At 70.3% G+C, this 112,446-nt stretch carries 110 protein-coding genes and 2 tRNA genes (1 of these 112 cut by a window edge); 45 read left to right on the plus strand and 67 right to left on the minus strand.

Features of this window, described 5'->3' with window-relative positions:
- The first annotated feature begins 214 nt into the window (after positions 1-214).
- The 4 genes from ACIBX3_RS35750 to ACIBX3_RS35765 are packed head-to-tail and all read left to right on the plus strand — an operon-like array spanning position 215 to position 5,592.
- Positions 215-2,146, plus strand: coding sequence for a helix-turn-helix domain-containing protein (locus ACIBX3_RS35750; protein ID WP_397124935.1), 1,932 nt, complete (start codon positions 215-217; stop codon positions 2,144-2,146).
- 31 nt (positions 2,147-2,177) lie between these two features.
- Complete coding sequence (locus ACIBX3_RS35755) at positions 2,178-3,452, plus strand: MFS transporter (RefSeq protein ID WP_397124937.1); 1,275 nt, start codon at positions 2,178-2,180, stop codon at positions 3,450-3,452.
- Positions 3,449-4,450, plus strand: a complete 1,002-nt coding sequence (locus tag ACIBX3_RS35760; protein ID WP_397124939.1) for an alpha/beta fold hydrolase — start codon at positions 3,449-3,451, stop codon at positions 4,448-4,450. The genes ACIBX3_RS35755 and ACIBX3_RS35760 overlap by 4 nt, the downstream gene beginning before the upstream one ends.
- Positions 4,450-5,592, plus strand: coding sequence for an alpha/beta hydrolase family protein (locus tag ACIBX3_RS35765; RefSeq protein ID WP_397124941.1), 1,143 nt, complete (start codon positions 4,450-4,452; stop codon positions 5,590-5,592). Before ACIBX3_RS35760 ends, ACIBX3_RS35765 begins: the two co-directional genes overlap by 1 nt.
- Here ACIBX3_RS35765 and ACIBX3_RS35770 read toward each other — a convergent pair.
- Entirely contained in the window at positions 5,585-7,579 is a 1,995-nt protein-coding gene (locus ACIBX3_RS35770) for a glycosyltransferase family 2 protein (protein ID WP_397124942.1), read from the minus strand. The two genes, ACIBX3_RS35765 and ACIBX3_RS35770, sit on opposite strands and share 8 nt — an antisense overlap.
- Positions 7,580-7,683: 104 nt before the next feature.
- Positions 7,684-8,385, minus strand: coding sequence for a lytic transglycosylase domain-containing protein (locus ACIBX3_RS35775; protein WP_397124943.1), 702 nt, complete (start codon positions 8,383-8,385; stop codon positions 7,684-7,686).
- 282 nt (positions 8,386-8,667) lie between these two features.
- Between ACIBX3_RS35775 and ACIBX3_RS35780 the strand changes: the two genes are divergently transcribed.
- From ACIBX3_RS35780 to ACIBX3_RS35790, 3 genes are read left to right on the plus strand one after another with little or no spacing between them, the layout of a single operon-like run.
- The gene (locus ACIBX3_RS35780; RefSeq protein ID WP_397124944.1) at positions 8,668-9,342 is read left to right on the plus strand and encodes a response regulator; all 675 of its coding nucleotides are present in this window, start codon (positions 8,668-8,670) and stop codon (positions 9,340-9,342) included.
- Positions 9,339-10,745: an ATP-binding protein gene (locus ACIBX3_RS35785; RefSeq protein WP_397124945.1), complete on the plus strand. Its 1,407-nt coding sequence runs from the start codon at positions 9,339-9,341 to the stop codon at positions 10,743-10,745. The genes ACIBX3_RS35780 and ACIBX3_RS35785 overlap by 4 nt, the downstream gene beginning before the upstream one ends.
- Positions 10,742-11,257 carry a hypothetical protein gene (locus tag ACIBX3_RS35790; protein WP_397124946.1) on the plus strand — a complete coding sequence of 172 codons (516 nt, stop codon included), beginning with the start codon at positions 10,742-10,744 and terminating at the stop codon, positions 11,255-11,257. The genes ACIBX3_RS35785 and ACIBX3_RS35790 overlap by 4 nt, the downstream gene beginning before the upstream one ends.
- Here ACIBX3_RS35790 and ACIBX3_RS35795 read toward each other — a convergent pair.
- The 12 genes from ACIBX3_RS35795 to ACIBX3_RS35850 form a co-directional block, all read right to left on the minus strand.
- Complete coding sequence (locus ACIBX3_RS35795; RefSeq protein WP_397124947.1) at positions 11,247-12,566, minus strand: PhoH family protein; 1,320 nt, start codon at positions 12,564-12,566, stop codon at positions 11,247-11,249. The two genes, ACIBX3_RS35790 and ACIBX3_RS35795, sit on opposite strands and share 11 nt — an antisense overlap.
- Before the next feature lie 207 nt (positions 12,567-12,773).
- A complete protein-coding gene (locus ACIBX3_RS35800; RefSeq protein WP_397124948.1) occupies positions 12,774-13,535 on the minus strand; it encodes an isoprenyl transferase in 762 nt (253 codons plus the stop codon).
- Positions 13,536-13,589: 54 nt separating this feature from the next.
- Positions 13,590-14,150, minus strand: a complete 561-nt coding sequence (locus ACIBX3_RS35805; protein WP_397124949.1) for a hypothetical protein — start codon at positions 14,148-14,150, stop codon at positions 13,590-13,592.
- 66 nt (positions 14,151-14,216) lie between these two features.
- Entirely contained in the window at positions 14,217-14,585 is a 369-nt protein-coding gene (locus ACIBX3_RS35810; RefSeq protein WP_397124950.1) for a hypothetical protein, read from the minus strand.
- Positions 14,582-15,409 carry a DUF692 family multinuclear iron-containing protein gene (locus tag ACIBX3_RS35815; RefSeq protein WP_397124951.1) on the minus strand — a complete coding sequence of 276 codons (828 nt, stop codon included), beginning with the start codon at positions 15,407-15,409 and terminating at the stop codon, positions 14,582-14,584. Before ACIBX3_RS35815 ends, ACIBX3_RS35810 begins: the two co-directional genes overlap by 4 nt.
- A gap of 52 nt (positions 15,410-15,461) precedes the next feature.
- Positions 15,462-16,004 carry a hypothetical protein gene (locus ACIBX3_RS35820; RefSeq protein ID WP_397124952.1) on the minus strand — a complete coding sequence of 181 codons (543 nt, stop codon included), beginning with the start codon at positions 16,002-16,004 and terminating at the stop codon, positions 15,462-15,464.
- Between the two features lie 200 nt (positions 16,005-16,204).
- The gene (locus tag ACIBX3_RS35825; RefSeq protein WP_397124953.1) at positions 16,205-17,185 is read right to left on the minus strand and encodes a TIGR04222 domain-containing membrane protein; all 981 of its coding nucleotides are present in this window, start codon (positions 17,183-17,185) and stop codon (positions 16,205-16,207) included.
- A gap of 74 nt (positions 17,186-17,259) precedes the next feature.
- Complete coding sequence (locus ACIBX3_RS35830) at positions 17,260-19,053, minus strand: phosphoenolpyruvate carboxykinase (GTP) (RefSeq protein ID WP_397124954.1); 1,794 nt, start codon at positions 19,051-19,053, stop codon at positions 17,260-17,262.
- A 248-nt stretch (positions 19,054-19,301) separates the two neighbouring features.
- Positions 19,302-19,823 carry a hypothetical protein gene (locus ACIBX3_RS35835; protein ID WP_397124955.1) on the minus strand — a complete coding sequence of 174 codons (522 nt, stop codon included), beginning with the start codon at positions 19,821-19,823 and terminating at the stop codon, positions 19,302-19,304.
- Between the two features lie 71 nt (positions 19,824-19,894).
- Entirely contained in the window at positions 19,895-21,043 is a 1,149-nt protein-coding gene (locus tag ACIBX3_RS35840) for a C40 family peptidase (protein WP_397124956.1), read from the minus strand.
- A 122-nt stretch (positions 21,044-21,165) separates the two neighbouring features.
- The gene (gene greA, locus ACIBX3_RS35845; protein ID WP_397124957.1) at positions 21,166-21,666 is read right to left on the minus strand and encodes a transcription elongation factor GreA; all 501 of its coding nucleotides are present in this window, start codon (positions 21,664-21,666) and stop codon (positions 21,166-21,168) included.
- Between the two features lie 108 nt (positions 21,667-21,774).
- The gene (locus ACIBX3_RS35850; RefSeq protein ID WP_397124958.1) at positions 21,775-22,197 is read right to left on the minus strand and encodes a DUF4307 domain-containing protein; all 423 of its coding nucleotides are present in this window, start codon (positions 22,195-22,197) and stop codon (positions 21,775-21,777) included.
- 135 nt (positions 22,198-22,332) lie between these two features.
- On the opposite strand from ACIBX3_RS35850, the gene mca reads away from it, so the two are divergent.
- From mca to ACIBX3_RS35865, 3 genes are read left to right on the plus strand one after another with little or no spacing between them, the layout of a single operon-like run.
- Entirely contained in the window at positions 22,333-23,217 is an 885-nt protein-coding gene (gene mca / locus ACIBX3_RS35855; RefSeq protein ID WP_397124959.1) for a mycothiol conjugate amidase Mca, read from the plus strand.
- A gap of 34 nt (positions 23,218-23,251) precedes the next feature.
- Positions 23,252-23,416: a hypothetical protein gene (locus ACIBX3_RS35860; RefSeq protein ID WP_397124960.1), complete on the plus strand. Its 165-nt coding sequence runs from the start codon at positions 23,252-23,254 to the stop codon at positions 23,414-23,416.
- The gene (locus tag ACIBX3_RS35865; RefSeq protein WP_397124961.1) at positions 23,417-23,704 is read left to right on the plus strand and encodes a GNAT family N-acetyltransferase; all 288 of its coding nucleotides are present in this window, start codon (positions 23,417-23,419) and stop codon (positions 23,702-23,704) included.
- On the opposite strand, the gene ACIBX3_RS35870 is transcribed toward ACIBX3_RS35865, so the two are convergent.
- A complete protein-coding gene (locus ACIBX3_RS35870; RefSeq protein ID WP_397125143.1) occupies positions 23,705-24,853 on the minus strand; it encodes a hypothetical protein in 1,149 nt (382 codons plus the stop codon).
- A 240-nt stretch (positions 24,854-25,093) separates the two neighbouring features.
- Here ACIBX3_RS35870 and ACIBX3_RS35875 point away from each other — a divergent pair, with 240 nt between their 5' ends.
- Complete coding sequence (locus ACIBX3_RS35875; RefSeq protein WP_397124962.1) at positions 25,094-27,094, plus strand: thioredoxin domain-containing protein; 2,001 nt, start codon at positions 25,094-25,096, stop codon at positions 27,092-27,094.
- A 136-nt stretch (positions 27,095-27,230) separates the two neighbouring features.
- Here the strand turns inward: ACIBX3_RS35875 and ACIBX3_RS35880 are convergent, their stop codons facing one another.
- Both ACIBX3_RS35880 and ACIBX3_RS35885 read right to left on the minus strand, forming a co-directional pair.
- Positions 27,231-29,282, minus strand: coding sequence for a transglycosylase domain-containing protein (locus tag ACIBX3_RS35880; RefSeq protein ID WP_397124963.1), 2,052 nt, complete (start codon positions 29,280-29,282; stop codon positions 27,231-27,233).
- Between the two features lie 188 nt (positions 29,283-29,470).
- Complete coding sequence (locus ACIBX3_RS35885; protein WP_397124964.1) at positions 29,471-29,956, minus strand: Lrp/AsnC family transcriptional regulator; 486 nt, start codon at positions 29,954-29,956, stop codon at positions 29,471-29,473.
- Positions 29,957-30,059: 103 nt separating this feature from the next.
- Between ACIBX3_RS35885 and hppD the strand changes: the two genes are divergently transcribed.
- The 5 genes from hppD to ACIBX3_RS35910 all read left to right on the plus strand — a co-directional run bounded on the left by hppD (position 30,060) and on the right by ACIBX3_RS35910 (position 34,444).
- On the plus strand, positions 30,060-31,169 hold the full coding sequence (gene hppD, locus ACIBX3_RS35890; RefSeq protein WP_397124965.1) for a 4-hydroxyphenylpyruvate dioxygenase: 1,110 nt from the start codon (positions 30,060-30,062) through the stop codon (positions 31,167-31,169).
- 34 nt (positions 31,170-31,203) lie between these two features.
- Positions 31,204-31,647 (plus strand): RDD family protein, encoded by a 444-nt coding sequence (locus ACIBX3_RS35895; protein ID WP_397124966.1) that lies wholly within the window; start codon positions 31,204-31,206, stop codon positions 31,645-31,647.
- 47 nt (positions 31,648-31,694) lie between these two features.
- A complete protein-coding gene (locus ACIBX3_RS35900) occupies positions 31,695-33,095 on the plus strand; it encodes a M1 family metallopeptidase (RefSeq protein ID WP_397124967.1) in 1,401 nt (466 codons plus the stop codon).
- A 63-nt stretch (positions 33,096-33,158) separates the two neighbouring features.
- On the plus strand, positions 33,159-33,770 hold the full coding sequence (locus ACIBX3_RS35905; RefSeq protein ID WP_397124968.1) for an RNA polymerase sigma factor: 612 nt from the start codon (positions 33,159-33,161) through the stop codon (positions 33,768-33,770).
- Positions 33,767-34,444 carry a hypothetical protein gene (locus ACIBX3_RS35910; RefSeq protein ID WP_397124969.1) on the plus strand — a complete coding sequence of 226 codons (678 nt, stop codon included), beginning with the start codon at positions 33,767-33,769 and terminating at the stop codon, positions 34,442-34,444. Before ACIBX3_RS35905 ends, ACIBX3_RS35910 begins: the two co-directional genes overlap by 4 nt.
- Positions 34,445-34,482: 38 nt before the next feature.
- Here ACIBX3_RS35910 and ACIBX3_RS35915 read toward each other — a convergent pair whose 3' ends face one another.
- On the minus strand, positions 34,483-35,577 hold the full coding sequence (locus tag ACIBX3_RS35915; RefSeq protein WP_397124970.1) for an ROK family protein: 1,095 nt from the start codon (positions 35,575-35,577) through the stop codon (positions 34,483-34,485).
- Positions 35,574-36,749: an FIST N-terminal domain-containing protein gene (locus ACIBX3_RS35920; protein WP_397125144.1), complete on the minus strand. Its 1,176-nt coding sequence runs from the start codon at positions 36,747-36,749 to the stop codon at positions 35,574-35,576. The genes ACIBX3_RS35915 and ACIBX3_RS35920 overlap by 4 nt, the downstream gene beginning before the upstream one ends.
- 171 nt (positions 36,750-36,920) lie before the next feature.
- On the opposite strand from ACIBX3_RS35920, the gene ACIBX3_RS35925 reads away from it, so the two are divergent.
- From ACIBX3_RS35925 to ACIBX3_RS35935, 3 genes are all read left to right on the plus strand, one after another.
- Complete coding sequence (locus ACIBX3_RS35925) at positions 36,921-38,318, plus strand: sigma 54-interacting transcriptional regulator (protein ID WP_397124971.1); 1,398 nt, start codon at positions 36,921-36,923, stop codon at positions 38,316-38,318.
- Between the two features lie 228 nt (positions 38,319-38,546).
- Positions 38,547-40,502 (plus strand): VWA domain-containing protein, encoded by a 1,956-nt coding sequence (locus ACIBX3_RS35930; RefSeq protein ID WP_397124972.1) that lies wholly within the window; start codon positions 38,547-38,549, stop codon positions 40,500-40,502.
- 33 nt (positions 40,503-40,535) lie between these two features.
- The gene (locus ACIBX3_RS35935) at positions 40,536-40,991 is read left to right on the plus strand and encodes a GNAT family N-acetyltransferase (RefSeq protein WP_397124973.1); all 456 of its coding nucleotides are present in this window, start codon (positions 40,536-40,538) and stop codon (positions 40,989-40,991) included.
- 16 nt (positions 40,992-41,007) lie between these two features.
- On the opposite strand, the gene ACIBX3_RS35940 is transcribed toward ACIBX3_RS35935, so the two are convergent.
- Positions 41,008-41,166: a hypothetical protein gene (locus ACIBX3_RS35940; RefSeq protein ID WP_397124974.1), complete on the minus strand. Its 159-nt coding sequence runs from the start codon at positions 41,164-41,166 to the stop codon at positions 41,008-41,010.
- 182 nt (positions 41,167-41,348) lie between these two features.
- Positions 41,349-41,771: a DUF6292 family protein gene (locus ACIBX3_RS35945; RefSeq protein ID WP_397124975.1), complete on the minus strand. Its 423-nt coding sequence runs from the start codon at positions 41,769-41,771 to the stop codon at positions 41,349-41,351.
- A 139-nt stretch (positions 41,772-41,910) separates the two neighbouring features.
- Between ACIBX3_RS35945 and ACIBX3_RS35950 the strand changes: the two genes are divergently transcribed.
- The gene (locus ACIBX3_RS35950; RefSeq protein WP_397124976.1) at positions 41,911-42,036 is read left to right on the plus strand and encodes a hypothetical protein; all 126 of its coding nucleotides are present in this window, start codon (positions 41,911-41,913) and stop codon (positions 42,034-42,036) included.
- A gap of 10 nt (positions 42,037-42,046) precedes the next feature.
- Entirely contained in the window at positions 42,047-42,481 is a 435-nt protein-coding gene (locus tag ACIBX3_RS35955; protein ID WP_397124977.1) for a hypothetical protein, read from the plus strand.
- A gap of 10 nt (positions 42,482-42,491) precedes the next feature.
- Here the strand turns inward: ACIBX3_RS35955 and ACIBX3_RS35960 are convergent, their stop codons facing one another.
- Both ACIBX3_RS35960 and ACIBX3_RS35965 read right to left on the minus strand, forming a co-directional pair.
- Positions 42,492-43,631 carry a cystathionine gamma-synthase gene (locus tag ACIBX3_RS35960; protein ID WP_397124978.1) on the minus strand — a complete coding sequence of 380 codons (1,140 nt, stop codon included), beginning with the start codon at positions 43,629-43,631 and terminating at the stop codon, positions 42,492-42,494.
- 160 nt (positions 43,632-43,791) lie between these two features.
- On the minus strand, positions 43,792-43,989 hold the full coding sequence (locus ACIBX3_RS35965; RefSeq protein ID WP_397124979.1) for a hypothetical protein: 198 nt from the start codon (positions 43,987-43,989) through the stop codon (positions 43,792-43,794).
- Positions 43,990-44,126: 137 nt separating this feature from the next.
- Here ACIBX3_RS35965 and ACIBX3_RS35970 point away from each other — a divergent pair, with 137 nt between their 5' ends.
- On the plus strand, positions 44,127-45,269 hold the full coding sequence (locus ACIBX3_RS35970) for a sensor histidine kinase (RefSeq protein ID WP_397124980.1): 1,143 nt from the start codon (positions 44,127-44,129) through the stop codon (positions 45,267-45,269).
- Positions 45,270-45,308: 39 nt separating this feature from the next.
- Here ACIBX3_RS35970 and ACIBX3_RS35975 read toward each other — a convergent pair whose 3' ends face one another.
- Positions 45,309-46,679: a cystathionine beta-synthase gene (locus tag ACIBX3_RS35975; RefSeq protein WP_397124981.1), complete on the minus strand. Its 1,371-nt coding sequence runs from the start codon at positions 46,677-46,679 to the stop codon at positions 45,309-45,311.
- 128 nt (positions 46,680-46,807) lie between these two features.
- Here ACIBX3_RS35975 and ACIBX3_RS35980 point away from each other — a divergent pair, with 128 nt between their 5' ends.
- The 3 genes from ACIBX3_RS35980 (at position 46,808) to ACIBX3_RS35990 (ending at position 50,492) form a co-directional block, all read left to right on the plus strand.
- Complete coding sequence (locus tag ACIBX3_RS35980; protein WP_397124982.1) at positions 46,808-47,791, plus strand: SGNH/GDSL hydrolase family protein; 984 nt, start codon at positions 46,808-46,810, stop codon at positions 47,789-47,791.
- A gap of 86 nt (positions 47,792-47,877) precedes the next feature.
- On the plus strand, positions 47,878-49,227 hold the full coding sequence (locus ACIBX3_RS35985; RefSeq protein WP_397124983.1) for a PQQ-binding-like beta-propeller repeat protein: 1,350 nt from the start codon (positions 47,878-47,880) through the stop codon (positions 49,225-49,227).
- 47 nt (positions 49,228-49,274) lie between these two features.
- Positions 49,275-50,492 carry an acetyl-CoA C-acetyltransferase gene (locus tag ACIBX3_RS35990; protein ID WP_397124984.1) on the plus strand — a complete coding sequence of 406 codons (1,218 nt, stop codon included), beginning with the start codon at positions 49,275-49,277 and terminating at the stop codon, positions 50,490-50,492.
- A 180-nt stretch (positions 50,493-50,672) separates the two neighbouring features.
- Here the strand turns inward: ACIBX3_RS35990 and ACIBX3_RS35995 are convergent, their stop codons facing one another.
- The 8 genes from ACIBX3_RS35995 to ACIBX3_RS36030 all read right to left on the minus strand — a co-directional run bounded on the left by ACIBX3_RS35995 (position 50,673) and on the right by ACIBX3_RS36030 (position 55,969).
- Entirely contained in the window at positions 50,673-51,080 is a 408-nt protein-coding gene (locus ACIBX3_RS35995) for a PPOX class F420-dependent oxidoreductase (RefSeq protein WP_397124985.1), read from the minus strand.
- Between the two features lie 54 nt (positions 51,081-51,134).
- Positions 51,135-51,368: a DUF4287 domain-containing protein gene (locus ACIBX3_RS36000; RefSeq protein ID WP_397124986.1), complete on the minus strand. Its 234-nt coding sequence runs from the start codon at positions 51,366-51,368 to the stop codon at positions 51,135-51,137.
- 168 nt (positions 51,369-51,536) lie between these two features.
- Positions 51,537-52,328, minus strand: coding sequence for a Bax inhibitor-1/YccA family protein (locus ACIBX3_RS36005; protein ID WP_397124987.1), 792 nt, complete (start codon positions 52,326-52,328; stop codon positions 51,537-51,539).
- Between the two features lie 171 nt (positions 52,329-52,499).
- Positions 52,500-52,572: transfer RNA gene (locus ACIBX3_RS36010), tRNA-Leu, on the minus strand.
- 49 nt (positions 52,573-52,621) lie between these two features.
- Positions 52,622-53,176, minus strand: a complete 555-nt coding sequence (locus tag ACIBX3_RS36015) for a peptide deformylase (protein ID WP_397124988.1) — start codon at positions 53,174-53,176, stop codon at positions 52,622-52,624.
- Positions 53,173-53,685: a glycine cleavage system protein R gene (locus ACIBX3_RS36020; RefSeq protein WP_397124989.1), complete on the minus strand. Its 513-nt coding sequence runs from the start codon at positions 53,683-53,685 to the stop codon at positions 53,173-53,175. The genes ACIBX3_RS36015 and ACIBX3_RS36020 overlap by 4 nt, the downstream gene beginning before the upstream one ends.
- A 78-nt stretch (positions 53,686-53,763) precedes the next feature.
- On the minus strand, positions 53,764-55,080 hold the full coding sequence (locus ACIBX3_RS36025; RefSeq protein ID WP_397124990.1) for an NAD(P)/FAD-dependent oxidoreductase: 1,317 nt from the start codon (positions 55,078-55,080) through the stop codon (positions 53,764-53,766).
- Between the two features lie 94 nt (positions 55,081-55,174).
- The gene (locus ACIBX3_RS36030; RefSeq protein ID WP_397124991.1) at positions 55,175-55,969 is read right to left on the minus strand and encodes a uracil-DNA glycosylase; all 795 of its coding nucleotides are present in this window, start codon (positions 55,967-55,969) and stop codon (positions 55,175-55,177) included.
- Here ACIBX3_RS36030 and ACIBX3_RS36035 point away from each other — a divergent pair.
- Positions 55,968-56,105, plus strand: coding sequence for a hypothetical protein (locus tag ACIBX3_RS36035; protein ID WP_397124992.1), 138 nt, complete (start codon positions 55,968-55,970; stop codon positions 56,103-56,105). The genes ACIBX3_RS36030 and ACIBX3_RS36035 overlap by 2 nt on opposite strands.
- A gap of 103 nt (positions 56,106-56,208) precedes the next feature.
- On the opposite strand, the gene ACIBX3_RS36040 is transcribed toward ACIBX3_RS36035, so the two are convergent.
- The 11 genes from ACIBX3_RS36040 to ACIBX3_RS36090 all read right to left on the minus strand — a co-directional run bounded on the left by ACIBX3_RS36040 (position 56,209) and on the right by ACIBX3_RS36090 (position 67,234).
- On the minus strand, positions 56,209-56,706 hold the full coding sequence (locus ACIBX3_RS36040) for a hypothetical protein (RefSeq protein ID WP_397124993.1): 498 nt from the start codon (positions 56,704-56,706) through the stop codon (positions 56,209-56,211).
- Positions 56,703-57,029: a PadR family transcriptional regulator gene (locus tag ACIBX3_RS36045; RefSeq protein ID WP_397124994.1), complete on the minus strand. Its 327-nt coding sequence runs from the start codon at positions 57,027-57,029 to the stop codon at positions 56,703-56,705. The genes ACIBX3_RS36040 and ACIBX3_RS36045 overlap by 4 nt, the downstream gene beginning before the upstream one ends.
- A 95-nt stretch (positions 57,030-57,124) precedes the next feature.
- Positions 57,125-58,273 carry a hypothetical protein gene (locus tag ACIBX3_RS36050; protein ID WP_397124995.1) on the minus strand — a complete coding sequence of 383 codons (1,149 nt, stop codon included), beginning with the start codon at positions 58,271-58,273 and terminating at the stop codon, positions 57,125-57,127.
- 174 nt (positions 58,274-58,447) lie between these two features.
- On the minus strand, positions 58,448-59,395 hold the full coding sequence (locus tag ACIBX3_RS36055) for an exopolyphosphatase (RefSeq protein ID WP_397124996.1): 948 nt from the start codon (positions 59,393-59,395) through the stop codon (positions 58,448-58,450).
- A complete protein-coding gene (locus tag ACIBX3_RS36060; RefSeq protein WP_397124997.1) occupies positions 59,386-59,874 on the minus strand; it encodes a DUF501 domain-containing protein in 489 nt (162 codons plus the stop codon). The genes ACIBX3_RS36055 and ACIBX3_RS36060 overlap by 10 nt, the downstream gene beginning before the upstream one ends.
- Positions 59,864-60,280, minus strand: a complete 417-nt coding sequence (locus tag ACIBX3_RS36065) for a septum formation initiator family protein (RefSeq protein WP_397124998.1) — start codon at positions 60,278-60,280, stop codon at positions 59,864-59,866. The genes ACIBX3_RS36060 and ACIBX3_RS36065 overlap by 11 nt, the downstream gene beginning before the upstream one ends.
- A 68-nt stretch (positions 60,281-60,348) precedes the next feature.
- Positions 60,349-61,626 (minus strand): phosphopyruvate hydratase, encoded by a 1,278-nt coding sequence (eno, locus tag ACIBX3_RS36070; protein WP_397124999.1) that lies wholly within the window; start codon positions 61,624-61,626, stop codon positions 60,349-60,351.
- A gap of 102 nt (positions 61,627-61,728) precedes the next feature.
- Positions 61,729-62,655, minus strand: coding sequence for a MazG family protein (locus ACIBX3_RS36075; RefSeq protein ID WP_397125000.1), 927 nt, complete (start codon positions 62,653-62,655; stop codon positions 61,729-61,731).
- A 3-nt stretch (positions 62,656-62,658) separates the two neighbouring features.
- Positions 62,659-63,258, minus strand: coding sequence for a hypothetical protein (locus tag ACIBX3_RS36080; protein WP_397125001.1), 600 nt, complete (start codon positions 63,256-63,258; stop codon positions 62,659-62,661).
- Positions 63,259-63,288: 30 nt separating this feature from the next.
- Complete coding sequence (mfd, locus tag ACIBX3_RS36085) at positions 63,289-66,777, minus strand: transcription-repair coupling factor (RefSeq protein WP_397125002.1); 3,489 nt, start codon at positions 66,775-66,777, stop codon at positions 63,289-63,291.
- 94 nt (positions 66,778-66,871) lie between these two features.
- Positions 66,872-67,234: a signal peptidase I gene (locus ACIBX3_RS36090; RefSeq protein ID WP_397125003.1), complete on the minus strand. Its 363-nt coding sequence runs from the start codon at positions 67,232-67,234 to the stop codon at positions 66,872-66,874.
- Positions 67,235-67,296: 62 nt separating this feature from the next.
- Between ACIBX3_RS36090 and ACIBX3_RS36095 the strand changes: the two genes are divergently transcribed.
- The 3 genes from ACIBX3_RS36095 to ACIBX3_RS36105 all read left to right on the plus strand — a co-directional run bounded on the left by ACIBX3_RS36095 (position 67,297) and on the right by ACIBX3_RS36105 (position 70,180).
- Positions 67,297-68,016 carry a class I SAM-dependent methyltransferase gene (locus tag ACIBX3_RS36095; protein ID WP_397125004.1) on the plus strand — a complete coding sequence of 240 codons (720 nt, stop codon included), beginning with the start codon at positions 67,297-67,299 and terminating at the stop codon, positions 68,014-68,016.
- Between the two features lie 71 nt (positions 68,017-68,087).
- Positions 68,088-69,302 (plus strand): adenylyl-sulfate kinase, encoded by a 1,215-nt coding sequence (gene cysC, locus ACIBX3_RS36100; protein WP_397125005.1) that lies wholly within the window; start codon positions 68,088-68,090, stop codon positions 69,300-69,302.
- Positions 69,299-70,180 (plus strand): sulfite exporter TauE/SafE family protein, encoded by an 882-nt coding sequence (locus ACIBX3_RS36105; protein ID WP_397125006.1) that lies wholly within the window; start codon positions 69,299-69,301, stop codon positions 70,178-70,180. Before cysC ends, ACIBX3_RS36105 begins: the two co-directional genes overlap by 4 nt.
- Here ACIBX3_RS36105 and ACIBX3_RS36110 read toward each other — a convergent pair.
- Positions 70,125-71,192, minus strand: a complete 1,068-nt coding sequence (locus ACIBX3_RS36110) for a glycoside hydrolase family 26 protein (RefSeq protein ID WP_397125007.1) — start codon at positions 71,190-71,192, stop codon at positions 70,125-70,127. The genes ACIBX3_RS36105 and ACIBX3_RS36110 overlap by 56 nt on opposite strands.
- A gap of 275 nt (positions 71,193-71,467) precedes the next feature.
- On the opposite strand from ACIBX3_RS36110, the gene ACIBX3_RS36115 reads away from it, so the two are divergent.
- From ACIBX3_RS36115 to ACIBX3_RS36140, 6 genes are read left to right on the plus strand one after another with little or no spacing between them, the layout of a single operon-like run.
- A complete protein-coding gene (locus ACIBX3_RS36115; protein WP_397125008.1) occupies positions 71,468-72,784 on the plus strand; it encodes a YveK family protein in 1,317 nt (438 codons plus the stop codon).
- Positions 72,781-74,046, plus strand: coding sequence for an O-antigen ligase family protein (locus ACIBX3_RS36120; protein WP_397125009.1), 1,266 nt, complete (start codon positions 72,781-72,783; stop codon positions 74,044-74,046). Before ACIBX3_RS36115 ends, ACIBX3_RS36120 begins: the two co-directional genes overlap by 4 nt.
- The gene (locus ACIBX3_RS36125; protein ID WP_397125010.1) at positions 74,043-74,939 is read left to right on the plus strand and encodes a hypothetical protein; all 897 of its coding nucleotides are present in this window, start codon (positions 74,043-74,045) and stop codon (positions 74,937-74,939) included. Before ACIBX3_RS36120 ends, ACIBX3_RS36125 begins: the two co-directional genes overlap by 4 nt.
- Positions 74,936-75,790 (plus strand): sulfotransferase domain-containing protein, encoded by an 855-nt coding sequence (locus tag ACIBX3_RS36130; protein WP_397125011.1) that lies wholly within the window; start codon positions 74,936-74,938, stop codon positions 75,788-75,790. Before ACIBX3_RS36125 ends, ACIBX3_RS36130 begins: the two co-directional genes overlap by 4 nt.
- Entirely contained in the window at positions 75,778-77,052 is a 1,275-nt protein-coding gene (locus tag ACIBX3_RS36135; protein ID WP_397125012.1) for a lipopolysaccharide biosynthesis protein, read from the plus strand. Before ACIBX3_RS36130 ends, ACIBX3_RS36135 begins: the two co-directional genes overlap by 13 nt.
- The gene (locus ACIBX3_RS36140; protein WP_397125013.1) at positions 77,049-77,963 is read left to right on the plus strand and encodes a sulfotransferase; all 915 of its coding nucleotides are present in this window, start codon (positions 77,049-77,051) and stop codon (positions 77,961-77,963) included. The genes ACIBX3_RS36135 and ACIBX3_RS36140 overlap by 4 nt, the downstream gene beginning before the upstream one ends.
- Here ACIBX3_RS36140 and ACIBX3_RS36145 read toward each other — a convergent pair.
- The 12 genes from ACIBX3_RS36145 to ACIBX3_RS36200 form a co-directional block, all read right to left on the minus strand.
- Complete coding sequence (locus ACIBX3_RS36145) at positions 77,950-78,747, minus strand: WecB/TagA/CpsF family glycosyltransferase (RefSeq protein ID WP_397125014.1); 798 nt, start codon at positions 78,745-78,747, stop codon at positions 77,950-77,952. The genes ACIBX3_RS36140 and ACIBX3_RS36145 overlap by 14 nt on opposite strands.
- Entirely contained in the window at positions 78,744-79,598 is an 855-nt protein-coding gene (locus ACIBX3_RS36150) for a glycosyltransferase family 2 protein (RefSeq protein ID WP_397125015.1), read from the minus strand. The genes ACIBX3_RS36145 and ACIBX3_RS36150 overlap by 4 nt, the downstream gene beginning before the upstream one ends.
- Before the next feature lie 11 nt (positions 79,599-79,609).
- Positions 79,610-80,512, minus strand: coding sequence for a sulfotransferase (locus ACIBX3_RS36155; RefSeq protein ID WP_397125016.1), 903 nt, complete (start codon positions 80,510-80,512; stop codon positions 79,610-79,612).
- Between the two features lie 91 nt (positions 80,513-80,603).
- Positions 80,604-81,866 carry a sulfate adenylyltransferase subunit CysN gene (gene cysN / locus ACIBX3_RS36160; RefSeq protein WP_397125017.1) on the minus strand — a complete coding sequence of 421 codons (1,263 nt, stop codon included), beginning with the start codon at positions 81,864-81,866 and terminating at the stop codon, positions 80,604-80,606.
- A gap of 70 nt (positions 81,867-81,936) precedes the next feature.
- Positions 81,937-82,851, minus strand: a complete 915-nt coding sequence (cysD, locus tag ACIBX3_RS36165; RefSeq protein ID WP_397125018.1) for a sulfate adenylyltransferase subunit CysD — start codon at positions 82,849-82,851, stop codon at positions 81,937-81,939.
- Between the two features lie 19 nt (positions 82,852-82,870).
- A complete protein-coding gene (locus ACIBX3_RS36170; RefSeq protein WP_397125019.1) occupies positions 82,871-83,710 on the minus strand; it encodes a 3'(2'),5'-bisphosphate nucleotidase CysQ in 840 nt (279 codons plus the stop codon).
- The gene (locus tag ACIBX3_RS36175; RefSeq protein WP_397125020.1) at positions 83,710-85,149 is read right to left on the minus strand and encodes a sugar transferase; all 1,440 of its coding nucleotides are present in this window, start codon (positions 85,147-85,149) and stop codon (positions 83,710-83,712) included. The genes ACIBX3_RS36170 and ACIBX3_RS36175 overlap by 1 nt, the downstream gene beginning before the upstream one ends.
- A gap of 271 nt (positions 85,150-85,420) precedes the next feature.
- Positions 85,421-86,005: an aminoacyl-tRNA hydrolase gene (gene pth / locus ACIBX3_RS36180; protein ID WP_397125021.1), complete on the minus strand. Its 585-nt coding sequence runs from the start codon at positions 86,003-86,005 to the stop codon at positions 85,421-85,423.
- 51 nt (positions 86,006-86,056) lie between these two features.
- The gene (locus ACIBX3_RS36185) at positions 86,057-86,680 is read right to left on the minus strand and encodes a 50S ribosomal protein L25/general stress protein Ctc (protein ID WP_397125022.1); all 624 of its coding nucleotides are present in this window, start codon (positions 86,678-86,680) and stop codon (positions 86,057-86,059) included.
- A 101-nt stretch (positions 86,681-86,781) separates the two neighbouring features.
- Positions 86,782-87,759, minus strand: coding sequence for a ribose-phosphate diphosphokinase (locus ACIBX3_RS36190; protein ID WP_397125023.1), 978 nt, complete (start codon positions 87,757-87,759; stop codon positions 86,782-86,784).
- A 64-nt stretch (positions 87,760-87,823) separates the two neighbouring features.
- Positions 87,824-89,275, minus strand: coding sequence for a bifunctional UDP-N-acetylglucosamine diphosphorylase/glucosamine-1-phosphate N-acetyltransferase GlmU (gene glmU, locus ACIBX3_RS36195; RefSeq protein ID WP_397125024.1), 1,452 nt, complete (start codon positions 89,273-89,275; stop codon positions 87,824-87,826).
- Positions 89,276-89,426: 151 nt separating this feature from the next.
- Positions 89,427-89,498 (minus strand) — tRNA-Gln (locus tag ACIBX3_RS36200).
- A 282-nt stretch (positions 89,499-89,780) separates the two neighbouring features.
- On the opposite strand from ACIBX3_RS36200, the gene ACIBX3_RS36205 reads away from it, so the two are divergent.
- The 4 genes from ACIBX3_RS36205 (at position 89,781) to ACIBX3_RS36220 (ending at position 94,671) form a co-directional block, all read left to right on the plus strand.
- The gene (locus ACIBX3_RS36205) at positions 89,781-90,719 is read left to right on the plus strand and encodes an acyl-CoA desaturase (RefSeq protein ID WP_397125025.1); all 939 of its coding nucleotides are present in this window, start codon (positions 89,781-89,783) and stop codon (positions 90,717-90,719) included.
- A 79-nt stretch (positions 90,720-90,798) separates the two neighbouring features.
- A complete protein-coding gene (locus ACIBX3_RS36210) occupies positions 90,799-91,668 on the plus strand; it encodes a TetR family transcriptional regulator (protein ID WP_397125145.1) in 870 nt (289 codons plus the stop codon).
- A gap of 119 nt (positions 91,669-91,787) precedes the next feature.
- Positions 91,788-93,848, plus strand: a complete 2,061-nt coding sequence (locus ACIBX3_RS36215) for an RNA degradosome polyphosphate kinase (protein ID WP_397125026.1) — start codon at positions 91,788-91,790, stop codon at positions 93,846-93,848.
- Entirely contained in the window at positions 93,841-94,671 is an 831-nt protein-coding gene (locus ACIBX3_RS36220; RefSeq protein ID WP_397125027.1) for an NUDIX domain-containing protein, read from the plus strand. The genes ACIBX3_RS36215 and ACIBX3_RS36220 overlap by 8 nt, the downstream gene beginning before the upstream one ends.
- A gap of 41 nt (positions 94,672-94,712) precedes the next feature.
- Here the strand turns inward: ACIBX3_RS36220 and ACIBX3_RS36225 are convergent, their stop codons facing one another.
- The 5 genes from ACIBX3_RS36225 to ACIBX3_RS36245 form a co-directional block, all read right to left on the minus strand.
- Complete coding sequence (locus tag ACIBX3_RS36225) at positions 94,713-95,525, minus strand: IclR family transcriptional regulator (RefSeq protein ID WP_397125028.1); 813 nt, start codon at positions 95,523-95,525, stop codon at positions 94,713-94,715.
- Between the two features lie 110 nt (positions 95,526-95,635).
- The gene (locus tag ACIBX3_RS36230) at positions 95,636-96,637 is read right to left on the minus strand and encodes a 2-hydroxyacid dehydrogenase (RefSeq protein WP_397125029.1); all 1,002 of its coding nucleotides are present in this window, start codon (positions 96,635-96,637) and stop codon (positions 95,636-95,638) included.
- A 67-nt stretch (positions 96,638-96,704) separates the two neighbouring features.
- Entirely contained in the window at positions 96,705-97,775 is a 1,071-nt protein-coding gene (locus tag ACIBX3_RS36235) for an L-idonate 5-dehydrogenase (protein ID WP_397125030.1), read from the minus strand.
- Positions 97,776-97,793: 18 nt separating this feature from the next.
- A complete protein-coding gene (locus ACIBX3_RS36240; RefSeq protein ID WP_397125031.1) occupies positions 97,794-98,567 on the minus strand; it encodes an SDR family oxidoreductase in 774 nt (257 codons plus the stop codon).
- Entirely contained in the window at positions 98,564-99,448 is an 885-nt protein-coding gene (locus tag ACIBX3_RS36245) for an NAD(P)-dependent oxidoreductase (RefSeq protein ID WP_397125032.1), read from the minus strand. The genes ACIBX3_RS36240 and ACIBX3_RS36245 overlap by 4 nt, the downstream gene beginning before the upstream one ends.
- Positions 99,449-99,715: 267 nt before the next feature.
- On the opposite strand from ACIBX3_RS36245, the gene ACIBX3_RS36250 reads away from it, so the two are divergent.
- Positions 99,716-101,056 carry an MFS transporter gene (locus tag ACIBX3_RS36250; RefSeq protein WP_397125033.1) on the plus strand — a complete coding sequence of 447 codons (1,341 nt, stop codon included), beginning with the start codon at positions 99,716-99,718 and terminating at the stop codon, positions 101,054-101,056.
- A 104-nt stretch (positions 101,057-101,160) separates the two neighbouring features.
- Positions 101,161-102,645, plus strand: coding sequence for a gluconokinase (locus ACIBX3_RS36255; protein ID WP_397125034.1), 1,485 nt, complete (start codon positions 101,161-101,163; stop codon positions 102,643-102,645).
- A 9-nt stretch (positions 102,646-102,654) separates the two neighbouring features.
- Here ACIBX3_RS36255 and ACIBX3_RS36260 read toward each other — a convergent pair whose 3' ends face one another.
- The 6 genes from ACIBX3_RS36260 to ACIBX3_RS36285 form a co-directional block, all read right to left on the minus strand.
- Positions 102,655-103,125: a hypothetical protein gene (locus tag ACIBX3_RS36260; protein ID WP_397125035.1), complete on the minus strand. Its 471-nt coding sequence runs from the start codon at positions 103,123-103,125 to the stop codon at positions 102,655-102,657.
- Complete coding sequence (locus ACIBX3_RS36265; RefSeq protein WP_397125036.1) at positions 103,095-103,757, minus strand: MFS transporter; 663 nt, start codon at positions 103,755-103,757, stop codon at positions 103,095-103,097. Before ACIBX3_RS36265 ends, ACIBX3_RS36260 begins: the two co-directional genes overlap by 31 nt.
- Before the next feature lie 69 nt (positions 103,758-103,826).
- Positions 103,827-104,708, minus strand: coding sequence for a phosphogluconate dehydrogenase (NAD(+)-dependent, decarboxylating) (gnd, locus tag ACIBX3_RS36270; protein WP_397125037.1), 882 nt, complete (start codon positions 104,706-104,708; stop codon positions 103,827-103,829).
- Positions 104,709-104,713: 5 nt separating this feature from the next.
- Positions 104,714-105,610, minus strand: a complete 897-nt coding sequence (locus tag ACIBX3_RS36275) for an NAD(P)-dependent oxidoreductase (protein ID WP_397125038.1) — start codon at positions 105,608-105,610, stop codon at positions 104,714-104,716.
- On the minus strand, positions 105,607-106,653 hold the full coding sequence (locus ACIBX3_RS36280; protein WP_397125039.1) for an NAD(P)-dependent oxidoreductase: 1,047 nt from the start codon (positions 106,651-106,653) through the stop codon (positions 105,607-105,609). The genes ACIBX3_RS36275 and ACIBX3_RS36280 overlap by 4 nt, the downstream gene beginning before the upstream one ends.
- Positions 106,650-107,618 (minus strand): cyclase family protein, encoded by a 969-nt coding sequence (locus ACIBX3_RS36285; RefSeq protein WP_397125040.1) that lies wholly within the window; start codon positions 107,616-107,618, stop codon positions 106,650-106,652. The genes ACIBX3_RS36280 and ACIBX3_RS36285 overlap by 4 nt, the downstream gene beginning before the upstream one ends.
- A 173-nt stretch (positions 107,619-107,791) precedes the next feature.
- Here ACIBX3_RS36285 and ACIBX3_RS36290 point away from each other — a divergent pair, with 173 nt between their 5' ends.
- The 4 genes from ACIBX3_RS36290 to ACIBX3_RS36305 all read left to right on the plus strand — a co-directional run.
- Entirely contained in the window at positions 107,792-108,586 is a 795-nt protein-coding gene (locus ACIBX3_RS36290; RefSeq protein ID WP_397125041.1) for an IclR family transcriptional regulator, read from the plus strand.
- Between the two features lie 248 nt (positions 108,587-108,834).
- Positions 108,835-110,337, plus strand: coding sequence for a sugar ABC transporter ATP-binding protein (locus ACIBX3_RS36295; RefSeq protein WP_397125042.1), 1,503 nt, complete (start codon positions 108,835-108,837; stop codon positions 110,335-110,337).
- Entirely contained in the window at positions 110,337-111,446 is a 1,110-nt protein-coding gene (locus tag ACIBX3_RS36300) for an ABC transporter permease (RefSeq protein ID WP_397125043.1), read from the plus strand. The genes ACIBX3_RS36295 and ACIBX3_RS36300 overlap by 1 nt, the downstream gene beginning before the upstream one ends.
- A 50-nt stretch (positions 111,447-111,496) precedes the next feature.
- A protein-coding gene (locus ACIBX3_RS36305; protein WP_397125044.1) for a substrate-binding domain-containing protein crosses the window boundary here: on the plus strand, positions 111,497-112,446 show its 5' portion. It continues 205 nt past the right edge of the window; only the first 950 of its 1,155 coding nucleotides appear in the window; the start codon lies at positions 111,497-111,499; the stop codon falls past the right edge of the window.

Below are 112,446 nucleotides of genomic sequence, written 5' to 3' on the forward strand. Positions count from 1 at the left end.
GCACGCGAGGGAGTGCCGTCGTCTGGAGGAGCGGCGGGAGCGCAGCGACCAGAGCGGGGGAAGGCGGCGGCATATGGCGACCGAGCCGCCTCACGGAGTGAGGCAATGAGCACGCGAGGGAGTGCCGTCGTCTGGAGGAGCGGCGGGAGCGCAGCGACCAGAGCGGGGGAAGGCGGCGGCATATGGCGACCGAGCCGCCTCACGGGGTGAGGCAATGAGCAGGGCCTTCCTTGAGCTGCTGGCCAGGGAGGCCTCGGCGGTCGAGTTCGAGGGGCCGATCATCGAGGCCAGGGCGCGGGGCGCGGATCCGGCCGAGATCGAGGACCTGGAGCAGGCCAAGGTCGAGGCGCTGAAGGTGCGCGCCCTGCTCAAGCGGCGGGCCAGGCGCGAGGCGGAGCTGTCGGCGCTGTACGACACCGCCGGCGACCTGGCGGCGCTGCGCGACCTGGACGCCGTGCTGGAGGCCATCGTGCACCGGGCCAGGCAGCTCCTGGCGACCGACGTCGCGTACATGACCCTGCACGACCCCGCGCAGGGCGACACGTACATGCGGGTCACCGACGGGTCGATCTCGGCCAAGCTCCGGGCGCTGCGGCTGGCCATGGGGGCGGGGCTGGGCGGGTTGGTGGCGCAGACGGCGACGCCGTACTCGACGGCCGACTATTTCGCCGACGACCGGTTCCGGCACAAGGACCACATCGACGAGGCCGTCAAGGAGGAGGGCCTGGTCGCGATCCTGGGCGTCCCGCTACGGCTGGGCAAGCGGGTGATCGGCGTGCTGATGGCGGCCAACCGCAGCGCCAGGCCGTTCCATCAGGAGGAGGTGTCGCTGCTGGCCAGCCTGGCCGCGCACGCCGCCGTCGCGATCGACAACGCCCGGCTGCTGCAGGAGACCAGGAACGCGCTGGAGGAGCTGTCCCAGGCCCACAGAACGGCCAGGGAGCACGGCGAGGCGGTGGAGCGGGCGGCTCTGGCCCACGACCGGATGACCTCGCTGGTGCTGCGCGGTGGCGGGATCGAGGACGTGGTGGCCGTGGTGACCGACGTGCTGGGCGGGTCGCTGGCGGTGCTCGACGATCTCGGGCGGCCGCTCACGGGTAACGTGGGTGAGCTCGATTCCGGGGTGTTCGAGGCGGCGCAGGCGTCCAGGGCGCTGGGGCGTACCGTGCGCCGGGGCGATCTGCTGATCGCGTCCGTGGACGTCGGCGGGGAGCCGTTGTGCACGCTGATCCTGCGCAGTGACGACGCCGACGAGCGGATCCTGGAGCGGGCGGCGCTGGTGTGCGCGCTGCTGCTGCTGTTCCGCAGGAGTGTGGCCGAGGCCGAGGGGCGGGTCAGGGGCGAACTGCTCGACGACCTGATCTCGCGGCCGGACTCCCCCGGGCTCGCCGACCGGGCCCGCAGGCTGGGCATCGATCTCGGCGCGCCGCATGTCGTCGTGGTGGCGCGGCACGACGGGCAGCGGGAGCGAGCGGCCTTCTGGGCGTCGTCGCAGGCCGCGCTCCGGCACGGGCTAGCCGCCGGCCGGGCGGGCGAGGTGGTGCTGCTGTTGCCGGGCGACAACGCGGGCGCCATCGCGCAGCGGGTGGCGGCCGAGCTCAGCGCCTCACTCGGCGCGGCGGCGACGGCGGGAGCGGCGAGGAATGGACCACGGGATGCCGCCGGGCCGAGGGCGGGTGACCGGCCGCGGGCCGGTGTGGTCGCCGGGGCTTGGGTGGGGGACGTCGCCGCGGCTTATCAGGAGGCGCGGCGGTGTGCCGAGGCGTTGATCGCGCTCGGGCGGGCCGGGGACGGGGCGAGCGCGGCCGAGCTGGGCTTCGTCGGGCTGCTCGTGGGCGACGGCCGCGACGTGCGCGGCTTCGTGGACCGGGTGCTCGGCGCGGTGATCGACTACGACGCGCGCAGGGGCACCGTGCTGGCCGACACGCTGTCGGCGTACTTCGGCACCGGAGGTTCCCCCTCCCGTACGGCCGAGGCCATGCACATCCACGTCAACACCGTCACGCAGCGCCTGGACCGGATCGGCAAGCTGCTCGGCGACGGCTGGCTGGAGCCGGAGCGAGCGCTGGAGATCCAGCTGGCGCTCCGGTTGCACCGGCTCGGCCACACATCCACTCGGCAGACTGTGGGCCCGGACTCCATATGAGTGACGCCGGTCACTCTTTAGCGTGACCGGCATGGCCACTTCCATCAAGAAGATCGTCGCCGCGAGCCTGATCGGCACCACCATCGAGTGGTACGACTTCTTCCTGTACGGCTCGGCAGCCGCCCTGGTGTTCAACAAGCTCTTCTTCCCCGACTCCGACCCGCTGACCGGCACGCTGCTGTCGTTCCTCACCTACGCCGTCGGATTCGTCGCCCGCCCGCTCGGCGGCCTGGTCTTCGGCCACTTCGGCGACCGGATCGGCCGCAAGACGCTGCTGGTCGTCAGCCTGCTGATGATGGGCACCGCCACGTTCCTCATCGGCTGCCTGCCGACGTACGCGAGCCTCGGGCCGGCCGCGGCGCTGCTGCTGACGGCGCTCAGGCTGGTGCAGGGCTTCGCCCTGGGCGGCGAGTGGGGCGGCGCCGTGCTCATCGTCTCCGAGCACGGCGACAGCGGCCGGCGCGGCTTCTGGGCGTCCTGGCCGCAGGCCGGCGCGCCGGGCGGGAACCTGCTGGCCACCGGCGTGCTGGCGGCGCTGGCCGCCTGGCAGCCGGACGAGGCGTTCCTGTCGTGGGGCTGGCGGGTGCCGTTCCTGCTGTCGGGCGTGCTGGTGCTGATCGGCCTGTGGATCCGGCTGTCGATCAGCGAGTCGCCGGTCTTCCAGCAGGCTCCGCCCGAGAAGCGGGCGCCGATCGTCGGCGTGCTGCGCCACCACTGGAAGGACGTGATCATCGCGATCGGCGCGCGCCTGGCCGAGAACATCTCCTTCTACCTGCTGACAGTCTTCGTCATCACCTACGCCAAGACCACCGGCATCGCGAACTCGACCGTGCTGAACGCCGTGCTGATCGCCTCCGCCGTCCACTTCGTCACGATCCCGATGTGGGGCGCGCTGTCCGACCGCGTCGGCCGCCGCCCGATCTACCTGGCCGGTGCCGCCGGCACCGGGGTGTGGATCTTCGCCTTCTTCCCGCTGGTCGACACGGGCAACTTCCTGGCGATCACCCTGGCGGTCACGGTCGGCCTGATCTTCCACGGCATGATGTACGGCCCGCAGGCGGCCTTCTTCACCGAGCTGTTCGGCACCAGGATGCGCTACACCGGCGTGTCGATCGGCGCGCAGCTGTCGGCCATCGTGGCGGGCGCGCTGGCCCCGATCATCGCGGTCACGCTGCTGAAGACCTACTCCAGCAGCGTGCCCATCTCGGTCTACCTCGGTCTGGCGGCGCTGCTCACCCTGACCGCCGTCTACGCCGCACGCGAGACCCAGGGCCGCGACCTGGCGGAAAGGATCCACACGCGATGAAGCTCCCCACGCGGAGGCTCACCCAGAACGTCCTGACCGTCGCGGGCAGGGACGCCGGCGAGCCCGTGCTGTTCGTGCACGGCAACGTCTCCTCGGCCGCGTTCTGGCGCGACGCCATGGCGGCGCTGCCTGAGGGGTACCGCCCGCTCGCGGTCGACCTTCGTGGCTTCGGCGAGACCGATCCCGAGCCGGTGGACGCCACGCGGGGCCTGCGCGACTACTCCGACGACGTGCTGGAGCTGATCGCGGAGCTGGGCCTGGACGGGGTCCACCTGGTCGGGTGGAGCATGGGCGGCGGCGTCGTCCTGCAGGCCCTGCGCGACCGGCCGGCCGCCGTCAGGAGCGTCACCCTGGTCAACCCGGTCTCCCCGTACGGCTACGGCGGCACGGAGGGCCCCGACGGCCGGCTGACCCACCTCGACGGCACGGGCTCGGGAGCCGGGGCCGCGAATCCGGACTTCGTGGCCCGGCTGAAGGCGGGCGACATGTCGGACGAATCACCTACATCCCCGCGCAACGTCTTCCGCTCGGCCTACGTGAAGAACGGCCCCATTCCCGACGAGGACTTCTACCTGCGGTCGATGCTCACCACCCGGGTGGGCGAGACCCACTACCCGGGCGACGCGGCCACCTCCGCCGCGTGGCCGCACGTGGCCCCCGGCAAGCACGGCGTGCTCAACGCCCTCACCCCCACCCACTTCCGCCTGGACGACCTCCACGAGATCGCCCCCAAGCCGCCCATCCTGTGGATCAGGGGCGCCGACGACGTGATCGTCTCCGACACGTCCCTGTTCGACCTGGCCCACCTGGGCGTGCTCGGCGTCGTGCCCGGCTCCCCCGGCACGCCGGCGCAGCCGATGGTGACCCAGACCAGGGCGGTCCTGGAGCGCTACGGGCCGTACCGCGAGGTCGTGCTGGACGACTGCGGCCACAGCCCGCACCTGGAGCACCCCGCCGCCTTCCACCGCCTGCTCGGCGACCACCTCAGGGAGGCGTGATGCTGGTCCCGCTCACCCTGGTGGCGAGCTTGTTGACGCCCGTGCCGCAGCTCACGGTGCCCGGCGCGGAACGCGCCGTGATCGCCACGCTCGACGACCTGACCACCGCGGGCACCACCAAGACCGGCCACACCGACCCGGCGGACTGGGCCGGGCTGCACTCGGCCGCCACCGTCAACCCGGCGGGCGTGCCCGGCACGCAGATCGACGGCTACTTCCCCGACACGTCCACCACCAACACCACGCACGGCTGGAACCACGACTCGCAGTTCGTGATCAGGCTCCCGGACGACTGGAACGGCGGCCTCGTCGTCAGCGGCACCCCGGGCAACAGGGAGCAGTACGCCAACGACTACACGATCTCCGACTGGGTCCTGTCCAAGGGGTATGCGTTCGCCGCCACCGACAAGGGCAACGTCGGCGTGAACTTCCACCAGGACGGCCGCCACCCGGGCGACGCCATCGCCGAGTGGAACCACCGCCTCACCCAGCTCACGGTTGCCGCCAAGGCCGTGGTCGGGCAACGGTACGGCCAGAAACCCCGGCGCACGTTCGTCGCCGGCATCTCCAACGGCGGCTACCTGGTCAGGTGGCAGCTGGAGAACCGCGGGTGGCTCTACGACGGCGGCGTGGACTGGGAGGGCACACTCTGGCGGGTCAAGGGCGACAACCTGCTGAGCTTCCTGCCCCAGGCGCTGAAGGCGTACCCGGACGAGGCCGGGGTGCGGGCGGCCGGGTTCGCGGCCGGCTCGGAGTTCCTGTGGCCGTTCCACCGGCAGCACTACTGGGAGCTCACCCAGCAGCTCTACCAGAAGGAGCTGGACCCGTCCTACCAGGGCGCGGCGGCCGACTACGACTACGACCGCCGCCGGCCGTACGCCGCGGTGGCGAAGATTGCGCTCACCGGCCGGATCACCAAGCCGCTGATCACGATCCACGGGACGCTCGACGCGCTGCTGCCGATCTCCCGTGGCTCCGACGTCTACGCGAAGATGGTCGGGCCGCACCGGCCGTTCAGATACCACCGGGTCGATGGCGGCAACCACCTGGACAGCTTGGTGGACGTCCACCCCGAGCGGCTCAAACCGATGCTGCCCGTCTTCAGAAGCGCCTTCGAGGAGCTGGAGGGCTGGGTCAGCTGAGGTAGCGGTGCCTGCCCGCGCGCGCCAGGCGGACCATGTGCCGCGCGCCGGGCAGACGCCGGCCCATCCGGTGCAGCACGGTGTCCCTGCCCAGGGGCGAGCGCCGCTCGGGATCGACCGCGGCGGCGGGCCGCACCTCGACCTTGCCCCTGCGCACCTCCAGCGCGAACCGCAGCCCGATCTCCTCGTCCGGCGAGCGCAGCGACGCCGCCCAGCCGCCGGGACCGAGGCGGTCGGCGGCCGGCATCATCCGGCTGACCGGCAGCTTGGCCACGAGCTGCCCGGCGAGCTTGCCGGGCACCCCGGCCTCGGCCAGCGCGGGGGCGGACACCTCGCGCGGGCGCCGACGGGTGCTGCGCAGCACCAGCTCCAGCGGCGGTCCGCCGCTCGGCGGCACGTACGGGACCGGCAGCACGACGTACGCGTGCCCGTCGACCTGCTTGACCTCCACCCCCGGCGACACCAGCGCGATCGACTCCGAGAACGAGCGCGGCTCGACCGCCAGGCCCAGCTCGCCACGGTCGGACCAGCACGGCACCACCAGCCGCATCCTGGGCCGCTGGGCCAGCACGCCCAGGCAGTTGAGCGGGCCCTCGGGCCGGCTGACCCGGCTCCTGGCCTGGTTGGCGCCGCCGTACATGCGGACGTGCACCTCCCACTGGCCCTGCCTGAGCGGCTCACCGAGCGCGGCGGCGGTCACGTCGATCCTGGTCTCGCCCTTGATCTGCACCCGGACGTGGCGCCGGCCCTCCTCGACCACCTCCACCCGCTGGGCCAGTGGCAGGAAGTGGATGAGGCCCGTCTCGGTGTGCCGTACGTAGACCTCGATGCGGGCCCGTTCGACGGCCTCGCTCACGTCGGTGACGTCCTCGTCGAGGAGCCTGGCGTCGATGGCGCGCGGCGGGATCCAGTGCAGGCGCCCGCCGTCCCTGCGGTATCGGTCGGGGCGGCCGTCGCCGCGCTTGACCTCCACGGTGAGCCCGAGCACCAGCACGTGCGCGTCCCAGCGGACCTCGGTGAGCTCGGCACGCAACCCGGCCCGCCTGGAGCAGTTCGACAGCAGCACGATCTGGTCCAGGCGCCCCTTGCGGACGAACGCGGCCACGACGCGCAACTGGACGGGCAGGTAGCGGTCGAGCCGCTCGGGGAAACGCTCGGCCATGAGCTCCTGGACGAGGCGGAAGTGCATGCCCCTGTCGACGGAGGAGTCGGCGAACCTGCTGGTCAGCAGCGGGCGGAGGACGGCGTAGCGGTACCAGTAGGCGTACATGCGGTCGCGCTGGCGGCCCTGGCCGACGTAGGTGTCGACGTCGTCGAGCAGCACCCGCAGGTCCCTGGCCATCGCCCGGGGGTCCTCCTCGGCCTTCGGCCGCTCGCCGAGGTGGCAGCACACGTGCTCGGCGAGCACGGCGATGACCTTGGCGTGCAGATACGCCCGCATCACGAACGCCTGCTCGGCCAGCCGCCCGCCGGGCACCGAGAAGCCCAGCTCGTGCTCCTCCAGGAAGGCGCGGCGGTAGAGCTGCTGGGGGCTGAGCAGGCCGAGCAGGCGGTCGCGCAGGACGTCAGCACGGGCGGTGCTGCGCGTGAAGGCGATCATCGGCGGGCCGTGGTCGCGTACCAGGCGGCCGATCAGCACGTCGGCGTCGGTCTCCACGGCGCGGTCGTGCATGCGCGCGATCGCGTCGCGCTCCAGCCGGTCGCCCTGGTCCAGGAAGAAGACATAGTCTCCGCGCGCGACCCCGAGGCCGACGTTGCGGCCGCGCATCGGCGAGCCCGTGCACGGCAGGTGAAACGTCCGAACGTTGTCGCGGGCCGCCGCGATGGCGTCCAGGCGCTCCGCGATCCCGTCCGTGGACCCGTCGTCCACGAGGATCACTTCGTAGTCGGCCGCGGGCATCGTCTGCTCCAGGGCGGAGCGGAGGCACGCGTCGGCGGTGTCACCCGGATTGTGGACATTGACGATCACACTGACCTTCACACCCATGCGGTCAGCCTGCGCCCGTCTACACGTATCGGGCGCGGCGGCTTGCCGATTGCAGAAGGAAAGTTGACCTGGACCTGTGCCTCTTTAGGCGAGGGCCCCGTCGGCTAGTACCAGCCCACCCTCTGCGAGTGCCCCCAGGCGGCGCACGGGGTGCCGTAGCGTCCCTTGATGTAGCCCAGGCCCCACTTGATCTGGGTGGCGGCGTTGGTCTGCCAGTCCGCGCCGGCACTGGCCATCTTGGTGCCGGGCAGGGACTGCGGGATGCCGTACGCGCCGGAGTAGCGGTTCATCGCCCGCTCGTTCCAGCCGCTCTCCTTCGTCCAGAGCGCCTCCAGGCAGCCCCACTGGTCCCCGCCGAAGCCGAACTGGCCGAGCATGGCCTTGGCGGTGGCCTTGTTGCTGCCCGGTGAGGGGTCGCTGCCGGGCGGGAAGTTCACGGCGGGGAAGCCGTCGCCGGCCGGCGCCCGCTTCGGCACCACCCAGTCGATGTCCTTGGGGTTGTCCCCCGCTCCCGAGCGGCCCTTCTTCAACTGGGCGGCCCGGTACGCCTGCTCGGCGGCGGCCTTGAGCGCGTCGCTCTCGGGATCGGGCGCGTACAGGTTGCCGCTGGCCAGCTTGCCCATGTCGTCGACGTCGAACGCGGGCTGGATCGGCGTGCTGGCGTTCTCGATGGCGCGGAAGGCGATGAAACCGCCGCCGCCGACGACGATCACCAGGGACAGGACGGCGATGACGATGCGCTTCGGCGTGAAGCGCGAAGGCCGGCGCGCCGAGGGGACATGTTCTGTCGGGGGGCGCTCACTCACACGCGGACCGGGGCTCACGATCCATGAGCTTGCCCTGTCCTGGGGGGTGCTCCGCAACCGAAACGCGGTAATCGCTTGAGGTTCTCTTGGCCAACCTGCCCGTTAGCACGGCATTTCGCAAGACTGTGACTTTGATCACACCATATCGGCTCCCCTTCGGGCGCCCGATACCGAAGGGAAGCTGCTTCAAGCGTCCCCTGAGTTCTTCGGGATCTCATACGCGGAACGTCACAGTTTGGTGACGTAGGTCGGGCATTCGGGACATGGAATAATAATGTGCGCGTGGCTGGCATCCTCCTTGTTGAAGACGACCCCTCCGTCCGTACGGCCCTCGAGCTGGCGCTGACGCGGCAGGGGCATTCGGTCACGTCCTACGCGACGGGCGAGGAGGCTCTGGAGCACATCAGGGCCCGCCGCCCCGAGATCGCGATCCTGGACGTCATGCTGCCCGGCATCGACGGCATCGAGGTCTGCCGCCGCGTACGCAAACTGGACCAGCTTCCCGTCATCCTGCTGACGGCCAGGGGCGACGACCTCGACGTGGTGGTCGGCCTGGAGGCCGGCGCCGACGACTACGTGGTCAAGCCGGTCGAGCCGCGGGTCCTGGACGCGCGCATCCGCGCCATACTGCGCAGGGCCGAGTCGGCCGCCTCCGATCGCATCACGTTCGGCGACCTCGTGATCGACCGGGGCGCGCTCAAGGTCACCCTGGCCGGCAAGGAGATCCACCTGACGCCCACGGAGCTGCGGCTGCTGCTGGAGCTGGTCCGCCACCCCGGCCAGGTGCTCAACCGCCGCTACCTGCTGCGTGCCGTCTGGGACCACACGCACATCGCCGACTCACGACTGGTGGACGCCTGCGTGCAGCGCGTCCGTGCGAAGATCGAGCCGAAGCCCGCCGAGCCCGTGTTCATCCACACGGTGCGCGGATTCGGCTACCGGTTCAGCCCCCCGTGAAGCCGACAGGGCTGCGCGCGCGCCTGGTCATCACGTTCACGCTCGTCGCGGCCATGGCCTCGACGCTGGTCGCCACCATAGGCTTCGAGCTGGCCAAGACGGCGCTGGTGACCAGAACCGAGACCACCTCACTTGACCTGGTGACCAGGGAGCTGAGCGGCATCGACTTCCCCGTCGGCAAGCTGCTTCCCGGCGAAGCCGCGCCGACCGCCAAGGAGCTGAACCGCCTGGCCCAGTCGCTGAGCGCGCCCGGCCGCGGCGTCGTCGTCGAGTACGGCAAGCTGGTCTCCGTCAACGGCCCCGTGACCATGAGCGACGTCCCCAACGAGCTCTACGGCCGGGCCAAGCAGAGCGTCGTCACTCAGCGCCGGGTGATCCGCAACGAGTTGTGGTTCATCGTCGGCGCCGAGGTCTACCGGGACAACGCCGGCAAGCCGGAGACCACCGGGCTGCGCGCGTTCGTGTTCTTCCCGCTGCGTGCCGACGTGAGCCAGTTGAACACGCTCAGGGCCAGGCTCTTCCAAGGCGGCGTCGCCATCATGCTGATCGCTTTAGTGGTGGCCCTGCTGTCGGCCCGGCAGGTGCTGCTGCCGGTCCGGCGGCTGAGCGCGGCCGCGCAGGCGCTCGGCCAGGGCAAGCTGGACACGCGGCTGCCCGTCCACGGGCACGACGAGCTGGCCGGGCTGACCGCCAGGTTCAACGACGCGGCGGCGGCGCTGGAGCTGAGCGTGTCCGAGCTGCGCTCGCTGGAGGCGATGTCGCGCAGGTTCGTGGCGGACGTGTCGCACGAGCTGCGCACGCCGCTGACCGCCATGACGGCCGTGGCCGACGTGCTCTCGGAGGAGGCCAGCCGGCTGCCCGAGGCGCCGGCGGAGGCCGTGTGGCTGGTCCTCAGGGAGGTGGAACGCCTGCGCGAGCTGGTCGAGCACCTCATCGAGATCAGCCGCTTCGACGCGGGCACCGCCATGCTCAACCTGGAGCCCGTCAACGTGGCCGACGCCATCGCGGACTGCCTGGAGGTACGCGGCTGGACCGATCAGGTCAAGGTGAACGCCTCCCAGGGCTTGACCGCCAACCTCGACCCGAGGAGGTTCGACGTCATCGTGGCCAACCTCGTCGGCAACGCGCTCAAGCACGGCCTGCCCCCGGTGGTGGTCAACGCGAGGAGCACGGAGAACGGCCTGGAGGTGAAAGTGCGAGACCACGGCAAGGGAATCCCCCGGGAGGCGCTGCCTCATGTGTTCGACCGCTTCTTCAAGGCGGGCGCGGGCCGGTCCCGCAGCCAGGGCAGCGGCCTGGGCCTGGCCATCGCCAGGGCCAACGTGCACCTGCACGGCGGCACGGTCTCGGTACGCGCCCAGAACCCCGGCACCCTCTTCACGGTCTGGCTCCCCCACGCATGAGAGCCGGGGTTGTGCTGACGGCCATCGCACTCCTGGCCGCGACGGGCTGCGGCATCTCGCCCACCGACGTCCAGGACCGGGAGAACGCGCCCACGATCAGGATCCCGCCCCCGTCCAAGACGATCTACCTGATCAAGAAGGGGGAGCTCACCCTGGAACCGGCCGACGTCGAGAACAACACCGTGGAGAGCTTACTCGGCGCGCTCTTCGACGCCTCCACCCAGCCGCTCGGCGACCGGGACACGGCGCTGCGCGGCTTCACGTACCTGAAGATCAAGGACTCGCTCAACCCCGTGCAGCGCGACGAGATCCAGCTCCCGCGCACCTCGACGCTGACGGTCTACATCAGCGGCGAGGGCACGCTGAGCGACCTCGGCAAGGCGCAGATCGTCTGCACGGCCCAGCAGGACGCGGCGTACGTGCAGGTCAAGATCATCCGTGACAACGAGGGCCGCCCCCCGAAGGACGAGGGGCGGCACACGTGCGGGGACTTTCAGACGTTCACATCGTGATGTCCTCGAGCATCTCCGTGACTAGCGCGGCGATCGGAGAGCGCTCGGACCTGTTCAGCGTGACGTGCGCGAACAGCGGGTGGCCCTTCAGCTTCTCCACCACCGCCACCACACCGTCGTGCCGGCCGACCCGCAGGTTGTCGCGCTGGGCGATGTCGTGGGTGAGCACGACGCGGGAGTTGGCGCCGATCCGGCTGAGCACGGTCAGCAGCACCCCCCGCTCGAGCGACTGGGCCTCGTCCACGATCACGAACGCGTCGTGCAGCGAGCGGCCGCGGATGTGCGTCAGCGGGAGCACCTCCAGCATGCCCCTGTCGAGCACCTCGTCGATCACCTCGGGAGTGGTGACCGCGCCCAGCGTGTCGTAGACGGCCTGCGCCCACGGGCCCATCTTCTCGCCCTCGCCGCCCGGCAGGTAGCCGAGCTCCTGGCCGCCCACGGCGTAGAGCGGGCGGAAGACGACCACCTTGCGGTGCTGGCGGCGCTCCAGGACCGCCTCCAGGCCGGCGCAGAGCGCCAGCGCCGACTTGCCCGTGCCGGCCCGGCCGCCGAGCGAGACGATGCCGATCTCGGGGTCCATCAGCAGGTCGAGCGCGATGCGCTGCTCGGCGGAGCGGCCGTGCAGGCCGAACACCTCGCGGTCGCCGCGCACCAGGCGCACCGACTTGTCGGGCAGCACCCGGCCGAGCGCCGAGCCCTTGGCCGACAGCAGCCGCAGCCCGGTGTGCGTGGGCAGTTCCCTGGCCTCCTCCAGGTCGGCGGTGCCGTGCTCGAAGAGCCCCTCTATGTCGTCCGTGGTGACCTGGATCTCGGCCATCCCGGTCCAGCCCGACTCGTGCACCAGCTCGGCCCGGTATTCCTCGGCCGACAGGCCGATCGAGGCCGCCTTGACCCGCATGGGCAGGTCCTTGGACACCAGGACGACGTCGCAGCCCTCGGCGGCCAGGTGGCGCGCCACGGTCAGGATGCGCGTGTCGTTGTCGCCCAGGCGGAACCCCACGGGCAGGATGGACGGATCGCTGTGATTGAGCTCAACCCTGATCGTGCCGTCCCCCGTCGGCATCGGCTCGTCGAGCCTGCCGTACTGGATCCGCAGATCGTCGAGGTAGCGCAGGGCCTTCCTCGCGAAATAGCCGAGCTCGGGATGGTGCCGCTTGCCTTCCAGCTCCGTGATCACCACGATCGGAAGGACCACGTCGTGCTCGGCGAAGCGGGTCATCGCCGCCGGGTCGGCGAGCAGGACCGAGGTGTCAAGCACGTACGTGCGCTTGGTCGGCTGGGTCGTAGGGTTGCTCGAGGACACTGCCACACGTTCTCCCCCGGGCGCCCTTGCGATCGGGCACCCTGCAGACGAGGCGGGATTCGGACCGGACCCGCGTTCCCCGACCGTGCACTGCCGTCGGCGCCGGGTTCCGGCCCCCTCGGCAAGTGTTGGTGCAAAGGCGGGCCCTCTCCGGAGTGTCCGACCTGCGGCCGGACACTTCTAACGTTACGTCCTAGATGCCCGATTGTCGTGTCAAGAACCGTAACGTCGGTGTCTCGCAGCGTAGTCACGCAGCGCCCGCAGGAAATCCACCCTGCGGAAGTCCGGCCAGTAGGCCTCGTGGAAGTAGAACTCGGAATGAGCGCTCTGCCACAACATGAAGCCGGACAAGCGCTGCTCGCCCGAGGTCCGGATGAGGAGGTCCGGGTCGGGCTGGCCGCGAGTGTAAAGATGCTCCGCGATGTGCTCCACATCGAGTACCTCGACGAGGTCCTCGATGCTCGCCCCCTTGCTCGCTTGCTCCTGGAGCAGTGAGCGCACCGCATCGGCAATCTCACGTCTTCCTCCATACCCAACTGCAACGTTCACAATCAGGCCGGGACGGTGTGATGACGCTTCTTTTGCATCTTTAAGGACATTGGCCGTGCGGTCCGGTAGCAGATCAAGGGCGCCGACCGGGCTGATCCGCCAGCCTTCGGCCACGAGCTCCTGCGTGACGTCCTCGATGATGCGGAGAAGCGGCTCCAGTTCCTCCCTCGGCCGGTTGAGGTTGTCGTTGGAGAGCATCCAGACGGTGACCACCTCGACGCCGGTCTCCCGGCACCAGTTGAGCAGCTCCGATATCTTGTCCGCGCCCTTGCGGTGGCCGGTGGCCACGTCGCGCATGCCCATCGCGCGCGCCCAGCGGCGGTTGCCGTCGATGATGACCCCGACGTGCCGGGGGATGCTGTCCTTCGACAGCTTGGCCTCCAGCCGGCGCTCGTACAGCCGGTAGACCAGGTCGCGCAGGCCCACGGAGTGTCCTCCCCAGCGGTGCTGTGCCTTCGTCAATGACCCAACAGGCAATTATCACCGCGTTTCGCCCGTGCCTGCTCCCTCTACCGAATTCCTTACAAGATCTCTGCCTTCCAGACACCCCTCGGCCTCTTCGACGAGACCCCGTACGAACGCCGACAGCTCTGCGGACGTCAGCACCGCCCGCATGCCCACGCCCGTGGCCCCCCAGGCCTCCACGTAGGCCCTCCGGGTCAGCCGCCACTGACCGCGCTTTCCGCGCCGCCCGGGCTCCCAGAGCGGGATCGTCCGGAGCCGGCAGCACAACTCGCCGCCGCCCACCAGACCGGACCTACTGCGATAGCGGAAGGAGAACAACTCGCCGTCCGGCTCCTCGCTGGGGAACCTGTCGTCGGGGTCCGTCCACCACCGCGCCGTGCCGCAGCCCTGGCGGGCCTCGTCCACGCCGCACGCCAGGCGCGCGAGCAGCCAGCCGCACCGCTCGCCGACGCTGCCGTACGGGGTGCCGTCCCGATGCAGCTCCAGGGTGACCTCGTACGGCGTGCCGACGCTGTCCGTGCACGCGACGGGCGTGACGGTCAGATAGGATCCATCGACGCAGCGCAATCCCCCCATCCCCCCTCCGTTTCCCACCGAAAGTGGGCTAAACCCGGGCTTGATACCGCCGTCTCGGGGACCGGGCTACGGCAGCAGGCGGGACCACCAGCGGGCCTTGCGGCGGGGCGGGTCGGGCATCCGGCCGCGCTCCCGTAGCCAGGCGGCGAAGTCGTCGGCGTCCGTGCGGTAGTTGGGCGGCGGCGCGCTGCGCGAGCGCGCGTAGGCGGCGAACTCGGCGGCCAGGTCGGCACCGGCCGCGACGGCCGTGTCGGGACGGATCCTGGCCACGATGCCGCGCCGCTTGGCGACCAGGCTCGCCGCCTGCGCCCGCATCCGCTCCTGGTCGAAGCCGTCCGGGATGTCGCCGCCGGCGACGAGGGCCGCGACGAGCCGCGCCTGCGCCTCCGCCAGGCGCCGCTGGGACTCGGTGAGCTCCGGCCGTACGTCCGTCATCGGGCCTCCCCCGCCAGGGACATCGCGGCCCGGATCCGGGCCAGCTCGTTCGCCAGCGCCGCGTCACTCGGGAAGTCGTCGTCCCACTCCAGCAGCACGCCGGGCGGGGCGGCGCGGGCGCACAGCTCGGTGAGGAGGTCCAGCACCGGCTGGGGCGCGGCCATGGTGTGCGTGTCGTGCCAGATGCCGGCGCGTTCGTAGCCGCCGGCCACGTGCACGTACGCCAGGTGCTCCAGCGGGAGCGCGTCGAGCGCGTCCACCGCCGACAGGCCCAGGTTGAACTGGTTGGTGTAGAGGTTGGCCACGTCGATCAGCAGCCCGACCCCGGTGCTCTCCACCAGTTCGGCCAGGAACTGGCCCTCGGTCAGCTCGTCGTCGGGCCAGCCGAAGATGGCCGCGACGTTCTCCAGGGCCAGCGGGACGGGCAGCGCGTCCTGCGCCCGGCGCACGTTCTCCGTGATCACCCGCAGGGATTCACGGGTACGCGGGACGGGCAGCAGGTGCCCCGCCTCCAGGCCGCCACCCCGGACGAAGGCCAGGTGCTCGCTGACCAGCGGCGCCTCCAGGGCTTCCGCGCAGGCGGCCAGGTGGGCGAGCCTGGCCGGCGAGGGCGGCTCGGCACCGCCGACGCCGAGGGAAACCCCGTGCGGGATCACCGGTACGTCCTTGGCCCGCAACAGCCGCAGCGACTCCGGCAGATGGGCGGGTTTGAGGTTCTCGGCGATCACCTCGACGAACTCGACGCCCTCCATACGCTCGATCGTCAGGTCCAGCTCCGCCCGCCAGCCGATCCCCACGCCCAGTTCCGTCATCTCAGCCCCCATGCGTTCGCTCCCCGTCCTGTCGATCCTGTGATCTTTCCGCTCGGTGGGCCCGTCAGACTCCGCCGCAACCGCCGCCGCAGGCCCCGCCGCAGCCGCCCGAGCCGTCACCCGCCGACATGCTGCACCATGCGCCTCCTCCGCAGGAGGACACGCCGCCGGCCATGTACGCGCCGCCGCGCCCGCGGCGACGCCGGCTCAGGCCCGTGGTGAGCGCGACCTGCAGGTCGGGGTCAGGCAACCGGCTGAGGCCGTACAGCGCGATCGCGACGGGACCTTCGGCGAGGACTCTGGGGGTGCCGCGTCTGGCCGCGTCGAGCGTCTCCTCGCCTGACGGCGTCAGCGTGGCCCGCACGGCCCGCTTGTGCCTCCTGATCTCGGCCGCCGCGCCCGCCACCGTGACGACCGGGACGACCAGCGCGAACGACCACAGCAGGCTCACGCCCTCGGCCACGACCGTCACGGCCGCCACCACGAAGGCCGCGAGCGCCGCCACCGACAACGCCCCCAGGCAGGCGGCCAGCTTCCCGGCCCGGGCGAACGCGTCGTCCGGGTGGAGCAGCCGCAGCTCGGTGAGGCGACGTTTGAGCGCGTCCATGGCCAGGGTGCGAATGGTCTCGATCCGCAGGCACGATCGCCGTGTCCGCGACCCGGACCTGGCCTCCCGCCACCGAGACGATCAGCAGGATCAGATCCATTCAGGCCTCCCCTCCGCGCAGCCGCGACCGGGCTGGGTACCCGAATGACGTATAAGGCACGCGTAAAGGTTCCGTCTGGGCGGGATACAGTTTCGGGCCCTCAGCTGCTACCGCCGCAGCTGGATCCACCGCCGCCACCGCAGCTCGATGAGCTTCCGCAGCTGGAGGAGCCGCTGCCGCAACTCGACGAGCCGCCGCCGAAGTCCAGGCCGCCGTAGGAGTCGCCGCCGAAGGTCGTGCCGTCGCCACCGCCGCTGTGGGAACCGCAGGCCCCCACGCAGTCGGCGGCCGGGTCACCGACCGACAACTCGTCGCGGAGCGTCGGGTCGCCGGCGTCCGCCAGACCGTACAGGGCGACCGGCATCCCCACCGCCATGGCCAGGGAGCTCTGGTCGCGCACACCCCTCGGGTGGTACCGGCGGGCCGACAGGAGCACCTCGCGTCCCTCGCGCGTGATGACGTTCCGCAGCCTCTTGCCCTGCTTGGAGTAGGCGACGAGGGCGGTGACGAGGGCGACCACGGTGAAGAGCAGCGCTCCGACGTAGGCGAGGTCGTTCCCCGCCAGGTCCATGACGGCCAGCACGATGAGCAGGAGCAGGAAGCCCCCTACCACGCCCTGGACGATCTTCAGGTGCTCCCTGCGCCGCCACGCCGTGCCGAACGCGTGCTCCCGGAGGAGGAGCCCCCGCCTCTCGAGCCCGCTGACGATGTCGGTCAGCGCGGGATGCGTCTGGAGCTCCCGCCGCAGCTCTCCGGCCCGGTAGCCGCCCGGCCTGGCCGCCAGCGCGTAGAGCACGGCCTGCTCGATCGGCACCGGCGAGGGCGGCGCGCCGTAGATGGGGGTGACGTGGGATCCCCTGGACACGCGGATGGCGCCGGCCGTCGCCAGGACGGCCAGCGCCGTGTTGACGGTCCTGCGGGGACCGCCGGACAGGTAGGCCAGCTCGTACGGATCCAGCCGGTGCGGCACGCCGCTCGGCGCCGCCTCGCTGACCTTCCTGCGCGCCCTTTCGACCCGCTGATCGACCGCGTTGACCAGAATCACCATGCCGACCGCGGCAATGAGCAGGACGAAATCCACGGCGACCCCCTCCCGGTATGACTGTCCGCCCAGTTAAAGGCGGTGCGGCCGTACCGCACAAGAGGGTTTTCCGCCTATTCGAGCCGATCGAGCAGCGCGTTGTACTCGTCCCACAGTTCCTTCGGCAGGTTCGCGCCGAACTTCTCGAAGTGGGCGGGGATCAGCGCCGCCTCCTCGCGCCACACGTCCCGGTCGACCGACAGCAGCGTGCGCAGGTCCTCGTCGGACAGCTCCAGGCCCTCGGTGTGGAGCTCGGCGGGCAGCAGGCCGATCGGTGTGGGCACGGCCTTGGCCTCGCCGTTGAGCCGGTCCACGATCCACTTGAGCACGCGGCTGTTCTCGCCGTACCCGGGCCAGATGAACTTCCCGTCGGCGTTCTTGCGGAACCAGTTGACGTAGTAGATCCGCGGGAGCACGGCGCCCTGGCGACGGCCGACCTCCAGCCAGTGGCCGAAGTAGTCCCCCATGTTGTAGCCGCAGAACGGCAGCATGGCGAACGGGTCGTGGCGCAGCTCGCCGACCTTGCCCTCGGCCGCGGCGGTCTTCTCGGAGGCGACGTTGGCTCCGAGGAAGACGCCGTGCTCCCAGCTCAGCGACTCCGTGACCAGCGGCACCGCGGTGGCGCGGCGACCGCCGAACAGGATGGCCGAGATGGGCACGCCCTTGGGGTCCTGCCACTCGGGTGCGATGGTGGGGCACTGGGACGCGGGGGTGGTGAAGCGGGCGTTCGGGTGGGCGGCCGGCTCGTCGCTGTCCGGCGTCCAGGAACGTCCCTTCCAGTCGGTCAGGTGGGCCGGCGGTTCGTCGGTCAGGCCCTCCCACCACACGTCGCCGTCGTCGGTGAGGGCGACGTTGGTGAAGATGCTGTTGCCCCAGAGCGTCCTGATCGCGTTGGCGTTGGTCACCTGGCCGGTGCCGGGGGCGACGCCGAAGAAGCCGGCCTCCGGGTTGATCGCGTAGAGGCGGCCGTCGTCGCCGAAGCGCATCCAGGCGATGTCGTCGCCGATCGTCTCGACCTTCCAGCCGGGGATGGTGGGCTGGAGCATGGCGAGGTTGGTCTTGCCGCAGGCGCTCGGGAAGGCGGCCGCGATGTAGCGGGTCTCACCGGAGGGCGGCGTGAGCTTGAGGATCAGCATGTGCTCGGCCAGCCAGCCCTCGTCGCGGGCCATGACGCTGGCGATGCGCAGGGCGTAGCACTTCTTGCCGAGCAGGGCGTTGCCGCCGTACCCGGAGCCGTAGGACCAGATCTCCCGGGTCTCGGGGAAGTGGCTGATGTACTTGGTGGAGCTGCACGGCCACGGCACGTCCACCTGGCCGGGCTCCAGCGGGGCGCCCACCGAGTGGACGCACTTCACGAACTCGCCCCTTTCCTCGATGAGACGCAGCGCACGCTCGCCCATGCGGGTCATGATCCGCATGGAGACGGCGACGTACGCGGAGTCGGTGATCTCCACCCCGAGCTGGGAGATCTCGCCGCCCAGCGGGCCCATGCAGAACGGCACGACGTACATCGTCCGGCCGCGCATGCAGCCCTTGAACAGCTTGCCGAACGTCCGGCGCATCTCGGACGGCGGGATCCAGTTGTTGGTGGGCCCGGCGTCCTCGGCCCGCTCGGAGCAGATGAAGGTGCGGTCCTCGACCCGGGCGACGTCGCTGGGGTCGGACTTGGCGTAGAAGCTGTTGGGACGGGCGGCGAGCCGTGTGAACGTGCCGTGCTCGACGAGGAGGTTGGTCAGGCGCGTCCACTCCTCCTCGGACCCGTCGCACCACTCGATCCGGTCGGGCTGGGTCAGGGCTGCGATCTCATTTACCCACGCGGCCAATTCGCGATTGCTGGTCGGTGCGGGCACTTCCACGGAAACGGACACGACTGTGACTCCTCCACTCTCTCAGGGCCCAGTCATCATTAACGACGAAGCGGCCGGAAAGCCAATTGGCATAGACCTGTTGGCGCGGCCGTCGCCGCAGGCAGCGGCCCTGACGATTGGGGGAGCCTACCCATGCCGAGCGGATTTAAAAGAGAATTAACACACAGTGGTCCAGTCCAATTGCGCTGGTCTAAACCAATTCCCCAAGTGGTTTAGTCCATTGCGCGCGCCGTTTCCGCTGCGTGGTCTCAGGAATTGACGTCGGGCCCCGCGGAGCGAACTCTGTCCACGTGCTGGAGTGCGTCGCGCAGTTCGGCGAGCCACGTGTCGGTGTGCTTGCCGACCAGGCGGACGCACCAGGCCAGTGCGTCGCTGCGGCTCCGGGCCACGCCTGCGGCCACGAGCGTGTCCAGGACCTGCCGCTCCGACTGGCGCAATCGGGTCATCACGGGCACGGAGAGTGTGGTGAACATCACAGTCTCGCCGCCGCAGACCACGCCCCAGGAGACCTTCTGGCGGAACTTGCGCTCGGCCTCCCTGGCGATCTCGACGCGCCGCTCGCGCGTCTCCTCCCTGAACCTTCTGGCCAGCCCTTCGATCAGTGCGGACCGCTCGGCTTCCGGCGTGTCCTCGGGCGGGTCGGGCAGCGTGCCGAGCACCGCGATCTCCTCGCGGTCTCTGATGATCTCCGGAGCACCGGCGAACCAACCCTCGGGGAGCCGCCCGGTGAACCAGCCGCGGACCTGGGCCGTCATTTCATCTGTTGCCATGTAATCAACATTACACAGTTGCAGAACCGACGCAGCTAAGGGAAGGAAGGTGTCACGCAAGGAGAAGAGTGTCAGCGGACCTTGGACGCGGCGATCGGGCTGACCCGGACGACGCCGGCGAAGCCGCGCGTGTGCACCGGGGAGATCTTGACCACGTCGCCGGTGCGAGGGGCCTGGATCATCTTCCCGTTACCCCAGTAAATCGCCACATGCGAGATGTAGCCGGGATTCGTGGGATCGAGGCGCCAGAAGATGAGGTCACCCGGCTGCGCCTGCGCCAGCGGGACTTGCGGGCCCGTCACCCACTGCTGGTGCGTCACCCGGGGCATCCGCACGCCCGCCTGGGCGAAGGCCCACTGGACCAGCCCCGAGCAGTCGAACGTCTCCGGCCCCTCGGCCCCCCACACGTACGGCCGGCCCAGCTTGGAGGCGGCGGCCCTGAGCGCCACGGTGACCTGATCCCCGGTCATGAACGAGCCGGCCGGCCAGTTCTGGGTGACCTTCTGCTGCGGCTGGGGCAGCACCGGGTTGACCATGGCGGCCTGTGTGCCCTTGGGCAGCAGGCGCAGGATCTTCTTGCGGAGCGTGTCGGAGTTGACGCCGGGGGCGCTGACGATGAGCGCGTTGTCGTGCGGCAGCCCGAGCGTGCGCCCGACGTCCTTGGAGATGACGGCGTCCACGGCGCCGAAGCCGGTGGTGGCGTACGCGCCGATCCGCAGCGGCCCGGCCGGCCCCGACACCTTGCGGTGCAGCGTGAGCCCGCCGTCGCTGCCCAGCACGAACGAGACCGCGACGTCCCCGGCCGCGACGTTCTGCCACAGCGGGTCGGAGGAGGCGGTCACCTTGGGCGTGTAGGCGCGGAACGAGGACGGGTTGACCGCGAGCGTCTGCACCCGCTTGCCGTCGAGCGTGATCGACGCCGCGTCGGCCAGCTCCAGCGCCCGCACCCCGCGGAGCTTGGCCACCTTCTGTAAGAGCTCGTTGGTGAACGGCTTGCGGGTGAGCACGAACAGGTTGGGCTTGTGCAGCTTCTTCAGCGGCGCCACAAGATCGGCCGTGTCGGCCGGTTGCTGTTGTTGCTGTTGCTGCTCGGCCATCAACGACTGCTTGGGCGCGGGCTGCTGGCGTACGATGGCGGGCTCCAGCCGCCCATCCGGCTGCGCGAGCAGCAGCACGTCGGCGGTCAGCACCGCGACCAGCGCCACCACAATGAATGGCACCAGCTTGTATGTGTTGCGCCGCTTACGCGTTTTGACCAGAAAGCTGAGGTCCTGCCGGATTCCGGAGCCATGCATGAATTCCGCCGGGCCAGCGTGGACCCGGCGGTTGCTCTCCAGGGGGGTCAGTTGCCGATGTACGGCACTGCCTCCAGGATCTCGACGGTGTTCTGGCGACCGTTGGGAAGAGAGTAAGTCGCCTTCTCACCGATCTTCTTGCCGTTGATCGCCGACCCGAGCGGGGACTTGGGCGAGTAGACGTCGATGGGCGCTCCGCTCTCCTCACGGGAGGCGAGCAGGAACGTGACCTCGTCGTCGTCGCCGACGAACCGGATCGTCACGGTCATCCCGGGGCCCACCACCCCTTCGGTCTTGGGAGCCTCTCCCACCTGGGCGTTGTCGAGGATCTGGCGGAGGTGGAAGATCCGGGCCTCCATCTTGCCCTGCTCGTCCTTGGCGGCGTGGTAGCCGCCGTTCTCCTTCAGGTCGCCCTCCTCACGGGCGGCCTCGATCTTCTTGGCGATGTCGACGCGCCCGGGGCCAGAGAGATATTCGTACTCCGCCTTCAGGCGGTCGTACGCCTCCTGCGTCAGCCATGTGACGTTCTCATCGCGAGAGTCGGCCACGGGTTCTCCTTGCTTGCCTAGGGGGCCCTGAGGTCACTTGAGGTTTCCAACGGTTGAATTGCGAAAGGCTAACAACTTAACCGCTCGAACGCTTCCCCAAATGTCTCACTATACGAGATTGCAGTACTGGACGTGGACGGAAGTGGCCTGACCACTGGTGTCAAGGCTTTCCTTGAGCTGCTTAGTACCCCCACCAGCCGGGATTCTTACTTCCTTGCTGCCTACTTCCGCGTGATTGACGTCCAGAGCCCTGATGCGGCAGACAGCCACCCTATCGTCTGGCTTGTACACCTCAAAGGTGATCTCCGCCCGTGTCGGGCCCGCGACACTGAACGTCACCACCTGTGCCGGCGCGTCCGAGCCGCCGCCGGCCGTCATCGACCACATCACCCAGCCCCAGCCGCCGGCGATGATGGCCACCAGCACGCCGATCACGACGTGGACGACGAGCCGGCCGCCCCGCTTCGGACGATCTGGCAAGTCATCGGGTGTGCCGAGAACGGGTCCGTTCTCGACATCTCTGGTGACCATGGCGGAATCTCCCTGCACTCCCTCAGCGTTATCCGAGACAATTGTCGCCCGCGGGGGTCTCGGTACACGACCTGACCCTCACGACCGCCTGCAGACAAACTAAGTGACCGGTCCGACTGAGGAGACATCGAGCCCGTGAGTGCACCGCTGAGGCTGATGGCTGTCCACGCCCACCCCGACGACGAGTCGAGCAAGGGCGCCGCCACGATGGCACGTTACGTGCGCGAAGGCGTGGAAGTGCTGGTCTGTACCCTCACGGGCGGTGAGCGCGGCTCCGTGCTGAACCCCAAGATGGACCGGCCGGAAGTGCGCGACAACATCGCCGAGATCCGCAAGGCCGAGATGGACCGGGCCCGCGAGATCCTCGGGGTCGAGCAGCGTTTCATGGGTTTCGTCGACTCCGGGCTGCCGGAGAACGAGGACGAGGCGTTGCCGGAGGGCTGCTTCGCCCTGCAGAAGCTGGAGGACGCCTCCCGGCCGCTGGTGGAGGCTGTGCGCGAGTTCCGGCCGCACGTGATCATCACGTACGACGACGACGGCGGCTACCCGCACCCCGACCACATCATGACGAACCGGGTGTCGGTCGAGGCGTTCGAGGCGGCCGGTGACCCCGACCGCTACCCGGGCACCGGCGACCCGTGGCAGCCGTTGAAGCTCTACTACCAGATGGGCTTCACCAAGGAACGGTTCGAGGCACTGCACGAGGCCATGACCGAGCGCGGACTCGGCTCCCCGTACGCCGACTGGATCTCCCGCTGGGAGGACCGCCCGGCCAAGTGGCCGGTGACCACGCGGGTGCCGTGCGGCGACTACTTCCAGATCCGCGACGAGGCGCTGAAGGCGCACGCCACCCAGGTGGACCCCGACAGCTGGTGGTTCGTCTGCCCGCGGGAGCTGCAGCAGGAGATCTGGCCGACGGAGGACTACCACCTGGCGCGCTCGCTGGTGGACACCGAGCTGCCCGAGGACGACCTGTTCGAGGGCATCCACGCCGAGGACGTCTCCCCCGCCTGCCACTGACGGGACCACCGATCCTCGGTGGCACACTGGAAGCGTGACCGTTCTAGCAGCTGGTGATGTGAGCCCGGGCCTGCTCGGCTTCGTCGTCGTGGCCCTCATCGGGCTGGCCCTTTACATGCTGATCAAGTCGATGAACAAGCAGATGTCGAAGATCCAGGTGCCGCACGAGAGCGACGTCGACGACAAGAAAGCCGAGTAGATGCCGATCGACACAGTCGACAACTCGACGGAGAGCCGCTTCGAGATTCTCGTGGACGGCAAGGTCGCCGGGTTCGCCGACTACCGGCTTCTGCCCACCAAGATCGTTTTCACGCACACCGAGGTGCTGCCCGACTACGAGGGGCAGGGGCTGGCGAGCAAGCTGGTCAAGCACGCGCTCCAGGCCAGCGCGGACGCCGGCCTGCGCGTCGTGCCGCTCTGCCCCTTCGTCGCGAAGTACATCGCACGCCACCCGGAGTTCAAGGACCTCGTGGACGCGCACGAGTGATCATTCGGGGGCGGGCGACCAGGCGAGCTCCAGCGCCTTCGGCAGCCCCCACCAGCCCAGCGGCGTGAGCACCTCGTCCTCGTCCACGATGCCGAGATAACCCCACAGCGCCACCACGGACGTGAACAGCCCTTCGGTGGCGTCCAGGTCGTCCTCGTCCTGGACGTCGATCTCGATGTCCTCGGACTCGGCGATGAGCCGGGCCATCCGCTCGGGCGAAGCCAGCACCCCCGGCCCCATCCTGATCAGCGCCGCCACCCCGGCCAGCCAGTCGGCGTGCTGGATCGCGCACAGGTTGGCCAGTGCCGCGTCCTCCTCGCTCAGATCGCCCTCGAGATCGGCGAACTCCTCCAGCACGTCCGCGCTCTCCGACAGATCCGAGATCGGCGCCGCGACGCCCGCCGCCACCGCCAGCCACAGCTCCCGATCGTCGTCCGGCATCGGCCGCTCCTCGAACCCGGCACAGGCCCGGAGCACGTTGGCCGGGTAGCCGGGCAACGCGAGCAGCGCGCGCAGGCGGGCCGCGGCCGTCTCCAGCTCGGCGGCGGGCAACTCCGGCTGCTTCGGCAGCGCGCCGACGATGCGCCGCAGCTCGGACAGCGCGAACGCCTCCTCCTCGTCCCACGCCGCGAACAGCTCCTCGTCCTGCTCCTCGCTGACCGCCTGCCCGGGCACCCGCCCGTCCGGCAGCGGCGTGGCGAGCCAGCGCTCCTGCAGCTCCTCGTACGCCCTGCGGGCCTCCTGATCCCCACTCGCCAGCGCGTCGGGATCGATCTCCCCGGACTCCACGCGCTCCTCCAGGTAGGCGACCAGGCGCGCGAACATGTCCGCGGCGACGGGCCCGCGCTCGTCCTCCTCCGGCCAGACGAAGTAGCTGGGAGTCATGAGGATCGGCTCGGTGCCGGTGGACTCCACCCAGCGCTGCACGTCGCCGACCGTGGCCACGCCCGCCTCGATGGAGCTGAGCGTCGCCTTGGCCGACTCCCAGAACGCGCGCGAGAGCGGGTTGCCCGCCGACATCATCGCGCGCCGCAGGTCGGGCATCGCCACCAGCGCCACGCCCGAGGGCACGGCGAGCAGCGCCCTGGCCACGTCCCTGCGGGTCAAGGCGGTCGCCGGGCGCCCGCCGTGGGCGCAGACGAAGTCCATATCCACGCTCCGTAACCTACGCCGTTCCACCCTGCCAAGTCAGCCGAAGCCTTCGCAGATCCCTGCCCGCACCGTTCCCCCGCACACGTCCGTCCTGCGGATGCGCGCGCCCCGCGCATGGTGGAGAGCCGCCGCCGCGGACACGACCGGAGACGAACGGGTATGTGCCGTCGCGGGCCGGGCACCGGGTCAGAGAAGGGCAGGACGGTGGCCGGTTTAGGGTGAGGCGAGGAGGTCGTGATGAACCGCTTGAAAGACGCCACCAGCCCCTACCTGCTGCAGCACGCGAGCAACCCGGTGGACTGGCACCCGTGGGGCGAGGAGGCGTTCGCCGAGGCCCGGCGCCGCGACGTGCCGCTGCTCATCAGCGTCGGCTACTCGGCGTGTCATTGGTGTCACGTCATGGCGCATGAGAGCTTCGAGGACCACGAGACCGCGCGCCTCATGAACGCGCACTTCGTGAACATCAAGGTCGACCGCGAGGAACGCCCGGACGTGGACGCCGTCTACATGGGCGCCACACAGGCCATGACGAACCAGGGCGGCTGGCCGATGACGGTGTTCGCGACGCCGGAGGGACACCCGTTCTACTGCGGCACCTACTTCCCGCGCCCGAACTTCCAGCGCCTGCTCACCGAGGTCCACAACGTGTGGACGGGTGACAGGGAGTCCGTGCTGAAGCAGGGCTCGAAGGTGGTCGAGGCGCTCAACACGCACGCCACGCTGCCCAGCGGGGCGGTGCCGGGCGAGGAGACGCTGGCCCAGGCCGTGCGGAACCTGCGGGAGTCGTTCGACTCCGTGAACGGCGGGTTCGGCGCGGCGCCGAAATTCCCGCCGTCCATGGTGCTGGAGTTCCTGCTGCGGTCCGGCGAGCGCGAGATGAGCGGCAAGACGCTAGAAGCGATGGCCCGCGGCGGCATGTACGACCAGCTCGGCGGCGGGTTCGCGCGCTACAGCGTGGACGCGGAATGGGTCGTGCCGCACTTCGAGAAGATGTTGTACGACAACGCGCTCCTGCTGCGCGTCTACACCCACTGGTGGAAGGCGGGCGGCGGCGAGCCGGCCCGGCGGGTGGCGCTGGAGACGGCCGACTGGCTGCTGCGCGAGATGCGTACCGCCGAGGGAGGGTTCGCCTCGGCGCTGGACGCCGACAGCGAGGGCGTGGAGGGCAAGTTCTACGTCTGGACGCCCGAGGAACTGCACGAGGTGCTCGGCGAGGACGACGGCCGGTGGGCGACCGGCCTCTTCGAGGTCACCGGCACGTTCGAGCACGGCACCTCCGTGCTGCAGCTGCTGCGCGACCCCGAGGACGCCGACCGCTACGCGAGCGTCCGGGAGCGGCTGCTCGCCGCCAGGGAGCAGCGTGTACGTCCTGGCCGCGACGACAAGGTCGTGGCCTCGTGGAACGGCCTGGCCATCGCCGCCCTCGCCGAGACCGGCGTGGTGTTCGAGCGGCCCGGCTTCGTCGCGGCGGCCACGGACGCGGCTGAGCTGCTGGCCCGGACGCACATGGTGGACGGCAGGCTGCTGCGCACGTCACGGGACGGACGGGCGGGCGCCAACGCCGGCGTGCTCGAGGACTACGCCAACCTGGCCGAGGGGCTGATCTCGCTGTACGGCGTGACCGGCGAGACCAGATGGCTGCGGCTGGCGGGATCGCTCCTGGACGTCGTGCTCGACCGGTTCGCCGATGGGGCGGGCGGGTTCTACGACACGGCGGACGACGCCGAGCAGCTGTTCCAGCGGCCGCAGGATCCCACCGACAACGCCACCCCGTCCGGCCAGTACGCGGCCGCGGGCGCCCTGCTCTCCTACGGCGCCCTGACCGGCTCGGCCCGCCACCGGGAGGCCGCTCACGCCGCGCTGGGGACCGTTTCCGTGCTGGCCAGAGCGCATGCCAGGTTCGCGGGCTGGGGGCTGGCCGTGGCGCGGGCGGCGCTGGAAGGGCCGGTCGAGGTGGCCGTGGTCGGCCCGCCCGGCGACCCGCGGACGGCCGCGCTGCACCGGGCGGCGTTGGTGGCGGACGTACCCGGGCTGGTGGTCGCGCTCGGTTCCGGCGACACCGCGAACAGGGGTTACTCGGGTGACGCGCTCGTCCCCGGCGACGGGGTGTTCCCGGCCCTGCTGGAAGGCCGCGGTACGGTCGACGACGCGCCTGCGGCATATGTGTGCAGGGGGTTCACGTGCCGTATGCCGGTCACGACGGTCGACGCGCTGCGCGCCGAACTGGCGACCGGGTAGCCGTCCGGGGCAGGACGTCCGTGTTCCGTGGCGCGGAACGACCGGAGGGCTCGCCGATCCCCGGCGCGGTGGCCGCGGCCGGCCCTCAGGCGCGGCGCCCGGTGGCGAGCCCGAGCGGTGCCTGGACCGGGGCGGGTCAGCCCGTTGGGCTGCTGCTTCGGTCGTCCGTGGCGCCGGGGCCGACGTCCGTGGTCGGCTGGTCCGGGGCCTGCGTGGGCTGCGTCGTCTGTTCCGGCTGGTCGTCCTGGCGGTCGTCGTTCGGTGACTCCGTCACGGGCGGGTCCGTGACCGGGGGCTCGCTGAAGTCCGGCTCGGGCGTGTTCCACTCGTCCCGGTCCGTCGGCGGCGTGTACTCCTGCTGGGGCACGTCCCGATCCTGGTCCGGGACCGAGTAGTCCGAGGAGTAGCCGTAGTCGGACGGCTCAGGGAACTCCTCCACCGGCTTGCCCGCCATGGCCTCCGTCATGAACGCCCGCCAGATCTGCGCCGGGAGTTGACCGCCGAACTGCGTGCCGTACCCCGGGATCCGGACCGTCTTGTTGTCCACGCGGAACATGTCGACCGCCACCGCCAGCTGCGGCGTGAATCCGTTGAACCACACCGACTGCGAGTTGTCCGTGGTGCCCGTCTTGCCGGCCACCGGGCGGTCGTAGAGCCGGGCGGCGGTGCCGGTGCCGTACTTGACGACCTGCTGCATCGCGTACGTCGTGTCCGCCGCCGCCTGCTCGCTGACCACCCGTGTCGAGACCGGCTTGACGACGACCTTGTGCCCTGTGCCGTCGGTGACCGACTTGAGCACGTGGGCCTCCAGATGCACGCCCTTGTTGGCGAAGGTGGAGAAGCCGGAGGCGTTCTGGACGGCGCTGACGGAGGACACGCCGAGCGGGAACGAGGGGACCGTCTTCTGGGTGAGCTGGTCGGCGGGGATGCCCGCCGCCTCGACGGTCTTGGCCACCTTGTCCAGCCCGACCTTCTGCCCGAGGTCCACGAACGCGGTGTTCACGGAGTTCTGGGTGGCCCGCACCAGATTGATCTGGCCGTACGAGCGCTCGCCCTCGTTGGGGATGGGCTCCTTCGCGGACGCCACCCGCAGCGGGGAGTTGCCGTCGACCCTGGTGGACAGGTCGAAGCCGTTGTCGAGCGCGGCGGCCAGCGTGTACGGCTTGAAGGTGGACCCGGCCATCACCTTGGCGGAGAAGGCGTTGTCATAGTCGTAGCGTTTGGGGTTGCCGCCGTAGAACGCCACGACCTCGCCGGTGGCGGGATCCACGGCCGCCAGGCCCGTACGCACCTTCTTCGGCGTGTTGTCCGGCAGCACGTCCTTGACCGCCCGCTCGGCGGCAGCCATGAGCTTCTTGTCGAACGTGGTGACGACCTTCAGCCCGCCGCCGTTGATGTCCTCGTCGGTGTAGCCGCGCCGGTTGAGCTCGGCGGTCACCTGCTTGAGCATGTATTGGGCCTGGCCCTTGAGCTCGAAGGGCTTCTTCGGCGCCGTCAGCTCGGGGAACTTCTCGGCGGCCGCCTGCTGGGGCGTCAGCGCGCCCGTCTGCCCCATCGCGTCGATCACCGACCGCCAGCGCTCCTCGGCCGCCGCGAGGTCGGCGCCCTTGGGGTCGGCGAAGCGGCTGGGCTGCTGGATCACCGCGGCGAGGTAGGCGCCCTCGGAGACGGTCAGCTCGCCGACGTCCTTGCCGAAGTAGGCGCGGGCGGCCGACTGGATGCCGTTGGCGCCGCGGCCGAAGTAGATCGTGTTGAGATACTGCTCCAGCACCCAGTCCTTCGACTTCGACTGGTCGACCTTCACCGCGATGAGGATCTCTTTGAACTTGCGGGTGACGGAGCGTTCCTGGCTGAGGCCGCTGTAGTAGTTGCGGACGAGCTGCTGGGTGATCGTCGAGCCGCCCTGGAGCTGCTGCCCGGTGAGGGTGGACCAGACGGCCCGCCCGGTGCCCTTGACCGAGACGCCGGCGTCCTCGTAGAACGAGCGGTTCTCCGCCGCGATGACGGCCTGGCGCACATGCATGGGGACCTTGGCCAGATCGACGACCTTGCGGTCGACGCCCTGCCGGGCCAGCACCGTTTTGCCGTCGCGGTAATAGATCACCGAACCCTGCGCGGTGGCCTGCTTCTGGGTGGTGTCGGGAATGGGGGTCATGGCCCACGCGACCGCGAAAAGGCCGGCCAGCACGAGGATTCCTGCGCCGAAACTTATGAGCAGAAGTCTGAGAATCCGCCGCTTTCTCATGCCGGTTCCGCCGCTGCTCCGCACTCTCGACCCCCTCGTCAAGTCTTGCCCACCCAACGCCGCGCGACCCCGCAAGCTGGGCGAATGCCAAGGTTAAACGATCGACAACGGTGCCTCGTCCCATGGCGATACTACGGCGATCGCCTATCTCGACGCGGAACATCGGCGACAAGCGGCAGCACTCGGTAAGGAACCGGGGTGTCGAGGGCAATGATCGAATTAGTCCTGAGCACGCCTTGAACATCCACGATCTGATCGATAACCCGTTGCAAATCGGCATTCGTCCGGGCCACCACACGGCAGAGCAGATCGCTGTCGCCGGTGATCGTGTGCACCTCCAGCACCTCGGGGATGCGCGCCAGCCGGTGCGCCACCGGGTCGTGCCCGGCGACCTGCCTGATCTCCATGGAGACGAACGCGGTGACACCGTAGCCGAGCGCCGCCGGCGACACGTCGGGCCCGAACCCGGTGATCACTCCTCTCGCGGTCAGCCGGTCGAGCCTGGCCTGGACGGTGCCGCGGGCCACGCCGAGCCGGCGCGAGCACTCCAGCACCCCCAGGCGCGGCTCGGCGGTCAGCAGGGCGATCAACCGGGCGTCGAGATCATCGATCGTCATGCTGTACAGAAGTACCGGATATTTCGCATGAACGCTAGACAGATTGTGCACTGTCTGAAGTAACTCTTGCGCAACTCGTCCAGGAAAAACGAGAGTTGATGGTATGAGTGATGACTTTCCGGTTAATGGGATGGATGCCGTGGTGTTCGCCGTGGGCAACGCCAAGCAGGCGGCCCACTACTACTCGACCGCCTTCGGCATGAAGCTGGTGGCCTACCGCGGGCCGGAGAACGGCAGCCGCGACCAGGCCGCGTACGTGCTGACCTCGGGCGGCGCCACGTTCGAGTTCCGGGCCTCGATCCGGCCCGGCACGGACCTGGCGCGGCACGTGGCCGAGCACGGCGACGGGGTGATCGATCTGGCCATCCAGGTGCCCGACGTGGAGGGGGCGTACGCCCACGCCGTCGCCCACGGGGCGAAGGGGCTGGCGGAGCCGTACACGATGGAGGACGAGCACGGCAAGGTGCAGCTCGCCGCCATCGCCACGTACGGCGAGACGCGGCACACGCTGGTCGACAGGTCCAACTACGGCGGCCCCTACCTGCCCGGGTACGCGGCCGCCGAGCCGCTGGTCGCGCCGCCCGCGACCAGGACCGGGCGGCTGTTCCAGGCCATCGACCACTGCGTCGGCAACGTCGAGCTGGGCAAGATGGACGAGTGGGTGGAGTTCTACCGCAAGGTCATGGGCTTCACCAACATGGCCGAGTTCATCGGCGACGACATCGCGACCGAATACTCGGCGCTCATGTCCAAGGTGGTGGCCGACGGCACGCGGAAGGTCAAGTTCCCGCTCAACGAGCCGGCCGTCAGCAAGCGGAAGTCGCAGATCGACGAGTACCTCGAGTACTACCGAGGTCCCGGCGTGCAGCACATCGCGCTGGCCACCAACGACATCCTGACGACGGTCGACCACATGCGGGCGGCCGGGGTGCGGTTCCTGGAGACGCCCGACTCGTACTATGACGACCCCGAGCTGCGCGCGCGCATCGGGCGGGTGAGGGCGCCGATCCAGGAGCTGAAGAAGCGCGGGATCCTCGTCGACCGGGACGAGGACGGCTACCTGCTGCAGATCTTCACCCAGCCGGTGGAGGACCGGCCCACGGTCTTCTTCGAGCTGATCGAGCGGCACGGCTCGCTCGGGTTCGGCAAGGGCAACTTCAAGGCCCTGTTCGAGGCCATCGAGCGCGAGCAGGAACGTAGGGGCAACCTTTAGTTTGTCCCGACTTAGTGGGGGCGATCAGGAAATCATGGGATCGCCGCCACCGGGGTTGGCGGGACGCTGGCGGCGGCTGTTCGCCGGCGTCCTCGACTGGCTCATCATCAACATCGTCTCGACCCCCTTCACCTGGACGAGCTGGGGCTACGTCTGGGACGGCGCCAGGGGCGTGTGGGACCGCTATCCGGTGGAGCACACCTTTCTGGCCGGGCTCGTGGCCTTCCTGTACTTCTGGCTGCTGCACGCCTTCTGGAACGGCCAGACGCTGGGCAAGAAGTTGTGGGCCATCAGGGTGGTCCAGGAGACCGGCGCGAAGATAGGCGTGGCGCAGGCGGCGGTCAGGCAGGCCGTGGCGGTCGTGCTCGACTGGCTCTGCTGCGTCGGCGCCCTGCTGGACCTGGGCTGGATCCTCTTCGACCCCCGCAAACAGGCCCTTCACGACAAAGCCGCCAGGACAGTCGTCGCGAATGCCTGACTCAGCGTAATACTCTGGTCACAGATCGAAGGGGGTTCGTTTCGCCGATGCGTTCTGACAGGCGCGGGGTGGCACTGGTGGTGGCGCTGGTCGGCGTGCTCGCCTGCGCGCCCGCCGACGGCCCTTCGACGACCGGCCCCAGGGCGGGCGCGCCCGGCATCGGCGACCCCGACTTCCCCAAGGACGGCAACGGCGGCTACGACGTCTCCCACTACGACCTCGTCATCGACTACACCCCGGCGAGCAAGCGACTCGTGGGTGTGACGACCATCGCGGCCTCCGCCACCCAGGAGCTGTCGGCGTTCAACCTGGACCTGGCCGGGCTCGACGTACGCGAGGTCGCCGTCGACGGCGCGCCCGCGACCTTCACCCGTCAGGGCGACGAACTGACCGTGCGGCCCGCCGGGCCGATCGCGGACGAGGCCCGCTTCTCCGTCAAGGTGTCCTACTCCGGCGTTCCGCGGCCGATCAGGGACCGCGCCGACCTGGGCACGTACGGCTTCATCCCGACCGCGGACGGCGCTTTCGTGACCTCCGAGCCCAACGGCGCCAAGACCTGGTTCCCCGGCAACGACCACCCCGCCGACAAGGCCGCCTTCGACTTCACGATCACCGTGCCGGCCGGGGTGACGGCCCTGGCCAACGGTGAGATGAGCGGAAAGCCCACGACCTCGGGCGGCAAGACCACCTACCGCTGGCGCGAGCGGCACCCGATGGTGACCTATCTCGCGACGGCCACGCTGGGCAAGTTCGAGCTGCGTCAGGGCCGCACCTCCGGGGGCATCCCCAACCTGGCGGCCGCCGACCCCCGGTTCAGGAGCTCGCTCGACCGCCTCTACACCACCTCCGCCGAGCTCACCGACTACTGGGCCACGGTCTTCGGCCCCTACCCGTTCGGCTCGACCGGCGGCGTGGTGGACGACTACGCCGCCGGATACGCGCTGGAAAACCAGACCAAGCCGCTCTACGGGGGCTTCGACCCGGACGAGAGCATCATCGCGCACGAGCTGGCGCACCAGTGGTTCGGCAACAGCCTGAGCATCAGGCGGTGGAAGGACCTCTGGCTCAACGAGGGGTTCGCCACGTACGCCGAGTGGCTGTGGGCCGAGCACAAGGGCCGGAGGACCGCCGAGGCCGCGTTCACGGACTACTACAACCGCCCGGCCACCGACGAGATCTGGAACTATCCGCCGGGGCGGGCCCGGCCCGACGACCTGTTCAACGATTCGGTCTACTCGCGCGGCGCCATGACCCTGCACGCCCTGCGCAGGGCCGTCGGCGACCAGACGTTCTTCGCGCTGCTGCGGACGTGGGCCGCCGACCACCGCTACGGTCACGTCACGACGGACGAGTTCGTCCAGCTAGCCGAAAAGATGTCCGGCAAGGACCTCGGCGCCCTGTTCGACGCCTGGCTCTTCCAGCCCCGCAAGCCCTCCGCCCTGGGCTGAAACGCTTTTCGTCGCTCGGTCCAAGTACGGGTGTAAGGCGAACGACGAAAGGGATTGCAGGCGATGCGCCTCAACGAAGATCCTGCGGCCTTCGAGGCCTTTTATCGCCGCCATGTGGATGCCGTACTCAAATTCGTGGCCCGGCGGGTGAGCGACCCTCATCTCGCCGCGGACCTCACGGCGGACATCTTCCTGGCGGTCTTGGACTCGGCACATACCTACGTCCCCGGCCGGGGCAGCGAGATCGGCTGGCTGTACGGCGTCGCACGCAACGTCGTGTCGGCCCAGCATCGCAGAGCGGCCAGGGAGGCGCGGGCCACCGGCCGCGTCGCGGGTCGCCGGCTGATGGACGACGACGACCTCGTCAGGATGGAGGAGCGGATCGACGCCGAGCGCCGGATGCGCGGCTCTTGGGAGGCCATGGCCAAGCTTCCGGAGGGCGAACGCGCCGTACTGGAGCTCGTGGCGATCGATCAGCTCACCGTCACCGAAGCCGCCGCGGCCCTGGGCATCCGGCAGGTCACCGCGCGAGTCAGGCTGCACCGGGCCAGAAAGGGCCTTGAAGACGTCGCTGAGGTGGATCCGCAGCGAAGCGAGGACATCCATCTCAGCCCGCCGGGCGGGACTCGGCCAGAAGGCACGCCGGCACCTGTGTACGTGGAAGGACAGGCATGAGCACTTTCGAAGAGCGCCTTCTCGGTGCACTCAAGGAAGAGATCACGACGAGAACGGCGGAGGACAAGATGACGACTGTGACCCCGGTTCAGCGCGGCTCGCGGCGGCGCTTCGTGGGGCTGTCCGCCGCGGTGGCGGGGGTCGCGGCGGCCGCAACCGCGGTGGTGGTCCTGACCGGGGTCGGCGGCAGTCCGGCGTACGCGGTCACCAAGGGTGCGGACGGCGCGGTCAGCGTGCGGATCAACTCGTTCACCGACCCCGAAGGGCTGGAGGCCGACCTGGCCGACGCCGGCATCAAGGCGGTCGTCGACTACCTGCCCGAGGGACAGACCTGCAAGACGCCGCGCGGCCGGAGTGGCGGCGGGAACGGGCTGTTCTCGGCGGGCATCGCCGGCGACGGGACCGGGAGCGGGGGGATAACGTTCACGATCGAGAAGGGACAGATCCCGGCGGATGAGACGCTGGTGCTGGCCGTGTCCAAGAGCAAGGCCGGCGAGGACAAGCCGCCGTTCGGGATGTCGCTGGAGGTCGTCAAGGGAGCGGTCGCCGACTGCGAGGCCATCCCGATGCCGCAGCCGCCGTCCGGCCGTGGCGGCGGTGGCGGCGAGCCCCGGCTCGACTCCAAGACCGGCGGCCAGGACAGCGGGCCGGGTCTGAGTCAGAAAACCGAGTAGCACCCCACCAGGCCCCGGCCTTCACCGTTCGGCGGGACTCAGCGGCCGGTGGCCGGGATCCAGTAGTTCTCCCCCGCCAGGATGAGTGCGGCGGCGCCGATCAAACCGGCCTCTTGGCCCAGGGCGGCGGGCATGACCTTGACCCGGCGGGCGAACCCCACCCGGGCGTGCTCGCGCAACGCCTCGTCCAGCGGGCCGAACAGCGGCTCGCCCGCCTGTGACAGGCCGCCGCCGATGGTGACCAGATCCAGGTCGCACAGGTGGGTGGCTGAGGCGATCGCGATTCCGAGCGCCCGCCCGGCCCTGCGCATGGCCCGCAACGCCGCCGGATCCCCAGCCCGCGCGTCGGCCGCCAGCACCCGCGCCGTAACCGCCCGATCCTCCCGGTACACCCCGTCGTCCCGGTACGCACCGCCGCTCCGGACACCGGCCCTCGGCCCCGGAGGCGCTTGGACGGCGGCGGCTCGCTCGGCCTGTACGGTCGTGCCCCGCCCCGGCGGTGCGGCGCCGGGAGAGGTGGTTACCGGGCCGGTCGTGGTCGTGGTGCTGGGGATCCAGCCCTGGGACAGGGCCCAGGCGGTCAGGGCCGGGCCGCGGGCCACCGCTTCCAGGCAGCCGTGACCGCCGCAGCCGCACCGGGGTCCGCCCTCCGGTTCCACCACCACGTGCCCGATGTGCCCGGCGTTGCCCGTGCCGCCGTTGACCAGGCGCCCGTCCAGGATCAGGCCGCCGCCCACACCGGTCGACACGACCATGCCGAGCATGTCGGCGCTCCCCTGCCCGGCCCCCTTCCAGTGCTCGGCCACGGCCAGGCAGACCGCGTCGTTGTGGAGGCGTACCGGCAAACCGGGGAAGCGCTCGGCCAGCCGGGCGCGCAGGGGGAAGGCGCGCCAGCCGGGCATGTTCAGGGGCGAGACCTCGCCGTCGGGCCAGGCCATGGGCCCGCCGCAACCCACGCCCACCCCATCGACACCCTCCGACAGGGGCTCGATGAGCGCGACGAGCGTCTTCCACAGGGTGTGGGCATCCGCCCCCTGCGGCGTCGGGACGCGCGCGGAACGCACCACCGTGCCGTCATGGCCCACCAGGCCGGCGGCCATCTTCGTGCCGCCGACGTCGACAGCGAGGATCATGGATTGCCCGCGGTGCTGGAGAAGACGAGGACGGAGGCGGTGAAGCCGTGCACGTGGTTGTGCCCGGCGACGGGACCGACCTCGCCGGCGGCGAAGAAGCCCGCCACGCCGATCGGCCCCAGCGTGTCGCGCAGCGCGACGGGGTCGTGGTCCGCGGTGCCGAACATGGCCGAGCCCCGCCCGTTGCACGAGAACAGCAGCGCCCCGTCCACCTTCCCGAGCTGCTCGCGGTGGGCGTCGAGGGTGTCGTACAGGTCCTCGTCCGCGGTGGCCGCGTCACGTACCTGGAAGCGCACGGTACGGCCGATCTCCACGATGTCGCCGATGGCCACGGCCTCGCGTTCGGGGTCGATGCCGATGACGCCCCTGATGAGGAAGTCGCCGCGTTCGTGGCGTTCGGCGTACTCGTCCATGACCACGCCGATCTGCAGCCCGGCGGCCACCAGCTCGCGGTCGTCCTCGTCCAGCTCGCTGACGATGTCCTCCAGCCGGGCCAGCGCGGGCTGGCCCGCCAGCTCCAGCAGCAGGTTCTCCTCCGACGCCGTGACGACCATGCTCGGGCCGATGGGCCGGCAGCCCTGGCTGACCACGGTGCTGACCTTCAGCGGGCCGCTGAGCAGCACGCCGATCGCGCCCTCGGTGTAGATCTCGCCGTCGGCGAAGAGCCGTACGGAACCCCGTCCCTGCAACCCGTTGGCCAGCCCGCCGACCAGCGGCAGCTCGCCGAGCACGTCGACCGAACGCTCGACGAAGGCATCGGTCGGGAAGGTGTACGGATCAGCGAGCAGGATCGCCACATGATCATCCGGGTTGCGCTCCGGCAGCCCGACGACGACGAATTTGTCCTCGGCCGCCAGCGTCTCCAACGCGAACGTGGTCAGCCGCGCCCCGCCCAGCGTCGCCGCCCAGGCGCTCACGGCGGGTGTCAGTTCCACCCCCTGCCCGTCGCCGATCACTCCGGTGGCGCTGCATCCGATCACGTGCGCTCCCGGTGCAAGCTTCATCGCGGCCTGACCGGCCCTCGCGACGTCATCGGGATCGTCGCCGCAGATGAAGAAGCAGACCAGGTCGGCTTGGCCGCTGAGCCTCGACAGTGCCTGGCCGACGGCGTTCTGCGCGGCCTCCACCAGGTCGGAACCCACGGCGAGGCCGTCGGCGAAGCGGCTCGTCATCAAGGCCACGCGTCTCGCCTCCCTCGACATGTCCAAGTTCCCTAGGCCCGATTCTCCCCACTAAAAGGACAAGCACGCCCACGAACCGCCACGCAATAGTCAAGATCCGAAATCTCCGCCAGATGCGAAACTCTCTGCCACATTCCACGCAGGGGACGTAGTCTCGATCCCGTGCATCAGCCACAGCCACGAATTCTCCGCAAGTTGCGAGAGAGCGGCCACGTTCATCGCACCGTCAAAGCCGAGGTCAGGGAAAACCTGCTGACCAGGCTACGAGCGGGCGAGCCGAGGTTTCCCGGGATCGTCGGGTTCGACGACACGGTCCTGCCGCATCTGGAGCGCGCTCTCCTCGCCGGGCACGACCTGGTCCTCCTCGGTGAGCGCGGCCAGGGCAAGACCCGGCTCATCCGCACCGTCACCGGTCTGCTCGACGAGTGGACGCCGGTGGTCGAGGGGTGCGAGATCAACGACCATCCGTACGCGCCGGTCTGCACCCGCTGCCAGACGCTGGCGCGGGAGCTGGGCGACGAGCTGCCGGTGGCGTGGAAGCACCGCGACGAGCGGTACGGCGAGAAACTGGCCACGCCCGACACCTCCGTGGGCGACCTCATCGGCGACGTCGACCCGATCAAGATCGCTGAAGGCCGGACGCTCGGCGACCCCGAGACCGTGCACTACGGCCTGGTCCCCCGCACCAACCGCGGCGTCTTCTCCGTCAACGAGCTGCCCGATCTGGCCGAGCGCATCCAGGTGTCGCTGCTCAACGTGCTGGAGGAGCGCGACATCCAGGTGCGCGGCTACAACCTGCGCCTGCCGCTCGACATCCTGCTCATCGCCAGCGCCAACCCGGAGGACTACACCAACAGGGGCCGGATCATCACGCCGCTGAAGGACCGGTTCGGCGCCGAGATCCGCACCCACTACCCCCTGACGGTCGAGGACGAGCTCACGCTCATCCGCCAGGAGTCCATGCCGGACATCGGCGCCGACATCCCCGAGCACCTGGTCGAGGTGATCGCCAGATTCACCCGGCTGGTACGCGAGTCCACCGCCGTGGACGCCCGCTCCGGCGTGTCCGCGCGCTTCTCGATCGCGGGCGCCGAGACCGCCGCGGCCTCCGCGGTGCGCCGGGCGGCCATCGCGGGTGAGGAGCAGGCCGTCACGCGCGTGATCGACCTGGCCAGCGTGGTGCACAGCCTGCGGGGCAAGGTGGAGTTCGAGGTCAGCGAGGAGGGCAGGGAGACGGAGATCCTGGCCCACCTGCTGCGCCGGGCCACGGCCGAGACGTTCAGGAACCGGCTGGGCGGCATGGACCTGTCCGCGGTGACCGACAAGTTCGCCGAGGGCAACCAGGTGGAGTCCGGCGAGCTGGTCCCGGCCGGCGAGCTGCTGCACCGGATGGGCCCCGTCTCCGGTCTGGCGAAGATCATGTCCAGGCTGGGCATGGGGGCGGGCGAGGAGTCGCCCGGCCACGCCGCGGCGGCTCTGGAGTTCGCGCTGGAGGGGCTTTACCTCATGCGACGGCTGTCCAAGGAAGACCTCGACGGAGTCGCGGTCTACCGCACGTGAACGAATGGGCGGATCTCGCGGGTGGCCGGCCACGCGCCCGGTCGACGCCGGCAGGAACGGGCTCGGCGAGAAGTCCTGCGTTGCGGGTGACCTGACCAAGGTGCTGAAGTCCGTCAAGCACCCGGTGGCGGCGCAGCTGCGCTCTCTGCCGAGGCCGGCGGCATCGACGAGGTCTGGGAAGTCCACGGGGACGCGTAGGCGGGCATTCCGGGTTAGCGTGGTCTCGTGATGGCCTTCCGCTATGGCGAGTTCCACGACGGCCCCGATCCCCTTGCCCCGCCCTATGACGTGCGGGCGGCGCTCGACGAGATGGGCGATGCGATCCTGTCGGGTTCGACGCCGGTCCACGCCCTGCGTGACCTGCTCAAGCGCGGCCTGCCCGGCGCCCAGGACCGGCGCGGTCTCGACGACATGCTCAGGGAGGTCCGCCGGCGCCGCCGCGACCTGCGCGAGCGCGGCCGGCTCGACGGCACGCTGGAGCGGGCGCGGGCGCTGCTCGACAAGGCCATCGGGCAGGAGCGGGCGGAGCTTTTCCCCGACCCGTCCGACGACGCGCGGCTGCGGGAGGCCGAGCTGGACGCGCTGCCCGACGACACGGCCAGCGCCATCCAGGAGCTGAACACGTACGAGTGGCGCTCGGCCGCGGCCCGCCAGACCTTCGAGGAGCTGCGCGACCTGCTGCGGCGGGAGGTCCTGGACAGCCAGTTCAGGGGGCTGCGGGACGCGCTGGCCAACCCGGACCCGGAGGCCATGGAGCGCATCCGCCAGATGATGTCGGAACTGAACGACATGCTGGACAAGGACGCCCGCGGTCAGCACACCCAGGCGGACTTCGACGCCTTCATGGAGAAATACGGCGATCTGTTCCCGGAGCGGCCGCGCAACCTGGAGGAGCTCGTCGACATCCTGGCCCGCCGCGCCGCCGCCACGCAGCGCATGCTGGCCTCGATGACCCCGCGCCAGCGCGAGGAGCTCGGCAACCTGATCAACCAGACCCTCGACCAGGCCGGGCTGTCCGAGCAGATGCGCCGCCTCGGCGAGGCTCTCCACGCCCGCCGCCCCGACCTGGCCTGGAACGCCCCTGAACGCCTCACCGGCGAGGAGCCCCTGGGCATGGGCGACGCCGTCACGGCCCTGGAGGAGCTGGCCGACCTCACCCAGCTGGAGACGGCCCTGCGGCAGGACTACCCGGGCGCCAGGCTGGACGACATCGACGAGGCCGCCGTACGCCGCGCGCTCGGCCGCTCCGCGGTCGACGACCTGGAGGCGCTCAAGCGCATCGAACGGGAGCTGGAGGAGCAGGGCTACCTCCTGCGCCGCCGCGGCAAGCTGGAGCTGACGCCCAAGGCGGTGCGCCGGCTCGGCGAGACCGCGCTGCGGCGGGTGTTCTCCTCGCTGGACGCCGGCCGCCGCGGCGACCACGACCAGCATGACGCGGGCTCGGCCGGGGAGCTCACGGGCTCGTCACGGCCCTGGCGCTTCGGCGACGAGCAACCCATCGACGTGGTCCGCACCCTGGTCAACGGCGTCCGCAACGGCGGCGTCAGCCCCGGGGCGACGGCCGTGCGCCTGTCCGTGGACGACTTCGAGGTGGCCGAGACCGAACGCCGCAGCGCCGCGGCCGTCTGCCTGCTGGTCGACCTGTCGTACTCGATGGCCCTGCGCGGCACCTGGGCCGCGGCCAAGCAGACCGCGCTGGCCCTGCAGGCGCTGGTGGCCTCCAAGTTCCCGCAGGACGCGGTGCAGATCATCGGCTTCTCCAACTATGCCAGGGTGCTGCAGCCGGACGAGCTGGCGGGCCTCGACTGGGACATGGTCCAGGGCACCAACCTGCACCACGCCCTGCTGATCGCCGGCCGCCACCTCGACCGCCACCCCGACTTCGAGCCGGTGGTGCTGGTGGTCACCGATGGCGAGCCCACCGCTCACCTCATGCGCAACGGCAGGTCGGCGTTCGAGTGGCCGCCGTCGCACGAGACGCTGGAGCTCACGCTGGCGGAGGTGGACAAGATGACGCGGCGGCGGGCCACGCTCAACGTGTTCATGCTGGCCGCGGACGACCGGCTGAAGGAGTTCGTGGACGAGGTGGCCCGCAGGAACGGCGGCCGGGTGTTCTCGCCGAGCGCCGAGCGGCTGGGCGAGTACGTCGTCAGCGACTTCCTCCGCCTGCGTCGCGCCCGCTGAAACCGTCGGTCGCTCATGCCAGACTCGCTCGGCATGACCGACGATGTGCGCCTGAGAGACGTGGTGCAGACGGACCTGGAGGTGTTCCTGGCCCAGGAGCACGATCCTGAGGCCGTCCGGAGATCGAGGTTCCCGGCCCGGCCGCGGGAGAGGTTCCTCGATCACTGGCGCACCCGGATCCTCGGTGACCCGACCGTCCACGTGCAGACGATCATGGTGGGCGACGAGGTGGCCGGAAACCTCGTGGCCTGGTGGGAAGGGGAGCGGCGCTTCATCGGCTACTGGATGGGCCGTGCGTTCTGGGGCCGCGGTCTCGGCACCTTGGCGCTCGGGCTCTTCCTGCGCCAGGAGAAGACGCGTCCCCTCTACGCCGACCCCTTCCACGGCAACACCGCCTCGGTGCGGCTCCTGGAGAGACTGGGCTTCCAGCGCGAAGGGACGGTCCAGCACGGCGAGGACGAGCACATCATGCTCGTGCTTCGGGGGTAGCGGGACCTGTGCACTTCTACACGGCCACGAGGTGCACCCGATCGCCGCAGAGCTTCTTCATGTCGTCGGTGTCGGACGTCAGCATGACGACTGGTCGCGGTTGCCGTATCGCCGTTTCCGCCACGACCGCGTCAATGGCGTACTTGTGGCCGTGCAGCCCGCTGTTGCTCCTCACCCGGGACAGGGCCGTTGCGGCGCTCGTAGTCGGCCGGGTATTCGTCGAGGATCTGGCCACGCAGTTCCCGCTCCACCGCCTCAGCGATGAACGCGGAGAACTCCCGCTTGCCCACGCGACGACGGATGGCCGCGGCCGTGCCTTCGGGCAGGGAGAAAGTGGGTGCCCGGACTTGGCCGGATTCAGGCGTCGACGAGGCGGGAGTAGAAGTCCAGGGCGAGGTCGAAGCCGTCGCGGCAGTTACGGTGCGAGCGGTAACAAGGACGCCATGCCGTGCTGGCCCCCACTCCGGCCCGGGCGTCGCTCAACGCCGCCGGCACCCGCTCCGGCCGGGGCAGCAGCCCGTTGCCCAGATAACGGACGTCGGTCAGCTCCGTGTGGTGGCCGCGGCCGCCCGAGACGAATCCGCCCAGACGCCAGCCGCTCTCCTCGTCCCACACCAGCGCGCTCCCGTCGGCCAGCTTGAGCGTGGCGTCACGCGGGCCGCACGGCCCCTCCCACCAGTCCACCACCTCGGCTCCGAGCCGATCGACGACCTGGCGCACGTAGCTGATCGGCTGCTGCAGCCACTCGTCGGTGTACGGCTCGACGTGCCTGATGGCCACGGACGGCACCCCCTTGTGCCCTAACGGTAAGAAAAAGCGAACGGTGAACAACCATACCGGCGACGAACTTATTCCGTTGCACCAGCGTCTAGTCATTAAGGACGATATTTATGTCCGCCAGGGGGAAGGAGGTGAGCCCATGATTGCCATGATTCTCCTCATCGTGCTGATGGTCGTCACGATCGCGGCCATGGAGCTCATCATGTACTGCTCGGCCGAGAGCAAAGAGAGTGTCGAGTCCCGCAGCGAGATCGTCGGGGACTAGTCTCTCCCGCATGTCGTCCCTGCTTCTCTGGCTGCACATCGGCTTCGCGATCTTCACCATCGGCCCGGTCACGGCCGCGACGATGGCCGCGCCCCGCGTCATCCGCAACAAGAACGTGTCCGCGCTGCAGTTCGTCCAGCGCACGACGAGGATCTACAGCCTCGGCTCGATCGGCGTGTTCGTGTTCGGGCTGGCGCTCGGCGCGGTCATGCCCGGCGGGGTGCTCGGCAGGTGGTACATGACGGCCTCGATGACGTTGTTCATCGTGGCCGCCGTACTCCTCGTCATCATCGACCGTGACCTGCGCGCCGCCGTACGAGCGCTGGGGAGCGAGGACACGGCCGATGACGCCAAGGTCCAGAACGGCCGGATCGCCGCGATCAGCGGACTGCTGTCGGTGATCTGGCTGGTGATCCTCTTCCTGATGGTCGTCCCCGAGGGCTGACCGGCACCCGTCAGCCGAGTGCCTGGGTGAGGTCGGCGAGCAGGTCGTCGATCGTCTCGATGCCGACCGACAGCCGCACCAGGTCGGCCGGCACCTCCAGCGGCGACCCCGCCGCCGAGGCGTGGGTCATCCTGCCCGGGTGCTCGATGAGCGACTCGACGCCGCCCAGCGACTCGCCCAGTGTGAACAGCTTCGCCCGGTCGCACACCGCCACGGCCTCCGCCTCGCCGCCGTCGACGCGGAACGACACCATGCCGCCGAACCGCCGCATCTGCTTGGCCGCCACCTCGTGCCCCGGGTGCTCGGCCAGCCCCGGGTAGAGCACCTCGGTCACGCGCGGGTGGGCGAGCAGCAGGTCGACGACCCGTTCGGCGTTGTCGCAGTGGCGGTCCATGCGGACGCCGAGGGTCTTGAGCCCGCGCAGCGTCAGCCAGGCGTCGAACGGCCCGGCCACCCCGCCGATCGCGTTCTGGTGGTAGGCGAGCTCCTCCCCGAGCCCGGCGTCGGCCGCGATCAGTGCGCCGCCCACGACGTCGGAGTGCCCGCCCACGTACTTGGTGGTGGAATGGACGACGACGTCCGCGCCCAGGCTGAGCGGCTGCTGCAGGTACGGCGACGCGAACGTGTTGTCCACCACCAGCAGCGCCCCCGTGTCATGGGCCAGTTGCGCGAGCGCCGCGATGTCCGCGATGCCGAGCAGCGGGTTGGTGGGCGTCTCCACCCACACCACCTTGGTCTTCTGCGTCATGGCCGCGGCCACGGCGTCGAGGTCGTGCAGCGGGACCGGGTCATAGTGCAGGCCCCACCGCTCGTGGACCTTGGCGAACAGACGGTACGTGCCGCCGTACGCGTCGTTGGGGATGATCACGTGGTCCTGCGGCTTGCAGACCGTCCGCAGGAAGGTGTCCTCGGCGGCCAGCCCCGACGCGAACGCCAGCCCGCGCGCGCCGCCCTCCACGGCCGCCAGCGCCTGTTCGAGCGCGGTCCTGGTGGGGTTGGCCGAGCGGCTGTACTCGTATCCCGCACGCAGCCCGCCCACGCCGTCCTGCTTGTAGGTGGACGTCGCGTAGATCGGCGGCACGACCGCGCCGGTCAGCGGGTCGGGCTCTTGACCTGCGTGGATGGCCAGGGTCTCAAAACCGTTGCTCATAGGGCCACGTTAACGGACGACGGCCCGCGGTCTGTCCCCGGTGAACGGGCGGGCAACGGCCCGCGGTCCGTCCCCAGTGGACCGCGGGCCGCCGGTGCGGGCTCCGTCCCCCAACGGCCGCCCGCGTGGCTCGCGCACCATGCCCGCGCGAGCCAGGTCGTCAGGCCGCCTTGGGCGCGCGGCGCTCTCCCTCGCCCTGCCTGGGCGCGAGCCGTACGACGTCCGCGTCGATGAACCGGCCGCTGCCGCCCTCGGCGTGCTCCCCGTTGATGCGGGAGAGCAGCACCGGGTCTGCCAGCGCGAGCAGCACCGCGATGACCAGCCCGACTCCCAGTAGTACGAACCCGATGGCAACCATCTATGTCCCCTTTCCGACACATCCAGCATCCGCGATGCCCCCTGGCCACCGCCTCCACTGAAGGATTGGTCTGTGACGGGCTGCCTCGGCCGAACGGTTGATACGACCTGTCCGACTTCCGACCTAGGCTCATGGCCGTGGGTGAGTCCAAACGCCTCGTGTACTGGATCCGGCGGCTGAGCGAGATCGCGATGCTCGGCTGGCTGGGCATGATGCTCATGCTCGACCTGGTGATGGCCGCCACCACCGGGGGCTTCCAGTGGCTCGTGCCGTTCTGCGGCGTGTGCGGCATCGCGGCCGTCGTGCTGCGGCGCAAGCACCGCCTCGACGGGTTCAGCATCATGCTCGCCCTGTCGTTCGGCACGTCCACGGTGATCGGGAGCGCCGGTTTCGAAGGCGTGCCGGGCATGGCGGAGACCGGGTCGCTGCTCATTCTCATCATGGGCGTGCTCCGCCACGTGGAGCCGATACGGCGGGCGGCGGTGCTGGCCGTCGTGGGGCTGGTCGTGCTGCTGTCCGAGGCCGTCGGGCGCGACTACCAAGGCCAGGGGCTGGCGTTCTCGTTCCTGCTGTTCGCGGGGTGGTCGATGGCCGCCGGGGTGGGCGGGTACCTGCGCTTCCAGCAGGAGCGCCGCACGGAGGCCGTCCATTCGGTGCGCCGGGCGGAGCGGCTGGAGCTGGCCAGGGAGCTGCACGACCTGGTCGCCCACCACATCACCGGCATCGTGGTCCAGGCGCAGGCCGCGCGTACGGTGGCCGAGACCAAGCCGGACGCGGTGGTCCCCGCGCTGGACGCGATCGCCACGGCCGGGTCGGAGGCGCTGACGTCGATGCGGCGCATGGTGGCCGTGCTGCGTACCGAGGACGATCCCGCCCGCAAGCCCGGCGTCACGCTGGCCGACCTGCGGATGCTGACCGACCGGTTCTCGGCGGACGGGCCCAAGGTGGCGTTCGAGATCGGGCAGGGGCTGGACGACCGGACGCTGCCGCCGGAGGTCATGACCACCTTGCACCGGGTGCTGCAGGAGTCGCTGACGAACGTGCGCAAGCACGCCTCCCGCGCCGCCTGGGTGGAGGCCGATCTGCGGCGGTACGAGAGGGTCGTGGTGTTACGGGTGCGGAACTTCGGATCGGCGTCAGATCCGCGGGTTTCCCGCCTTGGCGGCGGATTCGGGCTCGTCGGCATGGCCGAGCGGGTGGAGGCGCTGGGCGGCAGGCTCTACGCGGGCCCCTCCTCGGAGGGCGCCTGGGAAGTGGCCGCCGAGTTCCCCCTGCCCTGAGCCGAGCTCGCCCGGTTCTCAGCCGATCCCCGCCGGACCCTAGTGATTGGCCAAGAAGGCGAGCAGGTCCTGCCGGGTGATCAGCCCGGCGGGCTTGCCGTCCTCCAGCACCACGGCCGCATCCGCCTTTTCCAGCGCTTCCACCGCACGCGCCACAGGTTCACCACTGCCGATCGTGGGTAGCGGAGCGGACATATGTTCGGCGATCGGATCGTCGGAGGAGAGCCTGCCGTGGTAGAGGGCTTCGAGGAGGTCGCGCTCCACGATGGAACCGATCACCTCGGCCGCCATGACCGGCGGCTCCTCCTTCATGACCGGCAGCTGGGACACCGAGTATTCGCGCATGATCGCGATCGCCGTCTTCACGGACTCGTGCGGGTGCGCGTGCACGAACTCCGGCATCGCTCCCCCCTTGCGCGCCAGCACGTCGGCGACCAGCCCCTCGTCCGAGGAGGTCGTCAGGAAGCCGTAGTCGGCCATCCAGTCGTCGTTGAAGATCTTCGACAGGTAGCCGCGGCCGCCGTCGGGCAGCAGCACGACCACCACGTCGTCCTTCCCGGCCTTCGCCGCGACCCGCAGCGCCGCCACGACCGCCATCCCGCACGAGCCGCCGACCAGCAGCCCCTCCTCGCGGGCGAGCCGCCGCGTCATGGTGAAGGAGTCCTTGTCGGAGACCGCGATGATCTCGTCGCAGATCGTGGTGTCGTACGTGTCCGGCCAGATGTCCTCGCCGACCCCTTCCACCAGGTAAGGCCGCCCCGACCCGCCGGAATAGACCGAGCCCTCGGGGTCCGCGCCGATGATCTTCACCCGGCCGTCGGAGACGTCCTTGAGGTAGCGGCCGGCGCCGCTGATGGTGCCGCCGGTGCCGATGCCCGCCACGAAGTGCGTGACCCGGCCCTCGGTGTCCGCCCACACCTCCGGGCCCGTCGAGTGGTAGTGGGACTCGGGGTTGTTGACGTTGGCGTACTGGTTCGGCTTCCAGGCGTTGGGCACCTCGCGGGCCAGCCGGTCGGAGACCGAGTAATAGGAGTCGGGGTGGTCGGGCGAGACGGCGGTCGGGCAGACCACGACCTCCGCCCCGTACGCCCGCAGCACCGAGATCTTGTCCTGGGCCACCTTGTCCGGCACCACGAAGAGGCACCGGTAACCCTTCTGCTGGGCCACGATGGCCAGGCCCACGCCGGTGTTGCCGGACGTCGGCTCGACGATCACGCCGCCCGGACGCAGTTCGCCGGACTTCTCGGCGGCCTCGATCATGCGTACCGCGATGCGGTCCTTGACGGAGCCCCCAGGGTTGAAGTATTCGACCTTGGCCAGCACCTGGACGGGCAGTCCCGCGGTGACTTTCTGCAACCGGACGAGCGGAGTGTTGCCCATCAGCTCGACCAGGGAATCGTAAACGCGCACCGAGGTTTTCACCTTCTTTGCCGAAGCTTGATCAGCTTGCCTGTGGCCGAGATCCAGTGGGGGTGGCAGGCCCTCGGCTAGTTTTTCAAGCAAACGCTACCGCCGAGTTTGACCAGGGAGGCACGTACGTGGTCTGGGCAGCTGGGATGGCACGAGCGGCACGCAAGATCGCTACCGCGGCGGCACTGGGAGGCGGCGGGCTGACGGCGCTCGGCGCCACGGCGTACGGCCTGCTGATCGCCGAAGGGCTGCTCGCCCGAAGGGCCATCGGGCAGCCGCACGGCCTGGACGGACCACCCTCGGACGGCACGTACGGCAACTTCCCCGGCGAGCCGCTCAAACTCGTCATGCTCGGCGACTCCACGGCCGTCGGCCTCGGTATGACCGACCCCGCCCAGACCCCCGGCGTGCTGCTCGCCCACGGCCTGGCCGCGGTCGCGGAGCGCCCGGTGCGGCTGCTGGTCGCCGCCAAGTCGGGCACCCCTTCGGCCGAGCTGGGCGAGCAGGTGGACCAGGCCCTGGCCATGGAGTCCGACGTGGCGGTGATCTTCGTGGGGGCCAACGACATCATCACGCAGACGCCGCCCGGGATCGCCGTACGCCATCTGACCAAGGCCGTGCGACGGCTGCGGGACGCGGGAGCCGAGGTGATCGTGGGGACCTGCCCCGACCTCGGCACGGTACGGCCGATCTCGCAGCCGCTGCGCTGGGTGGCCCGGCGCTGGAGCCGCCAGCTCGCGGCGGCGCAGACGGTGGCGGTGGTCGACGCGGGCGGGCGCACGGTGGCGTTCGCCGACGTCCTGGGCCCAGAGTTCGATACAAACCCGACAGAAATGTTCGGACCCGATCGTTTCCATCCATCTGCCCGAGGTTACGCGCAGGCCGCTTACGCGGTGCTACCGTCAGTGTGCGCTGCGTTGGGGCTGTGGCCTGAGCCGCGCCCCGCGCGCGGCGAAGCACTGCAACCGATCTACCTTGCGGCGGCTACGGCCGCGGAGGAGTCCGGCACCGAGGTCACCGCGACCCGGGTCGACGGGCGGTCGACGGGCCTGCACGGGAAGTGGGCGACGTTGTTCCGCCGGCGGCTCGGCGAGCAACTCAACGACGCCTGACCGCGATCCCAGGGTCGGCGCGACCTGGACCGGTTACCCTCCGCGTCCGAGCCGTCACTCCTCGTCCCTTTGGGAGTGAATTGCCCGTGCTCCGGCCCCTCAGCAAACCGTCCATCGCCCTAGCCGGGACCTTGGCCGTCGCCGCGTGCTCCGGCAGCGACGCGGCCACCACCACCTCGAATTTCCCGGCCTGGCACAACACCCAGGTCAACGCGGTCAGCCGGACGGCGGCGGCCGGCGAGGTCGTCGCCACGACCTCCATGAAGCCCGACGGCACACTGGAGACGGTCGCGATCGGCCTGCGCGACGGCAAGCGGCTGTGGGCGTACCCCGCCACGATGGCCGGCCGCCTGCCCGGCATGGGCGTCTCCGCGCCCGCGATCGTGGAGACGGCCAGGCACCAGGGCGTGGTGGTCGCGCTCGACCCGGCCAAGAAGGGCGGCTGGAACGCCACCCTCGTGGCCCGCGACGCCCACTCCGGGGTGCACAAGTGGAGCAGGCCGGTGCACTCGACGTTCGGGCCGCAGCGCTGCGGCTCCTACATCTGCCTGTCCGAGCACACCGCCCTGGCCAAGGCACGCATGGTGGTGCTCGACCCGGCCACCGGCAAGGAACTGTGGAAGCTGCCCGGCATCTCCGAGGTCGAGTGGTCCGATCCGGCCCGGGTGCTGCTGCTCAGGCTGGCCGACGACCCCATGATCGAGTCGTACGACCTCAAGACCGGCAAGCTCCAGTGGCAGCAGCCGATCGAGCAGGCCCTCGGGCCGGGCATCGACCTGTCGGGCGGGTGGGCGTTCGGCGCGACGGGGGACAACCTGGTCGGATACATCGCCCCGTACACGAATCCCCAGACCAAGAAGGTCTCCACCTTCGGGCTGTTCTCCGTCAAGATCGCCGACGGGACGATCAACTGGATCCGGCCCTCGGTCGTACGCGTCTATCCCAGCGGCAGCCCCGGCTACGCCCCGGTCGTGCGCCCCGTCGACCGCCGGGGCTCCTACGGCGGCTTCGCCCGGCTCGACTCCGAGTCCGGACGGGTGATCGGGCAGATCACGGCGTCCGACGTGCCGGGCTCGGGCTGGTGGCTGGCCTTCCCCGACCGCATGGACAAGCTGGGCTTCCTCAAGCACAACGCCAAGGGCACGGCCTTCGACCTCGTCTCCGGCAAGCCGGCGCCCGTGGAGGAGCAGCGCGGCTGGTCCTTCTGCCTCACCGACCCCAAGCCGCTGCCGTTGCGCGGGCAGCCTCCCGGCTTCTACTCGACGGCCGCCGTCTGCGAGTACGACCTCGGCACCGGCAAGCGGATCTCCCCCGCGGCCGCGCCGCCGCCGTGGTTCACCGGCAGCCACGACGGCTGGCGGCTGTGGCGCGACGAGAAGGGGGCCCTGCACGCCGTCAACGACCAGACCGCGACAGCCCCGGGCATGTACGGCTAAGCCTCTGGAATATAGTTCGGGTAGTAGCGCCGAAACGAGGAGGGGCCATGCCCGAGGCAGTCATCGTCGCAACCGCGCGTTCCCCCATCGGGCGAGCCTTCAAGGGTTCGCTCAAGGACATCCGGCCCGACGACCTGACCGTGCAGATGGTCAAGGCGGCGCTGGCCAAGGTGCCCCAGCTCGATCCCCACACGATCGACGACATCATGCTGGGGTGCGGCCTGCCTGGCGGCGAGCAGGGGTTCAACATGGCGCGTGTGGTGGCCGTGATGCTGGGCCTCGACGACGTGCCCGGCACCACCGTGACGCGCTACTGCTCCTCGTCGCTGCAGACCACCAGGATGGCCTTCCACGCCATCAAGGCGGGCGAGGGCGATGTCTTCGTGTCGGCCGGCGTGGAGACCGTCTCACGCTTCACCAAGGGCAACTCCGACTCGCTGCCCGACACCCACAACCCGATCTTCCTGGACGCGCTGGCCCGCACCAAGACGTTCACCGAGGGCGGGCAGACCTGGCACGACCCGCGCGAGGACGGCGCCGTCCCGGACATCTACATCGCGATGGGGCAGACCGCCGAGAACCTCGCCCAGCTCAAGGGCGTCACCCGGCAGGAGCAGGACGAGTTCGGCGTACGTTCGCAGAACCTCGCCGAGAAGGCGCTGGCCGACGGGTTCTGGGCCAAGGACATCACGCCCGCGACCATGCCCGACGGGACCGTGGTCAGCCAGGACGACGGGCCGCGGGCGGGGACGACGTACGAGAAGGTCGCCTCCCTTCAGCCTGTCTTCCGGCCCGACGGCACCGTCACAGCCGGCAACTGCTGCCCGCTCAACGACGGGGCGGCCGCCGTGATCGTGATGAGCGACGTCAAGGCCGCCGAGCTCGGGATCACGCCGCTGGCCCGGATCGTGTCCACCGGGGTGTCCGGGCTGTCGCCCGAGATCATGGGGCTGGGGCCGGTGGAGGCCAGCAAGCAGGCGCTGGCACGGGCCGGGATGGCCATCGACGACGTCGACCTGGTCGAGATCAACGAGGCCTTCGCCGCCCAGGTGATCCCGTCCTACCGGGACCTGGGGATCGACCTGGACCGGCTCAACGTGAACGGGGGCGCCATCGCGGTGGGCCATCCGTTCGGGATGACCGGCGCGCGCATCACGTCCACGCTCGTCAACAGCCTGCAGCACCACGACAAGACCATCGGCCTGGAGACGATGTGCGTGGGCGGCGGGCAGGGCATGGCCATGCTCCTCGAACGCCTGAGCTGACTTCGGCACGCCCCGGCGCCCGGCAACCCACCGGGCGCCGCCCACCTTGTGCCGACCAGACCCGAACCCCTGCCGGCGCCCGCGCCGGGCGCAACCCCGGCCATCGGACGGCCGGGGTGGGGGCCCCGGCCGCGCCGCGGCCGGGGCAAACCGGGAGGAAAAGAACCGGGGTGCGGCGGGTCACCCGTGGCGGTCCGGGCCCGCGTGGGTCGGGGTGATGCGGACGATGACGCGGCGGTCGCGGATCATGGCGGCGCGGTAGTCGTCCCAGTCCGGATGCTCGCCCGAGATGTTGCGATAGTAGGAGACCAGATGGTCCATGGCCTCGGGCAGGGAGATGATGTCGGCCGTGCCGTCCACCTGGATCCACTCGCCGTAGAAGGCGCCCGTGAACGCGCACAGCGAGACGTGCGGGTCGCGGCGGACGTTGCGGACCTTGACCGCCGTCTCCCTGGAGCTGACGACGATGCGGTCGTCCTCGACGCCGACCGTCACCGGCGACATCTGGGGACGCCCGTCGCGGTGCCGGGTGAGCAGGACGGCGTTGTGGTTGGTGCTGAGAAAGGCGAAGGCCTTGTCGAGATCCATCCCCTCATGATGACGCGCCCGCGCTTCGAGCGCGGGCGCGAGGGACGGTAGGGCTTAGACGAAGCCCATGCGGTTACGGCGGTGCCGCTCGTGTTCGTGCACGATCGCGGCGGCGTAGCCGTGAGTCAGCCCGTGCTCGTCGGCAAGCCAGTTGGCCCGCTCGTCGCACCTCAGGAAAGCCGGGCCGTTGTCGATGGCTAGGAACCACTCTGGGAGTTCGCGTCCCGTGATGGCCGGGACTCTTGCGATCAACTTCGTCTGCGTCTCCGGTGAGTGGTTCAAGGACATGGGCACCTCCGCGGATTAAGGTCCTTTGCTCGACACTGCAACACCATCGACCGAATGGCAAGACCCCAGCCAGGCATCATTTCGTGACGGCACGTAGATTTTCGGTCGCACAAAGAGAGGGCCCCGCCTGAACGGCGAGGCCCTCGGAGATTACGCGCGGCTGAACGATCAGTCGCTGTTGGAGAAGTAGTAGGCGAAGCGCAGGACCTCCAGGTAGATCCAGACCAGGCTGAGCGTCAGTCCGAACGCGCACTGCCAGGCGAACTTCTCCGGAGCACCCTGCTTGACGCCCTGCTCGACCGAGTCGAAGTCGAGCAGGAGGAAGAAGCAGCCGATCAGGATCATCACGATGCTGAAGATCCAGCCGATCGGGCTGTCAGTGCGCAGGCCGAGGCCGACGCCGTTGAAGATGCCGACGAGCAGGTTGACGAGGATCAGCCCGATGGCCGCGATCGCGGCGGCGATGCCGTACTTCACGAGCTTCGGCGTGACACGGATGACACGCAGCGCATAGACGGTCAGCACGGCGCCGAAGGCGAATGCCGTGCCGAGCACCGCCTGGAGGACGATGCCGCCGACCATGCCCTCGAAAAGCTGGCTGATCTTGCCGAGGAACACGCCCTCGAACGCCGCGTACGCCAGGATGAGCGCCGGGTTGGTGCTCTGCGTGAACGAGGCGATCAGGCCCAGGATCAAGGCGACGACCGCGGCGCCGATCGCGACCACGGGCGGGACGTTCAGTATCCAGGCCGCCGCGGCGGCCACCACGAGCGCGCCGAGGGTGAGGAAGCCGCGCACCACGACGTCGTCGAGCGTCATGGTCCGGTAGGCGGGCCGGCTCGGGGGTGCGTACGACGGGGCGTCGTACATGTTCTGCAGCACGTCGGGTGAAGGTGAGGGCGGCGCCCACCCTCCGGCCTGCCGCCGTGACCTGCTGAATACGGGGTTCTTACTCTCCATCGCTGCCTCCTGTGACCCGAGCCTAGTGGGGCCGGGCGGCACCTTGGTCAACTCGCGCTCAGATCGATGTTCATTTGGGACTTCGGCAGCGTTGACAACGAACGTGGCCGCCGGAGAGTTCCCGTGGTCATCCCGACTCCGGAAAACGCATTTCCAATGGTAGAGGCCACGTGCCCCCGGCGGGATTCGAACCCGCACTACAACCCTTTTAAGGGGTTTGCCTCTGCCATTGGGCTACGGGGGCGCCGCAATCATACGAAACGGACCATGCTTCCGAGGAGCACAACTTCGCATCAGGCGTCACAACTGTGAAGTCTGCGGTGAAGTGATAGAGCTCCAGCCACTCTGTCCAAGAAGAGTAGACCGTCCAGATGGTCCAGTTGGTGCTGAATGCAACGGGCTTCGAAGGCATCTGCATCGATGGTGACCGCCTCGCCCGTGCCTGGCAAATGCCCATGTACGGTGATACGCGTCGCGCGCAGCACGTCAGCGGTCAATCCCGCGATCGAGGCGCACCCCTCCCGGCCCTGATTCCAGTGGGACGCCCTGGCGAGCCGTGGATTGGCCACCACGAGCTCTCCAGCCCAGGAACGGCTGCGGGGGTGGAGTCCGGTGTCAAAGGCGATCAGGCGCCAACTCAGGCCGATCTGGGGGGCCGCCAGGCCCGTCGTGGACGGCTCGCCGCGCAGAGTGGCCAGGAGGTCGGCCGCGGCCGCCACGACCTCGGGGGCCGTCGGGTCCACCGGTTCGGCCACGGAGGACAGGACGGGATGCGGGGCGACGAGCACCTCCCGCGCGGTCCCATCGGGGATCGGCGACTCCCGCGCGGTCCTCCGTGGCTCGCTCACAGCAGGTCCGGTTCGACGGGGCGGAAGGTGATCTCGGAGTCGAGACTGGCGCCGACGGCCGCCAGCCTGCGCATGAGCGCCGCCACGTCCACCTCCTTCGGCAGCTCGACGTCGGCGATGAGCACGTAGAGCCGCCCGGTGAGCCTGGTGCTCATGCCGGTGATGTTCCCGCCGTCCGCGGCGAGGACGGCGCTGATGGCGGAGATGATCCCCGGACGGTCCGGGCCGTGCACGGTGAGCACGTAGCCGAGCCCGCCCCCGTCCTCGCAGAAGTGACGCCGGGCCTCGATCGCCGAGGCGGTCACCACCAGCTCGGGCGCGCGCAGCCGTTTGAGCAGCTCGCCGGAGTCCAGGTCGCCGGAGACCAGCAGCATCATCGCCACGTGGCCGCCGAGCAGTGTCATGGTCGAGTCCTGGATGTTGGCCCCGCAGTCGGCGAGGGAACCGGTGACTGCGGCGATCACTCCAGGCCTGTCCACGCCGAGCACGGTCACCGCTGAGAGACCCACCCGTGGCACCCCTTCCGCTTGCTCACAGGGTGCCGGAACGCCCCGGCGATGCTCACCGGGGCGATTGCCGCACCCGGGCTAGCGGCGCATCGTCGCGACGGCGGCCCTGAAGTCCTCGCGCGGATGCTCCATCTCACCCAGCGAGATCGTCTCTCGCTTGAAGAAGAGGGCCAGGGTCCAATCGACGACGACACGGACCTTGCGGTTCAGCGTCGGCACCCGCGACAGATGGTAGGTCCGGTGCATGAACCACGCAGGGAATCCGCGAAGCTTGAAGCCATAGACATTGGCGACGCCCTGATGGAGGCCCAAACCGGCAACCGATCCGACATACTTGTGACGGTATTCGACCAGTTGTTGTCCGCGCAGGTGACGGATGATGTTGTCGGCCAGCACCTTGGCCTGCCGGACCGCGTGCTGGGCGTTCGGCGCGCAGTATTGCCCCGGGTTCGTCACGTCGGGCACGCCCGCGGCGTCGCCGGCCGCGAAGGCGTCCCGCGTGCCCGCCACGGTGAGCATGGTGGTGGCCTTGATCCGGCCGCGCTCGTCGAGGGGCAGGTCGCTGTCCTTCACCACGGGGCTGGGCTTGACGCCGGCGGTCCACACCAGGGTCTCGGCCTCGAACTTCGTGCCGTCGGAGAGCACCACGTGCCCGTCCACGCACGACTCGAGCCGGGTCTCGAGCTTGACGTCGATGCCGCGCTCGCGCAGCTGCTCCAGCGTCCACTTGCCCATCTCTGGACCGACCTCGGGCAGCACCCGGTTCGTGGCCTCGACGAGCACCCAGCGGATGTCCGACGGCCTGAGGTTGCGGTAGTAGCGCACGGAGTCCTTGGCCATGTCCTCGAGCTCGGCCAGCGCCTCGACGCCGGCGAAGCCCGCGCCGACCACGACGAACGTGAGCGCCCTGCGCCGCACCTTCAGGTCGTCGGTCGACTCGGCCACGTCGAGCAGGTGCAGCACGCGGTTGCGCAGCGCGATGGCCTCGCCCACGGTCTTGAAACCGATGCCGATGTCGGTCAGCCCGGGAATGGGCAGCGTACGGGAGATCGATCCGGCGGCCATCACGATCATGTCGTAGGCCACCTGGCGCGGCTTGCCCTCGGCCGGCTGGAAGGTGACGGTGCGCTCGCCGTGATTGACCTTGGTGACGGCGCCGTTGAGTATGCGCACCTTCGGCAGGATCCGCCGCAGCGGGGCGACCAGGTGCCGGGGCGAGAGGTTACCCGCCGCCGCCTCCGGCAAGAAGGGCTGGTAGGTCATGTAGGACTGGGGGTCGATGATCGTGATGCGCACTTCGCCACCGCGGAGCTCGCGATGGAGCTTGCGCTGCAGCCGGAGCGCCGTGTACAGGCCGACGTACCCGCCGCCGACGATGAGTATGTGCTTGTTCATCCTGAGGCCCCATCCCTCGTGGAATGCTTGTGAAAGCATTCACAAGCTTACGTCAAGCGCTCTCGATGAATCCAATCCAGGGTGGTGCAACGCGTCACACAGCCAGTGACCTGGCCTTGGTGAAGACGTCGTCCAGCATCTGGGCGGTGACGCGGCCCGTGAACGTGTTCTGCTGGCTCGGGTGGTAGCAGCCGAGCAGCGTCACGGGAGCGCCGGCGTACCCGACCTCGACCTCGGCGCCGTGCCCGAACGGCGGCCGGCTGCGGGGCAGCTCGTAGCCCGCGTCCTTCAGCGCCGGCCACATGGCCTGCCAGGCGTACCCGCCGAGCGCCACCACCACGCGCACCTCCGGCGCGACCAGCGCCAGCTCGCGCGCCATCCACGGGAAACAGGTGCTCTTCTCCGACGGCGTGGGCTTGTTCGCGGGCGGCGCGCAGCGCACCGAGGCCAGCACCCGCGCGCCGAAGAGCTTCTGCCCGTCGCCGGCGTGCGTGCTGGTCTCCTGGGCGGCCAGCCCGCTGCGGTGCAGCGAGGCGAACAGCCAGTCGCCGCTGCGGTCGCCGGTGAAGATCCGCCCGGTCCTGTTGCCCCCGTGGGCGGCCGGCGCGAGTCCGACGATCACGATCCGCGGGTGCTCGTCGCCCCAGCCCGGGACGGGACGGCCCCAGTACGTCTCGTCCGCGAACGCGCGCCGCTTCACCGTGGCGACCTCTTCGCGCCACTCCACCAGGCGGGGACAGGCCCGGCAGACCGACTGCCTGGCCGTGAGCTCCGCGAGGGTGCTGCTGGAGGCGGCGAGGCGGCGCACGTCCGCGGGGTCCAGCGCGACCGGCGTGTCAGCGGTCGCGGGGTCGCCGGGCCAGCCGGTGCCAGGAGGTACGAAGCTCATGACACCGATGGTGCCCGATCATTTGGTGGGAACCGGAACGGGCGTCGAGTTCGGCGTGGATGCCGGGCAGGTGGGCGCCGGCGACGCCATGCTCTCGTTGTCCACCGGGCCCCCCATGATCAGCGGCAGCGGATAGCGGTTGAGTATCGGCTCGCCGCACGACCTGTCGACGGTGTGGCCGTAGTCCTCGGGGTTGGTGATGACCGGCTTGCCGTCCTGGTCGTACAGGTAGACGTCGGTCAGCGGGGTGCCGTCCTTGGCGTAGGGCTTGATGTTGTAGAAGCCGTCGGACGGGGTCGCACCGGCCAGGACGACGCCCAGACGGCCGCCACGACCACGGCGCAGTCGGCCGGGCTCCCGGGAACCACCCGGTCCTGGCCGCTCAGCGACAGCAGCAGCATGGCCAGCAGGTAGCCGCGCAGCACCCACCAGCCCGGCCGCAGGTCTCTCAGGAAGGCCACGGAGCTCCGGTACGCGCCCTGCCGCGTGAACGCGGCGTGCGCCGTGAACGCCCAGTCCCACGGCCGGCGCTTGGGGCGGCTCTCGGAGCGGCCTCCGTAGGCGGCCATGAGCTCCTCGGCGTAGACGGCAGGCGGCCCCAGCCGGTCCTCAAGAGGCAGGTCCGACTCGGACGCGATCTCCGCCAGGTGGTCGTCGAGGTCTTCGAGCAGTTCCTCCCGGTCGGGGTGGTCGCCCACGATGGCGCGAACGGCCTGCGCGTACTCTTCGGGGGTCATCCTCGTTCCTCCTCCAGCAGGGATGCCATGGTGGCCGCGAAAGAGGCCCAGGTCTCGGCCTGCGTGGCGTACATGCTTCTGCCGACCTTGTTGAGCCCGTAGTACTTGCGGTGCGGCCCCTCGTCGGAGGCCACCACGTACGAGGTCAGGGCGCCTGCCTTGAACAGGCGGCGCAGCGTGCCGTACACGGAGGCGTCGCCGACCTCCTCCAGGCCCGCTTCTCTCAGCCTGCGCAGGACGTCGTAGCCGTAGCCGTCACGCTCGTTGAGCACCGCCAGAACCGCCAGGTCGAGAACGCCTTTGAGCAGCTGGCTGCTATCCACGCAAAGAACACTACTGCGCAAAGCGCAGTAGTGGCACAAGCAAACCGGGTGGCGCCCTGAGGCACCACCCGGTTGTTACTCAGTCAAACCGTCGTTCACGCAGCCTTGGAGGGCTCAGGCGTGGCGGACGGAGTGGCCGGAGCCGGCTCCGCGATCTTGCAGGCGGCGTACGACTGCGAGATCGAGTCGACGTTGTGCGGCCCACTGACCGTCAGCGTGACCCTGCCACCCTTGGCGGCGTCACCGACCAGCGAGCTGTCAGGGAGCTCGACGGTCTTCGAGGAGGCGCCGCTGAAGAAGTCTTCGCCCTTGAGCACCGAGACGCCGTTCACCGACCAGGTCCACTGGACCATCGCGCGGCCGGTCGTGCTGATGGTGGCGTGGGCGCCGACCTTGCAGCCGTCGTGGTTGGTGCCGGTCACCAGACTGGAGGCCGAGACCTTCGTGACGGGAGCGGGGGCCGGGTCCTTGCACCACACCTTGTAGTAGGCCCGGTTGGAGGCCGTGTGGTCAGGACGGAGGACCTGCAGCTGCGCCCAGCCGCGGTGGCTGTCACGCGGGGAGAGGCCGAAGCCGACCTTGCGGGCGTGGTAGACCTTGACCTTGCCGTAGTCCACGACGTCACCGTTCAGCACCCAGCGGTAACGGACCCAGCTAGGCCGGTCGACCTTGATCAGACCAGTGAAGTCGATCTTGTCGCCCGGGGTGCAGGGACCGACGTACCGGTCGGGGCTGGCCCAGGCGCGGGCCGACACCGACGGGGCCGACGGCACGTGGATGTCGACGTTGGGCTCGTCGGACGACTGCTTCTCGCAGTTGACGGCGAAGTAGCCCTTCTTGGACAGGGCCTTCACCGGACCGAGGACCTGAATGCGCTCCCAGCCCTTGACGTCGTCCTTGAAGGTGATGGACTGCTTGACCGTCACCGTCTTGGTGCCCTTGCCCTTGAGCTTGATCACGTTGACCTTGCTCTTGGACCCGTCACCGTGCAGCCAGCGGTAGGCCAGTTCGGTCTTGCCCTTGAGAGGCACCTTGATCTTGGCCGAGAAGTTGACCTTGACCGGGCACGAACCCTCGTACTTGCCCGGCGAGGCCTTGGGCGCGGACACCGAGACCTTGGGTCCGGCCTTCGAGGTCGCCGCCTGTGCCGGACTGGCGACCAGACCCGCGGCCAGGGCGGCCAGCACGGCGGCGGACGCGCCGAAGGCCGCCGCCTTGCGTGCTGCTAACCCAGAGAACTTCATGTGAGAGTGCTCCATTCCGTGAGGGAAAAGACGCGCTCGGGAACGGTCGCCACGCCGATACCTTCCGTACACAGCGATATGGCAAAGCCCCCGTAATGCCCCTTTACCTAAGCACAATAATGATTGCACACTCAACACAGCTCGTAGATCGGAAATGTCCGGATTTCGCCACACCTATCGGGTGAGGGACCAGGCAATACCGTCGAGGATGTCGTGTTCGCTGACAACTACCTGCGAAAACGCGAAACGGCGGACGATCCGGTCAAGAATAAGCGCACCCGCGCCTATCACGTCAACTCTTCCCGGATGCATCACCGGCACGGCCGCGCGCTCACCATGGGTCATCGCGAGCAGCCGCCGCGTCACCTCATGGACCTGCTCGGCCGAAATGCGAGAGTGATGAATCCGCGCCGGATCGTAGCCGGGCAGGCCGAGCGCCATGCCCGCGACCGTCGTCACCGACCCCGCCAGTCCCACGAGCGTGTGCGCCCGGGCGACCGGCACCTCCGCCTCGACCCGGTCGAGCGCCGCCTCGATGTCGGACACCACGGCCTCCAGCGCCTGCGCGGACGGCGGGTCGCCGGCGTCTCGAAGGTGCCGCTCGGTCAGGCGTACGCAGCCGATGTCCACCGACAGCGCCGCCTCGGCGTGCTCGTAGCCGACCACGAACTCCGTGGACCCGCCCCCGATGTCCACCACCAGGTAAGGGGGCAGCGGCCCCTGCGGCACCTCGGTCTCCGGTGACAGCCGGAGCAGGCCCTTGGTGGCGCCGACGAACGACAGTTCGGCCTCCTCCGCTCCCGACACGACCTCCGGCTCCACGCCGAAGATCTCGCGCACGCCGGTCGCGAACTCCTCCCGGTTGGCCGCGTCCCTGGTCGCGCTCGTGGCGACCACTCGGGTCGCGACGGCGCCGTGCCGGTCGATCAGCTCCCGGTAGGCACGCATGGCCTTGAACGTGCGCTCCAGCGCGTCGGGGGCGAGCCTGCCGGTCCTGTCGACGCCCTGTCCCAGGCGGACGATCTCCATCCGCCGGTCGACGTCGTCGATCAGCTCATCACCGACGTCGGCGATGAGCAGGCGTACGGAGTTGGTGCCGCAGTCGACGGCGGCTACACGCATGGTCCGTCACTCCACCAGTCGGGGAGGGCGTCCAGCGCCTCCCTGCCGAACGGGTTGGTCCCGGGCGCCGCCAGCTCGTGCGCGACGAGCGCGTGCAGGCACTTGACCCGCCGCGGCATGCCGCCCGTGCTCTGCATGTCGCGCGGGAGCGGTGTGAGGCCCTCTTCCCGCGCCGCCTCGTCGCGCCTGGCGACGTAGTCGTCGTGCGCGGCCTGGTACGCGGCCGCCAGCTCGGGGTCCGCGGCCAGCCTGGCCTGCATCTCCCGCATCAGGCCCGAGCCCTCCAGCGTGCCGATGGCCGAGGCCGCCTTGGGACAGGTCAGGTAGTAGAGGGTCGGGAACGGCGAGCCGTCGGGCAGCCGCGGCGCGGTCTCCACCACGTCGGGGTTGCCGCACGGGCAGCGGTGCGCCACCGCGCGCAGCCCTCTCGGTGGCCGCCCGAGCTGCCGCCGCACGACCTCGACGTCTTTACTGTCCACCACTTTCCTTCCCGGTGACGGCCCGGCGCCCGGTGCCCTGGTCGGCGGCCTCCACGGACTCCCAGAGCGTCTGGTACCACGGGGGCACCGCCGCGGGCTGTTTCACGGTCGCCTGTTCCTTGCCCTGTCCGGGCTCCATCACCACAAAGCACTTCTCGCCGGGACCGCAGTAATGCAGCCGTTCCTTGGCCGTCTTCTTGATCCAGTTGGGATCGTCGCTCTGCCGGTCACGCGCCAGCAGCGCCTGCTTCTCCGCCTCGACCCTGGCCTTCTCCGCGCGCAGCTCGGAGATGCTGCGGCGCAGGCTGATGTACTCGCGCACAGGGTAGGCCAGGCTCATCGCGATCGCGCACACCACGACGGCCAGGATGGCGGCCCGGCCGGTCAGCTGCGGTCTCTTCGCCAATGCTGCACCCCCTCGACGTACGGCTCGCGGCTGTGTTCATTCGCGGGGGCCGCGAGCCGTACTCGAAACTAGCGCCGGAACCGCGGGAAAGCGGCGCGACCCGCGTAACGGGCGGCGTCGTCGAGGAGCTCCTCGATGCGCAGCAACTGGTTGTACTTCGCCACCCGGTCCGAGCGGGCCGGCGCGCCCGTCTTGATCTGGCCGCAGTTGACCGCCACCGCGAGGTCCGCGATCGTCGTGTCCTCGGTCTCGCCGGAGCGGTGGCTCATCATGCAGCGGTAGCCGCTGCGGTGGGCCAGGTCAACGGCGTCGAGCGTCTCCGACAGCGTGCCGATCTGGTTGACCTTGACCAGCAGCGCGTTGGCCGCGCCGTCCTTGATGCCGCGCTCCAGCCGCTCGGGGTTGGTGACGAACAGGTCGTCGCCGACGAGTTGCACCTTGTCGCCGAGCGAGACGGTGATGGCCTTCCAGCCCTCCCAGTCCTCCTCGTTGAGCGGGTCCTCGATGGAGACCAGCGGGTAGTTGGCGACCAGGTCCTCGTAGAAGGCGATGAGCTCCTGCGCCGACAGGCCCTTGCCGTCGATCGTGTAGACGCCGTCCTTGTGGAACTCGGAGGCGGCCACGTCGAGCGCGAGCCCGATGTCCTCGCCGGGCGTGTAGCCGGCCCGCTCGATCGCGACCAGGATCAGGTCGAGCGCGTCGCGGTTGGACGGCAGGTTGGGCGCGAAGCCGCCCTCGTCGCCCAGGCCGGTGGCGTAGCCCTTCTCCTTGAGCACGCTCTTGAGCGCGTGGTAGACCTCGGTCCCCATGCGCACGGCCTCGCGGAACGTCTCCGCCCCGATCGGCGCGATCATGAACTCCTGGATGTCGACGTTGGTGTCGGCGTGGGCGCCGCCGTTGAGGATGTTCATCATCGGGACGGGCAGCACGTGCGCGTTGGGGCCGCCGAGGTAGCGGAAGAGCGGCAGATCGGCGCTGTCGGCGGCGGCCTTGGCGACGGCCAGCGAGACGCCCAGGATGGCGTTGGCGCCGAGCTTCGACTTGTTGGGCGTGCGGTCCAGATCGATCATGATCTGGTCGATGATGCGCTGGTCCTCGGCCTCGATGCCGCTGATCTCCTCGAAGATCTCGTCGGTCACGGCGAGAACGGCCTTCTCCACGCCCTTGCCGCCGTAACGCTGACCGCCGTCACGCAGCTCGACCGCCTCGAACTGGCCGGTGGAAGCCCCGCTCGGCACGGCCGCGCGGCCGGTGCTGCCGTCGTCGAGCACCACCTCGACCTCGACCGTCGGGTTGCCCCGGGAGTCGAGGATCTCGCGAGCGTAAACGACCTCGATGGTAGCCACGGGATGCGCTCCTAAATCGAAAGGCAATATGCCTTCAGAGCCTATCGGTCCCCCACCCTGTGACGACGTCACGGGAGCCCGCAGGCGGCGCCGCGCGGAGAACTACCGCGTTTCCCAGGCGCGTACGCGGTCCCGATAGGCGCGGGCAGCCGCCCGCAGCTCCGCTTCGGCGTCGAGACCCGCGTCGGCGGCGCGGCGCACCAGGTCGAACAGCTCCCTCGCCACCCCTTGGCCGACCCCGGCCGACAACGCCTCAGGGGCTCCTGCCCGCTCGGCCCGGCGCAGCAGCTGCGCGGCCAGCGACAGCGCCGGCTGCCCCAGGGGGACGCCGTCGAGCGCCGACTCGCGTCCCTGGGAGGCCCGCTCGGCCGCCTTGATCGCCTCCCAGTTGTCGTTGACCTCGTCGGCGCTCTCGGCCCGCACCGAGCCGAACACGTGGGGATGACGGCGCACCAGCTTCTCCACGATCCCGGCCGCCACGTCGTCCATGTCGAAGCCCTCGGCCACCCGGGCGTGGAAGACCACCTGCAGCAGCAGGTCGCCCAACTCCTCCCGGAGGGCCGGGTAGTCGCCCTGCTCGATGGTCTCCAGCACCTCGTAGGCCTCTTCGAGGAGGTACGGCACCAGCGTCTCGTGGGTCTGCTTGCGGTCCCACGGGCATTCCGTACGCAGCCGGTCCATCACCGCGACCAGGTCGAGCACCCGCGCGCCCGGCAGGTCGTACGAGCCGGGCACGACCTCGATCAGCGGCGGCTCGTCGAGCGCGATCGCCGCGTGCCCGACGGCGCGCATGAAGTCCTCGTCGTCCTCCGCGAGCCAGACGACGGTCTCGGCGACCGCCCGCGCGGCCAGCGCCCGCGGGTCGGGCTCGACGACCTCGACGTCGATCCCGGCCTCGGCCAGATAGGGCAGCTGCGGGTGCGCGGCCGCCCCGGTCAGCACGGGACCGGAGCGCAGGATCTGCCAGGCCTGGTGGCTGAGCAGCCCGGGCGCGACCCTGGGCGACGTGGTGACGAGGATCAGCGGCACGGGCTAGCCCTGCTGCTGCTGCTGCGCAGGCTGGACGGTGAGCTTGCCGAACCTGCCGGTGTCCACGAAGATCCCCGGGTTCTCCTGCGAGCGCTGCGCGTTGAAGGCGCCGTAGCGGGGGTTGAGCACCGGCTTGATCGAGCCGAACTCCTGGGCCAGCCGCTCCTGCCCGCTCTGGCCGAACTGCTGCTGCAACTTCTGCAGCCCGACCATGGCCCGGCCGTACTCCCGCGCGTCGGCCGGCGCCACGCCGGCGGCCAGCAGGTTGATCTCAGCGGATTGGTATTGTCCGGGGTCCTTGAGTACGGCGTCGATCTCCGTGTCGCTCGCCTGCACCTTGTGGCGCGCCATGAGCTGCTCGGTGACGGCGACGTTGATCAGGCGCTGCAGGATGACGTGGCTCACCGGAAGGCCGAGGTCCTTCTCGCTGAGCTTGGCCTTCTTCAGCGCCGCGACGTACGCCTCCGAATCCGCGTTGACCTCGCTCACCGTGATGCGCTCGTTCCCCACCAGGGCCGCGGCTCCGGCCTGCATGGGCGAGGAGCAGGCGGTCAGCGCGATGCCCACCGCGGCAGCGGCCACAGCCACTCTTATCGACTTCACATGCTTCCCTTTCCGACCGAAAAACCGCCGCTAGCTTACCCGTGCGGGCTCGAGGAACAGTGCCTCGACCAGGTCGCCGCACCATTTGAGCAGGTCGAGATCGCGCAACGGCTGTCCGCCCAGCGGCTTCGTCTTCGGGACGGGCACCAGCAGCGTCTCCGCGGCCTGCTTGTAAATGGCCTTCTTGTAGAGCCGGTCCAGCCGCACCTGCTGCGATTCCCGCAGCCTGGCCGGGCCGAACTTGATGTTCTGTCCCTGCAGCGTGACGTCCGTGAGCCCGGCCCGCCGGGCCTTGATCCGGAACATGGCCACCTCCAGAAGGTTGTTCACCTCCACCGGCGGCTTGCCGTAGCGGTCGATGAGCTCGGCGCGCACCTCGTCGATGTCGCTCTCCTGGGCGATGGCCGCCATCCGCTTGTACGCCTCCAGGCGCAGCCGCTCGGAGGTGACGTAGTCGTGCGGGATGTGCGCGTTGATCGGCAGCTCGACCTTGACGTCGTGCAGCTCCTCCTTCACCTCGCGGCCGTCGAGCTTGGCCTTCTGCTCCTGCACGGCCTCGGCCATCAGCCGCACGTACAGGTCGAAGCCGACGCCCGCGATGAATCCGGACTGCTCGGCGCCGAGCACGTTGCCCGCGCCGCGGATCTCCAGGTCCTTCATCGCGACGTACATGCCCGCGCCCATCTCGGTGTGCTGCGAGATCGTGGCCAGGCGCTCGTGCGCGGTCTCGGTGAGCGGCTTCTCCGGCGGATAGAGGAAGTACGCGTAACCGCGCTCCCTGCCTCGCCCGACCCGGCCTCTGAGCTGGTGGAGCTGGGACAGGCCGTAGTTGTCGGCGCGGTCCACGATCAGCGTGTTGGCGTTGGGGACGTCGAGGCCCGACTCGACGATCGTGGTGCAGACGAGCAGGTCGTACTCGCGCTCCCAGAAGCCCACCATGATCTTCTCGAGCTGGTGCTCGTTCATCTGCCCGTGCGCCACCGCGATGCGCGCCTCCGGGACCAGCTCGCGCAGCCGCGCGGCGACCCGGTTGATCGAGGCCACCCGGTTGTGCACGAAGAAGATCTGCCCGTCGCGCATCAGCTCGCGCCTGATCGCGGCGCCGATCTGCTTCTCCTCGTACGGCCCCACGAACGTGAGGATAGGGTGCCGCTCCTCCGGCGGCGTGAGGATCGTGGACATCTCGCGGATGCCGGTCAGGCCCATCTCCAGCGTGCGCGGGATCGGCGTGGCCGACATGGCGAGCACGTCCACCTGCGTGCGCAGGTGCTTCATGGCCTCCTTGTGCTCGACGCCGAACCGCTGCTCCTCGTCGATGACGATCAGCCCCAGGTCCTTGAAGCGCACCTCGGGGCTGAGCAGCCGGTGCGTGCCGATCACCACGTCCACCGCGCCCGACCTGAGCCCTTCGAGGGTGCCCTTGACCTCGCCGTCGGTCTGGAAGCGGGAGACCGGCTTGAGCGTGACGGGGAAGCTGGAGAACCGCTCGGTGAACGTCGACATGTGCTGCTGCACCAGCAGCGTCGTCGGCACCAGCACCGCGACCTGCTTGCCGTCCTGCACGGCCTTGAACGCCGCCCGCACCGCGATCTCGGTCTTGCCGTAGCCGACGTCACCGCAGATCAGCCGGTCCATCGGCACGCCGCGCTCCATGTCGCGCTTGACCTCGTCGATGGCGGCGAGCTGGTCGCCGGTCTCGGCGTAAGGGAAGGCGTCCTCCATTTCCCGCTGCCACGGCGTGTCGTCCCCGAAGGGGTGCCCCGGGGAGGCCATGCGGGCCGAGTAGAGCCTGATCAGCTCGCCGGCGATCTCCTTGACCGCCTTCTTCGCCCGGGACTTGGCCTTGGCCCAGTCGGCGCCGCCCATGCGGTTGAGCGTGGGGGCCTCGCCGCCGACGTAGCGGGTGACCTCGTCGAGCTGGTCGGTGGGGACGTAGAGGCGGTCGCCCTTGGCGTACTCGATGACGAGGTATTCGCGGGTCGCGCCCTGCACCGTGCGCTGCACCATCTCGACGTAGCGGCCCACGCCGTGCTGCTCGTGCACCACGTGGTCGCCGAGCTTGAGCTGGAGCGGGTCGACCATGTTGCGGCGGCGCGAGGGCAGGCGCCGCATGTCCTTGGTGGACGCCTTCTGCCCGACCAGGTCCAGGTGGGTGAGCACGGCCAGGTTGGGGGTGATGAAGCCGTGCTCGATCAGGCCGGTCGTGACGTGGACGACCTTCGGCTGGGGCGCTTTATCCAGAAATTTCTGCAGCCGGGCGGGCACGTCCACGCCCTTGAGCAGCTCCACCATGCGCTCGGCGGGACCGTGGCCCTCGCTGAGGAGCACGACCGCCTTCTCGTCGGCCAGCCAGCCCTTGATGTCGGCCAGCGCCTTGGCCGTGTCGCCGCGGTAGGCCTCGGAGTCCTGGGCGTCCAGCTCCACCCCGCCGCCGAACGGCGCCAGCGTCCACCACGGCTGTCCCAGCGCGTCGGCGTGGTCGCGGATCTCCTCCAGCGTGCGGAACGCGGCCGCGCCCAGGTCGATCGGCGCCTCGCCGCCGGCCGCCGCGTTGATCCAGGAGGCCTCCAGGAACTCCTGCGAGGTGCGTACGAGCTCCTCGGCCCGCCCCCTGATCCGCTCGGGGTCACACACGAACACGGCCGACCTGATCGGCAGGTGGTCGATCAGCAGGTCCATCTCCCCGGCCAGCACGGGCGCGAACGCCTCCATGCCCTCCACGGGTGAGCCCTCGGCGAGCTGGTCGAGCACCTCGGCCAGCGCCGGGTGCTCCTCGGCCAGCTCCCGCGCCCTGACCCTGACCTCGTCGGTCAGCAGCAGCTCGCGGCACGGCGGCGCGAACAGCCCGTCCTCCGCCGCCTCCAGGGAGCGCTGGTCGGCCACCTTGAACCAGCGGATCTCCTCGACCGTGTCGCCCCAGAACTCCAGCCGCAGCGGGTGCTCCTCGGTCGGCGGGAACACGTCCAGCAGCCCGCCGCGCACGGCCACCTCGCCGCGCTTCTCCACCATGTCGACCCGGTTGTAGCCGTTGGTGACGAGGGCGTCCACCACGTCCTCGAGGTCGGCGTCGTCGCCCGCGCGCAGCCTGATCGGCTCCAGGTCGCCCAGGCCCTTCACGATCGGCTGCAGCAGCGCCCTGATCGGCGTCACGACCACGCTGAGCGGCCCGGCCGCGGTGTCGCCCTTGACCGGGTGCGCCAGCCTCCTGAGCACGGCCAGCCGCTGCCCCACGGTGTCGCTGCGCGGCGAGAGCCGCTCGTGCGGCAGCGTCTCCCACGCGGGGAACACGGCCACGGAAGCGGGCTCTATCAAGCTGGTCAGCGCCGCGGCCAGGTCTTCGGCCTCGCGTCCCGTCGCGGTAACCGCGAGCACGGTCCGCTGGTCGTGCGCGGTCAGCGCGGCCACGCCGAACGGCCGCAGCGCGGACGGCGCGATCAGCGCGACGTCGCCACCCTCTTCGAGAGCGGCCGCCAGCTTCGGGTCGGCGCGAACAAGGTCAAGCAGTCCGGAAAGACTCATCAGATACGCCCACAGCCCCACGACGGCAACACGATTACCCCCGGCCGTGTCAGGTCGCGGGGGTGTCCCTCACCAGACTACTAGCCGCGCGGCCTCAGCCGACGTGGTAGCCAGGCACCGACGGCCAGCGCACGGTGAGCACCGTGGACTGCTCCTCCGCCCGCCACGAATGGTCGACGCCCTTGCCCCACACCACATAGTCACCCGGCTCCGACAGCAGCACGCTGCGGCCCGGCAGCTCCACCCGGAACCTGCCGCTGATGAGCACGAGGAGAGCCGTGCGTGTCTCACCCCTGGCCCACTGCGCCCGCTCCTCCCCTGGCGGGTGCACGCCCCACTTGATCTCGACGTCGTCGCTGTGCCGCGGATCGCCCGGGGGTTTGAAGTGCCCGAGCAGCCAGCCCCGGTCGCCCGGCGCGTCCACGCCCGCGTTCCCCACGTAGATCCGATCGCTCACAAGCCAGGACGCTAGCAGGGAAATGCCTTACTGATACCGATCGATTGACTACTGTAGGTGACATGTCAGAGGTGCGATCGATCATCCAGCGAGGCGATCTCTTCGATCAGCGGGTCCGCGAGCACTGGACCGGACAGTTCGGCAGACGGCTCGACGTGCTGGTCGCCGGCTGCGCGTACGACGAGCCGCTGGCGTTGGAGTGGATCGAGACCAGGGCCACCGGCGTCGACGAGGACCACCCCGCGATCAGAGCGGTGCTGGAGGAGCGGGCCGACCTGGTCTCGTGGTCGCTGGGCGACCTGCGCAGCGTGCCGCTGAAGCCCAGGGCCTACGACGTGATCCAGCTGTCGTTCCTGCTGGAGCGGGTCAGGCACGCCGAGCTCATCTTCGACCGCCTCCTGCGGTCCCTGCGCCCGGGCGGGCTGGTGCTGCTGCGCATGCGCGACCGCAGGTCGGCCTACGGCCTGCTGGACCGGATCACGCCGTCGTGGCTGCACCGCCTGTTGTGGCGGCCGCTCGTCACCCCCGGCACGCCGGGGCCGCTGCCGGCCGTCTACGAGCCGCTGACGTCGAGCGACGGCATGCACGCGTTCTGCCTCAGCCGCGGCCTCATGATCACCGACGACGAGCGGCACTCCAGCGGCCCCGCGCGCGCGAGCGGCGTCGCGCGCGCCGCGGTCAAAGCGGTCGCCAGGCTGACCAGCGGCCGCTACCCCGCCTCCCACGACGAGATCACGATGGTGATCAGAAAGCCGCAGCATCACTTCGCCAGGCTCATCTAGCGACACGCCGGTATCACTCGGTAGACTCCTTTCCCACCAATTCAATCGGAATAGTTGGGATGTAAAGAACCGTGGAGTGGACCCCCGAGCCGCACGAACTCGCCGACCTCGAGCTGCTGCTCTCCGGGGCGTTCGAGCCGCTGACCGGGTTCCTCGGCCACGACGACCTCCACGAGGTGCACGAGCGGGGCACACTCGCCGACGGCACCCCGTGGCCCGCGCCCGTCACCCTCCACCTGCCCGTCGAGGTCTCCCCCGGCGACGAGGTCACCCTGCTGGACCCGGAGGGCCTGCCGCTGGCCGCGCTCACGGTGACCGCGCAGGAGGACGACGGTCTGACCTCGGGGCCCGTCAAGGGGCTCGGCACGCCGGAGCACGGGCCGTTCGCGCGCCTGCGGCGTACCCCCTCGGAGGTGAAGGCGGAGCTCGGCGGGCGTCCCGCGCTCGGCGTCACCATGCGCGGCCCCCTCGACGACCTCTCCGAGATCGTCGAGACCGCGAAAGAGCTCGACGCGGTGATCGTGCTGCTCCCCCTCTCGTACGGCGAGGGCGGCCCCGCGGTCGTACGCGCCGCGCTCCGCGCCAAGGAACGGCTGCCCGAGGACACGATCGTCGTCTCCGTGCCCCTGGCGCCGCGCGCCGAGCCCGAGATCGACCTGGAGCTGCGCGAGCACGTCGCCACCGCCTACGGCACGGCCGAGCACCTGGCCGGACCCGAGCCGGTGAGCATCCCGGGCCCGCCGCACCGGCGCGGGCTCGTGGTGTTCTTCACCGGCCTGTCGGGCTCGGGCAAGTCGACCATCGCCCGCGGCCTGCGCGACGCGCTGCTGGAGCTCGGCAGCCGCACGGTGACCTACCTCGACGGCGACGTGGTGCGCCACCTGCTGTCCAAGGGACTGACGTTCTCCAAGAGCGACCGCGACCTCAACATCCGCCGCATCGGGTTCGTGGCCGCCGAGGTGGCGCGGCACGGCGGGCTGGCCATCTGCGCCCCCATCGCCCCCTACGCGGCCACGCGCGCGGAGGTCCGCGCGATGGTCGAGGCGGTCGGCGCCGACTTCCTGCTCGTGCACGTCGCGACGCCCCTGGAGGAGTGCGAGCGGCGCGACCGCAAGGGCCTGTACGCCAAGGCCCGTGCCGGGCTCATCCCCGAGTTCACCGGTATCTCCGATCCCTACGAGGAGCCGGACGACGCCGACCTGGTGATCGACACCACGCACATCACGATCGACGCGGCCGTCTCCCGGGTGCTGGAGACGCTGCGGGCTGGAGGCTGGATCCGTTGATCGACTTCCCCCTGATCGGTGGGTCCTTCCTCGTCGCCATCGTGGTCGGGCTGACCGGCATGGGCGGCGGGGCCCTCATGACGCCGATGATGATGTTGTTCTTCAACGTGCCGCCGCTGGCCGCGGTCTCCAGCGACCTGGTCGCCTCGGCCGTGATGAAGCCGGTCGGGAGCGTGGTGCACCTGCGCCGCGGCACGGTCAATCTGCGCCTGGTGGCCTGGCTGTGCGCGGGGTCGGTGCCGGCCGCGTTCTGCGGGGTGTTCCTGGCGCGGGCGTTCGCGGTCACCGACGCGGTCAAGTACGCCCTGGGCGTGGCACTGCTGCTGGCCGTGGCGGGCATGGTGATCAAGGCCTGGCTCGGCCGGAGACAGGGATCGTCGAGCACCCATGACATTGTCGTGCGCCCTATCCCGACCCTACTGGTCGGTATGGTAGGCGGTTTGGTCGTCGGCGTCTCCTCGGTCGGCTCGGGGTCGCTGATCATTGTGGCCCTGCTCGTGCTCTACCCGGCGCTCAAGGCCAACCAGCTCGTCGGCACCGACCTGGTGCAGGCCGTGCCGCTGGTCGCCGCGGCCGCGCTCGGTCACCTGCTGTTCGGCGACTTCCAGCTCGACCTCACGGTGTCACTGCTCATCGGCTCGATCCCGGGCGTCTACCTCGGCGCCAGGGTCTCCTCACGCGCCCCCGGCGGCCTGATCAGGGCCATGCTGGCGATCGTGCTGCTCGCCTCCGCGCTCAAGCTGCTCGACGCGAGCAACACGCTCACCGTCGGCGCGCTCGCCGTCGCGGTCGTGGTCACCGTCGTGGGCTGGCGTATCAGTATCAGGGTCTCGGGACGCGGGTCGAGCGAAAGTAAGGATCTCGCGCGAGCCGGCTGAACGCCCTGTCCGCCCCCTCATTGGAGTCGAAGCTGGTGTCGCCGCGCGGCGCCTGCGGCGAGTCGAAGTACAACACGGCCTTGATCTGCGGATAGCTCCTGATCTGCCGGCGCACCGACTCGAAGAACTTCCGCTTGAACTCGGGGTCGTGCGGCCGCTCGAACACCCCCCACTCGGCCACCATGACCGGCTTGCCGGGAAAGCGTAGCTGCATCCACCGGTAGAAGCCCGGCCACTGCGCGTACTCCTCGCGGGTCTTGTTCACCAGCCCGTCGAAGTCCTGGACCCGGTCGTCGGCGTACGGGTCCATGGCCACCCAGTCCACCACGTCGTCACCCGGGTAGAGCTCCTCGAACCAGGGCTTGGCGGCCCAGTTGGGCGCCCCCATGTACGTCATGACCATGACCGCGTTCTTCACGCCCCGCTCGCGCAGCCGGAGCACGACGTGCCGGTACATCGCGGCGTAGTCGGCGGCCCGCATGCCCGACCCGGACGAGGCGTCCACGTCGTTCTCCGGCTCGTGGTGGAGGGTGAGGAAGAACCGCTCGGGGAACGTGCGCCTGAGGTGGCCGGCCAGCCGGTCGATCCTGGCGTCCAGCGCCCCGTCGGCGATCTCGGCCCACGTGTGGTCGAACGACGGCTTCCAGTTGATCATGAGCAGTCGCGGCCGCGCCGGATCCCTGGCCAATCTGACCTCGGCGGGCGTGGGGAAGAGCTCGCTGGCCCGGTGGTAGACGTGCAGCACGTCGGCGGTGGCTCCCATGCGTGCCTCCGCGCCGTGCAGCGCCTGGTCGACGGGGGCGCCGGTGAAGACCTCGGGCGCCAGGCCCCACCAGGCGCCGCAGGAGGGGATGAGCCTGGCGGTGGCCGGACATGTCGGCGCCGTCGCGATCTCGCTGACGGGCGTGCCGGCCGGCGCTCGCGCGCTGGACTCCTCGGCGCCGGAGCAGGCGGTCAGCGCCGCGACCACGACCAGTCCGGTCGTTTTGCGAGAAATTCCCCGTAGCTGCACAGCCGTCCAACCCCCTTGTCGCAGGACCCCCGCCCTGTCACACCTGAACCTTGCCATGCCATTCCCGAATCCGCAGGTTGCGCTGGGAAAACAGCCCGTCCGAATTTTCGGGAATTTCGTTTTATGAATGCCATTCTTTCCTGCCGTACTGGAGAAAATCTTGCGTATTCGACCTGGGTGCTGATCGTCCGGCCTATAGTGGGCGCACACCTCGGCTCGTGACGCAGAGTCGCCGTTCGGCGACAACGCGCACACCATCCAGGAGACCTCCCCCCATGAGCCAGTCGCCGGACGTCCAGGCGCGCCGCCCCGGCGCCGATCTGGAGGAGCATCTCTCGCTGCTGCGCAGGCGGTGGCTGCTCCTCGTGGGCTGCGTCGTGTTCGGCGGCACGGCCGGGCTCGCGCTGATGCGCCTCACCCCACCCGCCTACACCGCCACCACGCAGGTGCACGTCATGCCGGTCGGCCCGCAGGAGCCGGGCAACCAGGTGACCCCGCGCCAGCGCGAGCCGCTCAACCTCGACACCGAGGCCCAGGTCGCGCAGTCCGCCGTGGTGGCCGGCCGGGCCGCCAGGACGCTGGGCGTCGACGCGCCCGAGCCGGTCGAGGTGTCGGTGCCGCCCAACTCGGCGGTCCTGTGGATCTCGGTGAGCGCCGCCGACCCCGCCGTCTCGGCCGCCCACTCGCGCGCGTACGCCGACGCCTACCTCGCGCACCGGCGGGAGAGCGCGCTGACCGCGCTCTCCGAGCAGCAGCAGGCGGTGCTGGCCAAGCTCAGGCACGTCAACACCAGTCTCGACACGACCATCAGAGGGCTGAGCCGACTCCCCAAGGGCAGCCCGGAGCGGGCGATCGCGCTGCAGCGGCAGGGCGTGCTCGACCGGCAGGCCGCCAGCCTCGCGCTCAAGTACGACGCGCTCCGCACGGTCGCCGTCACCCCCGGCGCGATCATCAGCCGGGCCGCCCCGCCCGCCTTGCCCAGCTCGCCCAGCCTGCCTCTCTACCTCGGCACCGGGCTGATGGCGGGCTTGCTCACCGGCTCCGTCGCCGCCTACGCCCGCGACCGCCTCGACACGCGGCTGCGTACGGCCGCCGACGTGGAGCGGCTGACCGGCCTGCCCGTGCTCGGCGACCTGTCAGGCTCGCGCGGGCACGGCGTGCTGCACGAGCTGGCCTGCGCCGTGGTCGCCTCCTGCCCCGGCAAGCGGCTGCTGGTCAAGTCGTTGCCGGCCGATCTGCACGCCTCTTCACCGGCCGAGCCGCTGGCGGTCAGCGCGCCGCTGACGATCCTCGACGGCTCGGACGTACGCGACCTGGCCAGGGCGGACGCCGCCCTGCTGCTGGTCGGGCTCGGCCGGGTCACCGCGCAGCAGGTCGCGGCGGCCGCACGCCAGGTGGCCCGGCAGGACGTGCCGATCATCGGTGTGGTGACCGCGACGGACGCGGCGCCGTCGTTCGTGCCGCTGCTGGAGCCGCGTACGCACACGCCGCTCGGCAAACTCGTCGCGACCGGCGAGTTCGGGGTGAGCGTGTCGGCTGAGACCACGCCCATGCAGGCGTTGCACCAGACCCCGCCCGGCCGGCCGACGTGAGCGGACCGGCCTGGCCCGTCGCGGCACTGCTGGTCGGCTATCCGGTCTGGTGGGCGCTCGGGTTCGGCGGCCTGTCGGTGATCGTGCTGGCCGTACCGATGGCGGTGCTGCTGTGGCGGCGCAGGCCGATCAGGGTGCCGCCCGGCTTCGGGCTGTGGCTGCTGCTGGTCGCCGGCTACCTGGTGAGCGCGATCATGCTGGCCGAGACGCCGCCGGGCACGTACGGCGAGCTCGGCCCCGGCAGGATCGTCGGCTACACGATGCGCCTGGCGCTCTACGCGGCCGTCCTGATCATGGTGCTCTACCTCGGCAACCTGACCGAGCGCGAGCTGCCGCAGCTGCGCCTGGTGCGGATGCTCGGCGTGCTGTTCGTCACGACGGTCGCGGGCGGGCTGCTGGGCGTGTTCCTGCCCGGCTTCTCGTTCACCTCGCCGGTGGAGTGGCTGCTGCCGCGGTGGCTGGGCGAGAACCCGTTCGTACAGAACCTCATCCACCCCACCGCCGCGCAGACGCAGAAGGTGCTCGGCTACGCCATGCCCAGGCCGGAGGCGCCGTTCGAGTGGGCCAACGCGTGGGGCAGCAACGTGTCGGTGCTGCTGGTCTGGTTCGTGGTCGGCTGGTGGGTGTACGGCGGGCCGTGGCGCAGGGTCGTCGCGGCCGTGTCGATCGCCCTGGCCGCGATCCCCATCGTGTACTCACTCAACCGCGGCCTCTGGATCGGCCTGGGCCTCGCGGTCGTCTATCTCATCGTCCGCGGGTGCGGGCGCACCCGGATCATGTTGTGCGGCGCTGTGGCGGTGGCGGCGCTGGCGTTCACGCTGAGCCCGCTCGGGGCGTTGTTCGCGCAGCGGCTGGACAAACCACACTCGAACGACATCAGGGCCTTCACCGTGACCGCCACCCTCGCGGCGGCCGGGCGCTCGCCGGTGATCGGCTACGGCAACACCCGCAACGCCATGGGCAACCACCGCACGATCACCACGGGCAAGACCCAGTGGTGCACGACCTGCGGGCATCCGCCGCTGGGCAGCGACGGGCAGCTCTGGTTATTGATCATCACCCAGGGGTTCACGGGGGCGGCACTGTACGTGGCCTTCTTCGCCGGCGCCATCCGCCGCCACTGGTCCGACCACAGCCCGATCGGGCTGGCCGGGGTGCTGGTGATGGGGCTCGTGCTGCTCTACATGTTCGTCTACGACGGCCTGGTCACGCCTCTCAGCCTCTATCTCATCTCCTTTGCTCTTCTGTGGAGGAATTCATGAACGACGCCGCCGTCCGGCTCGGCTACCTCGCGGAGACGGTCCGGCTGCTCTTTCCTGGTCCTGGCTCGCCCCGGGCGTACACCATCCTCCCGCACGCCGCCGTCCCCCGCCGGCTGGCGCCGCGCCGCTGGTGGCACCCCTGGTCCGAGGTCGTCGCACCGTACGAGGGGTCGATCGCCGCGTACCTGGGCGAGGTCTTCGGCCGGCCGGTCGAGACCGTCCTGCACGTCCGGCCCGCGCGGCGGGCCAACCGCAAGCCCATCCTGGAGGCCCGCTCGGGCCGCCGGCGGCTGGCGTTCGTGAAGATCGGCGACACCGCGCGAGCCCAGGAGCTGATCGCCACCGAGGCGGCCGCTCTACGCAGGCTCGCCGGTCTGCCCCTCACCACGGTCACCCCGCCTGACGTGCTCCACCACGGCGTCTGGCGCGGTCTGGCGGTGCTGGCGCTCTCGCCGCTGCCAGTGCGGCGCCGCCGCGTGCCCCGGCCGTTGCTGCTCAACGCGATCAAGGAGATCGCCGGCACCGGCGGGCGCTGCGCGGCCTGGCACGGCGACCTCGCCCCCTGGAACATGTGCCCGGCCCCCGACGGACGGCTGCTCGTGTGGGACTGGGAACGGTACGAGATCGGCGTGCCCTACGGATTCGACGCCGTGCACCACTTCTTCCAGCGGACGCTGCGCCGGATGGACCCGCCCGCCGCCGCCCACGCGTGCGTGGCCGGGGCCGCACGCGAGCTCGCGCCCCTGGGCCTGCCGGCGGACACGGCCAGGCGGACCTCTGTCCGCTATTTGATCGCGCTGGCCGGCCGGCACGCCGCGGACGGTCGCTGGCCGCTCGGCCCCCCGGAGACCTGGCTCAACCCGGCCATCGACCAGGAGGAATCGCTCACATGAGGGCCATGAAGCGGCCCGTGCTGTCGCTGTCCCGGGCCGTGGGCAGGGCCACGTCCGGGGCGCGGGTGCTGCCGTCGTTCCTGATCGCGGGTGCGCAGCGGTGCGGGACCACGTCTCTCTACCGGGCGCTGGCCCAGCACCCACTGCTGCTCAAGCCGGTGCTGCACAAGGGCGTGCACTACTTCGACGTCGCCTACTGGCGGGGATTGTCCTGGTATCAGGGGCATTTCCCGCTGCGGGTGAGCGCGGCGCTGCTCGGGCACCGGTACGGCGCCCGCGCGCAGGCGTTCGAGTCGTCCCCCTATTACCTGTTCCATCCGCTGGCCGGGGAGCGCATCGCGACCGGCCTGCCCGGGGTGAAGCTGATCGTCCTGGTGCGGGATCCGGTCGAGCGGGCCTGCTCGGCCCACGCCCACGAGCTGGCCAGGGGGTACGAGGAGGAGTCGCACTTCGAGTACGCGATCGAGCTGGAGGCGCGGCGGCTGGCGGGGGCGGAGGACCTGCTGCGCGAGTCGCCGTACGCGCTGCACCACTCGCATCGCCACCACGCCTACCTGGCCCGTGGCCGCTACGCCGATCAGCTCGACCGGCTGGAGCCGCTGATCGGGCGGGATCGCATCCTGGTGCTGGACAGTCACCGGTTCTTCCAGGAGCCGGAGCAGGTCTACGACCGGGTGCTGGAGTTCCTGGGGGTGCCCCACCTGGGTTACCCCGTGTTCGAGCGGCACAACGGCCGGTCGTTGCCGCGGCCGGTGCCGCGGGTGCTCGGGCAGGCGCTGCGGGACCACTTCGAGGCGTACGACGCGCGGCTGGTGCGGTGGCTGGGCGGGGAGCCGTCGTGGCGGCGCTGACGCGGGCTCCCGCCAGGGAGGGGCCGGCTCGGGGCGGGATCGCGGGCGTCGCGGGGGCGGCCTTCTCGGCGCTGGCGCAGTTCGTGCTGGTGGTGGTCGTGACGAGGGCGTTCACCGCCGCGGAAGCCGGGGCTTTCTTCGCCACGACCGCCGTGGTGCTCATGACCGCGGGGATCGCCAAGCTGGATGCGGGGAACGGGCTGGTGTACTTCATCGCCCGGGCGGAGACGTTCGGCTACCGCGGCATATCCGGATATATCCGGGCGGCGCTCGTGCCCTGCGCGGTGGTGGCGTGCGCGGGCGCCGTGGTGCTGTACCCGCGGGTGGGGGTGGTGGCGGCCGTCCTTCCGGTCATGGTGCTGGGGGACGTGCTGCTGGCCGCCACGCGGGGGTTCGGGACCATGCGGCCGACGGTGTTCCTGGACGGGGTGATGCTGCCGACCGCGCAGCTCGTGCTCGTGGTCGGGGTGGCCGGGGCGGGGGCGGCCGAGTGGTTGCCGCTGGCGTGGGGGTTGCCGTACGTGCCGGTGCTGGTCCTGGCGGCGGCCGGGCTGCGGGGGCGGGCGCCGCGGAGCCCGTACCTGCCGGGGACCGGGCGTGACCTGTGGCGCCACACCGCTCCCCGGTCGGTCGCCGGGGCGATCCAGGCGGTGTTCCAGCGGGTGGACGTCGTGGTCGTGGCCCTGCTCGCCGGGCCGGCTCAGGCGGCCGTGTACACGGCCGCCACGCGGTTCAAGATCGTCGGGCAGCTGGCCAACCAAGGGCTGGCGCAGTCCGTGCAGGCCAGACTGGTCGGCGCGCTGGCCGGCGGGGAGCTGGCGCGGGCCAGGGAGCTGTACCAGGCCGCCACGATCTGGCTGGTGCTGCTGACGTGGCCGATGTGGGTGGCGTACGCGGCGCTGGCGCCGTGGCTGCTGGGGCTGTTCGGACCCGCGTACGAGGCGGCGGCACCGGTGGCGCTCGTGCTGGCCGGGACGATGATGGTGGCCACGGCCTGCGGGATGGTGGACGTCGTTCTGACCGCCGCGGGGCATACCGGGACGAGCCTCCTCAACCTGCTCGCGGCGGTCGCCTGCACGCTGGCGCTGGACCTGGCACTGATCCCGGCCCACGGGGCGCTCGGGGCGATCGCCGGCTGGTCGGGCGGCGTGATCGTCAAGAACCTGCTCCCCCTGTGGCAGCTCCACCGCCGCTACGGCCTGCGCCCGTTCGGCCGCCACAGCCTGGCGGCGCTGCGCCTGCGCACGTGGGCGGCGGCATGAGCGGGCAGGACAGACCAGGCGCCGGCGTGGCGGGAGCGCCCGTCCTGGTGACGGGGCTGCCGAGGAGCGGCACGAGCTGGACGGGAAAGATGCTCGCGGCGAGCCGTGACATGGTCTACGTCAACGAGCCGCTCAACCCCCAGCACCCGCCAGGGCGCTGCCCCGGCGTGCTCGACGCCGAGGTCACCCACAGGTTCCAGTACATCTGCGACGACAACGCCGCCGACTGGCTGCCCGCCTTCCGCGACACCGTCGCCCTGCGCTACCGCTGGGCGGCCGAGCTACGCGCGAACCACTCCCCGTACGACCTGGCGCGCCTGCTCCGTTACGGCACCGCCTTCGCGTTCGGCCGTCTGGCGGGCCGGCGGGCGTTGCTCGACGACCCGTTCGCGGTGCTGAGCGCGGGCTGGTTCGCCCGGCGGCTGGGGTGCCGGGTGATCGCGCTGGTACGGGACCCGGTGTCGTTCGCGGCGAGCTGGCGGCGGCTCGGCTGGACGGTCCACTTCCGTGAGCTCCTGGACCAGCCGCTGCTCATCCGCGACCATCCGGAGCTGCTCGCCCTCGACGACTCCCAGGACCCCGTCGCCAAGACGGCGGCTCTGTGGCGGGTCACGCATGGGATCCTCACCCGGACACCCGGGATCCTCGTCACGTCGTACGAGTCCCTGGCCGCCGACCCGATCCCCGGTTTCCGCCGCCTGTACGCCTACGCGGGACTCACCTGGACACCGGCCGCCGAACGCCGCATCGCCAGGGCGTGCACGGGGCCGTCCAAGGAGGGCGGTTTCCGCTGGTCGGGCCTTTCCCGTACGGCGTACCGGCGGATGGACTCCCGCCGCGCGCTCGACGTGGCCGCCCGCGGCCTCAGCCCCGAGGACGCGGCCCGCGTACGTGCTCTCACCCTCCCGTGAGCCGCGTGGCCAGGCACCGGCCCAGCAGCCGGGCCGCGAACGGCAGGTCGTCCACCAGATAGCGGCGCGCCAGCCGCCCCGGCTCGCTGCCGAGCCGGAACGCCCACTCCAGCCCGGCCCGCCGCATCCACTCCGGCGCCCTGGGGACCCTTCCGGCGGCGAAGGCGATCGCCGCCCCGCACCCCAGGAACCACGCGCCGGGCAGCCCGTCCCGCAGGCCGGCGATGAGCCGGTCCTGGCGGGGGAAGCCGAGCCCGACGAAGACGAGTCGCGGGCGCGCGGCGATCAGCTTGCGCCGGACGAGGTCGCGTCCCGCGCGGGTGGTGTCGAAGCCGTAGGGAGGTGCGTGGGCGCCGCAGACGCGCAGCGCCGGATAGCGGCCCGTGAGCCGGTCCGCGGCCTGCTGCGGGGCACCCGGAGGGCCGCCGAGCAGGTATACAGGCCAGCCCCGCCGGGCGGCCAGCTCGCTCAGTCCCCAGAGGAGATCGGCCCCGGTGACGCGCTCCGGCAGCGGCGTGCCCAGCACCCTGGCCGCCCACACCAGCGGCATCCCGTCGGCCACCACCAGCTCGGCGGCGCACACGAGCTCCATGAGCGAGGCGTCGGCGGCGGCGATCCGGCAGATGTCGACGTTGGGGGTGACGATGTGCCCGCCCCGCCCCGCCTCCAGCTCGGCGGCCACCCGCCGCACCACCTGCTCCTCGGTGAGCACGTCCACCCCGACGCCGCCCACCCGCACCCGTCCGGCCTCGCCTACCGCGGAAGCCGCCGATCGAACGCTCAAATGCCGTGCCCCCGATTGTGCAGCAGGGCGAGCACGGCGGGCGCGGGGATGAGACCGGCCGCCACCGCCAGCGCGATCGGGGCGCGCGGCTCGCCGAGGCGGGTCGCGAGCGCGCGGAGGGCCCAGCGGGCGGCCTCGCGCCGATGCCCGAGCGCTGCGTGGCTGAAGGCCAGCTGGCCGTAGACCCGCGCCGCGCCGCGCGGGTCCACGGCCAGTTCAGGGTGCCGGGCGAGCATCCAGCCGAGCCCGGCAATGCGGTCCGCCCAGCGCGTGGCGTAGTGGGACCCCGCCCACCGCACCCGGACGAGCGGCCGGTCGACGTGCGCGATCGGGCGCCTTTTGGCCGCGCGCAACGCCAGGTCCCAGTCCTCGTTCTGACCGGCGGGCGCGCTTTCGTCGGCCTGCAGCTCGCCGCGTTCGAACAGGAACGTCGAGGAGTGGACCATCACCATGCGCGACCGTACGAGATCGGCCGCCGTGACGGTGGACGTGCCGGCGAGCCGGGCCACGCGGTGGCCGCCGTGCTCGACCTCGATGCCGCAACTGGCGAACTCGGCGCCGTCCGCCAGCGCGCGGACCTGGGCGGTGAGCTTGCCCGGCAGCCAGACGTCGTCGTCGTCGCAGAAGGCCACGAGGTCGGTGTCGCAGGCGGCGACGCCGGTGTTGCGCGCCCCGGGGAGCCCGGGAGTGCGCGTGTTCGGCAGGACGCGTACGGGAGCGCCGACGTCCGGACACGCCACGCCGTCCGCCACGACGACCACCGAGAGCTCCCCCGGATAGTCCTGGGCCAGCACCGCCTCGACGGCCTCGCGCAGCGGACCCGGGCGGTCGCCGCGGGTCGGGATCACCACGCCCACGGACCTCACGCCTCGGCCCCCCAATAGCCGTACCTGACCCTGAGCGGCCACGTGAGCGCGTTGACCACCCGCCGGTCGCCGTCGGCCAGCCCGGTCGCCCAGGAGTCGTCGCGCCGCAGCTCCACGCGGCCCACGTGGAACCGCATCGGGTTGCCGGAGACCGTGTGCGAGGGCCCCAGCCAGGCGGTCCGGCCGTCGACGAACGGCAACTCCGGCACGTCGGCCAGCCCCAGCTCGCGGGTCAGCGCCGCGAGCGTCGGCTCAGGGGCGGCGAGCAGGTCCTCGTAGCGGACGGTCGTGACGCGTGCGCCGCGCCGGGCGAGCAGCTCCAGCGCGGTGTTCTGGGCCGTCCAGTGCAGCGCTGTGCGGGCGGGCCCCCAGCGGGTCATGGGCCGTCCGTCCTCGGGGCGCCGCACGGTCCTGCCCCAGGAGTGGGCGACGGCCCGCGGGTCCCTGACCATGTGGACGACGCGTACGTCCACGCCGCCGCTCACCAGGCAGCAGGCCAGCGACGCGTGCTTGCTGGAGTCGATCACGACGCGGGCGCCCGTGGCGTCGTACAGGAGCCGGTACGCCTGTGCGTACTCGGTCAGGTCGGGATGTGCGATGCGGGCGATCCGGCGCGTGCGGTCGACCCGGTGCCGCAACGTCAGGACGCGCTCCGCCAAACACCTGGTCCACCCACCGAACGCCCGCTCTCCCACCTGCCGCCAGAAGGGGCAGGCGGGGAAGGGCGCCCCGCAGCCGCAGAGCTCCTGCGCGAGCACTCCCCGCTCCCACAGGTGCACGACCTCGCCGAGCGCGACCACGCCGGGCAGCTCGCCGAGGAGCCGCTCGAGCAGCGTGGTGCCACTGCGGCCCAGACCACCCAGATAGATCACCTGGGTGGTGGTTGCGGGGTCGGTCACGGAGAAGGGCCTTCGCGTCGCGAACACGGAACGCGACGACCCTAACCCGGAGCGTAATCAGCGAATCAGGAAAGGCGAAAAGATCTACCGTTCAGCGGGCATCCATGATCATGCCTGCGCCGACCGTGCCGTTCGTGGCCTCGTCCACCAGGATGAAGCCGCCGGTCAGCCGGTTGCGGCCGTAGTCGTCCACGAACAGCGGCTGCGTGATCCGGAGCGACACCCGCCCGATCTCGTTGAGGCCGAGCGACGTGGCCTCCTCGTCCCGGTGCAGGGTGTTGACGTCGAGCCGGTAGTGCAGGTCACGGACGAGGGCGCGGGCCGTACGGGTGGTGTGCTTGATCGTCAGCTTGGACCGCGGCGTCAGCTTGAGCCCGTCGCCCATCCAGCAGACCATCGCCTCCAGCTCCTGCGCCACGTTCGGCTGGTTGTTGGGCCGGGCGATCATGTCGCCCCGCGAGATGTCCAGGTCGTCCTCGAAGCGCAGCGTCACCGACATGGGCGGGAACGCCTCCTCCACCGGGCCGTCGAACGTGTCGATCGACGCGATCCGGGTGGTCAGGCCCGACGGCAGGTGCACGACCTCGTCGCCCGGCTTCAGCACGCCGCCGGCGACCTGGCCCGCGTAGCCGCGGTAGTCGTGGAAGGCCTGGTCGGTGGCCCGCTGGGGGCGGATGACGTACTGGACGGGGAAGCGCACGTCGGTCAGGTTGCGGTCGGAGGCGATGTGCACGTTCTCCAGGTGGTGCAGCAGCGACGTGCCGAGGTACCACGGCATGTTCTCCGAGCGGGAGACCACGTTGTCGCCGTTGAGCGCGGAGATCGGGATGAACGTCAGATCGGAGACGTTGAGCTTGGACGCGAACGCCGAGAACTCCTCCCTGATCTCCTCGAACCGCTCCTGCGAGTAGTCCACCAGGTCCATCTTGTTGACGGCCAGCACCAGGTGCGGCACGCGCAGCAGCGAGGTCAGGAACGCGTGCCGGCGCGACTGCTCCAACACGCCCTTGCGGGCGTCGATGAGGATGATCGCCAGGTCGGCCGTGGAGGCGCCGGTGACCATGTTCCGTGTGTACTGGATGTGGCCGGGTGTGTCGGCGATGATGAACTTCCGGCGCGGCGTCGCGAAATAGCGGTACGCCACGTCGATCGTGATGCCCTGCTCCCGCTCGGCCCGCAGCCCGTCGGTCAGCAGCGACAGGTCGGTGTATTCGGTGCCCCGGTCGCGCGAGGTGCGCTCCACGGCCTCGAGCTGGTCCTCGAAGATCGCCTTGGAGTCGAAGAGCAACCGTCCGATGAGGGTGGACTTGCCGTCGTCGACGCTTCCCGCCGTGGCAAAGCGAAGAATGTCCATTAGAAGTAGCCCTTGAAGTAGACGCAGCCGGTCCTCCAGGGTGAACCGGAACTGGTACGGACGGTCGGCATTAGAAATAACCCTCTCGTTTCCGGTCTTCCATGGCGGCCTCGGACGAGCGGTCGTCGGCCCTGGTGGCCCCGCGCTCGGTGATCCGGGTGGCCGCGATCTCCTCGATGATCTCCTCCACCGTGGCGGCCGTGGACTGCACCGCGCCGGTGCAGGTCATGTCGCCCACCGTGCGGTAACGCACGACGGCCTCGACCAGCGGCTCGTCGTCGCCGCGCTGGACCACGTCGGAGTCGGGCAGCAGCATGCCGTCGCGCTCGAAGACCTTGCGGGTGTGGGCGAAGTAGATGGAGGGGATCTCGATGCCCTCGCGCCTGATGTAGTCCCAGACGTCGAGCTCGGTCCAGTTGGACAGCGGGAAGACGCGGATGTGCTCACCCTTGCGGATGCGCGCGTTGTAGAGGTTCCACAGCTCGGGGCGCTGGTTCTTCGGGTCCCACTGGCCGAAGTCGTCGCGGAAGGAGAACACCCGCTCCTTGGCGCGGGCCTTCTCCTCGTCGCGGCGCGCGCCGCCGAACACGGCGTCGAACTCGTGCTCCTCGATCGCGTCCAGCAGCGTGGTGGTCTGCAGCCGGTTGCGCGAGGCGCGCCGCCCGGTCTCCTCCACCACCCGGCCCTGGTCGATGGAGTCCTGCACGCTGGCCACGATCAGGCGCGCGCCCAGCTCGCCGGAGCGGCGGTCGCGGAACTCGATGACCTCGTCGAAGTTGTGGCCGGTGTCGACATGCATGAGGGGGAACGGGATGGCCGCGGGCCAGAACGCCTTCTCCGCGATCCGGAGCATGACGATCGAGTCCTTGCCTCCGGAGAAGAGCAGACACGGACGCTCGAACTCGGCCGCCACCTCGCGCATGATGTGGATGGCCTCGGCTTCGAGTACGTCAAGCTGCGACGTCGTGTAGTCGCGCTGGAGCATGGGAGCTTCCTCCGGCGTTTTAGCGGTGCAGGTCCCGAATCCCGGCGAGCAGGGATGCCGCCAGATCCGGTAGGGAAACCAGAATATCTGGTAGTGACGGGTCGGCTTGGTTGTAGGTCAGCTCCGCGCCGTCGATGCGGCTCGCGTGCACTCCGGCGGCCAGCGCGACGGCGACCGGCGCGGCGGAGTCCCATTCGTACTGGCCGCCGGCGTGCACGTACGCCTCGACCTCGCCGGTGAGCACCGCGGAGATCTTCGCTCCGGCGGAGCCGATCGGCACCAGGTCGGCGCCCACGAGGTAGGCGAGCTTCTGGACGAACTCGGGCGGCCGGGTGCGGCTCACCGCGATGCGGAAGCGGCCGCCCTCGTACGCGGGCGGCTTGGGCGGCTCGGCGGTGGTCAGCGTACGGCCCTGGGCGGGCAGCGCCACGGCGCCCGCAGTCAGCCTGCCGCGCTCCCACAACGCCACGTGCACGGCCCAGTCGGCCCTGCCTTCCTCCGTGCTTATGGTCGCGCTCCCTTCGGCCCCGTCTTGGTTACGCAAGCTGCCGCTTCCGGGGCCGGCTCGCCGCTCCGAGAACTCGCGCGTGCCATCAAGCGGATCGACGATCCACACCCGGTCGGCCGTGAGCCGGCGCGGGTCGAGGCGCTCCTCGCGGGTGGCCTCCTCCGACAGGACGCTGTCGCTGGGCCGCAGCCGGGCCAGGGACTCCATGAGGAACACGTGGGAGGCCCGGTCACCCTCGGCCTTCAACGCGGCCTGGTCGCCGAACCCCAGGCGCTCGCGAATCCGTAGCAGCCGCTCGCCGGCCTCGGTCGCCAGGTCGGCGGCGAGAGCGTGGTCGTCGCGAATCGTCATCAATATGCTCCTTGCCCGCGGGCGACGGCCGACCAGGTTTTCCACAAGATCTGCAAGTCCAGCGTGAGGGACCAGTTCTCCACGTAACGCAGGTCGAGGCGTACGGATTCCTCCCAAGATAGGTCAGATCTACCACTGACCTGCCACAGCCCGGTCAGCCCGGGACGTACGAGCAGCCGTCTTCGCACGTCGTCACCGTAGCGCGCCACCTCCTCGGGAAGCGGCGGCCGGGGTCCCACGAGCGACATGTGTCCGAGCACGACGTTGATGAGCTGCGGCAGCTCGTCGAGCGAGTGGCGGCGCATGCGCGTGCCGAGCGGCGTGACGCGCGGATCGTTGCGGATCTTGAACAGCAGCCCGTCGCGGTCGCTGACCAAGGTGACCTTCTGCTGCTCCGAGCCGCGCCGCATGGTGCGGAACTTCAGGATCGTGAACAGCCGCCCGTCCCTGCCCACCCGGGTCTGCCGGAACAGCGCCGGACCCGGGCTGGTCGCCCGCACGGCGATCGCGAGCCCCGCCATCAGCGGCGCCAGCAGCACCAGCAGCACGGCGGCGACCAGCCGGTCGAAGACGTTCTTGACCAGTTGCCTGGCCCCGGTCAGCTCGGGATGCTCCACGTGCAGGAGCGGGAGCCCGGCCGTCGGCCTGATCATGGTGCGCGGCCCGGCCACGTCCATCAACGCGGGGGCCACCACGAGCTCGGTGTGCGTGCGCTCCAGCCGCCAGGCCAGCCGGCGCAGCGCCTGCCCGTCCATCTCGGGGCAGGCCAGCACGGCCACGGTGTCGGCGTCGTGCTGCTCCACCGCGATCGGCACGTCGCTGAGGTCGCCGGCGACCGGCACCTCGGCCACCCGCTCGCCGGGGGTGGCATGCGGCAGGCAGGCCGCCACGACGTCCATGCCGTGGTGGCGCTCCTTGCGGAACAGCGCCACCAGCTCCGCGATCGAGGCGGCGTGGCCGACCGCGACCACCCGGCGCATGCACTGGCCCGACGCCCTGCGCCGGTGCAGCGAGCGCCGCAGCGCGTACCTGAAGACCAGCGTGAGCAGCGTGACCAGGGGCAGCGCGAGGACCACGTAGCCGCGGGCGACGTCGGTCTTGGTCACGTAGGAGCCGATGGCGGTGCCCGCGGTGAGCGCCACGCCGGACTGCAGGATCCTGCGGAACTCCTCGGAGCCGACGCCGATCATGCGTGGCTCGTAGGCCCGGTGCAGCGCCGCCGAGCACACCCACACCACCGGCAGCGCCAGACTGACCAGCAGGTACGGCACCACGTACGGCGTGAGACCGCCGAACCGCACCGAGAAGGCGACCGCGGAGCCGATGCCCGCCCCGCACAGGTCGGCCGCCACCGCCCGCAGGCGGTAGGAGCGGACCCAGGCCGGTGTGCACGGGCTCACCCGCGAGGAGGCGACGTGGCCGGTTCTGACGACGGTCATGAGCCCCTCACCGCACGCACGCCTCCAGGTGACCATTCGGCAACGACTCAGGGCCGAAGGCCCGAAGCGCGGTTCAACGGAGCACAAATCCGGGCCCCGGCCAGGCCGGGTGCGTCCGAGGTCGAAACCGCGTCACCGAGAGTAACACATCAACCACGAAGAGGTATGTGATTCCTCGCGAGCGCAGACGTCCTGAGTTTGCGCCGAACGGACGGTCACCGACTGTAGCGGCGTGAAAGGCGGCGAACCGGCGAACGACTCAATGCGGTGATCAGCGAGGAGGGCCGGAAATGTGCAGATCAGCCCGGTGGTACTCGTTCTGGGTGGCCTCCAGGCCGCGGGCCATCAGCGACTCCACGACGTCGGCCGCCCGGTCCACGAGGAAGGGCAGGTCCTTGCGCTCCATGGTGGCGAAGTCCCTGAGCACGAAGGAGGCGGCGTCCATGCGGCCGGGCGGGCGCCCGATGCCGAAACGGACCCGCAGGTAGTCGCGGGTGGCGAGGACCTTGGTGATCGACTTGAGGCCGTTGTGGCCGTTGTCGCCGCCGCCGAGCTTGGCGCGCAGCGCGCCGTAGGGGATGTCCAGCTCGTCGTGGACGACGATCAGCCGCTCCGGGCCGATCTTGTAGAAGTCGGAGAGCGCCTTGACGGGGCCGCCGGACAGATTCATGTACGTCAGCGGCTTGGCCAGGATGGCGGCACGCGTCTCGCACACCTCGGCCCGGCTCTTGTGCGCCTTGAACCGTCCGCCCGCCCGGGCGGCCAGCTCGTCGAGCACCATGAAGCCGGCGTTGTGCCGGTTGCCGGCGTATTCGGGCCCAGGGTTGCCCAGTCCGGCGATCAACCAGCGGTCCACGCGCTCCCCTTCGTAGCGAAAACGGGGCGGCTCGCGCCGCCCCGTTCGGGATCACTCGGAGGCCGTGGCCTCGGCGGTCTCGCCCTCGGCGGCCGCGGCGACCGCGCCCTCGGCCTCCGCGCCCTCCTCCGGCGCCTCGACCGGCTTGGCGCTGACCTGGAGGATGACGGTCTCGGGGTCGGCGACCAGCGTGGTGCCCTCCGGGAGCGGGAGCTGGGCGGCGGTGATGACGGTGCCGACCTCCAGGCCCTCGACGTCGACCTCGACGCCGGTCGGGATGTGGGTGGCCTCGGCCTCCACGGAGACCGAGACGAGCTGCTGGTCGAGCAGGCCGTCCGTGTGGACGTCGCCGACGGTGGTGACGGGGATCTCGACGGTGACCTTCTCGCCGCGCTTGACCAGGAGCAGGTCGACGTGCTCGACGAAGCCCTTGATCGGGTCGCGCTGCACGCCCTTGGGCAGGGCCAGCTCGTCCACGCCGTCACCCTCGAGGCGGATCAGAACGTTGGGCGTACGGAGCGCGAGCAGCACCTCGTGGCCCGGCAGGGTCAGGTGCTTGGGGTCGATGCCGTGCCCGTAGAGAACGGCGGGCACCTTGTCGGCGCGGCGGATCTTGCGAGCGGCGCCCTTGCCGAACGTGGTGCGGGACTCGGCGGCGATACGTACTTCGGACACGACATCTCCTAGGGATGCATGAGGATTCGGTGTGGTGAGCGCTCTCCCTCACCCGCCCTAGCGGAAGGCGTTACGAGCGCAACCTGTTCAGTTTATAGGGCTCAGGTGTCGCCTTCGAACAGGCTCGTCACCGAGCCGTCGTTGAAGATCTCGGTGATGGCCCGCGCGATGAGCGGCGCGATGGACAGAACCGTCAGCTTGTCGAACCTGTTGGCCTGCGACAACGGCAGCGTATTGGTGACGATGACCTCGGAGATCTTGGAGTTCTTCAGCCGGTCCACGGCGGGGTCGGAAAAGACCGCGTGGGTGGCGGCGGTGATCACGTTGGTGGCGCCCTGCTCGTAGAGGGCGTCGGCGGCCTTGCAGATGGTGCCCGCGGTGTCGATCATGTCGTCGATCACCACGCACGTGCGGCCGCGCACCCGCCCGACCACCTCGTTGACCTTCACCTGGTTGGCCACGTCGAGGTCCCGGCGCTTGTGGATGAACGCCAGCGGCGTGCCGAGCGTGTCGGCCCAGCGCTCCGACAGGCGGACGCGGCCGGTGTCGGGCGAGACGACGGTGGTGTTGGCCAGGTCGAGTTTGTTCTTGAGGTAGCTCTCCAGGACCGGCATGGCGAACAGGTGGTCCACCGGGCCGTCGAAGAAGCCCTGGATCTGCGAGGTGTGCAGGTCGATCGACATGAGCCGGTCGGCGCCCGCGGTCTTGAACATGTCGGCCATGAGCCTGGCCGTGATGGGCTCGCGGCCGCGGCCCTTCTTGTCCTGGCGGGCGTAGCCGAAGAACGGCATGACCACGGTGATGCGCTTGGCGGAGGCCCGCTTCAGCGCGTCGACCATGATGAGATGCTCCATGATCCACTTGTTGATCGGCGCCGTGTGGCTCTGGATCACGAAGGCGTCGCAGCCGCGTACGGACTCCATGTAGCGGGCGTAGATCTCGCCGTTGGCGAAGTCGATCAGCTTGGTCGGGGTGAGGGAGACACCGACGTGCTTGGCGATCTCCTCGGCCAGCTCCGGATGGGCCCGGCCGGAGAAGAGCATGAGGTTCTTCTCGCCCGGCTGTTTGATGCTGGTCATGAGATCTCCTTCGAAGCTCTCATGACCATGGTGCTGTGCTTATTGATGCCCTCGACAAGCTCGGTCATGCTTCCTTCTCCTGCTGCTCTTGCCGTGCCAGCGCCCGCTCGGCGGCCGCGGCCGACTTCGTGCCCGCGCGCCTGCGCAAGACCCATTTCTCGATGTTGCGCTGCCGCGCCCGCGCCACGCCGATCGCGCCCGGGGGAACCTCGTCGACGATCACCGAGCCGGCCGCCGTGTAGGCGCCGTCGTTGACCGTCACCGGGGCGACGAGCATGGTGTCGCAGCCGACGAACACGCCGTCGCCCACGGTGGTGTGGTGCTTGTTGACCCCGTCGTAGTTGACGAAGACGGTGGCGGCGCCGATGTTGACGTCCTCGCCTATGGTGGCGTCGCCCGCGTACGTCAGGTGCGGCACCTTGGAGCGCTCGCCGACGGTCGCGTTCTTCATCTCGACGAACGTGCCGGCCTTGGACTTGCGCCCGAGCACGGTGCCGGGCCGCAGGTAGGCGTAGGGGCCGACGTTGGCCTCCGGGCCGATCTCGGCCCGGTCGCAGACGGCGTTGCGCACGACGGCCCCCTCGCCGACGCGGGTCCCGGTCAGCGTGGTGGCGGGCCCGACCTCGGCGCCGGTCTCGATGACGGTGTCGCCGTGCAGCTGGGTGCCGGGGTGGATGACGACGTCGGGCGCGATCCGCACCCCCACGTCGATCCACGTGCCGGCCGGGTCGATGATGGTGACGCCGGCCCGCATGTGGTCCTCCAGCAGGCGCTGGTTGAGCACCTTGCGGGCGGCGGCGAGCTGCACGCGGTCGTTGACGCCCTCTACCTCGACGTGGTCAGGGGCCACGCAGGCGCCGACCCGGTGGCCGTCGCCGCGCAGAATGGCCAGGACGTCGGTGAGGTATTCCTCGCCCTGGGCGTTGTCGGTGGACACGCGCTTGACGGCGTCGCCGAGCAGCTCGCCGTCGAAGGCGTAGATGCCGGAGTTCATCTCCTTGATGGCGCGCTGCCCGGGCGTGGCGTCCTTCTCCTCGACGATCTCCAGGACGGCGCCGCCCTCGTCGCGGATGATCCGTCCGTAGCCGGTCGGATCGGGCACCTCGGCCGTGAGCACGGTGACCGCGTTGCCGTCGGCGGCGTGCCGTTCGAGCAGCGCGGCGAGGGTCTGGGTGCGCAGGAGGGGCACGTCGCCGTACGTGACCAGCACCGTGCCGGAGATCGTGCCGACCTCTTCGAGCACGGTGCGGACCGCGTGGCCGGTGCCGCGCTGCTCCCGCTGGACGACGGCGCGCGCGTCGGGGCTGGTGGCGGCCAGGTGGCCGCCCACCTGCTCCAGCGCGTGGCCGATGACGACGATGAGGCGCTCGGGACCGAGGTCGCGGGCGGCGGCGAGCATGTGGTCGACCAGCGCGCGGCCGCACAGCTCGTGCAGGACTTTCGGGGTCTGGCTCTTCATCCGGGTGCCCTCGCCGGCGGCGAGGACGATGACGGCTGCCGGGCGCGGCACACTCACGGACTGAGGCTCCCTGTGACTGGACGGATCAGGGCCATGGGCACGGCTCCTTTGTACGGCTACCGCACCGCTACCCTCCCGACACCGTGAGGATACCTGGCCCTACCCCGGACTTCCGCGTCGGGGCCAGGTAGCCCGCACTGCCTCAAGGCTCCCGGAAGAGGACTCGAACCCCTACAAAGTGGACCAAAACCACTTGTCCTGCCGATTAGACGATCCGGGACAGATCGGACACGTGGCGTCCGACACATCCCTACGATACCGAGCCCGCACCCCGGTCCGCGCCCGCATTTCCCTCTCAAGGCCGATCATCCCAGGTGGCAGCGTGACAGCCGCCACGTAACAGAACACCCAAAAAGCCGCAAGACACGAATCCAACCCACCTAGCCGGGTAGAGCGTCACCTTCACCACATCTACTGCTTAGGTCTTCCTTACTTACGATGGCGTAGGTTACGGTTGCGTAGCCCGGACATTCATCCTCATACATGCCGTTGGAGGTCGCCCATGACCGTTGTCGCCGAGCGTTCCGCATCCACCCCGAAGCCCGAATACGAGCCCGAGCCGAAATCCCGCGCAGAACTGATCACCTTCGGTCTGGTCGTCGGACTGCCACTGATCGCGATCGCCGCCGCCGTGCCGCTCGCGTGGGGATGGGGACTCGGCTGGACGGACATCGCGATCGCGTTCGTCTTCTACGTGGTCTCGGGACTCGGCGTCACCGTGGGCCTGCACCGCTACTTCACGCACGGCTCGTTCAAGGCCAAGCGGCCGCTGAAGATCGCCATGGGCGTCGCCGGCAGCCTGTCGCTGGAGATGTCCGTGCTCGACTGGGTGGCCACCCACCGCAAGCACCACAAGTTCTCCGACAAGGAGGGCGACCCGCACTCGCCGTGGCGCTTCGGCCCGGGCTTCAAGAACATGGCCAAGGGCCTGCTCTACGCCCACATGGGCTGGCTGTTCGAGAGCGAGCGCACCAACAGGGAGAAGTACGCCCCCGACCTGTGCAAGGACGAGGACGTGCTCAAGCTGCACAAGTGGTTCCCCACGCTGGCCATCGTCTCGATGGTGCTTCCCGGCGTGCTCGGCCTGCTGCTCACCTGGTCCTGGCAGGGCGCGCTGACCGCGCTGTTCTGGGGCACGCTCGTCCGCATCGGCCTCCTGCACCACGTGACCTGGTCGATCAACTCCATCTGTCACGTCTTCGGCGAGGAGGACTTCCAGGTACGCGACAAGTCCCGCAACGTGTGGTGGCTGGCCATCCCGTCCTTCGGCGAGTCGTGGCACAACCTGCACCACTCCGACCCGACGTGCGCCAGGCACGGCGCGCTCAAGGGCCAGATCGACCTGAGCGCCGGACTGATCAGGATCTTCGAGAAGCTGGGCTGGGCGTACGACGTCCGCTGGCCGACGCCGGAGCGCCTGGCGGCGAAGCGCATTGCCTGACGAAAATAATGCGATGAGCGGCCATACATCGGTGGCCGTCATTATGGAAACCGTGACCGAACCCCGATCTCGCAGGCGCATGTCCGGTAGCGAGCGACGAGAGCAGCTGATCCGCATCAGTCGCACGCTCTTCGCGGAAAAGGGGTTCGACGGGACCTCTATCGAGGAAATCGCAGCTACCGCACAGGTGTCGAAACCAGTGGTCTACGAGCATTTCGGCGGTAAAGAGGGCGTCTACGCGGTCGTCGTCGACCGCGAGATGCAAAAGCTCCTCAGCATGATCACCGAGGCTCTGGCGGCGGCCCACTCCCTCGTCAAGCTGGAGCGGGCCGCGCTGGCGCTGCTCCAGTACATCGAGGAGAGCAGCGAGGGCTTCCGCATCCTGGTGCGCGATTCGCACGCCGCGTCGGGCACCGGCACGTTCGCGAGCCTGATCAGCGAGATCGCCAGCCAGGTCGAGGACGTTCTGGCCGACGAGTTCGCGGCCCGCGGCTACGACCCCAAGCTCGCGCCGATGTACGCCCAGATGCTGGTCGGCATGGTGGCGCTGACCGGCCAGTGGTGGCTGGACGTACGCAAGCCGGGCCGCGAGGAGGTCGCCGCCCACCTGGTCAACCTGGCCTGGAACGGCCTGACCGGGCTCAACCCCAATCCGGCGATCACCGCGATGACCCGCGCGCACGTCCCCGCCCCCGCCAAGCCGCGCACCGGCGAGAAGGAGTTGCGCGAGTTCGAGAAGGCGCGGGAGAAGGAGGCCAAGGAGGCGGAGAAGGTCCGCCAGCGCGAGCTCAAGGAGGCCGAGAAGGCCCGGGTCCGCGAGCTGAAGGAGCGCGAGCGCCTGCTGAAGGAGGCGGAGAAGGTCAAGGAGCGCGAGGAGAAGATCCGCCAGCGGGAGGTCCGGCTGGCCGAGCGCGCCGCCCGTCTCGAACAGGTAGATCAATCCGAATGACGGCTTGAACGAGTCACCCCGCCTGAATGACTATTGTGTTGAGCAGGGCTGACGGCCCGGAGTGAGCCGTTGCGGCTCCGTTAACGTTCCGTTCAACCAATCAGGGCAATATAGGCGATATGTCCGCAGAACCGCTGCAACCCGCTAATGACCTTCCACTACCGCAGGAGCGGTTTCTCAACCGCGAGGAGAGCTGGCTGCAGTTCAACGAGCGGGTGCTCGAGCTGGCCGAGGATGCCACGCTTCCCCTGCTGGAGCGGGTGCGGTTTCTGGCGATCTTCGCGAACAACCTGGACGAGTTCTTCCGCGTACGTGTGGCGGGGCTCAAGCGGCGCATGGCCACCGGCCTGCTGCTGCGGACGAAGAGCGGGCTGAAGCCGCGCGAGGAGCTCGTCAGGCTCGCGACCGTCGCCGACGAGCTGGCCAGGCGGCACGCGGCGGCCTTTCACGACAAGGTCTGCCCAGAGCTGGCGACCGAGGGCATCGAGATCATCCGCTGGGAGAACCTGGACCGCGAGGAGCGCACCGAGCTGCGCAAGCTGTTCAGGGAGCGGATCAGGCCGGTGCTGACGCCGCTGGCCGTGGACCCCGCGCACCCGTTTCCGTACATTTCCGGGCTCAGCCTCAACCTGGCCGTCCTGGTGCGCAACCCGGCCACCGACCACACGGTCTTCGCCCGGGTCAAGGTCCCCTCGCAACTGCCGAGGTTCATCCGCGCCTCCAAGGAGAGGTTCGTCCCGCTGGAGGACGTGATCGCCGCCCACCTGGGGCAGCTCTTCAAGGGCATGGAGATCCTCCAGCACCACGTCTTCCGCGTCACCAGGAACGAGGACCTCGACGTCGACGAGGACGTCACCGAGAACCTCATGCAGGCGCTGGAGAAAGAGCTGCTCAAGAGGCGGTTCGGCCCGCCCGTGCGGCTGGAGGTCGAGGACACGATCACTCCCGAGGTGCTGGCCCCGCTCGTGGAGGAGCTGGAGCTGGCGCCCCATGAGGTCTACCGGCTGCCCGGGCCGCTCGACCTGTCGGGCCTGCACGTCATCGCCGACCTGGAGCGCGGCGAGCTCAGCTACCGCCCGTTCGTGCCGGCGGAGGTGATCAACGCCGAGGACGACCTCTTCTCGGTCCTGCGCGAGCGCGACGTGCTGCTGCACCACCCGTACGACTCGTTCGCCACCAGCGTGCAGCGCTTCATCGAGGAGGCCGCGGAAGATCCCCGGGTCCTGGCGATCAAGCAGACCCTCTACCGGACCAGCGGCGACTCCCCCATCGTGAACGCCCTGATCGACGCGGCCGAGGCGGGCAAGCAGGTCGTGGTGGTCGTGGAGATCAAGGCCCGCTTCGACGAGCACGCCAACATCTCCTGGGCGAGGAAGCTGGAGCGCGCCGGATGCCACGTCGTCTACGGCGTGGTCGGCCTGAAGACGCACTGCAAGCTCGCCCTGGTCGTCCGCCAGGAGCCCTCGGGCGAGCTGCGCCGCTACTGCCACATCGGCACCGGCAACTACAACCCCAAGACCGCCCGGCAGTACGAAGACTTCGGCCTGCTCACGGCGGACCCGCTGGTCGGCGAGGACGTCACCGACCTGTTCATCCACCTGACCGGCTACTCCAACCACTCCGCCTACCGCCGGCTGCTGGTCGCGCCCCACTCCATGCGCAGCGGGCTGCTGGCCCGGATCGAGCGGGAGATCGCCCACCAGGAGGCCGGCCGGCCCGCCCGGATCCGCATCAAGACCAACTCGCTGGTGGACGAGTCACTCATCGACGCGCTCTACCGGGCCTCCAGGTCCGGAGTCCGGGTGGACCTGTGGGTGCGCGGCATCTGCCTGCTCCGGCCGGGGATCCCCGATCTGTCCGAGAACATCCGCGTACGGTCAATCCTGGGGCGGTTCCTCGAGCACTCCCGGGTGTACGAGTTCGGCCTGGGCCGGCGGCCCGAGGTCTGGATCGGCAGCGCCGACCTCATGCGCAGAAACATCGATCGCCGCGTCGAAGCCCTGGTCAAGGTGACGTCGCAGCAGCACAAGGCCTACCTCATCGAGCTGATGGACCACGCCATGGCCGAGACCACGAACGCGTGGTGGCTCAACGCCGATGGCACGTGGGTCCGCCATCACGGCGAGGACCTGCAGAGTCATCTCATCAGTACGCGCCGCTGGAGGACCGTTGATGACTGACCTGCTCCGCGCAGCCGGAGCCGTGGTCTGGAGGGGCGTGGAAACCCGCCCCGAGGTCGCCGTCATCCACCGCCCCGCCTACAACGACTGGACGTTCCCCAAGGGCAAGCTGAAGACCGGGGAACACGTGATCGCCGCCGCCCTCCGCGAGGTACGCGAGGAGACCGGCATGACGATCGTGCTCGGCCGTGCCCTGCCGCCCGTCCACTACATCAACCGGGGCCGGCTCAAGCGGGTCGACTACTGGACGGGGCAGACGGTCGCCGACGACGGGTTCACCCCCAACGAGGAGGTGGACGAGCTGCGCTGGCTGCCGCCGGCGCAGGCCAGGGCGTTACTGACGTACGAATGGGACGCCGGGCTGCTCCGGGCCTTGACGGTGGCACCGCTCGAGACCGTGCCCCTCGTCCTCATACGCCACGGCTCGGCCGGTCACCGCAGCGACTGGGACGGCGACGACGCGCAGCGCCCGCTGGACACCGACGGCGAGTCCCAGGCGGCCACGCTGGCCACCGCGCTGCCCGCCTACCGGCCAGAGCTGCTGATCAGCTCGCCCAGCGCCCGCTGCGTGCAGACACTGACGCCGTACGGGGCCGAGATCAAGACCGAGCCCCTGCTCAGCGAGGAGAGCCAGGACCCGCACAAGACGCCCGCCCTGGTGCGGGACATCGCGGTGCCGGCGGCCGTGTGCAGCCACGGCAAGGTGCTGCCCGGGTTGATCCACACGCTCAGCGGCAAGGACGTGCATTTGCGCAAGGGCGCGTTCGCCGTCCTGCACAGGGCCGGCGACCACGTCGTCAGCGTCGAACGTTACGCCTCCTGAACCACGTCCGGCACGTGCCACGCGGCGTCACGAAAGCGGCGTCACGAGAGGGGCGCGACGCGGGCGAGGCGCTGTGCGAGCGAGCCGAGATCCTCGACGAGGGCTTCGCGGAGGTGAGTGGTGAACCGGACGGTCAGCAGGGTCGCGCTGACCGCTATGGGCGTGGGGCGCTCGCCTGGCAGGGCGACGCCCACACAGGTGATGCCTTCGGTGTTCTCCTCGTCGTCGACGGAGTAGCCGCGCTCGCGGGTGCTGTCCAGATCACGGCGCAGGGCGTCCATGGTCCGGTGGGAACGGGGGGTGAACGTCGGCAGCTCGTCCACTTGGGCCAGGCGCCGCTCCAGCTCGTCCGCGGGGAGGGAGGCGAGCATGGCCTTGCCGAGCGCGGTGACCACGGCGGGCATGCGCCGCCCGATGTCGCTGGCCAGCCGGACAGGCTGGCTGCCGTCGTGCCGGGCGAGGTAGACGACCTCGAGGTCGTCCAGCGTGGCCAGGAGCAGCGTCTCCTGTGACGCCACGGGCAGCGCGGCGGCGGCCATGCGGAACTCGCCGAGCATGTCGGTGCCGGCGAGGAAACCCTGGCCGAGTTCGAGCACCTTGTAGTCCAGCGCCCAGCGGCCGTCGATGCGGCGGATCATGTGGCTGTCCTCCAGCGCCGCGCAGAGATTCGCGACGGTGGACTTCGCCAGGTCGAGCGCCCTCGCCACCTCGGTCACGGACAAAGGCCGCTTGCTCTTGGAAAGGATCTCCAGCACGGCGACCGCCCTGGTCACCGCAGGGGAGCGGCTTTCGACCGAGCGCAGCGAACGCTCCTCGGGCTGCTCCGCCAGAGGGACGCCGACGGCCTGGATCATGAGGGCTCCTCTTGTCATTACGCTGTGCTCCCATACTACGAAGCATGGCCCAAGCCGCGGTACCTCTGTACAGTTTTTGGAACGATGTTCCGCCAGTGCGACAGAGGAGGTCAGCGACCCGGCCGGTCTTGGGTTCCGGGCAGCGGGGTCCGCGCGGCCTCGCCGCCGAGGACGGCCTCGATATTGCGGGCTGCGAGGTCGGTCATCGCCGCACGCGTCGCCTCGGTCGCCGAGCCCACGTGCGGCAGCACCACCAAGCGTGGCTCGGCGAACAGCGGATCGGCGGGGTCCGTACGCGGCTCATCGGTCATCACATCGAGTCCCGCCGAGTGCAGCTCGCCTCGGCGCAGGGCCGACAGCAGGGCGTCCTCGTCGACGATCCCGCCCCGAGCGGTGTTGACCAGGGTCGCCGTCGGCTTCATCCTGGCCAGCTCCGCGCGGCCGATCATGCCTGAGGTCTCGGGGGTCAGGGGCGTGTGGATGGAGACCACGTCGCTGGTCGACAGCAGCTCGTCGAAGGGGACCCAGCGAGACAGCGCGTCGTCCTCCTTTCGTCTCGGGTGATGGTGCTGCACGCGCATGCCGAATCCGGCCGCCCGGCGAGCCAGGGCGCGAGCGATCTGGCCGTAGCCGATCAGCCCGAGGGTCGCGCCATGGACGTCCAGGCCGAAGAACTCGTTCATGGCGGTCGAGCCCCACTCGCCGCGGCGCATGGCGTCCATGCCGGCGACCAGGCGGCGCCGCGCCATCAGCATCAGCGCCATCGCCACGTCGGCGGTGGTGTCGGCCAGCACGTCAGGCGTGTGCGTGACGACGACACCGCGCTCCCCGGCCGCCGCCACGTCGACGCCGTCGTATCCCATCGACGCCAGCGCCACGACGCGCAACCGCGGCCCGGCCGCGTCCAGGAACTCGGCTCCGATCCGATCGTTGCCGACGGCCAGCAGGGCATCGCAGCCGCGGGTCAGCTCGGCGAGCTCGGCGGGAGCGGGCGGTGCCGATCCCGGCCACACGGTGACGTCGTAGTGCGCGGCCAGCCGGGCGGCGGCGTCTCCGGGGAGGTCGGCGCGGGAGACCGCGACGCGTGGGCGAGGTGCGGGCGTGCCGGACATGCTGTACTCCGTTTCATCGAAATCTTCAGACTTACACCATGCGTACCGGGGCCGGCGGGCGGCATGGTCACGCCGCGCCGGGAGCGGCGAAGTCGAGCAAAACCTTGCAGGAGCGGGCCGGATCGGCCGCCAGCTCGAACGCCTTGCTCACCCGTGCCGCCGGAAGCACCGAGGTGATCACCGGATCGACGGGGAGGCGGCCGTCGGCCAGCGCCTGGAGCACCTCCCCGATCTCGGTGTCGAACCGGAAGGAGCCGACGAACCGCAGCTCCCGCGTGATCATCGCGTTGGCGGGGAGCGGCGTGTCTCCCGGGGGCAGCAGGCCGAGGCCCACCACGGTGGCGCCCCGGTCCACCCCGAACACGCAGGTGTGCAGCCCTGCGGAGGTGCCGGAGGACTCGATGGCGAGGTCCGCCGCCAGGTCCTCGATCTCCCGGGGATCCGAGGTCCCCCCGACGCGGACGACCGAGGTGGCGCCCACCGCCTTGGCGACGGCCAGCGGGGCCTCGAACACGTCCGTCACGACGATCTCGCCGGCGCCGGACGCCCGCAGCGCCGCGACCACCAGGCAGCCGATGGGGCCCGCGCCGGTCACGAGCACCCGTTTGCCGCGTACGTCACCCGCTTGCCCCACAGCGTGCCAGGCCACCGCCGCCGGTTCGGCCACGGCGGCCAGCCTGAGGTTCAGGCCCTCCGGAAGCGGCAGCACCCGCTCGGCGGGCACCACCAGGACGTCGGCGAAGCCGCCCTGCACGTGGGGGAAGCGGGCGGCGCTGCCGAGGTAGCCGGTGTCCAGGCAGGTGTTGCGCCGCCCGGCGCGGCACTGTCGGCATTTCCCGCACGACACCAGCGGGTGCACGGCCACCGGGGTTCCCGGAGCAACCCGCGCGCCGGGGCCGGCCGCACGCACCCGGCCGACGATCTCGTGGCCGAGGATCAGCGGCTCGCGCAAGCGGAATTCGCCGACGGCGCCGTGCCGCCAGTAATGCAGGTCGGAGCCGCAGATGCCGCCGTACCTGATGTCCACCGCCACCTCGCCCGGTCCCGGCGCCGGGACCGGGCGCTCTTCCAGGCGCAGGTCTCCCGCGCCGTGCACCACCACCGCGCGCATGGCCGGCCGCGTCGTCGTCGACGTCATGTCTTGACCCACCCTTCCTCAGATGACCGCTGTGAGCCCGCCGTCGACGGCGATGACCTGGCCGTTGACGAAATCCGACGCCGGCGCCGCGAGCCACACCAGCGTGCCGACGAGATCCTCGACGGACGCCCAGCGCCCGGCCGGGGTGCGGCCCCGGATCCAGGCGTCGAAGGCGGGATCGTCGACGAGCGGGCGGGTCAGCTCAGTGATCACGTATCCGGGGGCGAGCCCGTTGACCGTCACCCCGGAGCCCGCCCATTCCGCGCACATCCCCTTGGTCAGCATCGCCAGGCCGCCCTTGGACGCGGAGTAGGCCGCGATGCCGGGCCGGGCGAGCCAGGTCTGCACAGAGCAGATGTTGACGATCTTTCCGTAGCCGCGCTCGATCATGCCCGTGGCGACCGCGCGCCCGACGAGGAAAGCACTGGTCAGGTTGGTGTGGACAACCCTCTCGAAGGTCTCCGCCGACACCTGGAGCAGTGGCTCGCGATGCTGGATCCCGGTGTTGTTCACCAGGATGTCGACAGGGCCGACCCGGTTCTCGAGCTCCTGGACCGCCCGCTGCACGGCCTCCGGGTCGGTGACGTCGAAGGGCATCGCGTGCGCCTTCGCCCCGGTACGTTCTGCCAGCCTGTCCCGGGCGCGCTCCAGCGCCTCGGGATCGCGGCCGTTGAGCACGATCTCGGCGCCGGCCTCGGCCAGTCCCGTGGCCAGGGCCTCCCCGATGCCCTTGCTTGATCCCGTCACCAGGGCGCGACGCCCGGACAGGTCGAACAACGCGGATCCCTTCATGAGTCGGCCTCCGTCAGACAGTAGTAGTGCATCAGTGCGGCGTTGTCGGCGTCGCCGTGACCGGCGGCGGCCAGCCAGCGGTGCAGCTCGGCGACGGCGGAGGTGACCGGCAGCGGCACGCCGGCCGAGCGCGCGTGGTCACGGGCGGCCTCCAGGTCCTTGACCATATTGCTCACCCGCCCGGTCGGCGACAGATCGAACTCGGCGAACTTCACGAAGAACTCCCGCAACAGCGCGGAATCGGCCCTGCCCCCGGAGAGCGCGGCGAGCACCTGCCGCGGCGGCAGCCCGGCCGCCCGCACCAGCGCGGCCGCCTCGGCGAGCGCGGCGAACCCGCAGCCGACCAGCACCTGGTTGATGGACTTCGCCAGCTGCCCGGAGCCCGCCGGGCCGAGGTGGGTCAGCTGGGAGGCCAGGTCTTCCATCACGGGCAGGGCCCGCTCCACGTGCTCCTCGTCGCCACCGAGCATCAAGGTCAGCTCTCCGCGCGCGGCTCCCGGCGCTCCGCCGGACAGCGGCGCGTCCACCCAGCCGGCGCCGAGCTTCGCGGCGCGCCGGGCGAACTCGCTCGTGCGCGCGGGGTCGATGCTGGACATGTCGATCACCAGTACGCCGTCCGGCGCTCCGGCGAGCACGCCCTCCGGCCCGAAGGCCACCTCCTCGACGATGTCGGCGGTGTTGAGGGAGAGGAGCACTACGGACGACTCCGCGAGATGCGCCGGCGCCCGCGCCGCGAACGCCCCTTCCACGGACAGCTCGGCTACGGCGTCGGGCCGGATGTCGTAGACCCGCACCGGCCTGCCCTGCTTCATCAGCCGGCGGGCGATGGACGCGCCCATGACGCCGAGCCCGGCGATCCCCACTTCTCTGTGCTCCTCCATGCGCCCTCCTGGCCCACATTCTGTCCTCTTGTCAGCATATTGAACTCTCTTCGAGGATGACTGGCAAGCTCCAGTCCTGGCCGAGAACCGATCGATGGCCCAACTCAGCAGGTGAAAGCCAATCACTGGACGGCAGGCGGGGCTCGTCGCGCCGAAACAAGGTGTGTTCAGAATATTGGCTTGTGTGCTGCTTCCTGTTACGGTCTCTGTCGTCCGCAGATGAACTGCGTGTTACCTCCTCCGCGAGACGGAAGGCGGCATCCCCCCATGCAGGTGCCAACCTCGACAACCCAGACCACCGGCGGCGACAGCACCCCAGCGACCCCCGGATTGCGCCGCGCACTCTTGACCAGCTCGGTGGGCAGCGCCCTCGAGTACTACGATTTCGCCATCTACGGCCTGGCCTCGGCCCTGGTGTTCCAGCATTTGTTCTTCCCCGGGCTCGGCCCGGCGGTCGGGCTCGTGGCGATCTTCGCCACCTACGCGGTCGGCTTCGTCGCCCGTCCGCTCGGCGGGCTGTTCTTCGGGTCGCTGGGCGACCGGCACGGCCGGAAAACGGTGCTGGTCGTGACAGTCGCGCTGATGGGCGGCTCGTCATTCGCCATCGGGCTGCTGCCCACCTATGAGACCGCGGGCGCGTGGAGCCCCATCCTGCTGATGATCCTCCGGCTGCTGCAGGGCTTCGGCGCCGGCGCCGAGCAGGCCGGCGCGTCGACGCTGATGGCCGAGTACGCCCCGAGCGCCCGGCGCGGCTACTACGCCGCACTGCCTTTCGTCGGCATCCAGGTCGGCATGCTGGCCGCCACAGCCCTGTTCATCCCGCTCGCCCGGCTGGACCAGGACCTCCTGTTCGGCTGGGTCTGGCGGGTGCCGTTCCTGCTGAGTGCGGTGCTCATCGTGCTCGCGGTCTACATCCGGCGACAGATGGACGAGAGTCCCACCTTCGAACAACTGTCGGAGTCCGGGGACGTGAGCAAGCGTCCGCTGCGAGACCTGTTCGCGCACAGCCGCCGCAACCTGTTCATCACCTTCGGGCTGCGGATGGCCGAGAACGGCACGTCCTATCTGTACTCCACGTTCAGCATCAGCTACGTGACCGCCGTCGTGGGGGTGTCCGCCTCGGTCGGCCCACTGGCGGTGGCCTGCGCCTCACTCGCCGGCCTGGTCTCCATCCCCCTGTTCGGCATGCTGTCCGACCGGATCGGCCGGGTGCCGCTGTACCGCATGGCCGCGCTCTTCCAGGCCCTGTTCGCCGTTCCCGCGTTCGCGCTGATGAGCACCGGAAACACCATTCTGATCTGCGTGGTCATCACCCTGGGCATCGGCGTCGGAGTGAACGGCATGCTGGGCTCGCAGTGCGCGCTGCTGGCCGAGTTGTTCGGCGCCCGGCACCGCTACACGGGTGTGGCGATCGGCCGGGAGTTCAGCGCGATCATCGCCGGTGGAGTGGCACCCATGATCGGCGCGGCTCTGCTGCTGGCGTTCAGCAACTCGTGGTGGCCGCTGGCCGTATACGTCGTGATCCTTTCGCTGATCACCTTCGGGACCACCTTCCTCACGCCGGAGACCCGGGGCCGGGATCTCGCCGACCTCGCCGACGCCCGCTAGCCGGCGGAACGCCCGCCCCAGTGGCCCGCAGGCCTGGACCCGCCCCCGTGGCCTGCGGGCCTCGGGGGCGGGCGTCCGGACCGATCCCGAGCTGAACGGAGACGATGATGAAGGTCGCAGGCGAGGTCGTGCTCGGGATCGACCTGGGCTCCACCATGACCAAGGTCGTCGCGGTGGACCGAGCGCATCGGCTGGTCTCGACGGTCGAGCGCCCGGCTCCCATGCGCACCGGGCGCGACGGCGAAGCCGTGCACGACCCCGGAGAGGTGCTCGCCGGAGTGTACGACGCAGTGCGCGAGAGCGCCGAAGTCTGCGCGCGGCGCGGACTCGCGGTGCGTGGGCTGTCCTTCAGCGCCGCCATGCACACGCTACTCGCGCTCGGCCCCTCTCACGACCCGCTGACTCCCGCGCTCAGCTGGGCGGACACCCGCTCGGCCGAGGTCGCCCGGCGTTTGCGCGCCGACGGAGGCGGCGCGGAGCTGCATCAGGCGACCGGCACTCCCGTGCATCCCATGTCGCCGCTCACCAAGCTCGTGTGGTTCTCCGCCCACGAGCCCGATCTCCTCCTGCGCACGGCCCGCTGGTGCGGTCTCAAGGATTTCATCCTGTTCCAGTTCACCGGCCGGCTGACGACCGACCTCTCCTGTGCCTCCGGCATGGGGCTCCTCGACATGCGGACCGCCCGATGGCACGGGCCCGCGCTGGACGTCGCCGGAGTGTCCGCGGAGCGGCTGCCCGAGCTCGTACCACCCACCGAGGTGATGGCGCTGCTTCCGGGACCGGCCAGCGTGCTGGGGTTGCCCGCAGGGCTGCCCGTGATCGCCGGGGCGGGCGACGGGCCGCTGGCCAACCTCGCCGTGGGCGCCACCACCCCGGGGATGGCGGCTCTGTCCCTCGGCACCAGCGGGGCACTCCGCGTCGCACGCGACCGGCCCGGTGTGGACGAACAGGGCCGGGTGTTCTGCTACTACCTCGCCGACGGGCTGTGGGTGCTCGGCGGAGCGGTCAGCAACGCCGGGGTGGTCGCCCAGTGGGCGGCCGAGTCCTTCGGGGCCGACCTCGCCGACCTCCTCAAGGAGGCGGCCGAGATCGAACCCGGCGCCGAGGGCCTGATCGCTCTGCCCCACCTGCTCGGCGAACGCGCCCCGTGGTGGGATCCGGACGCTCGGGGCGCCGTGGCCGGGCTGCGGCGCGGGCATGGCAGGGCGCATCTGACCCGGGCCATGATCGAGGGCGTTGGGCAGCAGCTGGCGCTGGTACGCGACTCGCTGCTCGCGGCAGGGTCCGCGGTCACCGCGGTGCGCGCCACCGGCGGCGCGCTGCGCTCCCCGCTGTGGGCAGATGTCCTCGCCGCCGCGCTCGACATGCCGCTGGAGATCACGGAGGACGCCGCCGGCTCCGGCCTCGGCGCCGCGCTGCTCGGCTGGCGTGCTCTCGGCGCCCTCCCCGCGCTGCCTTTCGCGATGTCCGAGGCCGGCTTCCGGACCCATCGCACCGTGACGCCCGACCCCGTGGCGGCGGGGCGGATGGCCGCCACGCGCCACCTGACCGAGCGGTTGTACCGGGTGTTGCGCGAGATGCCCTGGTAGCCCGGGCGGTTACGGATCCGCCCGCATGGGCCGGCTGAGGGTTGGGGGCTCGGTGACGACCGCTCCCGCGTCGCGCCGAAGGCGTATGGCCTCCGTGACGGCGGCGAGCGGGAGCAGCGCGAGCAATAAGAGCGCCACCTGGTATGACCCCGCAGGCCCGCCCAGGCCGAGCAGCGGCGCGAGAGGCTCGGCGGCGCGCAACGCCAGCGCGGCCAGCGCGATCCCGAGACCGGTGGCCAACTGCTGGACGGTGCCGGTGAGGGCGCTGGCGCCGCTGGTCCGGTCCGGTCCGATGTCCGCGAAGCCGATCGTGGAATAGGCACTGAGCGAGACCGAGCGGCACACACCGCTCGCAAACAGGGCGCACACCACCAAGACGAGCGGGGTGTGGGGGCCGAGCAGCGCGCACAACACGAAGGTCACCGCGGTCGCCACCCCGTTCGCCACTATCACCGTGCGGAAACCGAAGCGGCGCAGCATCGGTGTGGTGAGGGGCTTGACGGCGATGTTCCCCGCGAAGACCGCGATGAGGACCAGCCCGGCCGTAGCGGCACTCCAGCCGACACCATCCGCAGAGCGAGTGGGAGCGCCACCACGCCGAGCGGCACGTTGATCAGGAAGATCCAGCGCCAGGAGGCGTAGGTTGTCAGCAGGCCGCCAAGTGCGGGCGCCAGGACGGGGGCGAGCAGTCCCGGCCAGGTGAGGTAGGCGACCGCGCGCAGCAGATCCGCCTTCCTGGTGGCGCGCAACACCGCCAACCGGCCGACGGGAACCATCATCGCGCCGCCGGCACCCTGCAGCACCCGCATCGCCACCAGCTCGGGGAGAGCACCGGCTGCCGCGCACAGCGCCGACGCGACCGTGAACACCACGATCGCGCAGGCGAAGACACGGCGGGCGCCGTATCGGTCGGCGGCCCAGCCGCTCACCGGGATGAACACGGCCAAAGCGACGAGGTACGCGGTCATGGCGAGGTTGACGTCCACCGGCCGCACACCCAAGGAAGCCGCCATGTCGGAGGCGGCCGTCGAGATGATCGTGGCGTCCAGGTTCTCCATGAAGAACGCCCCGGCGACGAGGAGCGCCAGCCCCCGTCCGCCTCGTCCGCTCATCCCCGTGCCTCCCTGTCCGAGCACCGCCATCGTGGCATCCGGGCACGACCGGGCATGGGCCGGAGGACCTCAGCCGACCGCGGCGGCGTGCACGGCGTGGCCGCCGAACTGCTGCCTCATGGCCGCGAGGGCGCGCAGCGCGGCGGCGTCCGGCTCCCGCGAGGCGAAGCGGGCGTAGAGCGCGGCGGTCATCGCGGGCGCGGGCACCGCCAGGCGTACGGCCTCCTCGACCGTCCAGCGGCCCTCACCGGAGTCGTCCACCCGGCCGGACAAGCGGGACAGGCGCGGGTCGTCGTCGAGGGCGCGGACCAGCAAGTCAAGCAGCCAGGAGCGGACGACCGTGCCGTGCCGCCAGGAGGCCAGCAGCTTGGGGACGTCGGGGACGTATTCGCTGGCCTCCAGCAACTCGTAGCCCTCGGCGAGCGCCTGCATCATCCCGTACTCGATGCCGTTGTGGACCATCTTGGCGTAGTGGCCGGCGCCCACCGGGCCGGCGTGGCACAAGCCGTCCTCGCCGGGAGCGAGCGACTCCAGCAGCGGCCAGACCTTCCGCACGTGCTCGTCCGCGCCGCCGCACATCACGGCGTAGCCGTTCTCCCGGCCCCAGATGCCGCCGCTGACGCCGCAGTCGACGTATCCGATGCCGTGCTCGGCCAGCATGCGGGCATGCTCGGCGTCGTCGCTGAAGCGCGAGTTGCCGCCCTCGACGATCACATCGCCGGCTGACAGCAGGCCCGCCAGCTGCCGCAGGGCCTCGCGGGTCGGCTCGCCAGCGGGCAGCATGAGCCACACCACCTTGGGTGCGGCGAGCTTGCCGGCCAGCTCCTCCAGGGAGGCCACGTCGCGGTCCGGAGAGGTACGGCTGTAGCCGACGACCTCGTGGCCCGAGGCTCGCCAGCGGGCTGCCATGTTGCCGCCCATACGTCCAAGGCCGACGATTCCTACTTGCATTGATTTCAGTCCTTCGCATGGTGCGGTGGGTTTGCGGGGATGTCGCGGAGAATGTCCAGGACGACGCTGTTGTCGAGGTGGCCGAGTCCCCGGGCGTCGACCGCGTCATACAGCCGGGCGACGGTCGTGGACAGCGGCAGCGTGATCTGTTCGCCGGCGGCGCTCTCCAGGACGAACCCGAGGTCCTTGCGGAGATAGCGGGCGGGGCCCGAGGGCGTGAAGTCCCCGGTGGCCAGGTGATGGCGCTTCTGGGCGAGCACTTCTGAGGAGGCGAGACCACCGGCCAGGACGTCGAGCAGCGCCGCCCGATCGAGATCGCCGCGCTCGGCGAGGACAAGGGCTTCGGCCAGGGCGACCAGGGTGCCCGCGACGACGAGCTGGTTGCACGCCTTGGCGAGCGACCCGGCACCGGTGTCGCCCATGCGGCGGACGGTCGAGCCCATGGCCTCCAGGTACGGGCGCACCCGCTCGACGGCGTCCGCCGACCCGCCCGCCATGATCGATAACGTGGCGTCGCGGGCACCCGTCACGCCGCCGCTGACGGGTGCGTCGATGACCGTGACGCCGTGCAGGCGCAGGCGTTCAGCCAGAGCGCGAACACCGGTCGGGGAGACGGTGCCCATCACGAGCAAGGTGTCCATGGCCGGTTCCGCGGACAGCAGACCGTCCTGGCCGTACAGCACGTCGGCGACCTGGGGCAGGTCGGGCAGCATGGTGATGACGACGGATGCGGCGGCGCCCACCTGCGCCAGCCCTGCGGCGGTGCGGCAGCCGGCCGCTTCGGCGGCGTCCAGCGGCGGGCGACCGCGGTTCCAGGCCAGGACGTCGAATCCGGCACTGGCGAGGTTCGCCGCCATCGGCAGGCCCATGGCGCCGAGCCCGATGAAACCGATGGGCTTCATGAGTGCGTCCTGGCCGCGAGCGCGCCGAGCCGGTCGGCAAGGCGTGGCCGCTCGACCACATCACGGTTGACCACGAAACGCGGCACCCGACCGGCCGCCACATCGAGCACGGCCTGGACCGCGCTGCCGCCGTTGCCTGCCGACATCTCGTCGGTCCACGCCAGCGCGTGCGGGCTGAGCACGACGTTGTCCATGTGCAGGAGGGGGTTGCCGAGGTCGGGCGGCTCGGTCTCGAACACGTCCAGCCCGGCGCCGCGGACGACACCCGACCGCAGCGCCTCGATCAGCGCGGCCTCGTCGACGATGGGGCCGCGGGCGACATTGAGCAGCACGGCCGTGGGCCGCATCAGTGACAGCCGCCGCGCGTCGATCAGGTGGCGGGTCTCCTGAGTCAGCACGCACATGACGATCACGGCGTCGGCCTCCGCCATCACCGTGTCGATGTCCGCGAGGCGTACGCCGAGCCGGCGGGCGGTCTCCGGGGGGCAATACGGGTCGAACGCGGTGACCTCGACGTCGAACGGCCTCAACAGCCCCACCAAGTCACCGGCGGTGTTGCCGAGACCGATCAGGCCGATGCGGCGGCCGGTGAGCCCGCGGCCCATCCACCGGTCCTTCTCCGTCCAGCGCCCCTGCCGTACCAGCCGGTCCTTGGCGGTGAGGTTGTGCAGGGTGGCCAGCAGCAGGGTGAGAGCGGCGGTGGCCACCGGCCGGCGCGCGCCGTCCGGGGTGATCGTCACCAGGGCGTCGTGCCGGGTGCAGGCGTCGAGGTCGACGGCGTCGTACCCGACTCCGAAGCGGGCGAACAGCAGCGGGGGGCGGTCGAGGCCCGCGAAGGTGCGTTCGGTGACGGCGGGGGCGGCGAACAGGACGGCGTCCAGGCCGTCCACGTCCATCGCGAGGAGTTCATCGGTGTCGCGCGGCAGGTATTGCCAGGCGATGCCGGCGGCGTCCAGTTCGCCGAGCCGGATGTCGCCCCACACGTTGCGGCCATGGTCGTCCAGGAAGTCCCGGCTGACGCCCACGGTGATCCGCGGCGTCACAGGACCGCTACCGGGTTCACAGGTGACCCCGTTCCGCCGGGGATGTTCAGCGGCGCCACGGTGAGCAGGAACTCATAGCGGCCCGCGTCGGCGCAGGCGGCGGACAGCGGCTCGAGATCCAGGTTGTCCAGCAGCGGCACCCCCATGGCGGTGATGGCGAGCGCGTGCACAGGGGAATGCAGCCCTTCGACGGGGGACGGGCGCACGTCGCTGTCGCCGTCGGCGCCGATCAGGGCGATGCCGCGTTCGGCCAGCAGCGGTATCGCGTCCACATGGAAGCCTGCGCTGGCGGCGTCGGCGTTCCAAGCGCCGAGTGCCGCGCGGCGGCGGAAGTGGCCGGAGCGCAGCAGCACCGCGTCGCCTTCGCCGATGGTCACGCCCAGCGCCTTCTCTGCGGCGAGGACGTCTTGCGCGTGCACGGCCCGGCCGGGCTCCAGCCAGTCGATCCCGAGGACGGCGGGCAGGTCGAGGAGCACTCCCTTCGTAACGAGCGGTCCGAGCGCGGCGACGGCGCCGAACCGGGCTCCCCCGGCGTCGACGACCTCGCGGGCGGTGCGACCGTCGTAGAGTTGCCCCCGGTAGGCGATGTGGGAGAGAGCGTCGAGGTGACTGACGCCCTTGCCGTGGTAGTCGACGGCGATGAAGTCCTTGTGCGTGGCCGGCTCCGGGGCCTCCACATCGCCGAGGTCGGACATGTAGTGCAGGGCCGGCTTGCCGTTGTCCGGGCCGGGCACGGTGTTCCACGGCAGTGCCATCGGCACGATGACCCCGGTGCGCACCAGCGCGGCGGCCCGCTGGACATGCCCGGGGGTGACCCGGTTCCAGGCGCCCCGGTCGGCGGAGGCCCATCGGCCCCAGGTGCGTACGGCGTCGAAGAGCTCGTCGAACTCCTGGCGGGAGATGCTGGGCCCGTTGCCGGGGGCGGCGGTTGGTGGCGGCGGGGATTCTTCCGGGCGACTGGTCATCTGTTGCTCAGCGCTCCAAGGCTCGGAGGGTGTGGGGGTAGGCGGCCCGCATCGGCGCTACGGTCAGAAGGTCTCGACGACAAAGCGGGTGCGATGGCGTTGTCGTTCAGGGGGCGCACGACGGACAATAACAATATGCTGAACGATGAACAGAATGATGGATGGAGTTGCTGGTGAGCGCAAGCGATCCGGGAGGCCTCGTCCCTGCGGTCACGCGGGCGGTGGCCATCCTCGACACGCTCGGCGAAGCGGAGGGGCGCCCGCTGTCGGTCAGCGAGATAGCCCGCGCTCTCGGCCTGCCGAAGTCCTCGACGGCCAACCTGTGCGCCTCGCTCGAGGCTGCGGGCATGGTCGCACGCAACGGCCAGGGCTTCGGCCTGGGGCGCAAACTGGTCGAGCTCGGGGGCCGCTACCTGGCCACGGTCGACCAGTTGCGCGACTTCTACGAGCTGTGCCGGCGCAGCACCCACATCTCCAGGGAGACCTCCCGGGTCGCCGTGCTGGACGGCATGGACGTGCTCTATCTGGGCCGATATGACGGCACTCAGCCGCTGCGGCTGACCGCGAACATCGGCGACCGCTTCCCCGCCAACTGCACGGCGACCGGGAAGGCCATCCTGGCGACCCTGGAGCCGGCGGTGGCCGAGGATCGGCTTCGCATGCGCCCCTTGGTGGCACTGAGCGAGCGGTCGATCATCTCCGTGCCCGCGCTGCTGGCGGACCTGGAGGCCACGCGCAGGCGCGGCTACGCCATCGACGACGAGGAGACCACTGCGGGCATCGTCTGCCTGGCAGTGCCGGTCGGCGGATTCCGCACGGACTCGGCGCCGTTCGCGATCAGTGTCACCGTGCTCAAGGCCCGGCTCGACGACAAGTTCCGCGAGGCGCTGCTCGAGGACCTGCACGAGATCGCGGCGGGCCTGGAGAACCCGCTGCTGCCCAAGGGGACCGCCACGGGCGGCAGCTGACCCGCCGCTGTCCAAGGGGTCCCACGGGCGGCGGCCGCTCCGCCCCACCGGCCCGTCACGGCGGCCGTACGGAGATCGCTCCGTGCGGCCGCCTTAACTTTGCGGCAACAAATACCGCCTCAACTATTGACCAACATGCTGGTCAGTGTACAGGATTCTGTTCGAGCCGGTGGATTGGTCATCGGCCGGAAGATCCTCCGGAGAAGTCCGTGCATGACGCTCCCGACGACGCAGCATCCAGTCCGCTGGTGAGCATCCGTGGCCTGCGCAAGCGGTTCGGCGGCACCCTCGCACTGGCCGACCTCGACCTCGACCTCTACAAAGGCAGCGTCCTCGCACTCCTGGGTCACAACGGCGCGGGGAAGTCGACGCTCATCAAGATCCTCGCCGGCGTCTACCGCGCGGACGAGGGCCGGGTCACCGTGGCGGGTCATCCCCTCGGCAGCGGCGCCGCCTCCGCCGAGATGTCCTTCATCCACCAGGACCTCGGCCTGGTCGAGTGGATGACGGTCGCCGAGAACATCGCCCTGGGCACCGGCTATCCCCGCAGCGGGGGGCTCGTCTCCTGGCGGCAGGTGCGCGAGCGCTGTGCCGAGGCCCTCGAGATCGTCGCCGGTCACCTCCATCCAGACACGCCGGTGGCCGATCTCACCCGCGCCGAACGCTCTCTCGTCGCCATCGCCCGCGCGCTGTCCATCCGGGCCGGCCTCATCGTGCTCGATGAGCCCACGGCCAGCCTGCCCGCCGCGGACTGCGCGCGGCTGTTCGACGTCCTGCACACGTTGCGCGACCGCGGCCACGGCATCGTCTACGTCAGCCACCGACTGGACGAGGTCTATCAGGTGGCCGACCACTTCGCGGTGCTGCGCGACGGCCACCTCATCAGCCAGGGCCTCCTCGCCGAGTACGGTCCCGACCGGCTCGTCCACGACATCGTGGGACACGAGCCCGAAGGCCACCGGCCCCACGGCTCTCGCACCCCCGGCTCCACCGTGCTCCGCCTCACCGGCGTCACCACTCAGGGCACCGGGCCGGTCGACCTGGATCTGCGGGCCGGGGAGGTCCTCGGCATGATCGGCCTGACCGGCGCGGGTCACATGGAACTCGGCCGGGCCCTCGCCGGAGCCCGGCCGATTCTGGGCGGTCAGGCGCTGCTCGACGGCAAGCCGTACCGGCCCGGGTCGGTCGCCGCCGCCGTCGGCACAGGTGTCGGTTTCGTGACCAGCAACCGCCACGAGGAGGGCTGCGCGCTCGAACTCACCGTCCGGGAGAATTTCCTGGCCAACCCCAGGGCCGGCGGCCGATCCGCCCTCTCCTGGATCAGCCCCCGGCGCGAGCGCACCGAGGCGGCTTCCCTGGTCGAGCGGTTCGGCGTCCGGCCCGCCGCCCCCGAGGCGCCGATCGCCACCCTCTCGGGCGGCAACCAGCAGAAGATCATGATCGGGCGCTGGCTGGGCATCAGCAGGCGCATGGTGATCCTCGAAGAACCGACCGCCGGCGTGGACGTCGGCGCCAAGGCCGAGATCTACCGCCTGCTCGACGACGCACTCGCAGAAGGACTCGCCGTCCTTCTCATTTCCACCGACTTCGAGGAGATAGCCAACGTGTGCCACCGCGCCCTGGTGTTCGTACGCGGAACCGTGACCGCCGAGCTGAGCGGCGAGGACCTCACCGTCACCGACCTCACCCACGCCGCCTCGGCCATGCCTGCTTTGACTGGGCCGGCCCTGACCGGAACGGCGGACGAGTGATGGCGACCCGCACCGCCTCCTCCCCTCACACCACGCGTTCCGCGGCCGGCCGCCTGCGTGGACACCTGATCGGCACGTACGGCCTGCTCGTCCTGGCCGTGTTGCTGTTCGCCGGCTTCTCCCTCGCGATGCCAGGCACCTTCCCGACTCTGGCCAACGCCTCGTCGATCCTGTCCAATCAGTCGATCCCGGCCATCCTCGCGCTCGGCGCGATGATCCCCATCGTCATCGGCAAGTTCGACCTGTCGATCGGCTACGGCCTGGGGCTCGCCCACGTCATGACGATGCAGCTCATCGTCGGCGAGGGGTGGCCCTGGCCACTGGTCTGCATCACCGTCATCCTCGGTGGCGCGATCGTCGGCGTGCTCAACGGCGTGCTCGTGGAGTTCGCCCAGATCGACTCCTTCATCGCCACCCTCGGCACCGGCAGCGTCCTGTACGCCCTCACCCTCTGGAGCACCGACGGCGCCAGGATCGTCCCGGGCCCGCAGGGCCTGCCTCCGGCCTTCACGGACCTGTACGACTCCAAGCTACTCGGCCTCCCCGTGCCCGCCTTCTACGTGCTCGCCCTCGCCGCCGCGCTCTGGCTGCTGCTCGAGCGGCTGCCGCTCGGCCGCTACCTGTACGTGATCGGCTCGAACGCCCGCGCCGCCGAACTGGTGGGCATCCCCACCCGCCGCTACGGCATCTACGCCTTCGCCGGCTCGGGGGCGGTAGTCGGCTTCGCCGGCGTCCTGCTGGCCGCGCAGCAGCAGATCGGCAACCCCAGCGTCGGCATGGATTACCTGCTCCCCGCGTTCGTGGGCGCCCTGCTGGGCTCCACCGCGATCAAGCCGGGCCGCGCCAACGCCGCCGGCACCGTGGTCGCCGTCGCCATCCTGGCCATCGGTCTCGCGGGCATCGGCCAGTTCGGCGCCGCCTTCTGGGCGACGCCGCTGTTCAACGGCAGCACCCTGCTGCTCGCGGTCGGCCTGGCCGGCGTCTCCGCCCGCCGCAGGCTCCGCGCGGGCGCCACCGCCACCCGCCGGCCGCTGCCCGATGGCGCGGACGACACCGCGGGATCGCCGGCCGCCGAATCGGCGCCCGGTGAGCACCGGCCCGTCTCCTAGCCCACATCCCCAAGGCCCCCGCCTGTTCCGCATGCCGTCAAGGAGTTCCCGTGCCACACCTCACCCGCAAGGAAACCCTGCGCCTCATGGCCGCCCTGGCCGTGGCCGCCGCCTCCGTCACCGGCTGCACGCGCGGGTCGGAAACCACCGCCGCCACCGCGGCCGCCGCCACCTCGCAAGCAGGCTGCCCCGCCGTCCTCGCGGCCGCGAAGACGGCGGTCGAGCAGGCCGAAGACGTGAACGCCCCCTGGGCCGGGCCGGCCGGCGGCCCGGAAGCGGTCTCTGGCAAGAGCATCGTCTACGTCGCTCAAAGCATGACCAACCCCGGGGTCGCCGGCACGGCAGAAGGCGTCAAGGAAGCCGCGCAGGCCATCGGCTGGGAGGTGCGGATCATCGACGGGCAGGGCACGCCGGCGGGCATCCAGGCAGCGCTCGGCCAGGCCGTCGCCGTCAAACCGGCCGGTATCGTCCTGTCCGGCTTCGATCCCAAGTCGACCGCACAGCAGGTGGCGCAGGCCGACGCTGCGGGCATCCCCCTCATAGGCTGGCATGCCATCGCCCAGCCGGGCCCGAGCGAGGATCCCGAACTCTTCACCAACATCACCACGAGGGTCGAAGACGTCGCGAAGATCAGCGCGGACTGGATCATCAGCCAGTCCAACGGCCGGGCGGGTGTGGTCGTCTTCACCGACGCGTCCATACCCTTCGCCAAGGGGAAGTCGGACCTGATCAAGAAGGAGCTCGCCACCTGCTCCGGCGTCGAACTCCTCTCGGAGTCGAACATTCCCATCCCCGACGCCAGCACCCGCACCCCGCAGGAGGTCTCCTCCCTGCTGTCCCGCTTCGGCGACAAGTGGACGCACTCCGTGGCCATCAATGACCTGTATTTCGCCGACGCCGCCCCCGCCCTGCGCGCGGCGGGCAAGGAGGGCGGGGGCGCCCCGTTCAACATCGGTGCGGGCGACGGCGACCCGTCCGCCTTCCAGCGCATCAACAGCAA

It is taken from the genome of Nonomuraea sp. NPDC049480 (assembly GCF_044465905.1).
GTDB lineage: Bacteria > Actinomycetota > Actinomycetes > Streptosporangiales > Streptosporangiaceae > Nonomuraea.

Excerpts from the sequence above, each read along its gene's own strand:
- ACIBX3_RS35750 (WP_397124935.1), top strand. The coding sequence starts at position 215 with ATGAGCAGGGCCTTCCTTGAGCTGCTGGCCAGGGAGGCCTCGGCGGTC.
- ACIBX3_RS35755 (WP_397124937.1), top strand. The coding sequence starts at position 2,178 with ATGGCCACTTCCATCAAGAAGATCGTCGCCGCGAGCCTGATCGGCACC.
- ACIBX3_RS35760 (WP_397124939.1), top strand. The coding sequence starts at position 3,449 with ATGAAGCTCCCCACGCGGAGGCTCACCCAGAACGTCCTGACCGTCGCG.
- ACIBX3_RS35765 (WP_397124941.1), top strand. The coding sequence starts at position 4,450 with ATGCTGGTCCCGCTCACCCTGGTGGCGAGCTTGTTGACGCCCGTGCCG.
- ACIBX3_RS35770 (WP_397124942.1), bottom strand. The coding sequence starts at position 7,579 with ATGGGTGTGAAGGTCAGTGTGATCGTCAATGTCCACAATCCGGGTGAC.
- ACIBX3_RS35790 (WP_397124946.1), top strand. The coding sequence starts at position 10,742 with ATGAGAGCCGGGGTTGTGCTGACGGCCATCGCACTCCTGGCCGCGACG.
- ACIBX3_RS35805 (WP_397124949.1), bottom strand. The coding sequence starts at position 14,150 with ATGGGGGGATTGCGCTGCGTCGATGGATCCTATCTGACCGTCACGCCC.
- ACIBX3_RS35810 (WP_397124950.1), bottom strand. The coding sequence starts at position 14,585 with ATGACGGACGTACGGCCGGAGCTCACCGAGTCCCAGCGGCGCCTGGCG.
- ACIBX3_RS35815 (WP_397124951.1), bottom strand. The coding sequence starts at position 15,409 with ATGGGGGCTGAGATGACGGAACTGGGCGTGGGGATCGGCTGGCGGGCG.
- ACIBX3_RS35820 (WP_397124952.1), bottom strand. The coding sequence starts at position 16,004 with ATGGACGCGCTCAAACGTCGCCTCACCGAGCTGCGGCTGCTCCACCCG.
- ACIBX3_RS35835 (WP_397124955.1), bottom strand. The coding sequence starts at position 19,823 with ATGGCAACAGATGAAATGACGGCCCAGGTCCGCGGCTGGTTCACCGGG.
- ACIBX3_RS35850 (WP_397124958.1), bottom strand. The coding sequence starts at position 22,197 with ATGGTCACCAGAGATGTCGAGAACGGACCCGTTCTCGGCACACCCGAT.
- ACIBX3_RS35865 (WP_397124961.1), top strand. The coding sequence starts at position 23,417 with ATGCCGATCGACACAGTCGACAACTCGACGGAGAGCCGCTTCGAGATT.
- ACIBX3_RS35870 (WP_397125143.1), bottom strand. The coding sequence starts at position 24,853 with ATGGACTTCGTCTGCGCCCACGGCGGGCGCCCGGCGACCGCCTTGACC.
- ACIBX3_RS35875 (WP_397124962.1), top strand. The coding sequence starts at position 25,094 with ATGAACCGCTTGAAAGACGCCACCAGCCCCTACCTGCTGCAGCACGCG.
- ACIBX3_RS35885 (WP_397124964.1), bottom strand. The coding sequence starts at position 29,956 with ATGACGATCGATGATCTCGACGCCCGGTTGATCGCCCTGCTGACCGCC.
- hppD (WP_397124965.1), top strand. The coding sequence starts at position 30,060 with ATGAGTGATGACTTTCCGGTTAATGGGATGGATGCCGTGGTGTTCGCC.
- ACIBX3_RS35895 (WP_397124966.1), top strand. The coding sequence starts at position 31,204 with ATGGGATCGCCGCCACCGGGGTTGGCGGGACGCTGGCGGCGGCTGTTC.
- ACIBX3_RS35900 (WP_397124967.1), top strand. The coding sequence starts at position 31,695 with ATGCGTTCTGACAGGCGCGGGGTGGCACTGGTGGTGGCGCTGGTCGGC.
- ACIBX3_RS35905 (WP_397124968.1), top strand. The coding sequence starts at position 33,159 with ATGCGCCTCAACGAAGATCCTGCGGCCTTCGAGGCCTTTTATCGCCGC.
- ACIBX3_RS35910 (WP_397124969.1), top strand. The coding sequence starts at position 33,767 with ATGAGCACTTTCGAAGAGCGCCTTCTCGGTGCACTCAAGGAAGAGATC.
- ACIBX3_RS35915 (WP_397124970.1), bottom strand. The coding sequence starts at position 35,577 with ATGATCCTCGCTGTCGACGTCGGCGGCACGAAGATGGCCGCCGGCCTG.
- ACIBX3_RS35920 (WP_397125144.1), bottom strand. The coding sequence starts at position 36,749 with ATGACGAGCCGCTTCGCCGACGGCCTCGCCGTGGGTTCCGACCTGGTG.
- ACIBX3_RS35930 (WP_397124972.1), top strand. The coding sequence starts at position 38,547 with ATGGCCTTCCGCTATGGCGAGTTCCACGACGGCCCCGATCCCCTTGCC.
- ACIBX3_RS35935 (WP_397124973.1), top strand. The coding sequence starts at position 40,536 with ATGACCGACGATGTGCGCCTGAGAGACGTGGTGCAGACGGACCTGGAG.
- ACIBX3_RS35950 (WP_397124976.1), top strand. The coding sequence starts at position 41,911 with ATGATTGCCATGATTCTCCTCATCGTGCTGATGGTCGTCACGATCGCG.
- ACIBX3_RS35955 (WP_397124977.1), top strand. The coding sequence starts at position 42,047 with ATGTCGTCCCTGCTTCTCTGGCTGCACATCGGCTTCGCGATCTTCACC.
- ACIBX3_RS35960 (WP_397124978.1), bottom strand. The coding sequence starts at position 43,631 with ATGAGCAACGGTTTTGAGACCCTGGCCATCCACGCAGGTCAAGAGCCC.
- ACIBX3_RS35965 (WP_397124979.1), bottom strand. The coding sequence starts at position 43,989 with ATGGTTGCCATCGGGTTCGTACTACTGGGAGTCGGGCTGGTCATCGCG.
- ACIBX3_RS35990 (WP_397124984.1), top strand. The coding sequence starts at position 49,275 with ATGCCCGAGGCAGTCATCGTCGCAACCGCGCGTTCCCCCATCGGGCGA.
- ACIBX3_RS35995 (WP_397124985.1), bottom strand. The coding sequence starts at position 51,080 with ATGGATCTCGACAAGGCCTTCGCCTTTCTCAGCACCAACCACAACGCC.
- ACIBX3_RS36000 (WP_397124986.1), bottom strand. The coding sequence starts at position 51,368 with ATGTCCTTGAACCACTCACCGGAGACGCAGACGAAGTTGATCGCAAGA.
- ACIBX3_RS36005 (WP_397124987.1), bottom strand. The coding sequence starts at position 52,328 with ATGGAGAGTAAGAACCCCGTATTCAGCAGGTCACGGCGGCAGGCCGGA.
- ACIBX3_RS36025 (WP_397124990.1), bottom strand. The coding sequence starts at position 55,080 with ATGAACAAGCACATACTCATCGTCGGCGGCGGGTACGTCGGCCTGTAC.
- ACIBX3_RS36035 (WP_397124992.1), top strand. The coding sequence starts at position 55,968 with ATGACACCGATGGTGCCCGATCATTTGGTGGGAACCGGAACGGGCGTC.
- ACIBX3_RS36030 (WP_397124991.1), bottom strand. The coding sequence starts at position 55,969 with ATGAGCTTCGTACCTCCTGGCACCGGCTGGCCCGGCGACCCCGCGACC.
- ACIBX3_RS36040 (WP_397124993.1), bottom strand. The coding sequence starts at position 56,706 with ATGACCCCCGAAGAGTACGCGCAGGCCGTTCGCGCCATCGTGGGCGAC.
- ACIBX3_RS36050 (WP_397124995.1), bottom strand. The coding sequence starts at position 58,273 with ATGAAGTTCTCTGGGTTAGCAGCACGCAAGGCGGCGGCCTTCGGCGCG.
- ACIBX3_RS36055 (WP_397124996.1), bottom strand. The coding sequence starts at position 59,395 with ATGCGTGTAGCCGCCGTCGACTGCGGCACCAACTCCGTACGCCTGCTC.
- mfd (WP_397125002.1), bottom strand. The coding sequence starts at position 66,777 with ATGAGTCTTTCCGGACTGCTTGACCTTGTTCGCGCCGACCCGAAGCTG.
- ACIBX3_RS36095 (WP_397125004.1), top strand. The coding sequence starts at position 67,297 with ATGTCAGAGGTGCGATCGATCATCCAGCGAGGCGATCTCTTCGATCAG.
- ACIBX3_RS36115 (WP_397125008.1), top strand. The coding sequence starts at position 71,468 with ATGAGCCAGTCGCCGGACGTCCAGGCGCGCCGCCCCGGCGCCGATCTG.
- ACIBX3_RS36125 (WP_397125010.1), top strand. The coding sequence starts at position 74,043 with ATGAACGACGCCGCCGTCCGGCTCGGCTACCTCGCGGAGACGGTCCGG.
- ACIBX3_RS36130 (WP_397125011.1), top strand. The coding sequence starts at position 74,936 with ATGAGGGCCATGAAGCGGCCCGTGCTGTCGCTGTCCCGGGCCGTGGGC.
- ACIBX3_RS36140 (WP_397125013.1), top strand. The coding sequence starts at position 77,049 with ATGAGCGGGCAGGACAGACCAGGCGCCGGCGTGGCGGGAGCGCCCGTC.
- cysN (WP_397125017.1), bottom strand. The coding sequence starts at position 81,866 with ATGGACATTCTTCGCTTTGCCACGGCGGGAAGCGTCGACGACGGCAAG.
- cysD (WP_397125018.1), bottom strand. The coding sequence starts at position 82,851 with ATGCTCCAGCGCGACTACACGACGTCGCAGCTTGACGTACTCGAAGCC.
- ACIBX3_RS36170 (WP_397125019.1), bottom strand. The coding sequence starts at position 83,710 with ATGACGATTCGCGACGACCACGCTCTCGCCGCCGACCTGGCGACCGAG.
- ACIBX3_RS36175 (WP_397125020.1), bottom strand. The coding sequence starts at position 85,149 with ATGACCGTCGTCAGAACCGGCCACGTCGCCTCCTCGCGGGTGAGCCCG.
- ACIBX3_RS36190 (WP_397125023.1), bottom strand. The coding sequence starts at position 87,759 with ATGACCAGCATCAAACAGCCGGGCGAGAAGAACCTCATGCTCTTCTCC.
- ACIBX3_RS36205 (WP_397125025.1), top strand. The coding sequence starts at position 89,781 with ATGACCGTTGTCGCCGAGCGTTCCGCATCCACCCCGAAGCCCGAATAC.
- ACIBX3_RS36210 (WP_397125145.1), top strand. The coding sequence starts at position 90,799 with ATGTCCGGTAGCGAGCGACGAGAGCAGCTGATCCGCATCAGTCGCACG.
- ACIBX3_RS36215 (WP_397125026.1), top strand. The coding sequence starts at position 91,788 with ATGTCCGCAGAACCGCTGCAACCCGCTAATGACCTTCCACTACCGCAG.
- ACIBX3_RS36220 (WP_397125027.1), top strand. The coding sequence starts at position 93,841 with ATGACTGACCTGCTCCGCGCAGCCGGAGCCGTGGTCTGGAGGGGCGTG.
- ACIBX3_RS36225 (WP_397125028.1), bottom strand. The coding sequence starts at position 95,525 with ATGATCCAGGCCGTCGGCGTCCCTCTGGCGGAGCAGCCCGAGGAGCGT.
- ACIBX3_RS36230 (WP_397125029.1), bottom strand. The coding sequence starts at position 96,637 with ATGTCCGGCACGCCCGCACCTCGCCCACGCGTCGCGGTCTCCCGCGCC.
- ACIBX3_RS36235 (WP_397125030.1), bottom strand. The coding sequence starts at position 97,775 with ATGACGTCGACGACGACGCGGCCGGCCATGCGCGCGGTGGTGGTGCAC.
- ACIBX3_RS36240 (WP_397125031.1), bottom strand. The coding sequence starts at position 98,567 with ATGAAGGGATCCGCGTTGTTCGACCTGTCCGGGCGTCGCGCCCTGGTG.
- ACIBX3_RS36245 (WP_397125032.1), bottom strand. The coding sequence starts at position 99,448 with ATGGAGGAGCACAGAGAAGTGGGGATCGCCGGGCTCGGCGTCATGGGC.
- ACIBX3_RS36250 (WP_397125033.1), top strand. The coding sequence starts at position 99,716 with ATGCAGGTGCCAACCTCGACAACCCAGACCACCGGCGGCGACAGCACC.
- ACIBX3_RS36255 (WP_397125034.1), top strand. The coding sequence starts at position 101,161 with ATGATGAAGGTCGCAGGCGAGGTCGTGCTCGGGATCGACCTGGGCTCC.
- ACIBX3_RS36260 (WP_397125035.1), bottom strand. The coding sequence starts at position 103,125 with ATGCTGCGCCGCTTCGGTTTCCGCACGGTGATAGTGGCGAACGGGGTG.
- ACIBX3_RS36265 (WP_397125036.1), bottom strand. The coding sequence starts at position 103,757 with ATGAGCGGACGAGGCGGACGGGGGCTGGCGCTCCTCGTCGCCGGGGCG.
- gnd (WP_397125037.1), bottom strand. The coding sequence starts at position 104,708 with ATGCAAGTAGGAATCGTCGGCCTTGGACGTATGGGCGGCAACATGGCA.
- ACIBX3_RS36275 (WP_397125038.1), bottom strand. The coding sequence starts at position 105,610 with ATGAAGCCCATCGGTTTCATCGGGCTCGGCGCCATGGGCCTGCCGATG.
- ACIBX3_RS36285 (WP_397125040.1), bottom strand. The coding sequence starts at position 107,618 with ATGACCAGTCGCCCGGAAGAATCCCCGCCGCCACCAACCGCCGCCCCC.
- ACIBX3_RS36300 (WP_397125043.1), top strand. The coding sequence starts at position 110,337 with ATGGCGACCCGCACCGCCTCCTCCCCTCACACCACGCGTTCCGCGGCC.